This window comes from Micromonospora cremea (assembly GCF_900143515.1).
Taxonomy (GTDB): Bacteria; Actinomycetota; Actinomycetes; order Mycobacteriales; family Micromonosporaceae; genus Micromonospora; species Micromonospora cremea.
On sequence record NZ_FSQT01000002.1, the window covers coordinates 517,939 to 631,886 of the forward strand.

Here is a 113,948-nt window from a genome sequence, read left to right on the forward strand (position 1 = left end):
GGTCAGGCGGCCTCGGCGATGGCCTTGCGCCAGCCCTGCTGGTCGCGGGCCTCACCCGGGCCGTTCACCTCGGCGAAGCGCACCACGCCGGTCTTGTCGATGACGAACGTGCCCCGGTTGGCGAAGCCGGCCACGTCGTTGAAGACCCCGTACGCCTGGGCGACGGCGCCGTGCGGCCAGAAGTCGGCCAGCATGGGGAACTGGTAGCCCTCCCGGTCGGCCCAGACCTTGTGGCTGTAGACCGAGTCGACGCTGACCGTCAGCACCTGGACGTCGTCGTTGGCATACTCGCCGAGGTTGTCCCGCACCTCGGACAGCTCGCCCTGGCAGGTGCCGGTGAAGGCGAGCGGGTAGAACACCAGCAGCACGGTGCGCCGGCCACGGAAGGTCGAGAGCCGGACCTCCTGGTTGTTCTGGTCCTTCAGCACGAAGTCCGGCGCCTCGGCGCCAACCTCGACGGGCATGCGAACTCCTCGGGTCGAGTCAGGGGATGGCACGAGCCTGCCACACCCGGCGGCGCGGACCGCCGGGCGCGCGAGGGGAACGGATCGGGCTACTTCTTGGCCTTGGCCCCTCGGCGCAGCACCAGGCGGGCGCCGCTCCAGTCCCGGCCGGCGTTGACGGTCGAGGTCTGCTGAAGGCCGGCGGTGGGCGCGGACTCCGCGACCTCGCTCGGCTCGACGTGCCCGTCACGCCCCGCCTTCGGCGTGAGCAGCCAGACGACCCCGTTGTCGGCCAGCGGGCCGAGGGCGTCGACGAGAAGCTCGAAGAGGTCACCATCGCCGTCGCGGTACCAGACCAGCACCGCGTCGACCACCTCGTCGGTGTCCTCGTCGACCAGATCTCCACAGCAGTCGGTCAGGGCGTCCCGGAGATCCTGGTCGACGTCGTCGTCGTACCCCATCTCCATGACGACCATCCCCGGTTCGATTCCGAACCGGTCCGCCAGGCTGCGTACCCCGTCGGCGGCCTGACCAGCGGTCGCGCTCACTGTCGCGTGCCTCCTCATCTCGTCCCTGCTCGCGGCGCCGGAACCGACGCCGTCAGGCAAAGTCCACACAGTTGTGCGTCCGCGCGCAAGTGGCGCACCGGGTGGAACGGAATTTACCGTGCCAGCAGCGTACGGGCACCGTCGGTAATGGCTTCCTCGGAGACCAGAACCTGACGTGCTGCTGGACCTAATGGTACAAACGAGTCAACTCCGGCTACTCGTCGCGCTGCACCGACATATCCGGCGTCGACCAGCGCGGCGATCACCCCTTCGCCGACGCCGCCCGAGCGGCGTGTCTCGTCCACGACCAGCACCCGACCGGTCGCCGAGGCCTCCCGGATGATGTCGGCCACCGGCAGCGGGGCCAGCCAGCGCAGGTCCACCACCCGGGTGCCCACCCCCTCCTCGGCGAGGACGGCCGCGGCCCGCAGCGACATCCGCACCCCGTTACCGAAGGTGATGATCGTCAGGTCGTCGGCCGAACCGACTCGGTAGACCCGGGCCCGGCCGATCGGCACGTGCCCGGCCACCCAGGACCCCGGCTCCGGATACCCGGCCAGCCACTCCCCGTCGCCCTCGGCGTACAGGTCACGGGTGTGGTAGAGCGCGATCGGCTCCAGGAACACGCAGACGCTACCGTCGACCGCCGCGCTGGCCAGGCAGGTCCGCAGCATCGGCGCGGCGTCGTCCGGCCGCGCCGGCACCGCGACCACCAGGCCGGGCACGTCCCGGAGTACGGCCACCGAGTTGTCGTTGTGGAAGTGCCCGCCGAACCCCTCCTGGTACGCCAGCCCGGCCACCCGCACCACCAGGGGGTTGCGGAACGCGCCCTGGGAGAAGAACCGCATGGTGGCCGCCTCGCCGCGCAGCTGGTCCTCGGCGTTGTGCAGGTACGCCAGGTACTGGATCTCCGGCACCGGCAGCATCCCGGCCAGCCCGGCGCCCAACCCCAACCCGAGCACCGAGGTCTCGTCGAGCAGGGTGTCGAAGACCCGGGCCGGCCCGAACCGGTCGCGCAGCCCCTTGGTCACCCCGTACACGCCGCCCTTGGCGGCCACGTCCTCGCCGAAGACCGCCATCTGCGGGTGGTCGAGCAGCCCGTCGGCGAGCGCCGCGTTGATGCTCTGGGCGAGGGTCAGCGGGCCGGCCAGCTCCGGCGGCTTGCCCCCGAACGCCTCCACCCGGGCGCCCGCCCCCGGGCCGCTGGCCCGGGCCGCCGCGTCGGCCACCGCGCGCGCCACCCGCACCGGTCGGCGGGGCGCCAGCGCGGACACCACGTCCGCGGCGGAGGCCAGCTTCGGCTCGCCCAGCACCTCCTCGGCGAGCCGGCGTACCTGCCAGCCGGTCTCGTCGTACCGGGCCAGCAGCTCCTCGCGCGTCGCCACGCCGGCGTCGACGAGCAGCCGGGCGGTGGCGGCCACCGGGTCCCGGTCCAGGTCCGCGGCGAGCTCCGCCGGGCTGCGGTACGCCGACTCCGCGTCGGCCCCGGCGTGCCCCATCAGTCGGACGGTGCGCAGGTGCAGCACGGCCGGCCGCCGGTGCCGGCGTACCCAGGCCGCGGCCTCCGCCGCCACCGCGTACGCCTGCACCGGGTCCGTCCCGTCGGCGGCCAGGTAGCGGATGCCCGGCTTGGCCCGCAGCGTCGCCTCCACCCAGCCCTCCGGGGAGCGGACGCTGATGCCCAGCCCGTTGTCCTCGCAGACGAAGAGCACCGGGATGCGCAGGCCGGCGTGGTCGTACCAGCCGGCGGTGTTGAAGGCGGCGGTGGCGCTGGCGTGGTTGACCGAGGCGTCGCCGAACGAGCAGACCACAATGGCGTCCGGTGGCCACGGGGCGTGTTCGGCGCCGGCCCCGCTGCCGACCCGCACTCCGGCGCCGGTGCGCCGTCCGGCGCTGTCCAGCCGGCGCAGCCGCTCCACGGCCAGTCCCATCCCGACCGCCCGCGGCAGGTGCGAGGCGATGGTGGAGGTGGTCGGCACGACGGCCAGGTCGGCCCGGCCGAACACCTTGTGCCGGCCGCCGGCGATCGGCTCCTGGCTGGAGGCGACCATCCCGCGCAGCACGTCCCGGGCCGCGCCCGCGTACGCGGCGAAGCCGCCGACGGGCGGCGCGGAGCCGGCCGGTTCGGGCTCGGCCGGTTCGGGCTCGGGTGGTTCGGCGGGTGGTTCCGCGTCGGCGGCGGGCGTCGGGTCGTTGGTGACCTGGGCGGCTCGCACGCAGTAGAAGGCGCCGGAGCGGTAGTGCAGCAGCGCCGGGTCGGTGGGGCGCAGCGCGGCGGCGACCGCCGCGTTGCCCTCGTGCCCGGCCGAGCCGATGGTGTAGAAGCCCTCCCCGAAGCTGCGCAGCCAGCGGCCGGCCAGGTCGAGCTGCCGGCTGGTCACCTGCGCGTCGAACAGATCCAGCAGTTGCGCGCCGGTCAGTGGGGCGTCGTCGGTGACCGGGTCGGCGGGGTCACGCCGCCGCTCGGCGGCGGGCAGCGCCGCCAACGTCTCCCGGAACCGGTCGTCGAGATCTTGCGGGGTGGTCACGTCCGACAGCATTACCGACGGAAGCGCTGGTCGCCCAGTGGGACACGGCGGGCGCTCCTCGGGTCACTCCGGCCCGCAGGGCTCCGGACAGCCACCGTCGGACACCTTCCACACCAGGTCGCGCAGGGTGTCCAGCTCCCGATCGCTCAGCCCGGCCAGGAGTCGGGAGTCGGACATCACCTCGGTCACCCGGTCCCGTACGCCGCGGCCCTTTCCGGTCACGACCAACGCCTTCTGCCGCCGGTCGACCGGGTCGGTGCGACGCTCGACCAGGCCGGCCTGCTCCAGCTTGTCGGCCAGCGCGGTCACGTTCGACCGGTCGCAACCCAGCCGCTCGGCGAGGTCGCGGGCCGGCAGCGGCCGGTCCGGATCCAGCTCATACAGCGCCCGGGCCGCCGCCGGGGTGAGCCCCAGCTCGGCGAACGCGGCGCCCTGCCGGTGCCGCAGGGCGGCGGTCACGTGCGCCATCCGGCGCACCACGTCGGCGGCCAGGCCGGCACGGTCCACCGGCCCGCCCGTTCCGGGAACGACCTCCTGCGCCACGGCCACATCGTACGCACCGCGCCGGCCGCTCAGCCCACCGATCAGGTTCGGTCACGCCGGCCCGCGGCCCTGCCGGATCGATCGCGGTGATCGTTGTTCGACTGCCGGCGACGAGCCGGGGCACTCGCCGTCACCTGCCGGTCATCGGGGCTCGCGAGGCTCCCGGAGTCACGAGAAATCGGACTCTGGGGAGGATTTGTGTCACTGTCCCGACGTACCATCCTGCTGTCCGGCGCCGCCCTCGGCGCTGCGAGTGCGGTCACCGGGCTGCCGGTGGCCGCCGGCGCGGCGGCGGCCCGCCGGCCGCTGGCCTACCCGTTCACCCTCGGCGTGGCCTCCGGCGACCCGGATCACGACGGGTTCGTGCTGTGGACCCGACTGGCCCCGCATCCGCTGGCCGAGGACGGCCTCGGCGGCATGCCGGAGCGCGACGTCCCGGTGCACTGGGAGTTGGCCGGCGACGAGCGGTTCCGGCACGTGCTGCGGAGCGGCGTCGCGGTCGCCCGCACCCGCTCGGCCCACAGCGTGCACGTGGAGCTGGCCGGCCTGCTGCCCGGCCGGGAGTACTTCTACCGGTTCCGCGCCGAACGGCACGTCTCGCCGGTCGGGCGCACCCGCACCGCCCCGGCGCCGTGGACCATGCCCGCCGCCCTGGCGATGGGCTTCGCCTCCTGCTCCCAGTACGAACACGGCTACTTCACCGCCTACCGACGGCTGGCGGAGACCGAGCCGGAGCTGATCCTGCACTTGGGCGACTACCAGTACGAGTACGCCCCGGACACGTACACCGTCCCGGGTGGCAACCCGCGTGACCACGAGGGGCCGGAGACCCGGACGCTGGCCAACTACCGGCAGCGGCACGCCCAGTACAAGACCGACGCCGACCTGCAGGCGGCGCACGCGGTGGCGCCGTGGGTGGTGGTCTTCGACGACCACGAGGTGGAGAACAACTGGGCCGACGATGCGCCGGAGGCACCGGACCCGGAGTTCCCCGCCCGGCGGGCGGCGGCGTTCCAGGCGTACTACGAGAACATGCCGCTGCGGCGCACCTCGCTCCCGCGCGGCATCGACATGCAGCTCTACCGGCGGGTCCGCTGGGGGCGGCTGGCCACCTTCCACATGCTCGACACCCGCCAGTACCGCGACGACCAGGCCTGCGGCGACGGGTACGACGCCTGCCCGGCGGCCTACGACCCGGCCCGGTCCATCACGGGCGCGGAACAGGAGGCGTGGCTGCTGGACGGCTTCCGCCGCTCGGACGCTCGCTGGGACATCCTGGGCCAGCAGGTGTTCTTCGCCCAGCGGGACAACAACGCCGGCCCGCTCACCGTCACCAGCATGGACGCCTGGGACGGCTACGTCGCCTCCCGGGACCGGATCACCCGGGGCTGGCTGGCCGCCGGGGTGCGCAACCCGGTGGTGCTGACCGGCGACGTGCACGCGCACTGGGCCAGTGACCTGAAGCTGGACTACGCCGACCCGACCTCGCGCACCGTCGGCACCGAGCTGGTCTGCTCCTCGATCACCTCAGGCGGCGACGGCGCGGACTCGGCGTCCGGGTCGCACCCGTGGTTCGGCTTCAACCCGCACCTGCGCTTCCAGAACAACCTGCGGGGGTACGTGCGCACCACGATCACCCCGGGGCAGCTCTCCTCCGACTTCGACGTGCTGCCGTACGCGAGTCAGCCGGGCGCGCCCGCGTACACCCGGGCATCGTTCGTGATCGAGGACCGCCTTCCCGGCCTGCAGCAGACGGCCGACAACCCCGTCCCGTCGACCGCCCGCAGCACGGCCAGCCAGGCCGACCAGGGACAGCAGACCGTCCAACAAGAAACCCTCCGCCCATAACCCACCCCCGCCCCGCCCTCTCCCCGCGCCCGGCGCGCCGCCCGCCGCCCGCCGCGCCCGCGCCCGGCGCGCCGGGCGCGCCGGGCGCCCCGCCCCCGCCCCCGCGCCCGCCCTCCGCCCCCGCGCGCGCCCTCCGCACCCCGCCTTCCGCGTCGATCTAGGGAAGATTGCCGTTGATAGAGATCAACTGACGCCACTTCTCCCTAGATCGGCGGCCCGAGGGGCGGGGGCGGGGCGGGGGGCGGCGGCGGAGCCGGGGGCGGGGCCGAGGGGCGGGGGGTGCTTCAGGCTGGGAGGAACGAGAAGCGGACCTGGCGGGTCGGGTTGTCGCCGTTGGTGTCGACCAGGCAGAGCGACTGCCAGGTGCCCAGCGCGAGCCGGCCGCCGAGCACCGGCAGCGTGGCGTACGGCGGCACGAACGCCGGCAGCACGTGGTCGCGGCCGTGGCCGGGCGAGCCGTGCCGGTGCCGCCAGCGGTCGTCGCTGGGGAGCAGGTCGTCCAGCGCCCGGAGCAGGTCGTCGTCGGAGCCGGAGCCGGTCTCGATGATCGCCAGTCCGGCGGTGGCGTGCGGCACGAAGACGTGCAGCAGGCCGTCGCCCTCGCTGGAGACGAACCCCTGGGCCTCGGCGGTGATGTCCCGGACGGCCGGTCGGGACCCGGTCTGGACGGTGATCACGTCACTGCGCATACGTCGCATTCTGCCCCAGTACCGGGTCAGGAGCCGCCGCCACCGCCACCCCCGCCGGAGTCGCCTCCACCACCACCGGACCAGCCACCGCCGGAGTCGCCGCCGCCGGACCAGCCACCCGGATCTCCACCGGCGCCGTCACGGTGATCACCGCCCGAACCATGGTCGCCGCCGCCGGAACCTCCGTCTCCCGACGGAAGGAGATCGCTGGTCGAGTAGTAGGGCGTCGGCGGGCTGCTGGTGTCGGCGTGCCGGTGGCGCGGCACGGGCACGCGACGCGCCACCCGGCGTGGCGCCGGAGCCGCAGCCCCGCGCGCAGCCGGACGGCTCCGAACGCCACCGCCGCCACGCCGAAGAGCATGATCGGCAGTGCGTCGGGGTCACCCGTCAGCAGCACCCGCGCCGCGGGGACCGCCGCGAGCGCGCCGGCCATCAGGAGCACACCGCCGACCACGATCCGTCGCCCGTTCATGCCCGGCACGGTATTCGGCCCGGACAAGGCGGCTCGGAGGCCTCGTAGCGCTAAGTTACCGGCCAGTACCTGTGTTGCTCATCGCGTCGGGGGGACCTAGACGTGACGACGGGTGCCACCAGGGGGCAGGATGGCGCTAGAGACCTATCCCACACACAACCGAGGGAACGCCTGTGGCTACGGAACGCAAGCGCCCGGTGATCAGCGACGGCCTACCGAGCCAGCTTCCGGACATCGACCCTGAAGAGACCAGCGAATGGGTCGAGTCGCTTGACGGTGTCATCGACGAGCGGGGTGCCAAACGCGCCCGCTACGTCATGCTGCGCCTGCTGGAGCGGGCCCGTGAGCGCCAGGTCGGGGTTCCGCCCCTGACCACCACCGACTACATCAACACGATCACGCCGGAGCGCGAGCCGTGGTTCCCGGGCGACGAGCACGTCGAACGGCGGATCCGGGCCTACGTCCGGTGGAACGCCGCGATGCTGGTGCACCGGGCGCAGCGCCCGGAGATCGGCGTCGGCGGGCACATCTCCACCTTCGCCAGCTCGGCGTCGCTCTACGAGGTGGGCTTCAACCACTTCTTCCGGGGCAAGAACCACCCGGGCGGCGGCGACCACATCTACTACCAGGGTCACGCCTCCCCCGGTATGTACGCGCGGGCGTTCCTGGAGGGGCGGCTCAGCGAGCACCAGCTCGACGGCTTCCGCCAGGAGCTGTCGCACCCCGGCGGCGGGCTGCCGTCGTACCCGCACCCGCGGCTGATGCCGGACTTCTGGGAGTTCCCGACGGTCTCGATGGGCCTCGGCGGGCTGAACGCGATCTACCAGGCCCGGTTCAACCGGTACCTGCAGCACCGCGGCATCAAGGACACCTCGCAGCAGCACGTCTGGGCGTTCCTGGGCGACGGTGAGATGGACGAGCCGGAGACGCTGGGTGCCATCGGCGTGGCCGCCCGCGAGGAGCTGGACAACCTCACCTTCGTGATCAACTGCAACCTCCAGCGGCTGGACGGCCCGGTCCGCGGCAACGGCAAGGTGATGCAGGAGCTGGAGGCGTTCTTCCGGGGCGCCGGCTGGAATGTGATCAAGGTGGTCTGGGGCCGGGAGTGGGACCCGCTGCTCGCCGCGGACACTGACGGCGCGCTGGTCAACCTCATGAACACCACGACCGACGGCGACTACCAGACCTACAAGGCGGAGTCCGGCGCGTACGTGCGGGAGCACTTCTTCGGCCGGGACCCGCGCACCCGCAAGATGGTCGAGCCGCTGAGCGACGACGAGATCTGGAACCTCAAGCGGGGTGGGCACGACTACCGCAAGCTCTACGCGGCCTACAAGGCGGCCACCGAGCACACCGGGCAGCCCACCGTCATCCTGGCGAAGACGATCAAGGGCTGGACGCTCGGCTCGCACTTCGAGGGCCGCAACGCGACCCACCAGATGAAGAAGCTGACGCTGGAGGACCTGAAGACCTTCCGCGACCGCCTCTACCTGGACATTCCGGACTCGGCGCTGGAGGAGAACCCCTACCTGCCGCCGTACTACCACCCGGGCGAGAAGTCCGAGGAGCTGGCGTACCTCAAGGAGCGGCGCGAGCAGCTCGGCGGCTACCTGCCGTCCCGGCGGACCAGCACCAAGCGGCTGACCATCCCCGGTCCGGAGCGGTTCGCCGACGTCAAGCGCGGCTCGGGCAAGCAGAAGGTGGCCACCACCATGGCCTTCGTCCGCCTGCTCAAGGACATCATGAAGGACAAGGAGTTCGGCAAGCGCTGGGTGCCGATCATCCCGGACGAGGCCCGCACCTTCGGCCTCGACTCGATCTTCCCGACTGCGAAGATCTACTCGCCGCACGGCCAGCGCTACACCTCGGTCGACCGGGATCTGTTCCTGTCGTACAAGGAGTCGACCACCGGGCAGATCCTGCACGAGGGGATCAACGAGGCCGGCTCGGTCGCCTCGTTCACCGCGGCGGGCTCCTCGTACGCCACGCACGACGAGCCGATGATCCCGATGTACATCTTCTACTCGATGTTCGGGTTCCAGCGGACCGCCGACGGGCTGTGGGCCGCGGCGGACCAGATGGCGCGGGGCTTCCTGCTCGGCGCGACCGCGGGGCGGACCACGCTCAACGGTGAGGGCCTCCAGCACGAGGACGGCCACTCGCTGCTGATCGCCGCCACCAACCCGGCGGTGGTCGCGTACGACCCGGCGTTCTCCTTCGAGATCGCGCACATCATGGAGAACGGCCTGCACCGGATGTACGGGGACGCGCAGGAGAATGTCCTCTACTACCTGACGGTCTACAACGAGCCGATCCTCCAGCCGGCCGAGCCGGCCGGGGTGGACGTGGAGGGCCTGCTCAAGGGCATCTACCGCTACTCGCCGGCACCGCAGGTCGACGGCCCGAAGGCCAACGTGCTCGCCTCCGGCACCGGCATGCAGTGGGCGCTCAAGGCCCAGCAGCTGCTCGCCCAGGACTGGGGGGTGGCCGCCGACGTCTGGTCGGTGACCTCCTGGACCGAACTGCGCCGCGACGCGGTGGAGTGCGAGGAGTACAACCTGCTCAACCCGGGCGCCGAGGCGAAGGTGCCGTACGTCCAGCACAAGCTGGCCGAGGCGGACGGGCCGAAGGTCGCGGTCAGCGACTGGATGCGCGCGGTGCCGGACCTGATCGCCCGCTGGGTGCCCGGCGACTACACGTCGCTCGGCACCGACGGCTACGGCATGTCGGACACCCGGCACGCGCTGCGTCGGCACTTCCACGTCGACGCCGAGTCGATCGTGGTCGCCACGCTGCGGCAGCTCGCCCGCAGCGGCGCGGTCGCGGCAACCGTTCCGGCCGAGGCCGCCAAGAAGTACGCGATCGACGACGTGAACGCCGCCCCGGTCGGCGAGACCGGCGGCGACAGCTGATCCAGCACCACCCAGGAAGGGCCCGGCGCACGCGCGCCGGGCCCTTTGTGCACCCGCACCCTCGCCCCGCACTCCCGACCGACCGGGCGGACGGCGGGTGAGATGGGGGCGGCGGCGGTCCGGGGTCCCTGGCGGGGACCCGGGGCCACCGCCGGGGCGGGTGACGCCGGGGACTCGGCGGATCAGCCGACGGCGGCCAGGTCGGTCAGCCGGGCCAGCGAGTCCTCCAGGTCCGCGCCGACCCGACGCAGCCCCAGGCGCAGCAGGGCCGCCTTGACCGGGCCTGCCGGCCAGCGGACCACGATGAGCCGCACGATGGTCCCGCCCTCCTCCTCCTCGTCGGGAGTGAGCTGGACGTAGATTTCGGTGCGCGCCTCCGCGCGGGCACCGGCGCCCTTGGCCCGTTCCCGCCAGCCGATCAGAGTCGGCTCCTGGTAGGCGATCACCTCGGCCTCGTGCGCCGAGCCGCGCCCCGCCTGGACCAACTGCCGCCGTCCGAAGCCCTCCCCCGAGAGCACTTCGGCCGCGCGGACCCCCGCCAGCCAGGCCGGCAACTGCTCGGCCCGCTGTACGACGTCCCAGACCACTTCCACCGGCGCCGCCACGTGCGCACTGCGTTCTACGAGGATCATTTCCGTCTTCCTCCAGTGAGGACATCCCACGATATCGGCACTCTATGCGCAAAATCGGACGTACCTGGACGGGTTCGGAAAAAGACACGCCGATCAACCATTGCGCATCGCGCCATCCCGGCCTATGGCGCATTCATCCGGAGCGCCCTAGAGTCCCGAACACGTTTCACGTTGACCGGGAGGGCGCATGTCGACCGCACCGATGCCCGAATTCCCAGCCGGCTTCCGCTGGGGCGTCTCCACCTCGGCCCACCAGATCGAGGGCGCCACCACGGCCGACGGGCGCGGGCCGTCCATCTGGGACACCTTCGCGCACTCCCCCGGTCGGATCAGCGACGGCAGCAACGGCGCGGTGGCCTGCGACCACTACCACCGACACACCGAGGACGTGGCGCTGCTGGCCGGGCTCGGCGTCTCGGCGTACCGGTTCTCCATCGCCTGGCCCCGGGTGCAACCCGCCGGCACCGGCCCGGCCAACCCCGCCGGCCTGGGCTTCTACGACCGGCTGGTGGACGAACTGCTGGCCGCCGGCATCGACCCGGTGGCCACCCTGTACCACTGGGACCTGCCCCAACCACTCGAGGACACCGGCGGCTGGCTGCACCGCGACACCGCCGCCCGGTTCGCCGAGTACGCCGACCTGACCGCCGCCCGGCTCGGTGACCGGGTCCGGCTATGGATCACCCTGAACGAGCCGTTCATCCACATGAGCCTCGGCTACGGCATGGGCGTACACGCCCCCGGCCGGATGCTGCTCTTCGACGCCTTCCTGGTCGCCCACCACCAACTGCTCGGCCACGGGCTCGCGGTCGCCGCGCTGCGGACCCGCACCGCCAGCCCGGTGGCGATCGCCAACAACTACTCCCCCGTGCGGGTGCTCGGCGACGGCGACGCCGACCGGGCCGCCGGGGCCGCGTACGAGGCGCTGCACAACCGTCTTTTCACCGACCCGCTGCTCGGCCGGGGCTACCCGGAGCTGCCCGGCTTCGACGCCGGCGTGGTCCATCCCGGTGACCTGGACACGATCGCCGCGCCGATCGACGTGCTCGGGGTCAACTACTACAACCCGACCGGCGTACGGGCCGCCGAGGAGGGGTCGCCGCTGCCGTTCGACCTGGTCCCGCTCGAGGGCTACCCGCGCACCGCCTTCGACTGGCCGGTGGCCCCCGACGGGCTGCACGACCTGCTCGGCTGGCTGCGTGACACGTACGGCGACGCGCTGCCGCCGATCGAGATCACCGAGAGCGGCTGCGCGTACGACGACGTGCCGGACCCGGACGGGCGGGTACCGGACCCGGACCGGATCGCGTACCTCGACGGGCACCTGCGGGCGGTCCGGTCCGCCATCGACGACGGGGTGGACGTACGCGGGTACTTCGTGTGGTCGCTGCTCGACAACTGGGAGTGGGCCGAGGGGTTCACCAAGCGCTTCGGTCTGGTGCACGTCGATTACGCCAGTCAGACCCGTACACCGAAGTCCTCGTACACCTGGCTGCGGGACGTGATCGCGCCCAGCCGGCCGGGGTCGGCGCGGTGACCACCCTCGACCCGACCCCGGCGTCGCTGCCGGCCGCGCTCGCCGAGCCGACCGTGCCGGTACGGCGCGGCTGGATCGCGTTGATCTTCGCGGCCAACCTCGGGGTCTGGATGGCGTTCTTCACCCCGATCCAGGTCCTGCTGCCGCAGCAGATCGAGCGGATCGCGCCGGGCGACAAGGAGACCATGCTGGCCGTGGTCACCGGCCTGGGCGCGCTGGCCGCGGTGCTGGCCAACCCCCTCGCGGGCGCGCTGTCCGACCGGACCTGCCTGCGGGTGGCCGGCCGGGAGTTCGGCCGCCGGCACGTCTGGACCGCGGGTGGGGCACTGCTCGGCGCGGCGGCCCTGGTGCTGCTGGCCCAGCAGCGGACCATCCTCGGCGTCGCCCTCGGCTGGGTCGCCGCACAGGTGTGCTTCAACGCGATGCTGGCCAGCCTCACCGCGGCCGTCCCGGACCGGGTGCCGGTCGTGCAGCGCGGCGGTGTCTCCGGCTGGGTGGGCATCCCGCAGGCGCTCGGACTGGTGCTCGGCGCGGTGCTGGTCACCGCCCTGGTCACCGGCAACGCCGCCGGCTACCTGGCCATCGCGGTGGCCATCCTGCTGCTGTCACTGCCGTTCGCGCTGTTCACCCCCGACGATCCGCTGCCCCGCGCACACCGGCCGGCGCTGCGGACGCGCGCGCTGCTGGCGTCGATGTGGATCAGCCCGCGCCGGCACCCGGACTTCGCCTGGGCCTGGATCACCCGGTTCCTGGTCCAGCTCGGCAACGCCCTGGGCACCCTCTACCTGCTGTACTTCCTCACCGACGGGGTACGCCACCCCGATCCCGAGGGCGGCCTGCTCGTGCTGATCCTGCTCTACACGCTCGGCATGATGCTGACGGCGGTGGTCGCCGGCCGGCTGTCCGACCGCTCCGGGCGGCGCAAGATCTACGTGATCACCTCGGGGCTGATCATGGCGGTGGCGGCGCTGCTGCTCGCGGTCGCGCCGGTCTGGCCGATGGCGATCGTCGCCGCGCTGCTGCTCGGCGCCGGGTACGGCGTCTACCTCTCGGTGGACGCCGCGCTGATCACCCAGGTGCTGCCCCGGGCCACCGACCGGGCCAAGGACCTCGGCGTGATCAACATCGCCAACTCGGCGCCACAGGTGCTCGGCCCGGCGCTCTCCGCCCCGCTGGTGGTGCATCTGGGCGGCTACCCGACGCTCTACGCGGTCACCGCCGCGGTCACCCTGGTCGGCAGCGCCCTGGTCGTCAAGATCCGCTCAGTGCCCTGACCCGCTGGCCTGGCAGGAAGGGCGGCTTGTACAACACCAGGCGATAAGAAGGGGCCCTTCCTTACCCGGTTGCCGTTCGCCGTAGGCTGGGGGCGTGACGGTACGTGTGCGCTTCGCCCCTTCCCCGACCGGTATGTTCCATGTCGGCGGCGCCCGCTCGGCGCTGCAGAACTGGATCTACGCCAAGCAGCAGGGCGGGGTCTTCGTGCTGCGCATCGAGGACACCGACGCGGCGCGCAACAAGCCCGAGTGGACCGAGGGCATCCTCTCCGCGCTGGACTGGATCGGCATCTCCCGGGGCAGCTACGAGGGACCGTACTTCCAGTCACAGAACGCCGGCGAGCACCGGGCCGCCGCGGCCCGGCTCTACGAGTCGGGCCGCGCGTACTACTGCGACTGCACCCGCGAGGACGTGCAGGCCCGCACCGGCTCGCAGTACCAGGGCTACGACGGCTACCACCGCGACCTCGGCCTCGGCCCCGGTGAGGGTCGGGCGCTGCGCTTCCGTACGCCCGACGAGGGCGCGACCGTGGTGGTCGACCTGATCCGCGGCGAACCCACCTTCGAGAACCGGCTCATCGAGGACTTCGTCATCGCCCGGGGCGACGGCTCGCCGGTCTTCCTGCTGGCCAACGTCGTCGACGACCTGACCATGGGGATCACCCACGTGATCCGCGCCGAGGAGCACCTGCCCAACACCCCCAAGCAGCAGCTGCTCTGGGACGCCCTCGGGGTCAAGCCGCCGATCTGGGCGCACGTGCCGGTGGTGGTCAACGAGAAGCGGCAGAAGCTCTCCAAGCGCCGGGACAAGGTCGCCCTGGAGGCGTACCGCGAGGAGGGCTACCTCGCCGGCGCGATGCGCAACTACCTGATGCTGCTCGGCTGGGCGCCCTCCGGGGACCGGGAGATCGTCCCCTGGTCGGTGATCGAGGACGAGTTCCGGCTGGAGGAGGTCAACCCCTCCCCGGCGTTCTTCGACGAGAAGAAGCTGCGCGCGTTCAACGGCGAGTACATCCGCGCACTGCCGGTGGCCGAGTTCATCGACGCCTGCCAGCCGTGGTTGACCGGCACCGGGACCATCGCGCCGCCACCGTGGCAGCCCGAGGAGTTCGATGCCGACGCGTTCGCCGCCGTGGCGCCGCTGGCTCAGACCCGGATCGCGGTGCTCAGCGAGATCGTGCCGAACGTCGACTTCCTCTTCCTGGCCTCGCCACTGATCGACGAGGCCGCCTGGACCAAGACCATGAAGGACGGCTCGGCCGACCTGTTGGACGCCGCCATCGCCGCGTTCGAGGCGCTGGAGTCCTGGGACGCCGAGTCGCTGAAGTCGACGCTGGAGGCGGTCGGCGCCGAGCGGGGCCTCAAGCTCGGCAAGACGCAGGCGCCGGTCCGGGTCGCCGTCACCGGTCGCACCGTTGGTCTGCCGCTGTTCGAGTCGCTGGAGGTGCTCGGTCGCGAGCGCACCCTGACCCGGATGCGCGCCGCCCGGCTCCGCCTGGTCTGACCGCCTCCGCCGCACACGCCGCCCCGCACGACTGCGGGGCGGCTTGCGTCGGCGTTGCCATCCGCACCGGACTGGCGGCGCCACCTGATGGAGCCGGGCGCACCCTCCTCGCCACCTTTGCTCTGCTTACTCATCCGCAACAGAAACATGCGCTGAGTGTTGCGTACGTGTAAGCAGAGCAAAGGTGACAACCGGGGCTGCCGGGGGGTCGGCCAGGCGTTCGGATCGGGCTCAGCCGCGGTTGGCCCGGCGGCGGAGCAGGAACCCGCTCACCAGGGCGGCGAGCAGCACCAGGGCGCCGAGTGCCCAGAGCCACCGGCGGTGACCGGAGGCGGCACGCTCCTGCGCCAGCGGCACGACCGCCGTCGGGCTGCCGCCCGTCGCGACGGGTGACGCCGAGGCCGGCCCGGCCGACGGCGAGCCGGCCGCAGCACCCGGCGTCGCGGTAGTGCCACCGCTGACCGATGGCAGGGCGGACGGGCTCGCGGACGGGTCGGCGGCCGTGCCGGTGGTGAGAGTGAAGCGCACCTCGCCCTTCACCGGGTGCCCGTCGCCGGAGGCGACCTGGTAACCGACTATGTAGAGCCCTGCGGCACCGGGCTTGAACGGCACCCGCACGCGGCTGCCGGCGAAGGCCGGCAGCCCGCCAGCGACCACATTGTCCGGTCCGATTACTGTGATCTTCGTCGTAGCCGGGTCCGGCTTGGCCAGGAAACGGAGCTCGATCCGGGTGGGCGCGGTGGCCACGCGGGCGCCGTCGCGCGGATCGCTGTCGGTCAGCGAATTGTGCGCCGCGGCCGGCGTCGCCGGGGCCAGCAACGACACACCGCACGCCACGCCGAGCACCACTGGCACGACCCGCGCCATACGTGTAACCCTGCCCCCCATGAACCCCTCCGTAAGGGTACGATCCGCCCGCTGATCAAACGGCTCCTCATTAGTCGAGCAGAGATCGCAGATAGTTCCAATTACTGCTCCACAAGCTGAAAATCATCGACGTTCTGCGACTCTGTGAGAGTGGCCCCGACCGCCCGGTCGGTTCGGCCACCGACCAATCGATCCGGACGTCACGGCGAAGCCATCCATCGAACGGGGCGAGGAGGCGGGATGGTCCGACAGATGAGGCGGTGGGTCGCCGTGCTGGCCGGCACGCTGGCGGCGGCGCTGCTGTCGCTCGGCACCGCCGGCCCGGCCACGGCGGCACCGAAGCCGGCACCCGCCGGGGTGGACATCACCGGCCCGGGGCTGTCCGAGCCGCTGCGGTTGCGCCCGGAAACGCAGCCCGCGCACGTGGTCGCGGTCATCGACCAGGTCAACTTCATCGGCCGGTTCGGCCAGCCCAAGGGGCCGAAGGCGGCCGACCTCGGTCCGAAGTACACGGTCGTGGTGCTCGCCGGTGAGACGCCGAAGCAGTCGTACGACCTCTATCCGAAGGCGATCGGCGGTCCGCGGATCTACCGGCCGGCGAAGCAGCCGGACTCCCGCAAGATCGCCGCCGGTTGGTTCCTCGGCCGGCTCAGCATGTCCGAGACGTTGCGTACCGCAGGGGTGCCGCTGGAGCGGCAGTTCGACACGGTCAGCGGCGGCGTGGGCGGCGGCGAGCGGGTGCTCCCGGAGGACACTCTCGACCCGGCCAAGGACATCGACGAGGCGCTCGGCGAGTTGCAGCGACTGCTGCTGCTCAACGTCGCGGTGATGCTGACCATCACGGTAGGCCTCGCCGGGATCGCGCTGCTGATCCGCCGCCGCACCCGCTGACCCAAGCACGGCCGCACGCTGGCCCACCAGCACGCCCGCACGCTGGCCCGTCAGGCGGGCGGGCGTGGTCGGGTGGTCAGCACCAGCGGCGCGGTGGGCGCTCCCGGCGGGTGGCCCGCTGACGCGGCCGGACCGGGCCGTGCCGGTGAGCGCCGGCCCATCCGGGCATCTCACTGCGGCACCCGGCGGCGGGGTCTGGCTCGGGCTCCCCGGGCAGCGCCGGCTCGGCGGCCCGCTGGCGGGGCACCACAGCGTCGTCGTCGGCCCGTTCCGCGGGCCGGACTGTGGTCGGCTCCGCAGGGTGTGACGGCACGCCGCCGACCGCCCGGCGGTGCTTGGCAGCCGCCTGCGGGTCGTGGTGCCCCGGCCGGCAGGGCTCGCCCTGGGCGCAGCCGTGCTCGGCCTCCCCGTGCGCCATCCCGGTCTCCTCACGCTCGCACTCACCCGCGGGTGCTCCCCCCGACGTGCCCTGCCACCGTACTGGCCGGGACCGACGGGTCGCGCACGGCGTACCCCGGGGTCAGCGCTTCGGGCGGCGAGGGAACACCGTCTCCCAGACCGGGAAGGCGACCAGCCAGATCACGATGGCGACGCTGAGCCTCTGGATCCAGTTGCCCAGTTCACGGGTTCGTCCCGCGTCGTTCACCCAGAGGATCGCGGCGCCGAGCAGACCGCAGGCGATGGCCCAACCGAGCAGTGCCCTGCCCCACTCGCGCCACTCGTGGCGGGTGCGCGCCCAGCCGTAGCGGGGCGGGCGGACCCGCGGCCCGACCGGACTCCGTCAACGCCTGCGGTGGGCCTCCAGATCGGCGCGGGTGAACAGCGCCCGCAGCGCCACGCCGCGCTCCGCCAACAGAGCAGACCCACCCTCTGCGCGGTCGATGACGCAAAGCGCGTGATCCACGCGGGCGCCCAGTTCGCGCAGCTGCCCGGTGGAGATGACCACCTGCCCCCCGGAGGTGACCACGTCCTCGACCACCAGCACCCGCCGCCCGGCGAGCTCCGTCCCCTCGGCCAGCCGGGCGGTGCCGTACGGCTTGGCGGCCTTGCGGACGAAGGCGCAGGGCAGCCCGGTGTGCCGGCCGAGCGCGGTCACCACCGGAATCCCGCCCATCTCCAGCCCGGCCAGCACCTCGGTGCCCGACGGGACCAGGGGCGCCAGGTGGGCGGCCACCCGGTCCAGCAGGCGGGGATCCGCCTCGAACCGGTACTTGTCGAAGTACTCGTCGGCGGTGCGGCCGGAGCGGAGCACGAACTCGCCGGTCAGCCGACAGGTGGTGTCGATCTCCCGGGCCAGCGCGGCCATGGTCTCTGCGTACGTCATGATGATCATTGTTGCCGGGCCGCCGCCCATCCGGCGTACCCCTTTCGACGCATGCCGGGTCCGGCGGGGTCCTCCCCGGGTCGGAGTCCGGGGCTCGACGGCTGTGGTGGGATCGGGACCATGCGACCGCCACCGTGGCTCGGCTCCGGCACGCTCGGCCGGGATCTCACGCTGGCCGGCGCATCGCTGGCCGGTGGCCTGGTGCTTCTCACCCTCGGCTGGCAACCGCAGATCCGTCCACATCCGGACGTGCCGCCCGCGCTGTTCCTGCCGCCGCTGCTGGCCATGTGCGTGGCCGTCGGCCTGTGCCGGGTCGCGCCGCGCTCCAGCCTGGGCGTCGGCACGGGAGCGCTGGTCGTGGACATCGCGCTCGGCGGCTCGCTGGGCACGATCCTGATCTACACCCAGGTGCTCTATGACGCCTGCGTGTACGGCCCGGCGCGGCTGTGGCGGTGGCTGCTGCGGGTGACCGTGGGATTGAGCCTGGCCGGCGCGGTGGTCGGCGTGCTCCTCTCCGACCAGTGGAGCGGTGTCGCCGTCGGGGTGCTGGTGGTGCTCGTCGGCCTGCTGCCGGTGCTGACCGGGATCAGCGTGCGGCAGTACCGCGATCAGGCCGCCGCCGAGCGGGCCCGGGCCGAGCAGACCGCCCGGCTGGTCGAGCTGGACCGCTGGCAGGCGGTCAGAGTGCCGAACGGGCCCGGATGGCCCGGGAACTGCACGATGTGGTCGCCAACCATCTCAGCGCGGTGGCCATCCACGCCACCGCCGTGCTGTCGGTGCCCGGGCTGGACCGCGGTCAGGTCGAGTCGGCGTTGCGGGTGATCCGGGAGAGCAGCGTGCAGGGTCTGGCGGAGATGCGGCAGATGATCGAGCTGCTGCGCGAGCCGGGCGCCGGCGGCGCGCGGGCACCGGCGGGCGACGGCGGCGCGCTGCCGGAGGCGGCCACCGCACGGCTCGCCGAGGCGGACCGGTTGGTCGAGCGGATCCGGGCCGCCGGCCTCGCGGTGCGCGTCCGCACCGACGGCACGCCCGGCCCGCTGCCGGTGGGGGTGGACCTCGCGGCGTACCGGATCGTGCAGGAGTCCCTGACCAACGCGCTCAAGCACGGTGCGGGCGAGGCGGAGCTGACGATCGCGTACCGGCCGACGGAGGTCGTGCTGACGGTGGAGAATCCGGTGCGCCAGGGCGGCGCCGGGCTGACGGGTGCCGGGGCCGGGCTGATCGGAATGCGGGAACGCGCCACGCTGCTGGCGGGCCGGTTCAGTGCCGGGCAGCACGACGGCCGCTGGCAGGTCCGGGCCGCGCTGCCCACTCTGGAGGACGGGTGACCGGCCCGGCCCGGGCGCCGGGCGACGCCGGCGCGGCGGGCGGGTCGACGGGAGCGGCGGTCCGGGTGGTGCTGGCGGACGACCAGCCGGCGGTACGAGCCGGGCTGACGCTGATCCTGGCCGGCGCGCCGGGCGTCGAGGTGGTCGGCGAGGCGGGCGACGGCGACGAGGCGGTACGGCTGTGCCGGGACCTGCGGCCGGACGTCGCGGTGCTCGACATCCGGATGCCGCGCCGGGACGGCATCTCCGCGACCCGGGCGATCGTCGCCGAGGGACTCGCCGACGTGCTGGTGCTCACCACCTTCGACCTCGACGAGTACGTCTTCGGGGCGCTGCGCGCCGGGGCGGCCGGTTTCCTGCTCAAGGACACCGACGCCGCGGGGCTGGTCGCGGCGGTACGGACGGTGGCAGGCGGGGACGGGTTCATCGCCCCCGCGGTGACCCGCCGGTTGATCGCGGCCTTCGCGGCCACCGCGCCGGGTGCGTCCGCGGCCACCCGGGCCGCCCTGGACACGCTCACCCCGCGCGAGCGGGACGTGCTGGCCTGCCTCGGCCTCGGCCTCGGCCTGTCCAATCAGCAGATCGCCGACCGGCTGGCGATGGCGGAGAGCACCACCAAGACGCACGTGAGCCGGATCCTCGCGAAGCTGGACCTGCGCAGCCGGGTGCAGGCCGCGATCCTGGCCCAGGAGCTGGGCCTGCCCGCTCCCGCCCCGGCACCGTGACCGGGGGGCCGGCCGGGCCCGGCATGAAGATCCAGGTCAGCGCGTGTCAGGCTAGGGCGGTGAGTACGCCGGGCGGTGGAGAGCTGACGGCCACGCTGCGTCAGATCGAACGCGCGGCGGGGGCGTTGGCCACCGCCAGCGTGGCCCGGATGGACGAGACGCTGCCCTGGTTCCGCGCTCTGCCGGCCGACCAGCGCTCCTGGGTGATGCTGGTGGCCCAGGCCGGCGCCCGGTCGCTGGTGCAGTGGCTGCGCGACGGCGGCGGCACGGCGGACAGCACCCAGGAGGTCTCCGACGAGGTCTTCGCCGCCGCTCCCGAGGCGCTGGCCCGGTCGATCACCCTCCAGCAGACCGTGGCGCTGATCAAGGTGACCATCGACGTGGTCGAGGAGCAGGTGTCGCACCTGGCCGCCGAGGGCGAGGAGCAGCAGCTGCGCGAGGCGGTGCTGCGCTTCTCCCGCGAGATCGCGTTCGCCGCCGCCCGGGTGTACGCGCGGGCCGCCGAGTCACGCGGCGCGTGGGACGCCCGGTTGCAGGCCCTGCTGGTCGACGCGCTGCTGCGCGGTGACTCGCCGGACGTGCTGGCCAGCCGGGCGGCGGCGCTCGGCTGGACGGAGGCACCGCCGGTCGCGGTGGCGGTCGGCCGCTCGCCCGGCGGGGAGGTCTCCGCGGTGCTGCACGTGGTCTACCGGCAGGCCCGGCGGATCGGTGTGGAGGTCATCGGCGGGGTGCACGGCGACCGGCTGGTGATCGTGCTGGGCGGCGCGGCGGACCCGCTGGGGGCCACCGGCAAGCTGCTGACCGCGTTCGGGGACGGACCGGTGGTGGTGGGTCCGGCCGTACCCAGTCTGGACGAGGCGACGGAGTCGGCGCGGGCCGCGCTGGCCGGCTTCCGGGCGGCGCCGGCCTGGCCGACGGCGCCCCGGCCGGTGCCGGCAGCCGACCTGCTGCCGGAGCGGGCCCTGGCCGGCGACGGGGAGGCCCGCCGCCGGCTGCGGCACGACGTGTACGCGACCCTGGTGCGCGCCGGCGGCGAGCTGCTGGAGACGCTGGACGCGTTCCTGGCCGCCGGCGGCACGCTGGAGAGCGCCGCGCGGGCGCTGTTCGTGCACCCGAACACGGTGCGCTATCGTCTGCGCCGCATCGCCGAGGTGACCGGCTTCTCGCCGCTGTCTCCCCGGGACGCGTTCGCTCTCCAGGTGGCGCTGACCGTCGGCCGGCTGGATCCGGTGACCCCGGTGACCCCTCCCGTCCCGACCCAGACAATGACCCCGGCGGCCCGGAAAGCCCCCCAAACCGGCGACGATCACCGCCGATCTTTGTAGGAACCCTCCAAAGCTTCTAGTGTGGTTTGGTCGAGGCCGGCACAGCGTTACCCACGCGTATCCGGGAGAGTCATAGGCGTGCTCGCCGTACTTAGTCCCGGCCAGGGTTCCCAGAAACCCGGCTTCCTGACCCCCTGGCTCGACCTGACCGGCACCGAGGCGCGACTGCGCTGGTGGTCGGCTCTGGCCGGGGTCGATCTGGTGCGCCTGGGCACCGCCGCCGGCGCCGACGATATCAAGGACACCGCCCGCACCCAGCCGCTGCTGGTCGCCGCGGCGCTGCTCGCCGCCGAGCACCTGCCGATGCACGACGTGGCGCTCACCGCCGGGCACAGCGTCGGCGAGCTCGGTGCCGCGGCGCTGGCCGGGGTACTGCCGGCCGAGGCAGCCATCACCCTCGCCGGCGTACGGGGCCGGGAAATGGCCGCCGCGTGCGCGCTGGAGCCGACCGGGATGGCCGCCGTGCTCGGCGGCGACCCGGACGAGGTGCTCGCCGCGATCGCCGCGCACGGGCTGCACCCGGCCAACCGCAACGGCGCCGGGCAGATCGTCGCCGCCGGCTCGCTGGACGGGCTGGACAAGCTCGCCGCCGAGCCGCCGGCAAAGACCCGGATCATCCGGCTCCAGGTGGCCGGCGCGTTCCACACCCCGTACATGGCGCCGGCCGAGGCCGCGCTGGCCGCGGTGGCCGCCGGGATCACCCCGGCCGACCCGGCCCGGATCCTGCTGTCGAACCTCGACGGCGCCGCGGTCGACCACGGCCGCGACATGGTGCAGCGCCTGGTCCGCCAGGTCACCGCGCCGGTCCGCTGGGACCTGTGCATGCGCACGCTGGCCGACCTCGGTGTGACCGGCGTGATCGAGCTGCCGCCGGCCGGCACACTGGCCGGGCTGGTCAAGCGGGAGCTGAAGGGCGACGGCGCCCCGGAGATCGTCACCCTGAACACCCCGGACGACCTGCCGGCCGCGCGGGACCTGATCGCCCGGCACGGCATGGCGCCCAGCCACCGGCCGACCACGCAGTTCCGCGTGGTGGTGGCACCGGCCGCCGGCGCCTTCGCCCGGTCCGCCGAGCTGACCGAGGGCGAGACGATCCGCGCCGGCCAGGTCGTCGGGCACATCGGCACCCGGCAGGGGCCGGTCGACGTGACCGCGCACCAGAACGGCGTCCTCACCGAATGGCTCGCCCACCACGACGACCCGGTCGCACCGGGCCAACCGCTCGCCCGCATCGGAGGTCGCTCATGACTGGCAGTCGCATCGTGTCGATGGGGCACTACCAGCCCTCCCGGGTGGTGACCAACGACGAGATCGCCCAGCTCGTGGACACCAACGACGAGTGGATCCGGGACCGGGTCGGCATCGTCACCCGGCGGATCGCCGACAGTGAGACGGTGGCCGACATGGCCGCCGCCGCCGCCGGCAAGGCGCTGGCCAACTCCGGCCTGACCGCCGCCGACATCGACCTGGTCGTGGTCGCCACCTGCACCTCGGTCGACCGCAGCCCCAACGTGGCCTGCCGGGTCGCCGCCAAGCTGGGCATCGCCGCGCCGGGCGCGTACGACGTCAACACCGCCTGCTCGGGCTTCGCCTACGCGCTGGGCACCGTCGACCACGCCATCCGGGCCGGGGCGTCGCGCAACGCGATCGTCATCGGCGCGGAGAAGCTCTCCGACTTCACCGACTGGACCGACCGCTCCACCTGCATCATCTTCGGCGACGGCGCCGGTGCCGCGGTGGTCACCGCGACCGCCGACGACGAGCCGGCCGGGATCGGTCCGGTGGTCTGGGGTTCGGCGCCGGAGAAGAGCGACGCGGTCCGCATCGAGGGCTGGCGCCCGTACATCCAGCAGGAGGGGCAGTCGGTCTTCCGCTGGGCTACCACCGCGCTGGCGCCGCTGGCCCTGCAGGCGTGCGAGCGGGCCGGGGTCGACCCGTCGGAGCTGGCCGCGTTCGTGCCGCACCAGGCCAACGCCCGGATCATCGACGGCATCGCCAAGCGGCTCAACATCCCCAACGCGATCATCGCGAAGGACATCGTCGAGTCCGGCAACACCTCCGCGGCGAGCGTGCCGCTGGCCCTGTCCAAGCTGGTCGAGCGGCGGGAGGTGCCCTCGGGCGCCCCGGTGCTGCTGTTCGGCTTCGGCGGTGGCCTGACCTACGCCGGTCAGGTCGTCCGCTGCCCCTGATGACCCCCTCGGGCGCACACGCGTCCAGGAGTGGCGGCTGGCGACGCCGGCCGCCGGAGAACCCCCGATGAAAGGAACCAACCGCAATGACCCGTGACGAGATCACCACCGGCCTCGCCGAGATCCTCGAAGAGGTTGCCGGGGTGAACCCGGACGACGTGGCCGAGGGGAAGTCCTTCACCGACGACCTCGACGTCGACTCGCTTTCCATGGTGGAGGTCGTGGTGGCGGCCGAGGAGAAGTTCGGCGTCAAGATCCCGGACAACGAGGTGCAGAACCTCAAGACCGTCGGGGACGCTGTCACCTACATCGCGGCCCAGTCCTGATCATGAGTCGTCCTGACGTCGTCGTCACCGGGCTCGGCGCGACGACCCCGCTTGGCGGGGACGTCGCGTCGACCTGGGACGCAATGCTCGCCGGCCGCTCCGGGGTGAGTGCCCTCACCCAGGAGTGGGCCGCGCAACTGCCGGTCCGGATCGCCGCCCAGCTGGCCGTGGAACCGTCCGAGGTGCTGGACCGGGTCCGGTTGCGCCGGCTGGACCGCTCCGAGGCGATCGCGATCATCGCGGCGCAGCAGGCCTGGGCGGACGCGGGCCTGGCCGACTCCGGCCTCGACGGTGAACGCCTGGCGGTCAGCGTCGGCTCCGGCATCGGCGGTGCCACCACCCTGCTCGCCCAGGACGACATCCTGGAGGCGTCCGGGCCGCGGCGGGTCTCCCCGCACACCATCCCGATGCTGATGCCGAACGGTCCGGCCGCCTGGGTCGGGCTGGAGCTGGGCGCCAAGGCCGGCGTGCACTCGGTGGCCAGCGCGTGCGCGACCGGCGCGGAGGCGATCGCGCTCGGCCTGGACATCATCCGGGCCGGCCGGGCCGACGTGGTGGTGGCCGGCGGCACCGAGGCGGTCATCCACGCGCTGCCGATCGCCGGGTTCAGCTCGATGCGGGCCATGTCGACCCGCAACGACGACCCGGAGCGGGCCTCCCGCCCGTGGGACCGGGGCCGTGACGGCTTCGTCCTCGGCGAGGGCGCCGGCATCGTGGTGCTGGAGCGGGCCGAGCACGCCGCCGCCCGGGGCGCCCGGGTGTACGCGCGCCTCGCTGGCGCCGGGATCACCTCCGACGCGTACGACATCGTCCAGCCGCACGCCGAGGGCGAGGGCGCGATCCGGGCCATCGCCAAGGCGATCGCGGACGCGGACGTGGCCAAGCGGGACATCGTGCACGTCAACGCGCACGCCACGTCGACCCCGGTCGGCGACATGCTGGAGATCGGCGCGCTGCACAAGGCACTCGGCGACCACCCGGTGCTGGCCGCGACCAAGTCGATGACCGGTCACCTGCTCGGTGCGGCCGGCGCGCTGGAGTCGATCGCCGCCATCCTGGCCATCCGCGACGGTGTCGTTCCTCCGACGATCAACCTCGACGACCCGGACGACGGTCTCACCCTGGAGGTGGCCGCACACAAGGCGCGCCACATGGAGATCCCGGCCGCGCTGAACAACGCGTTCGGCTTCGGCGGCCACAACGTGGCTCTCGTCTTCACCCGGGCCTGAGACCCCAGGTTGGAGGCGCGTGACCACCACCGCGCCATCCCGCTGTAGCGGACGTAAGGAAGGGTCCCTTCTTATCGCGAGGCGAAAAGAAGGGACCCTTCCTTACGTTCAGCCCCGGTTGCGCGGGTGCTGTTTCGCGGTGCGCTCATTGCCCCGGCGGTAGTTGCCGGTCCAGCGGGCCATCACCAGCTGCGGGTCGTCGTCCACCTCGGCGAGGAACTCCGCCGCCCGGCCGCCGCGCAACGTGGTGGCCACCCGCCCGTGATGCGTGATCACCACGGCGCCGTCGGCCCGTTCCACCCAGTCGAAGTCCCGCGCCTGACCCATGGCGACACGGTGCCAGGCCCGGGGCGGCCGACGCGAGCGGTTTCCCGGCGCCTGCCCATCGTCGGCGCCCGGCGTGCGGGTGGTCAGGTGGCGCAGGTGGTGGCTGGCAGACCGGGCACGGTCACCGGGGACCGGCCACCCGGGCGGGCCTTGCCGCCCAGCACCCCGGCCAGCGCGGTCATCGACGCCCGGCTGGAGGAGTACGTGGCCAGCAGCGTCGGCGACGCGGCCTTGGCCAGCACGTACGGGGTGTCCATGGCGACGGTGACCGCCGCGTCGGCGCGCAGGTCGGCGGTGCCGTCGCCGTAGCCGACCAGGTGCACCACCGTGCCACCGCTGGGCACCACCTTGACGCCGGCCGCGGTCAGCGCCTCGGTGAGCAGCGACCGGGTGCCGTCCCGGCCGCCAGAGGAGGTGACGGTGATCGGCCCGCGCACCGCGCCGCCGCAGGCGCCCCGCAGCACGGTGACCGCACCGGCGGCCAGCGCGTCCGCCGCCGCGCGGTGGGCCGGGGCGTTGAGCGTGGACATCTGCGCGGTCGGTAGCGCCGACAGCCGGAACTTCATGGTCAGCACCCGGGTGACCGCCTCGACCAGTCGGGCCCGGGTCAGCGATCCGCCGCGCAGCGCGGCGAGCAGCCCGTCGTACGCCTGGCCGACGTTCGGGGTCATCAGGATCAGGTCGTTGCCGGCGTTCAGCGCCCGGACCGCGGCCTCGCCGGGGGCCCAGCGCTTCGCCGGGGGCATGTTCATGCCGTCGGTGATCACCACGCCGGTGAAGCCGAGTTGGCCGCGCAGCACGTCGGTGAGCAGCTTGTGCGAGAAGGTGGCCGGAGTGCCAGGGTCGATGGCCCGCGCGTCCAGGTGGCCGGACATCACGGCCATCGCGCCGGCGCCGATCCCGGCGGTGAACGGTGGCCAGGCGCCGCTCTTCAACGCCGCCGCGGACTGGGCGAGCACCGGCAGGTCCTGGTGCGAGTCGTCGGCGCTGTGGCCGTGACCCGGAAAGTGCTTCAGGGTGGCGGCGACGCCGACCGCCTGGAGGCCCCGGACCGCGCCGCCGACCTGCGCCGCGGCCCGCTTCGGGTCCGCGCCGTAGGACCGGGAGCCGATCACCGTGCTGCGAGTCGCCAGCACGTCGGCCACCGGCGCGAAGTCGACGTTGATCCCCATCGCGGCCAGCTCGGCGCCGGCGGCCCGCCAGGCGGCCTCGGTCAGCGCCGGGTCGCCGGCCGCACCGGCGGCGAGGGCGCTGGGCAGCACGGTGACACCGTCGGTGATCCGGGTGACCACGCCGTACTCCTGGTCGGTGCCGATCAGGAAGGGCGCCGGGCCGGCGGCGAGCCGACCGGCGGCGGCACGGAGCCCGCCGGTCAGCTCGTGCACCTGCTTCGGGTTGTCGACGTTGGTGGTCTCCTGGTTGCCCTTGGTCGGGTCGTCGGCGCTGAACCCGACCAGGATCAGCCCGCCCAGCCGGTACTTGGCGATCATCTCGGCGGGGGTGTCGACCCCGGCCAGCGCCTGGTTGCCGGCGGCCGAGCCGGGTGAGACCTTCGTGGCCGAGTCGCCGTAGGCGTACGGCATCAGCACCTGGCCGACCAGGTCCTCGTCGGAGAGCCTGGCGACCAGCGCGGCCGCCTGGGCGGCAGGGTCGTTGGTCGGCGTGGTGGCGGGCGTGCTCGGGCCGGCGGACGTGCCCGCCGGCCCGGGCGTCGGCGCCGGACGGTCCCGGGTGCCGGAGCAGCCGGAGACGAGCAGGGCGGTCAGGGCGGCGACGGCGACGCTGGCGCGGCGCGGGCGAATCGGCACGCCGCCCATCCCACCAGTTCACCCTTATCGGGGCAACTTGACCTTACCGGCCAGCCGCCCCTGGCCGCCGCCGCGTGAGCGTGCGGGCAGGTGGCCGGGTCGGGGGCGGCCGGGTCAGCCGACCCGGGTGAGCAAGGTCACCGGCGCGCCGTCGCCGGCGTACCGGTAGGGCTCCAGGTCATCGTCCCACGCGGTGCCGAGCGCCTTGTCGAGCGCGTGCGCCAGCGCCTCCGGGGCCTGGGCGGCGGTCATCAGCGCGCGCAGCCGGTCCTCGCCGAGCTGGATGTCACCGGCCGCGCCGACGGTGGCCCGAAACAGGCCGCGTGCCGGCACGTACATGAAACGCTCGCCGTCGGCGCCGGGACTCGGTTCCTCGGTCACCTCGAAACGGATCATGGGCCACTGCCGGAGGGCAGCAGCCAGCTCGGCGCCCGTCCCCGGACGACCGGTCCACCCGCACTCGGCCCGGCGAGCGCCGGGATCGACGGGCTGAGCCGTCCACTGCAGGTTGACCGGCGCGGCTAGGACGCGCGCGATCGCCCACTCGACGTGCGAGCACACGGCGAGTGGGGTCGAGTGGACGTATACGACGCCACGCGTTGGCACGGTGACCTCCCGGAGAGCGAGGTGCGTCTTCCCCTACGACCTCGTCCACCCGAGTGGCTGATGCAACACATGATTACTCTTGTGACGGATGGTGCGCCAGGGAATCGGAGAAATCGCTGGCCGGAATAGCCGGACGGGTGGTCTCCGTTGCCTCTCAGGACACCGCGACGACCAGCCTGATGTCGTGGTCCTGTACAGTTCCATCGGCGGCTTCTGCCGCGCACAACTTCGCGGGCCGACCTGGTGTCGCCCGCACACAGCCCCCGGACGTCCAGTCCTCCCGTACGTCTTGCAAGGAGTACCTCCGTGGCGAGCAACACCTCTAAGACCGCGCGCGCGTCCGTCCGGGCCGGCCAGGCTGGCCAGGGTGGCGCCCTCAGCGTGCTGGGCGAGTTCAAGTACCTCATCCCGCTCAACGGCGGCAAGCACGCCTACGTGCGCAACCTGACCAACGGCAAGACCGCGCACCTGCGCACCGACTCCGAGGCCTTCGTCGAGGAGATCCGGGTGCTGGCCGCGGCCGGCCACGCCGCCAAGATCCGGGCGGAGATCAACAACCTGAACACGACGCACCCGGGTGACGGCTGGGACGCCACCGAGAAGCGCCTGGTCGAGGCCGGCGTCTTCGAGGGCTGAGCCCTCCCCCACCGCATCATCTGAAAACGCCCGCCGGGAGTTCCCGGCGGGCGTTTTCGCGTCCCTACCCCGCGCCGGAGTGCCCCGCGGGCTCAGGCCGGGTCCAGCAGGGCGACCTCCCCGGTGGCCAGGTCGTAGAGGCCGCCGACCACGGCCACCCGGCCGGCGGCGACCGGCCCGGCCAGCAGGTCGTCGTCCCACAGGGTCTGCACCGTGCGCCGGACGTGCCGGCGGATCGCGAGCGGATGCACCGCCGGGTCGTCTAGCCCCACCTCGGTCACCGCCGGGGCGATCTCGTCCACCAGGTGGGCCAGTGACCCGCCGGGACGCTCCCCGGCGCGCAACGCGTCCACCGCGGCTCCCACCGCGCCGCACCGCTCGTGGCCGAGCACCATCACCAGCGGTACGCCGAGCTGACCGACCACGTACTCGATCGAGCCGCACACCGCGCGGTCGAGCACGTGGCCACCGGTGCGGATCACGCAGATCGCGCCGAAGGTCTGGTCGAAGATCGCCTCCAGCGGCACCCGCGAGTCGATGCAGCCGAGCACCACCGCGTACGGCTGCTGGTCGCCGGAGGCGGCCGCGGCGGCGGCCGTGACGTCGTGCCCGTGCACCGGTTGGCCGCTGACGAAGCGCCGGTTACCGGCGAGCAGCTCGGCCAGCGCGGCGCGAGGCGTGCCACCGGCCAGTCGCCCCGACGCCGAAGGTCCGCCCACCGGCGGTCCGGGCGTTGCCCCCGACGACCCCATGCCGTTCAGCTTGGCCCGCCGTCGGCGGTCACGGGCGGGGTCGGGAATGTTCGCCCCGGCGCGATTGGCGTGGTCTCATGGCGGGTAGCCGGTGTTACCGCCGGGTATCCCGGTGCTGGTGGTGCGGGCGGCCCTGGGAGGTGGCGATGCCGGAGCGGTTCGAGGTCGGTCTGCCCGACGGCGTACGGCTGCACGTCGAGGCGACGGGGCCGGCGGACGCCCAGGTCACCGCCATCCTGCTGCATGGCTGGACGCTGGACGGGCGCAGCTGGCACCGGCAGGTCGAGGCCCTCACCGGTTCGTCCGACGGCGCGGTGCGGGTGGTGACCTACGACGCACGTGGGCACGGCCGGTCCAGTTGCATGCCGCTGCCCACGGCCACCCTGGCCCAGCTCGGCGACGACCTGCTCGCGGTGCTCGACACGGTCGCGCCGACCGGGCGGGTGATCCTGGTCGGGCACTCGATGGGCGGCATGACGATCATGGAGTACGCGCACCGCCACCCGGCGCACTTCGCCGCCCGCACCGCCGGCCTGGTCTTCGTCTCGACCACCGCCGAGGGGCACACGCACACCGTCTACGGGCTCTCACCCCGGATCGCCCGGCTGATCCGGCTGGCCGAGACGACGGGCGCCGGGGTGCTGGCCCGGTGCGGTTCGTGGCGGGCACCCCGGGCGCTGCTGCGCGCGCTGCAACCGAGCATCCGGTGGATGCTCTTCGGCGACCGCTGCGATCCGGCCGACATCCGGCTGGTGACCTCGGCGGTGGCCCGCGCCTCGCTGCGCTCGATCGGCGGGTTCCGCGCCTCGATCGGCGCCCAGCACCGCTTGGACACCCTCGCCGCGTTGGCCCACCTGCCGGCGGCCGCCCTGGTCGGCGACCGGGACCGGCTGACCCCGCCGCCGTGCGCCGAGTCGATCGCCGCGGTCCTGCCGGCCACCGAGCTGACCGTCTGCCCGGGCGCCGGGCACATGCTGATGATGGAACGCCCGGACAAGGTGAACGGCGCGCTGACGGGCGTCCTGAGCCGGGTACTCGCCGAGCCGGCGTCCCACGCGACCCCCGCCGGGACGGGTGTCTGACCACGTTCCCGCACCTCGGGCGCGGGAGGCCGGGCCCGGGGCCGTACCCTTCTGCGGTTGGCCCGCGCGGTTCGTGCCGCTTGCCGGCGACGTCAGAAGGAGCGTGCGTTGACCGACCAGACCGCCCTGGAGCAGGAGATCGCCGTCGAGCAACGGCACCTCGACCGGGTGTACGCCCGACTCGCCGAGCTGCGGCGGTCGGCGGTTCGCGCCGAGCGGGACGGCTACCGGATGGCCCGGGTGGGCACTTTCGGCGCGCTCGTCGAGCGCGACGCGATGGTCTTCCACGCCGCGCAGCGGCGACACACCCTCGACGCGGAGCACGAGGGGCTGGTCTTCGGCCGGCTGGACATGCGGGACCGGCAGGTGCTGCACGTCGGTCGGCTCGGCATCCGCGACGAGGACGCGACCACGCTGGTCGTCGACTGGCGGGCGCCGGCCGCCGCCGCCTTCTACCAGGCGACCCCGGCCCAGCCGCTGGGCGTGGTACGCCGGCGCACCATCCAGTCCCGCAGCGAGCGGGTCACCCGGATCGAGGACGACCTTCTGGACCCGACGGCCGCCCCCGAGGGGATGACGGTGGTCGGCGACGGCGCGCTGCTGGCGACCCTGTCCCGGGCCACCGGCCGGGGCATGCGCGACATCGTGGCGACCATCCAGCGGGAGCAGGACGAGGCGATCCGCTCGCCCGGCTCCGGGGTGACGATCGTCGCCGGCGGCCCGGGCACCGGCAAGACCGCGGTCGCTCTGCACCGGGCCGCCTACCTGCTGTATTCCGACCGCAGCCGGTACGCCGGCGGAGGCATCCTGGTGGTCGGCCCGTCCTCGGTCTTCGTCGAGTACATCGCCTCGGTGCTGCCCTCTCTCGGCGAGGACACCGCGACCCTGCACTCGCTGGGCACCCTCTTCCCCGGGATGACCGCCACCCGCACCGACCCGCCCGAGGTGGCGGCCGTGAAGGGTTCGCTGCGGATGCGCCGGGTGCTGGAGCGGGCGGCCCGGGACGCGGTGCCGGGCGGCCCTGGCGAGCTGCGGCTGCTCTACCGCGGCACGCTGCTGCGGCTGGACCGGGCCGAGCTGGACGGGATCCGGGACCGCGTGCTGCACCGCGGCGCCCGGCGCAACGAGGTCCGCCGGGCCGGCTTCGACGGTGTCTTCGCCGCGCTGTGGGCGCAGGCCCGCCGGTTGGGCATCGGCCGGCTGCCGGAGCAGCGGGCCTTCGAGGACGAGATCGCCGAGCGGCCGGAGTTCCGGGAGTTCCTCAAGGCGTGGTGGCCGCGGCTGCACCCCCGGCACGTGCTCGGCTGGCTGGCCCGGCCGGACCGCCTGCGCCGGTACGCCGGTGGGATCCTCTCCACCGCCGAGATCCGGCTGCTCAGCGCGGCGTACCAGAACCTGGACGCGGCCGGGTTGACCATCGCCGACGTGGCGCTGCTGGACGAGCTGGACGCGCTGCTCGGCAAGCCGCCGCAGCCGGCCCGGGCCCGGCGTGACCCGTTCCAGCTCGCTGGCGGTGTCCGCGAGCTGAGCAGCTTCGGCGACCGGCAGCGGGCCGCGCGGGCGGCGGCCCGGGAGCGGCCGGCGGACTACCGGGAGTACGCGCACGTGGTGGTGGACGAGGCGCAGGACGTCTCGCCGATGCAGTGGCGCATGGTCGGCCGGCGCGGCCGGCTGGCCTCCTGGACGGTGGTGGGCGACCCGGCGCAGACGGCGTGGACCGGCGACCCGGAGGAGCTGGACCGGGCCCGGGACCAGGCGCTGGGCCGGCGCAAGCGGCACGACTTCACGCTGACCACCAACTACCGCAACTCGGCGGAGATCTTCGCGGTGGCGGCGGCGGAGATCCGCCGGCTCTACCCCGACCTGCTGCTGCCGACCGCCGTCCGCTCCACCGGGGTCGATCCGGTCGAGCTGGTGGTGCCCGCCACGGGCCTGGAGACCGCGACCGTGGAGGCGGCCACCGGCCTGCTGGCCGAGGTGGAGGGCACGGTCGGGGTGATCACGCCGGTCCCGCGCCGCGACGAGGTCGCCGGCTGGCTCGGCGCACTCGGTGCGCCGCGACTGCAGGTGGTGACCAGCCTGGAGGCGAAGGGCATGGAGTACGACGGGGTGGTGCTGGTCGCCCCGAGCGAGATCCGGGCGGATCCGGGCGCCGGGGTGCGCACCCTGTATGTCGCGCTGTCCCGGGCCACCCAGCGGCTCACCACCATCGACCCGACCGGCTGACCCGCGACGGCCGGCCCCGTCGGACGGACGACCTGCCGTACACTTGCATACATAGCGATGTGAGCATACATTTGACCGGGTCCCGACGGACGACGGAGGGTGGTCTCGTGGGCGCAGGTCATGACCACCACCACGGGTCGGTCGCCAACGCCGCGCACCAGCACCGGGGGCGGCTCTGGACAGCGTTCGGGCTGCTCGCCACCCTGATGGTGGTCGAGGCGGTGGCCGCGTTCCACACCGGCTCGCTGGCCCTGCTCTCCGACGCCGGGCACATGTTCACCGACGTGCTCGGCATCGGGATGGCGCTCGCCGCGATCACCGCCACCCGGCGGGCCACCGGCGACCCGCAACGCACCTTCGGGCTCTACCGACTCGAGGTGCTCGCCGCCCTGGCCAACGCCGTCCTGCTCTCCGGCGTGGCGGTCTACGTCGTGATCGAGGCGATCGGCCGGTTCGGCGACCCGCACGAGGTGCTGGCCGGTCCGATGCTCGCGGTGGCCGCGCTCGGCCTGCTCGCCAACCTGGCCGCCTTCGCCCTGCTCCGCGCGGGGGCTCGGGAGAGCATCAACCTGCAGGGCGCCTACCTGGAGGTGCTCGGCGACCTGCTCGGCTCGCTCGGCGTGATCGGCGCGGCACTGCTCATCCAGGTCACCGACTGGTGGTGGGCCGACCCGCTCGTCGCGGTCGCCATCGGCGTGTTCATCCTGCCGCGCACCTGGCGGCTGGGACGGGCCGCGGTCCGCATCCTGGTGCAGGCCGCCCCCGAGCACCTCCAGGTGACCGCCGTGCACGACCGACTGGCCGCGGTGCCCGGCGTGGTCGAGGTGCACGACCTGCACGTCTGGACGCTCACCTCGGGCATGGAAGTGGCCTCCGCGCACCTGACCATGGCGCCCGGCGCGGATGTCGGCGTGGTGCTCTCCGCGGCTCGCGCCGCCCTGCACCAGGAGTTCCGGATCGAGCACGCGACGTTGCAGATCGAACCCGGCGCGTCCCCCGGCGCCTGCGGTTCGGTCGAATGGTAGCGGCGTTTCAGGAGCTTTACTCGGATTAGCCGGAATTTACCGTGACGACGGACGCACCGTCCGTCACATCGGCTGCACCGGCCCCAAAAGCCCCGGTAGGCTCGGTCCCGGCCTCCACCCGGCGGCGCCCACCCGGCGCCGGTGGCGGCCGCCGCCTAATCGCCCGAGCGGGCGAACCGGGGAACCACGTTCCTGGGGTGCATCCGCGTCAGCGGTAGGGATCTTCCGTCCCGAACCCGTCAGCTAACCCGGTCGGCGGCTGACGGAAGGACATGCGTAGTGGTACCAGCACGACCACCCGCCGCCCGACTGGCGGCCCTGATCGTCGCGATGTTCGCCCTCGGCGTCGCGATCCCGGCCGGCGCCGCCTCGGCCGCTCCCCCGACCGGCCTGCGGGCCGCCGCGGCACCCGACAGCGACGAAGAGGGCGGCACCCCGGCGCTGCGGGCCCAACTGGAGGCGGCCAGCAAGGGATACCTGGACGCGAAGCGCGCCCTGGACACCTCCGTACAGCGGCAGCAGCAGCTCGCCACCCAACTGAAGACCACCGAGACCGAACTGACGGCGCGCAGCGGCAAGGTCGACGAGATCGCCGGACTGGCCTACCGCACCGGCCGGCTCGGCACGGTGTCGGCGCTGCTCAACAGCGGCACCCCCGAGGGCTTCATGGACCGGGCCGTCACGCTGGACGCGGTCGCCGCCAACGAGGACCGGGCGCTGCGCGACCTCACCGCCACCAGGGACGAGGTCAACCGCACCCGCATCGCCCTGGACGGCGAGATCCGTGAGCAGCGCAAGCAGGTCACCGTCATGGCCAAGCGCAAGGAGCAGGCCGAACGGGCTCTGACCGTGGCCACCACCAAGCCCCGGACGACCGCCGACACCGGCTCCAACCGGGGCACCTCCGCCGCCAACGCAAAGGCCGCGCCGCGCAACTCCGACGGCTCCTGGCCGTCGGAGTCGTGCAGCGTCAACGACCCCACGCCGGCCACCGGCTGCATCACCCCCCGCACGCTGCACGCGCTCAACCAGGCCAAGGCCGCGGGCTTCACCCGGTACGTCTCCTGCCACCGCAACGGCGGCTCCGGTGAACACCCGAAGGGCCGGGCCTGCGACTTCGCCGCCCAGAAGAGCGGCTTCGGCGGCGACGCCACCGGCGGCGACAAGACGTACGGCAACAACCTGGCCGCGTACTTCATCCGCAACGCCGACCGGCTCGCCGTGCTCTACGTGATCTGGTACAGGCAGATCTGGCTGCCCAGCAGCGGGTGGAAGTCGTACAGCGGAGCGGGCGGCGACCCGTCCAGCGACCACACCAACCACGTGCACCTGTCGGTGTACTGACCCCGGGCGGTGCCCCGCCCCGCGGGGCACCGGCCCGCCCGGGTACGTCAGCGGACGTACCCGGGATGTCGCCGGCGGTCGGACGCCCCGGGCCGAGCCCGGCGGGCAGCATCCTGGTATGCGTCGGATCCCACCCACCGCCCGCAAGGCGCTGCTCACCCTGCACCTGGTCACCTCGCTCGGCTGGCTCGGCGCCGACCTGACGCTGCTCACGCTCGGCGTCGCGGCACAGCGCGGCGCCGACCCGGCCGTCGTCTACCCGGTTGCCGCGCTGGTCGGCACCGTGCTGTTCGCACCGTTGAGCGTGCTGGTCTGGCTGGTCGGCGTGGCCAGCGCGCTGCTCACCCCGTGGGGGCTGCTGCGCTACCGCTGGGTGCTGGTCAAACTCGTGATCACCACGGTGATGGTCGGGTTGGTGCTGTTCCTGCTCACCCCGAACCTGCGGCACGCCGGCGCGCTGGGCGCCGCCCTGCCCGCCCGAGACCGCGCCGACCTGGTGATCGCACCGGCCGTGTCGACCAGTCTGATGATCATCGCGACGGTGCTCTCCACGTACAAGCCGTGGGGGCGACGGCCGGCCGCGCGGCCCACCGTCGCGGGCCGGACCGGACGTGATCCCGCGGCAACCAGGATCTAGTGGCCTCTCCACCCGAGCAGGTCACTACATCCAGGATCGAGCGTGATCTTGACGCGACCCGGGCCTGCGCGCGGCCGCAGGCCGGGCGTGGCCTTGGTGCGGCCCGGGCCTGGGCGCGGGCCGCAGGCCGGGCCTGGGTGCGGGCCGCAGGCCGGGCCTGGGTGCGGGCTCAGTTGGCGGGCGGGGGCCGGCCGTGCGGTCCAGGGCCGCGCCCAGTCGGGTGGCCAATGCCAGGTGGGCCGCCCGGGCCTGGCGGAACGCGTACCGGAACAGCGGGGCCGGCGCGGTCAGGGTGATCTCGACGTCGACCCGGACCAGGCCGTCCGGCTCGCCGCGCAGCCGGGTGTGGTTGCGCACCGTGGTGGCCGGCCACTGGCGGGCCACCATGACGATCTCGTCGTCCTCACTGATCAGCACGTCCGCCTGGTACGTGGTCCGGAAGCGCAGCGGGCCGGCCACCAGCCGGTCGCTGATCGCGTAGCTGGCCCGGGCACCGGGTCGGGGCGGCAGCCGGCGAACCTGGACGATCAGCGGGTGCAGCTCGCCCTGCCGGGTCAGGTCGCTCAGCAGCGCCGCGGCCTCGCGGGGAGTGCAGCGGGCCTGGACGGTGTAGCTGAAGGTATCGCTCCTGAGCACACCGTCTCCCGCCGTCGTTGGTCGCACGATCGTCCCGCACCCCGGTCGGGCTGGCAACGCCCGGACGGACACGGACCGTTGCCTCGGCATTCACACCGCGTTCCCACTACGGTCGGCTGATGGGTAACCACCCGCCGTGACGAGCGACGGAGGACGTGAGCATGAACGGGTACGACCGGTGAGCGGGCACGTGATGGTCTTCGCGCCCACGCCGCAGCTGACGGTGACCGTGGACCAGCCGAACGATCAGCCCGAGTTGCACCTGCACCCGGGCGGGCAGGGCGTCTGGCAGGCCCGGATGGTGATGTCGCTCGGGGTCGACGTGGTGCTCTGCACCGCGCTCGGCGGCGAGATCGGCCAGGTGCTGGAGCCGCTGCTCGTCAGCGAGGGAGTGGACCTCAAGGTGGTGGTCCGTGACTCCGGCAGCGGCGGGTACGTGCACGACCGCCGGGACGGGTCCCGGCAGGAGATCGCCGACGTGCCCGGGCAGCCGCTGAGCCGGCACGAGCTCGACGAGTTGTACAACCTGGCCCTCGGCGAGGGGCTGCGAGCGTCGGTGAGCGTGCTCAGTGGACCCAACGAGCCGTGGCTCGTTCCGGCCGACCTGTACCGGCGCTTCGCCGCCGATCTCGGTGCCAACGGCGGCCGGGTGGTGGTCGACCTCTCCGGCGATCACCTCGGGGCGGTGCTGGACAGCGGGGTGTTCTTCCTGAAGGTGAGCCATGAGGAACTGATCCGCGACGGCCGCGCCCGCAACGAGGAGAGCGCGGAGCTGACCCGGGTGATGTACGACCTGCACGCCGCCGGCGCCGAGACGGTGGTGGTGAGCCGGGCCGACGAGCCGGCGCTCGCGCTCGTCGACGGCGAGCTGTTCGAGGTGGAGATGCCCCGGTTGCAGGCGGCCGACCCGCGCGGCGCCGGCGACTCGATGACCGCCGGGGTGGCCGCCGTGGTGGCCGGCGGCGGAGACATCCGGACTGCCATCCGGACCGGTGCCGCGGCCGGCGCGCTGAACGTGACCCGGCACGGGCTGGGCACCGGGCGGTTGGACTCGATCACCGGTCTGGTGGATCGGGTCCGGTTGGTCCCGGCGGACAGCCGACAGCAGGAGCGGACCACCCCCGACGAACTGGCCGACCGGGCGGTCGAGCGATGACGCTGCGCGTGCTGGTCACCAACGACGACGGGATCGCCGCACCGGGCATCCAGGCGCTGGCCTGGGCGGCGGCGCAGCGGGGCCTGGACGTGGTGGTCGCCGCGCCGCTGGAGGAGGCGAGCGGCACCAGCGCGGCCATGAGCGCGATGGAGCAGGACGGGCGGGTGGTGGTGCACGACCACCCGCTGCCGGACCTGGCGGGCGTTCCGGCGTACGGGGTCGGTGGCTCCCCCGGCTTCATCACGCTGATCGCGCTGCACGGCGCGTTCGGCCCGCCGCCGACGGTGGTGCTCTCCGGCATCAACCGGGGTGCCAACGCCGGCCGCGCCGTGCTGCACTCCGGAACGGTCGGCGCCGCGTTCACCGCCGCCACGAACGGCTGCCGGGCGATGGCCGTCTCGCTGGACGTACTCTCCGCGGGCGAGGCGACGGCCGCCAGCGGTGGCGCCGCGGTGGACGCCGCAGCCCGGGTACGCGACGCCGAGCGCAACTGGAGCACCGCCGCGCGGGTCGCCCTGGACCTGCTCCCCCGGCTGACGGCCGCGCCGATCGAGAGCGTGCTCAACGTCAACGCCCCGGACCTGCCGCACGGGCGGCTGCGCGGGGTCCGCCGCGGCACGCTGGCCAGTTTCGGTCAGGTGCAGATGACGGTGGCCGAATCGGGGCACGGCTTCGTGCGTACCTCGCTGGAGGAGCCGGGGCAGGCCGCGCAGCCCGGCACGGACGTGGCGTTGCTCGCCGCGGGGTACGCGTCCGTGACGGCCATCCGGGCGGTCACCGAGATGACCGACGTCGACCTGACCGGCCTGGACGAACAGCCCTGACCGGCGTGGGCCGCGGGCGTTCAGCGGCGTGGGCCGCGGGCGTTCAGCGCTCAGGCGCCGGGAAGCACCTCGGGGGCGGCGGCACCGGCGAAGTACGGCTCGGGGGCGCCGAAGAGGCCGAGCAGGCCGGTCACCCAGAGCTGCCGGTGCACGAACCGGCTCGGCTCGGTGACCACCAGCTTGACGCCGCTGACCTCGGCGGTCTGGAAGCCGGCCACCATCGCGCTGATGCCGACCGAGTCGATGAAGGTGACCAGCCTCATGTTCAGCTCGATGCGCAGGGGGCGGCCCTTGGCCAACACCTCCGCGATCGCCTCGCGTACCTCGTACGCTGTGTCGACGTCGATCTCGCCGCGCGGGGCGATCTCCACGACACCACCGGACAGAACCGACTTCACGATCGACAGGCTCACGCGAGCACCTCCACCCGCCCGTCCCCCGGGCGCCTCATCAGTACGCGGGCCGCGACCGACAGTATTCCTTCGACGGCCTCGGTCGCCACCCCTCGGGATGAGCAATTCGCGGATCCGGGCACACCAAGTCGCCCATATCCGGACTTTTCGTTATCTGATCACTCAGTACTTCTGGTCATCTGATCACTCAACGATCGGTCGGAACCGACGCGTCGCTGGACCAGGGTAGCGGTCCCCGGCCGCCGTGCCCGACAACCGGCCCACCAACCGCGCTCGCCCCGTGTGACACCGGCGTGTCGCACCCTCGTCGATCGACCTCGACCCGGCCGGGTGGTTGCCGACGCCGCCTAGCATCGGCCGGGGAACCCCACCGTTACGGAGAGGACCTTCAATGATCAAGAAACTGGCCGGGCTGGCCGGCGTCGGTGTGCTGCTCGCCCTCGTACTGGCCTGCGGCTTCGGTGGCGGAGGCGATGACGACGATGACGACGACGACGACTTCGCCCGGGGCCTCTCCGTGGTGGTGCTGCGCTGAGTGTCCGGTGAGCCGGGCCGGCCGGGTTTGCGCCTGGCCGGCGCGGGGCACTGCCGGGGTAGGCGAATCGTGACGCGCTGGACAGACGCCGAAGTCCGAAGTGGCCGCCGGCTTCGGCACCCCGAGGAGGTAACCACGATGTTCGGAACCAACCTGCTGGACCGCCGCAGCAAGCCGGAACGGATCGCGGACCAGGCGTGGGAGCACCTGGTCTCCGCCGTCAGTTCCGCGGGAGACAGCGTCCGGGGCACCGCCCGCTCCGCCCGGCGCAGCAGCAGCGACCTCGCCGACGGCGCGGGCGACCTGGTGGGCTCTGCCGCCGACGAGGCGCGGCGCCGAGCCTCGCTGGCCTTCGACGCGCTCGCCGGCCGTCAGCCGGCACTGCCCTGGACGCTGCTGATCGGCGCCGCGCTGGTCGGCGCCGCGGTCGGCTGGGCCGTCGGCTCCGCCGCCCGAGCTGCCGGCAGCCGGGACGACCGCGCGGTGGACGACGTCGAGTTCGTCGACGTCGACCGTCCCAACTCCCCCGTCGGCCTGAACGACTGACCCACCCGCCACCCTCGGGCCCCGCTCGACCCCAGAGGTCGACCGGGGCCCGCCCCTTTCTCCCACCCCTTGCCCCCACCGCCGCCCGCCCCTGCCCCATCCCGCCGGGCCGCCCTGCCCCCGCCTCGCGCCGCCCCCGCCCCCGCGCCCCCGCCCCCGCCCCCGCGCCCCTTCCCCCCGTCGATCTAGGGCATATCGTCGTGGATGGAGATCGACTAGCAGCGATATGACCTAGATCGACGGGGAGATGGGGCGGGGCGCGGGCGGGCGCGGCGCGGCGGACGGGGCAGGGTGGGTGGGGCCGGTCCGCCGGGGTGTTGGACCCCCCTCGGGCAGCCGCGGCGGACCGGTGATGTGGGGTGGTCCGGGCGCCGCCGACTGCGCCCGGACCAGCTGGCCGGATCGGGAGGGACACCCGGGGGACGGGTGTCGCCGGTGGGGACGTCGCGGCCCGGGGGGACGGGCACGGGGTGCGAGGCGAGCCGGAGGTGCCCTGGCTCCAGCCACCCGGCGAACGGCTCCCGCGATCGAGGAACGTGCTTACCCTAGACGAGTAATTCCTAAGTCGGTCCGGGGCTGCGTACGCAGTGAAGGGTGTTGATGATCCGTTTGTGACGACAGACATCAACACCCTTCTCACCGCACTCTACGTGAAGATCGACGACTGGCTGGGGCAGCCCCGCAGGTCCGGTCGGCCACCGAAGCTGTCAGACGCCGAGCTGTTGACACTCGCGGTGGCTCAGGTGCTGCTCGGGATCCGGTCCGAGGCCCCCTGGCTGCGGTTCGTTCCCGCGCATCTGCCCGCAGCGTTTCCCTATCTGCCGGGCCAGTCCGGCTACAACAAGCGCCTACGAGCCGCCTTGCCGCTCCTCAAGCGGGCGATCAGAGCGGTAGCCGCGGACACCGACCTGTGGACCGACTCCGCCTGGGTGCTCGACTCCACCCCGGTCGAGTGCGGCCGGTCCCGGCCCACCGCGCGCCGCTCACGGTTGGCGCGATGGGCCAGCTACGGCTACTGCCCGTCGCACTCGCGCTGGTTCTGGGGCCTGCGGCTACACCTGATCTGCACCCCGGCCGGCCTGCCGGTCACCTGGGCCCTGGCCAGCCCGAAAGTCGACGAACGGCAGGTGCTGACCGCCGTACTCGAACACGACCCGGACCTGGTGGCCCAACGCCCCGGTTTGCTGATCATCGCGGACAAAGGCTACGCGTCCGCCGAGCTGGATCGCTGGCTGGCCGAACGCAGGGTGCGGCTGCTACGACCTTCCTACCGCAACCGCACCCCACGCCCCGACGAGCACCTGCTCAAACCGATCCGGCAACTCATCGAGTCGGTCAACGACACCCTCAAGGGCCAACTCGACCTCGAGCTACACGGCGGCCGCAGCATCGAAGGCGTCGCCGCCCGCGTCGCGCAACGACTCCTCGCGCTGACCGCCGCCATCTGGCACAACCGGGCCACCGGACAACCCCTGACCAGATCCTTGATCGCCTACGACCACTGACCAGGATTAGGACTTACTCGTCTAGCCGATCCACAGGCGTGTTGGAAGCGCTCCCACGATCGATCGTCACGCCCGGAGCGCCGGTTGCCTCGCCGGGACTGGGCGCACGCCGGGCGCCACGCCGGGAACCCGGGGGGCCACGCCAGGAACGCCGGGCGCCACGCCGGGAACCTCCGGCTGCCCGCTGGAAACCGTTGGGTGCGCTCCGGGGCGCGCGGACCGCGACGGGCCGGCCGCGCCGACCAGCGCCGCGGTACCGCGTGCTCACCCGCCTGGGGCGAGGACGACTCACCCCGGCCGACGGCAGGATCGGACTTCGGCGGACTCCGGCCGCGGCCGTCACCCGGTCCGCCGCCCACGCACCGGAGGAGGGACAAATGGCCATCGCGACGATCACCCGTACCGACCAGGACATCCAGTCCGCCGTACTCGACGAGCTGACCTGGGAACCGCGGGTGCAGCCGCACGAGATCGGCGTGACCGTCGCCGAGGGCGTCGTCACGCTGACCGGGCGGGTGGACAGCTACGCGAAGAAATGGGCCGCCGAGCGGGCCGCGCACCGTGTCGCACGGGTCCGGGCACTCGCCAACGACCTGACGGTCCGGCTTGCCGGAGAGGCGGAACGCGCCGACCCTGACCTGGCCGCCGCGGCCGGCCACACGCTGGAGTGGGATGCGTTCGTACCCGTCGAGAAGCTCCAGGTCACGGTCTCGGCCGGCTGGGTGACGTTGCACGGCGAGGTCGAGTGGGAGTACCAGCGACGGGCCGCCGAGCGGGCGGTCAGCAGGCTGACCGGCGTACGCGGGGTGAGCAACGGGATCACCGTCCGGCCGTCCGCCGTGCCGACCGGACGGGATCTGGCCGAGCGGATCGTCGACGCGCTGGCTCGGGCCGGGGCCACCGAGGCCGAGCGGATCAGCGTCCGGGTACACGGCGACACCGCGGTGCTCGCGGGGCTGGTGCACTCGATGCCCGAGCGGGCCGAGGTGGAGGAGGTGGCCTGGTCCGCGCCCGGGATCCGAGAGGTGCAGAACCACATCGCGGTCGCCCCGGTGCTGCGCTGACTGAGCGCGGAACCACCCGGGGCGGGTGAGCCGTGCTCACCCGCCCCGGCAGCAGGCTGGGGACATGAGTGATCCGAACGGGCTGATCCAACCGGGGCGACCCGCGCCCGGCTTCACCCTGACGAGCACCCCGGACGGGCGGCAGACCGGGCCGGAGCAGTTCCGCGGCCGGCCGGTCGTGCTCGCCTTCTACCCCGCCGACTGGAGCCCGGTCTGCGGCGACCAGATGTCGCTCTACCAGGCGGGGGCGCCGGTGTTCGAGCAGTACGACGCGGTGCTGCTCGGCATCTCGGTGGACAGCATCTGGTCGCACCGGGCGTACGCGCGGAGCCAGGGCATCGAGTTCCCGCTGCTGGCCGATTTCGAGCCCAAGGGCGAGGTGGCCCGCCGGTACGGCGCGTACACCCCGCAGGGCGAGGCGGCCCGGGCGCTGGTGGTGCTCGACCAGGCCGGGACGGTGGCCTGGAGCTACGTCTCGCCACCGGACGTCAACCCGGGCGCGGACGGTATCTTCGACGCGCTGGACCGGCTCGCCGCCGACCGGGGGGTGATGGCCCGATGAGCACCCCGCTCCAGGTCACCGCCCGCCTCCGGGACCCGGTGACCACCGACGACCATGTCCGGGGGCCGGCCGACGCGCCGGTCACGATCGTCGAGTACGCCGACTTCCAGTGCCAGTTCTGCGGCGCCGCGTACCCCAACCTGCACGAGCTGCTACGGCAGCGGGCCGACACGGTACGGATGGTCTACCGCTACTTCCCGATCGCCAACGTCCACCCGTACGCCGAACGAGCCGCCGAGACGGCCGAGGCCGCCGGGGTCCGCGGTCGGTTCTGGGAGATGCACGACTGGCTCTACGAGCACCAGGACCAGCTGGACCCGGTGCATCTCTCGCTCGGCGTCGAGCAGCTCGGGCTGCCGCCGGACGAGTTGAACGCGGAGGTCGAGGGCCGGGTGTACGCCGACCGGGTGCGCCGGGACTTCGTCGGCGGGATCCGCAGCGGGGTGAACGGCACCCCGACCCTTTTCGTCAACGAGGTCCGGCACGATGGCGGGTACGACCTGCCGGACCTGCTGACCGCCGTGGACGCCGCGGCAAACGCCTGACTCTCATGGCAGTGAACGATTGACCGCTCAGATCAGCCGCAGCTCGCGCGCCCGCCGGACCGCCTCACGCCGGCGGGTCGCGTCGAGCTTGCGGTAGATGTTGCGGACGTGCGTCTTCACCGTGTTGACCGAGAGCGACAACTCGCTGGCGATCTCCACGTTGGACAGGATGCTCTGCAGGTACCGCAGGATGGTCAGCTCCCGCTCGGTGAGTGGCTCGTCGAGGGTGCCCCCCGGCTCGGCCGGTGGCCGGATGGTGGTCTGCTCGGCCCCCCGGACCAGGTCACTGACCAGCTCGAAGTGTGCCGTACCCGCGTCCAGGTGCGCCGCCAGCAGGTCCCGCACCGGCGGTTCGGCGCGAGTGAAGACCCGGCGGCAGCCCTGCGGGCCCGCGAGGTCGAGGACCTGCTCCAGAATCCGGCCGGCCCGGCGCACGTCCCCGCCCCGCTCGGCCAGCATTGCGTCCAACAGGCCGGCGTCGAGGCGTACCGGCAAAGGCCAGGTCGCGGCCGGCGGCGCCTGCCAGTCCGGCAGCGCGCGCCCGGCCGCGCCGATGTCGCCGGACCGCAGCTCCACCCGGGCCAGCGTCACCGCGAGCGCGGCGTCGGCCCGGTCGTCGGTGACACCGGCGAGCAGCTCGCGGGCGGTTTCCAGGTCGCCCCGCTCGGCCCGCAGCTCGGCCTCGGCGGCCCGCAGCAGGTTCGCCAGCTCGGCGGCGGCCGACCGGCCGGCCGGCGACTCGCGGGCCCGCACGAGCAGCCGCTGGCCGGCGGCCGGGTCACCGGCATCGCGGTGCAGGTGCGCCCGGCAGAGGGCGGCCACCGCCGCCGCCACCGGCTCGGCGGGCGGCTCTGTCGGCCAGCCGTTCCCGGACTCCGCCCCGGAGGAGCCGACCGCGCCGGTCGCCGGGGCGGCGAGGGCGAGGTTGGCCGCGGCCTCCTCGGGCTGGTCGCGGTGCAACGCCACCACCGCCAACGCGAGGTGGGCGTAGCCGCGGTCGAGCCGGCAGGACCAGCCCCGGGACGGCGCCGTGCCCAGCGCGTCCCGGGCCGCCTGCTCGGCCGCGCTCAGGTCGCCACGCACCGCGAGTAGCAGCGCGGAGCGGCTGGCGCCGACCAACTCGGTACGCGGCCGGCCGGCCTCGCGGGCCGCAGCCCGCGCCCGGACGAACCGGGCGTCGGGCAGCGCGCCGGCGGCCAGCTCGACGAGGCCCAGGGCGGTGCCGGTGAACGCCCGCACGTCCGCATCCTCGGCGGCGCTGCCCGTACCCGCGGCCAGCGCATGGTTCGGCGCCCCGGTCGCCGCCGGGCTCGGCGCGGCACCCGGCACCCCCCTCGGCGCGGCACCCGGCACTCCGGTCGGGCCGGCGCCGGCCGGACGGGTCCGCAGCAGCCGGGCGGCGGCGGCCCGGACCTCGGCCGGGTCGCCCGCGAGCCGCGCCAGGGTCAGCTCCAGCGCGGTGGCCAGCCGCAGGAACCGGTCCCGGCGGGGCACCGGCAGGCCGTCGGCGTACCCGGCGGCGGCGCGCAGGTGGCCGGTGGCGGCCGGCAGGTCGCCGGCGTACGCCCGCTCGGCGGCGCAGGCCAGCGCCACCTCCGGGTCGGCGCGGACCACCTCCGGCGGCGGGGACGCGGGGGCCGGGCCGGGCACCGGGTCGGAGTCGTACCGGGTCAGCTCCGGCCAGTGCGCGACGAACAGGTCGCCGGCCCGGTCCCACCGGCCGGCGGCCAACGCGTGCCGCAACCCGTCAACCGGCCGCCCGTCACCGGCGTACCAGTCGGCCGCCCGCGCGTGCAGCTCACGCAGCTCGTCGGCGGGCAGCCGGGCCAGCTCGGCCCGGAGCAGGTCGGCCAGCAGGGGGTCGCAGCGGTACCACGGCGGACGGCCCTCCTCCCGGTGCAGCAGACCGCCGGCCCCGGCCAGGTCGGCCAGGGCCCGCCCGGCATCGGCGCGGCCGGTCAGCGCCTCGGCCAGGTCCGCGCAGACGGTCTCGGCGAGAGCGGTGCGGCGCAGCAGGTCCCGGTCGGCGGGGTCGATCGCGGCGAGCACCTCCTCCTGCAGGTAGCCGGCGATCTCCGGTTGGTCGCCGCCGAACTGTGCCACCCAGCGTTCCGGATCGGGTTGCCCGCGCAACGCCAGCGCGGCGATCCGCAGCGCGGCCGGCCAGCCCCCGGTGCGCTCGCGAAGCCGGTGCAGGGCGGCGGCCGGCAGCGGCGCCCCGTGCGCGGTGAGCAGGTCGGCGACTTCGTCGTCGGTGAAGGCCAGCTCGTCCGTGCCGATCTCGGTCAGCTCGCCGGCGAGACGGAGCCGGTGCAGGGCCAGCGGCAGCCCGGCCCGGGCCCCGACCACCAGATGCAGCCGCTGCTCGGCGTGCCGGAGCAGGAACTCCAGCCCGGTGAGCGCCGCCGGGTCGGCGACCCGGTGCAGGTCGTCCAGGACCAGCAGCACCGGTCGGTCCAGGGCGGCGAGGGCCGCGGCCAGCAACTCCAGCTGGTCGGGGCGCGGCGGCCGGTCGGGCACCGGGGCCGCCGGGCCACCGTCCGTCGGCCCGGTCGCCGCACGCAGCGCCGCCGCCAGGTACGCCCAGAGCCGGTCGCCGTCGTCGCCGGCCTCCACCGACACCCACGCCGGCCCCGCGCCGGCCTCGGTGCCGCCGGCCAGCCGCACCCAGGAGGCGAGCAGGGTGGTCTTGCCCCAGCCGGCGGGGGCGGCGACCAGGGTCACCGGTCCCGCGCTGCCCTCGTCGAGCCGGCGCAGAAGGCGGGGCCGGACCACCACCGGTTCGGGCGGCACCGCCGGGGTCAGCCGGGACGCCAGCAACGGCGGGTCTCCCCGATGCCCCGGCGCCGTGCTGACCAGCGCGCGATCCTGCTCTTCCGGCACCCGGCTCCACCCCCACCAGCGCGTTCCACCCCCCGGTCGGCGAGCGGTTACCCGGCGCGGACGCGTTCACCCCTTCGGGGCGAGCCCGCTTCACCCGCTCCCGACCGAGGCTTGGGGGACGTGGACCGGGAGGACGGGTGGGACCGATGCGACGGCTGGCGCGGGTGGGATCCACCCTCGGCGGCACGGCGCTGACCGGGGTGGGGCGGCTGCTCCGCGTACTCCGGCGCCGCGGCCGGTCCGGCGCGGACGGCGACCCCGCCGCGCCGGCCCGGTGGGAGGTGGTGACGGTGGGCCGGCCGCCCGAGCGGGTGCTACCCGGCGGCCGGTGGCCCGAGCCGTTGCGCCGCCTGGACGGCGCGGTCGAGGTGCGGGTCCGGCCGGCCCCGGGCGGCCGGGGCACCGAGTTGGCCGCCCGCCCGCTGGCCGGTGCCACCCCGAGGGTCGGGCTGGCCGCGCACCTGGTCGGCGACGATCCGGGTCTGCAGGTCCGCCGGGCGCTGCGTCAGGCCAAGCAGCACATCGAGGCCGGCGAGGTGCTGCGCGCGGACCGGTCCGCGCTGGACCGCCCCGTTCATGGTGGGTGAGGCCCTGCAGATCCACCTCACTCACGATCTGCCGTAGAGGGCGGTGGATGGCAGACTCTGGGAATGGCGCAGGAGCGGACGTACGACGTGGTGCTGTTCGGAGCCACCGGGTTCACCGGGGGGCTGACCGCCGAATACCTGGCCCGGCACGCGCCGTCCGAGCTGCGCTGGGCGCTGGCCGGCCGTAACCCGGGCCGCCTCGCCGCCGTACGGGACCGGCTCGCCGCCATCGACCCGACGCTGGCCGGGCTGCCGCTGCTCATCGCCGATGTGACCGACGCCGACTCCCTGCGCGCGGTGGCGGAGAGCGCCCGGGTGGTGGCCAGCACGGTCGGCCCGTACATCCACCATGGGGAACCGCTGGTCGCGGCCTGCGCCCGGGCCGGCACCGACTACCTGGACATCTCCGGCGAGCCGGAGTTCGTCGATCTGATGTACGTCCGTCACCACGCCGAGGCGATCGGCACCGGCGCGCGGCTGGTGCACGCCTGCGGGTTCGACTCCGTCCCGCACGACCTGGGCGTCTGGTTCACCATCAAGCAGCTGCCCGCCGACGTGCCGATCACCGTGGACGGGTACGTCCGTGCCGGCGGCAAGTTCTCCGCCGGCACATACCACTCCGCGCTCACCGCGTTCTCCCGCACCGGGCAGGCCAGCCGGGCCGCCCGGGACCGCCGGGCGGTCGAGCCGCGCCCCACCGACCGCCGGGTCCGGGCGGTGCGGGGCCGGCTGACCCGCTCGGCGGAGCTGGGCATCTGGACCGTGCCGCTGCCCACCATCGATCCGCAGGTGGTACGCCGGTCGGCGGCGGCCCGGCCGGAGTACGGCCCGGACTTCCGCTACCGGCACTTCGCCGCGGTGAAGCGGCTGCCGACCGTACTGGCCGGGGCTGCCGGGCTCGGCGCGCTGGTCGGGCTGGTGAAGCTGCCGCCCACCCGGCGCTGGCTGCTCGGCCGGCTCGCGTCCGGGCACGGGCCCACCCCGCAGCAACGGGCGGCGTCCTGGTTCCGGGTCCGGTTCGTCGGCGCCGGCGGCGGGCACCGGGTGGTCACCGAGGTGGCCGGCGGCGACCCGGGCTACGACGAGACGGCGAAGATGCTCGCCGAGTCGGCGCTCTGCCTGGCGCTCGACGATCTGCCGTCGACCAGCGGGCAGCTCACCCCCGTCGCCGCGATGGGCGACGCGCTGCTCGACCGGCTCATCCGGGCCGGGCTCACCTTCCGGGTCCTGAAGCAGGAGGCCTCGGCCCGGGCGCCCGAGGCCGCCGACCGGACGGCCGCCACGCCGGACGCGGGGTCGGCGGCTTGACCCTCGACCGGGTCGAGGGGGCAGGATGCCCGTCGTGGAGAGCGACCTGCACAGCATCGGTGAGCTGGCCCGGGCCAGCGGCCTGACCGTCAGCGCGCTGCGCTTCTACGACTCGGCGGGCGTGCTCGAACCGGCCCTGGTCGACCCGGTGACCGGTTACCGCTGGTACACGGACGCGCAGATCGCCCCGGCCCGGCTGGTGGCCGGGCTGCGCCGGGTCGGCATGCCCGTGCCGGAGATCGCCGCGGCGGTGCGTGCCGAGCCGGCCGCGGTGCACCGGCTGCTCGACACGCACCTGCGCCGGCTGGCGGACGGGCTCGCCGACGCCCGCCGGGAGGTCGCCCGCCTCCGGGCCCTGGTCGACCCGGCGCCGACGGCGACCACCACGCTGCTGCTCTCCCCCGCCGACCTGGCCGCCGCCGTCGACGCGGTGCGCTTCGCCGTCGGCGCCGACCCGGCGCTGCCGGTGCTCTCCGGCGTGCTGATCGACGTGGAAGCGGACGGCGTCCGGCTCGTCGCCAGCGACCGGCACCGGCTCGCGCTGGCCCGGGCCGGCGCGACCGTCGACGGACCGTCGGTGCGGGTGCTCGTCCCGGTGGACCTCATCGACCGGTTCCGGGCGCTGCTCGATGCCGCCGACACCCGGCCGGTGCGGCTGACCGTGGCCGGTGCCGACCTGCGGGTCGCGGTGGCCGGCCGCACGCTGACCGGCGCCGCGCTGCCCTACGACTTCCCGGACTACCGGCGGCTGCTGCGGGAGGCCGTCGGTGAGCGACCGGCCGCGTACCGGATCCCGGTGGATGTGCCGGCGCTGCGGGCCGCGCTGACCGACCCGGCGGCCCCGACCGTGGACCGCGAACACGGCGGAACCCAGCTGGCGGTCACCGTGCTCGGCCTCGACGACCGGGGCGGCCTGCGCCTGCTGCCGGCCGCCGACATCCCCACCGCCGACCTGCCCCCGGACCCACTGGCCGGGTCCGATGCGATCGGCACGCTGCGGATCGGGGTGAACGGCGCGTACCTGCTGGACGCGCTGGACGCGGCCGGCGGGTCGCAGCTGGTCCTGGAGCTGGACGGGCCGATCGCCCCGCTGGCCGTACGCCGCCCGGACGACGCGGACACGTTCTCCGTGCTGATGCCGATCCGGCTCTGAACCCGCCGTCCGCCCCTGCGGGGTGGGCTCGCGCTCCCCGTCCCGAAGCGGGCGGGGCGCGACGGTAGCATCTGTTGGTCCACCTGACCCCGGACGGAGGCGTACGGAGCAGCATGCTCGACATGGAGTTGATCCGGAAGGATCGCGAGGCGGTGGCGACCGCGCTGGCGAAGCGACTGGATCCCGCCGAGGTCAACCGGGCCCTGGACGAGATCCAGCGGCTCGACCAGGAACGGCGCGCCCTCATCACGGAGATCGACGCCGAGCGGCAGCGCCGCAAGGCGGAGGCCCGGGCGTACGCGCAGGCGAAGCGCGCCGGCACCGAGCCGCAGGTCACCGCGCCGGAGGCGGAGCGCAAGCAGCTCGCCGAGCTGGAGTCCCAGTTGGACGAGGTGCAGGCCCGGCTGCGCGACGCGATGAGCGAGCTGCCGAACCTGCCCAGCGACGACGTCCTCCCCGGCGGCAAGGAGGCGAACCGGGTCGTCAAGACCTTCGGCGAGCCGCCGGCCATCGAGAAGGTCCGTGACCACGTGGAGCTGTCCCGGGCGCTGGGCCTGGTCGACTACGACCGCGGCGTCAAGCTCGGCGGCTCCGGCTTCTGGATGTACACGGGGGTCGGCGCCCGGCTGGAGTGGGCGCTGCTGAACTACTTCATCGACCAGCACATCAGGGCCGGGTACGAGTTCCTGCTCCCGCCGCACCTGCTGCTCGACTCGGCCGGCTTCGCCGCCGGGCAGTTCCCGAAGTTCTACGACGACGTCTACCACCTGGACCGGGACAGCGCCCCGCGCGGGCAGTTCCTGCTGCCCACCTCGGAGACGGCGATCCTCGGCGCGTACCAGGACGAGATCCTGGACACCACGACGCTGCCGCTGAAGGCGTTCGCGTACACCCCGTGCTACCGGCGCGAGTCGGCCGGCTCGCACTCGGACGAGCGCGGCACGGTGCGCGGCCACCAGTTCAACAAGGTGGAGATCTTCCAGTTCACCCTGCCCGAGCAGGCCGACGCGGCGCTGGAGGAGATGCTCGCCCACGCGGAGAGCCTGGTGGAGGGGCTGGGCCTGCACTACCAGCGCACCCTGCTCTCCGCCGGTGACGCCAGCGCCTCGATGCGGAAGACCCTCGACATCGAGGTGTGGATGCCGAGCACCGGCAAGTACAAGGAGGTGTCGTCGGTCTCCTGGGCCGGCGACTACCAGGCCCGCCGGGCGGCCATCCGCTATCGCGAGCCGGGCGGCAAGCAGACCCGCTTCGTGCACACCCTCAACGGCTCGGCGCTGGCCACCAGCCGGCTCTTCCCGGCCATCCTGGAGCAGTACCAGCAGGCCGACGGCTCGGTGCTGATCCCCGAGGTCCTCCGCGACCGCCTGGGCACCGACCGCCTGACCCCTCTGCGCTAGCCGATCCGTTCGACGGGGGCCGGATCCACTCCGGCCCCCGTCGACGTATCCGACGGCGCCGTGGTGCGCTCGGACCCGGCGGTAGGAAGGGACCCTTCCTCTACCGCAGGCGTCAGGAAGGTGCCCTTCCTGACGCTCAAGCCGGCGCCCAGCGCGGTGAGCAGGACGAGGGCGGCGAGCAGCGCCGTCGGGCCGAGCGTGTCGAGGGTGTCGGCGAGGGCGTGCTGCACCCGGGACGCCACCCGGATCACCGGGTCGTGCAGAGCGTCGCGGCGCCCGGCGGCCAGCCGCAGCTCGTACCAGCCGTACCAGGCGACGTAGCCCCCGGCGAGCAGCAGCATCAGGCCGCTGAGCCGGGGCACCAACGCGCCGGCGCCGCGCAGCCGGGCCACCAGCCCGTCGCGCAGCAGTGCCACACCGAGGGCGGCGACCGCGACCACCAGCCCCATCCCGAGGGCGTACGCGCCGAACAGCGCCAGGCCGCGGCCCATCGAGCCGGCCTGGAGGCTGGTCACCACGATGGCCAGGAACGGTGCGATCGCGCATCCGAGCGAGGCCAACGCGTACGCCGCGCCGAACAGCGCCATCGACGGCCAGGAACGGGTCAGCCGGGGCGCCCGGGCGGACCAGCCGGGGGCGGGCAGCCGCCGGCCGGCGAGCAGCCAGCACCCGGCCGCCACCAGCAGCAGCCCGAGCGCCACGGTCAGCCACGGCAACCGGGGCTGCAGCCAGCCGGCCAACGGCGCGAGCGCCAGGCCGAAGGCGCCGAAGACCAGCACGTACCCCAGGGTGAGCCCGGCCGCCGCGGTGAGCGCGCGGCCGACCGCGCCGCGGGCGTCCGGCGCCCCGGCGACCAGCAGCGAGAGGTACGCGGGCAGCAACGCGAAGCCGCACGGGTTGACCGCGCCGAGCATGCCGGCGGTCAGCGCGAGCAGCAGCGGGGCGGTCACGCCCCGGCCAGCGCGGTGACCCGGGCGGTGAGCGCCTCGCCGTCCAGGAAGCCCTGGTGGACGACCTTGCCGTCCCGATCGATGATCAGGAAGGTGCTCTGCTCGGTCACCTTGAACCGGCGCCAGAGCGCGCCGGCGCGGTCGTCGATCTGCGGCGTCCCGGCCAGGTCGAACTCGGTGACGAAGTCCTTCATCGCCCGCTGTTCGCCGAGGCCGGCGACACCGATGATCGGCACGGTGTCCCGGTACTGGGGCGCGATCTCGGCCACCGTCCAGGCCTGGCTGGCGCAGGTGGCGCACCACGGCGCCCAGAACCAGAGCACCACCGGTCGGCCGGCGAGCTGCGCCGCGTCGAACGCGGTGCCGGTGAGGGTGGTCCCGGTGAAGCGCAGGGTGTCCGGCACGGCGGCCGGCGGTCGGGTCGAGGCGGCGGTCGGCGAGCCGGTCGGGGCGGCGGTGGTGGTCGGCGCGGTGCCGACGGCCGCCGGTGGCGGGGTGGCCGTACCGGTGCAGGAGACCGCGCCGAGCAGCGCCCCCACCAACGCGGTGGCGATGCCGGCCCGGCGTGGCCACCTCCGTGCGTGCGAGCTGCGCATCCGCGTCTCCCTCCACAGTCGTTAGGAAGGGCCCCTTCCTATGCACCAGCCGTTGAGAAGGTGCCCTTTCTCACTCGGCCTTCGCGAGTCGGAGGGCGAGCTCCGGGCAGACCTTGACCGCCTTCAGCGCGCCCTCCCGCAGCCAGGTCGGCACCGGAGTGGGCGGGAAGGCGGGGTAACCGTTGCCGTCGAGCCGGATGAAGTCGGGCACCACGTGCGCGCACAGCCCGTGCCCGTCGCAGCGCGACCAGTCCAGGGTGAGCTTCTGCGGGTTCCCGTCGGGCGCGCCCGGCAGCCCCATCACGCCCTTAACCCGCCGGCCGCAGCCGTCGCCGGTGCTGTGCAGCCGCAGGTCGTCGGCGAAGACCTCGATCGCGGATAGGGCGAACCGGGCGGTGCCGTCCGGGTGGCTGCACGCGCCGCGCCCCTTCACCTCGCCGGCTGCGGCCCGCACCACGTCCGCCGGTTGGCTGCCGGCGACCGCCAGGTCCACCGCGCGGGCCAGGTCGGGCAGGCCCATCTTGCACGGTCCGCACTGGCCGGCGGACTCGCCGGCCAGGTAGCGCACCACCTGGGCGGCCTCACCGAGCGGGCAGGTGTCGACGCCGAGCGGGACGATGATGCCCGCGCCGAGGGTGCCGCCGACCGCGGCGAGGCCCTTGCGGGAGACCTCCGCCCGGTCCGCCGCCTCCGGAGTGATCCACTTGCCGTGGTAGCCGCCCATCAGGATGCCCGGCCCGTCCGGGACCTCGCACAGGTCGAGGATCTCGCGCAGCGGGGTGCCGGCGGCACACTCCACCACCGCGGGCCGGGCCGCCGCGCCGGTCACGGTGAGCAGCACGGTGCCCGGCTCGTCGTCGGTGCCGAGCGCCGCGTACTCGTACGGGCCGAGCCGGGCGGCGACGGCGAGCTGGGCGTACGTCTCGGCGTTGGACAGCAGGGTGGGCAGGCCGCCGACGCCCGAGTCGCTGGAGCGCTTCTTGGTGCCGGGCGGGATGTGCGGCAACCCGTTGATGCCGTTGACCAGCGCGCCGCCCTCACCGGAGATGAAGCGGTGCGGCACGGTGACGATGGTGGTGGGCACCGGCATCCGGCGTTCCGCCAGCGCGTCCATGAGCGAGTCCTGGCCCACCCCGTCGTCGGCCACGCCGATCACGATCTCCTCGGCGTCCAGCGCGTACGCGGCCAGCGCCGCGCCGTCGAGGATCAGGTGCGGGGCGCGGGTCAGCAGCACCTTGTCCTTCCAACTCGCGGGTTCCCCCTCGGTGGCGTTGACCACCACCACCGCGGCGAGGTCCTGCCGCTCGCAGGACTCCAGCACCGCGCGCAGCTTGCGGGCGAACGGAAATCCCGCCCCGCCCTTGCCCTTGAGCTGCATGCCCTCAGCGAGCCGGAGCAGTTGCGCGGGCTCCATCGGGCCGATCGGGCCGTGCACCTCGTCGTGCGCGGCCAGGTCCAGCCGGCCGAACTCGGCGAACCCGGCGGTGAGCCGGGGCTCGCCGACGCAGGCCACCGGAGGCACGGTCGTACGCATCACTTCGCCTCACCCCGCAGCCCGGCCCAGTACGCCCCGTCCACGGCGTCGGCGCTGGCCCGGCGACGCTTGGCGGACCGGCTCTCGCCGGCGGCCCGCCGGGCCCGGCGAGACGCGAGGTCGACCAGGGTGGGTGTGTCGTCGACGGGCGGCGCGACCTCCTCCGGCAGGTACCGGGCCGGCGGGCGCCAGTAGTCCGGCTCCTCCGGCAGGTCGTCGTCGGCGCTGTGCCGGCCGCTGCCGCTGCGCGGCGCCGCGGAGATCGGCCCAGCGGAGATCGGCCCAGCGGAGACCGGGCCGGCCGAGATCGGGCCCGCAGAGATCGGCTCGGCGGAGACCGGGCCGGCCGAGATCGGCTCCGCGGCCTGCCACCGGCGTGGGCTGTCCCACGGCTCCTCGGGCTCCGCGACCGTCCGCCGGGGCGGGGCCGAGTACCGGCTGCCGTCGTCCTTCGAGCGGGACCGGCGGGTGGACAGCTCGGCGACCGGCTCCTCGACCGCCGCGCCGCCCCGTCGCCGCCCGGTCGGGGCCGCCTCGTCCCGGTCGCGGGTGCGCTCGCCGCGGCGCCGGGCCACCGGCTCCAGCTCCTCCTCGTCGCGCCAGCGGGGCTCGTCCACGTCCCGCCGGGTCGACCGGCGGGCCGCCGGCTCCAGCTCGTCGCGCCGGCCGCGCGCCGTCCTATCGGTGCCCCGGCGGGCCGCCGGCTCCTCGTCCCGCCGACTCCGGGTGGGCCGGACGGGCTCGGTGAGCGAGCCCGGCTCGGGCACCACCGGCACGGTGAACCGGTCGGGGTCGCGGGGCCGGGCGGGGGCCGGGGCAGCCCACGTGGCGGTGGTGGTCTCCGCCCAGGCGGGACGCTTCTCCGTGCCGGTGTCGCGGCGTCGGCTCAGCCCGGCGAGCAGCGTTCGACCGCGGCCCTCCTCGCCGGCCCGGACGGCCATCGCCGCGTTGCGCACCGCGGCCTGGTGCTGCTCGCGGCTGCGCCGGCCGATGGTGACCGAGAGCCGGACCAGCAGCGCCAGCACGACCAGCAGGATGCAGCCGAGATAGCTGAACACCACCCAGGACTTCGCGACCCGGCCGGCGTTGAGACCGTGGAACAGGGCGAACGGCCAGGCGACGTACGTCATGGAGTGCAGCGCGCGCCACAGCCACTTCGGACCGACGCCGGCGAAGCGGGCGCGGATGATGCCGGTCCAGATCACGCTCACCATCAGCAGGGCGGCGACCGTGCCGAGGCCGACGTAGAGCCCTCTGCCGCCGACGAACGGCACCAGCGCGTCGGTCGCCGCCGCCCGACCAGTCGCGATCTTGGTGAGCACGTGGAAGAGCAGCCCGGCGACGCCGAGTACGCCGGTGGCCCGGTGCGCCGACTGCAACAGCACCCGGTGCGAGATGCGCAGAACGAGGCGGTCGGTGGCGAGCAGGCCGAGCATCACGGTGAGGCTCAGCGTCACCAGGGCGATCACGCCGGCGAAGAACTCGGTGAAGAAGAAGCCGTACGCGTACGCCTTCTGACCCGCGCCGGTCAGCATGGTCGCCGCCCAGAGTGCGGCGAGCACCGACGCGATCAGCAGGGTGGTCGCCGACCGAGACCGGGTTCGCACCCCCCGACTGCTGGCGCTGGTCCGGACTTTGGGCGCCTTCTGGTTCTGCTTTGCCCGGGCCATCTGCTCCTCGATCGTCTCGCGGCGGCGTACCACCGGCCGACCCCTGCTCCCCCATCCAGTACGGACCGAAGGGGCGCTCGGATCACCCCGGGATGGAAATTTCTGAGCCGGATCGAACCAACCGCCGTCAGGACGCGTGTAGCGGCGCCCGCCGGAGGGTGGCTTCGCCGCGCCCACCGGGGCCGCGAGGACAGTGATGAATGTCCATGCATTGACAGTCGCTGCAACACGCTTGTAACCTTTCGGAAAATTTCAGCCCTGGTTGCAAGATTCCGGCAACCGGCCTGTCCCCCGCCGCACCACCACCCCCACCCCCGCTCCCCCGTCAGGAGTCCCGATGCACCGACGTCGACGCGGCTCGGCGATCCTCGCCCTCGGCCTGGTTGCCAGCCTGCTCGTCCCCACCACCGTGACGGCTCCCCCGGCCGTCGCCGCCCCGTCCGGCGGCAAGAAGGTCATCGTCCAGCTCTTCGAGTGGAACTGGCCGTCGGTGGCCAGCGAGTGCCAGAGCACGCTCGGGCCGAAGGGCTACGGTTACGTCCAGGTCTCGCCCCCGCAGGAACACGTGCGAGGCAACCAGTGGTGGCTGGCGTACCAGCCGGTCAGCTACCGGATCGAGTCCCGCAAGGGCACCCGGGCCCAGTTCCAGTCGATGGTGAACACCTGCCACGCGGCCGGGGTCAAGGTGGTCGTCGACGCGGTCATCAACCACATGTCCGGGCAGGACGCCGGCGGCACCGGCTGGGCCGGGTCGTCGTACTCGCACTACGACTACCCGGGCATCTACCAGACCCAGGACTTCCACCACTGCGGCCGCAACGGGGGCGACGACATCGCCAACTACAAGGACCGGTACGAGGTGCAGAACTGCGAGCTGGTCAACCTGTCGGACCTGAAGACCGAGTCGGACTACGTCCGTACGAAGATCGCCGCGTACCTCAACGACCTGCTCTCCCTCGGCGTGGACGGGTTCCGCCTCGACGCCAGCAAACACATGCCGGCAGCCGACATCGCCGCCATCAAGGGCAAGCTCTCCCGCTCCGCGTACATCGTGCAGGAGGTCATCCACGGCGCCGGTGAGCCGATCCAGCCGACCGAGTACACCGGCAACGGTGACGTGCACGAGTTCCGCTACGGCAAGGACCTGGCCCGGGTGTTCCGCTCGGAGCGGTTGGCGTACCTGCGCAACTTCGGCGAGGGCTGGGGGCACCTGCCCACCGGGCCCTCCTCGGTGTTCGTAGACAACCACGACACCCAGCGCGACGCCGGCGGGGTCCTCACCTACCGGGACCGCGGGATCTACGCCCTCGCGAACGCCTTCATGCTGGCCTGGCCGTACGGCTCGCCGACCGTCATGTCCAGCTACACCTTCAGCAACCGGGACGCCGGCCCGCCCTCGGACGGCGCCAACAAGACGTTGAACACCACCTGCTACTCGGGTTGGGAGTGCGAGCACCGCTGGCCGGTGATCGCCAACATGGTCGGCTTCCGCAACGCCACCGAGGGCGCCGGCGTGGCGAACTGGTACGACAACGGCAACAACCACATCGCGTTCAGCCGCAGCGGCAAGGGTTTCCTCACGGTCAACGACGAGGACTCCGCGGTGAACGGGCGCTCGTACTACACCGGGCTGCCCGCTGGTCGGTACTGCGACGTCGTCCACGGCACGTACGCGGGCGGCACGTGCAGCGGCCCGGTGATCACGGTGGACGGTAGCGGCTGGTTCGCCGCCAACGTGCCTGCGCACGACGCCGTGGCCATCCACGTTGGTGCGCGCGTCTGACCATCGTCAGGAAGGGGCCCTTGTTATTGCTTCTTGGATAGGAAGGGCACCCTCCTAACAGGTCGGATACAGTGGTTTCGTGCCGTTTGACCGAATGACCCCGTCCCGCCGTCGGGGCGCCTGGGTGGCCGCCGCCGTCGCCGTGGCCGCGCTGTTGACCGCCGCGCTGCTGGTCGGCCAGGCCCTCACCCCGCACTCGGCGACCACCGACCGCTCTCCGGTGGCGGCGTCCGACCCGACGCCGAGCAGCGTCGAGCAGACCCCCGAGGAATCGGCGCCACCGGCCGCGCCCGCCCCGGACGGGCTGCCGGTGGTCGACTACGACCCCGCCCCCAAGGGGTTCCCCGCCGATCCGGCCACCATGGACACCACGCCGCTGACCGAGGGTGTGCACCCGACCCGGCGGATCGCCGCGTACGACGCGCCCGGCGGACGTCCGCTGGCCTTCCTCGAACCGACGCTCGCCGGTGTCGAGTTGACCGTGCCGATCGCCGAACGACGGGTCGGCTGGACGGCCGTCCTGCTCCCGTCGGCCAACCGGCGGCTCGCCTGGCTGCCGTCCGGCGGGTTCGACACCGTGGCCCTGCGCGACCAGATCGTGGTGGAGCGCAAGGTGCACCGGCTCACCTGGTACCGGGCCGGCAAGGCGGTGCGCTCCTGGCAGACCAGCCTCGGCCAGGCGGGGCAGGAGACCCCGCTCGGGCGGACCTTCATCCTGGGCCGCACCCCGCCACCACAGGACGTCTACGGCGGGGTGGACATCTACGCCCTCGGCTCGGTGCCCGACGACCCGGAGTCGGTGCCGACCGGGCTGCGCGGGGCGCACATCGGGCTGCACAGCTGGTACCACGACGGCGAGCTGGGCAAGAACACCACCAACGGCTGCATCCGGGTGACCCGCAGCGGCCAGCGCGAACTGCTCGCCGAGGTCCGCCCCGGCAGCAGCCTGGTGGTCGTCGACCAGCTCCCCACCCCGCCGCCGACGGCCTGAGCGACGCCGCTCACTCGCCGAGCAGCCAGCCGTTCTGCTCGGCGATGCTTACCGCCTCGGCCCGGTTGCGGGCGCCGGTCTTGCCGATCGCCGCCGAGAAGTGGTTGCGTACCGTCCCCTCGGACAGGTGCAACTCCCTCGCCACGTCGGCGACCGTGCCACCGCCCCGGGCCGCCCGGAGCACCCCGGTCTCCCGCTCGGTCAGCGGGCTGGCCCCGGTGGCCAGGGTCTCCGCAGCCAACGTCGGGTCGACCACCCGCAGGCCGGCGTGCACCCGGCGGACCGCCTCGGCGAGCTGCCGGGCCGGCGTGTCCTTGACCACGAAGCCGTTCGCACCGGCCTCCATCGCCCGGCGCAGGTAGCCGGGCCGACCGAAGGTGGTCACCACCAGCACCCGGCAGGCCGGTAGCGCGGCCCGCAGCGCGGCAGCGGCGGCGATCCCGTCCAGACCGGGCATCTCCACGTCCAACAGGGCCACGTCGGGGGCGGTGCGGCGGGCCTCCGGCACCACCTCGTCGCCCCGGCCGACCTCGGCCACCACAGTCAGATCCGGCTCCAGCGAGAGCAGCGCGGCCAGCGCGCCCCGTACCAACGCCTGATCGTCGGCGAGCAGCAGCCGGATCGGCGCACCCGGCCCGGGCGCGCCACCGGTGGGGCCGCTCACCGGGCCTCCGCCGGCGCGTGCACCCGCAGCATAAAGCCGGTTCCGTCCGAACGGCGACCCACGGACACCACAGCGTCCAGCCCTCGCGCCCGCTCCCGCAGGCCGACCAGGCCGTGCCCGCTGACGTCGGCAGTGGACAGACCCCGGCCGTCGTCGCTCACCTCGACACGATCCGGGTGCACCCGGATCGTGCAGCACCGCGCCCCGCTGTGCCGGACCACGTTGGTCACCCCTTCCCGAACCGCCCAACCGAACAACCGGTCCCACTCGTTCGGCAGCGCCGGCACCTCGCCCGGCAGCTCCGCCGCGATGCCCGCCGCGGCCAGCGCGGTACGGGCGCCGGCCAGCTCCCCGGCGAGGGTCACCTCGCGGTACGCCCCGACCGTCTGCCGCACATCCGCCAGCGCCGCCCGGGCCAGCCCCTCCACCTCGGCGATCTCGGCGGCGGCCCGGTCCCGGTCCACCTCGAGCAGCCGGCCGGCCAACTCCGCTTTGATCGCCACCACCGTCAGCGAGTGCCCGAGGATGTCGTGCAGGTCGCGGGCGGTGCGGACCCGCTCCTCGGCGACCGCGAGCCGGCGGATCTCCTGCTGGGCAGCCTGGAGCTCACTGTTGCGCTGGGCCAGCCGGGACACCCCGAACATGGCGAACGAGGCGAGCAGCACCGCGAAGACGATGGTGTTCTCCGCCTCCCACCCCGGCACCAGCCTGGACGCCAGCACCGGGGCCAGCGCGCAGAGCACCACGGCCAGCAACGCCTCCCGGGACGGCAGCAGGAACACCGCCGCGGCGGCCACGTAGACCAGGGTGGCCAGCCAGTCGCCGCCGGTGCCCGGGATGCTGGCCAGGCCCACCGCGAGCAGCAGCAGCAGCCCCACCCGCGCCCGACGCGCCGGGATCGGCAGGAGCGACTGGCGCAGCTGGCGGGCCCACTGGAACAGCAGCACGTAGCCGACGCCGAAGACGAGCAGCGCGGCCACGCCGAGGACCTGCCGCCAGGGCTGGGGCTGGTGCAGCGCGGTGGAGAGCGGCACGTTGAGGAAGAACAGCCACACTGCGGCGAGCAGCCAGCCGGTGAACCGCCAGTGGCGGCTCGCCGGCCGGGGCTGCCCCGTCGAGAGATCCATTGGGTCCACGCTAGCGGTCGGAGCGATCAGACCCGAGCGGTGTCCCGGCGGAACAGCCGGGCCGCGCCGACACCGAAGACCAGGGCCCAGCAGGCGATGTTGGCCACCGCGGCCATGCTCACCCCTTCGCCGGTCAGCGGGGCGCGGGACAGCTCGCCCACGCCGTACACCGGGGTGAACCGGGCGACCTGCTGGAGCACGTCCGGCAGCACCTCGAGCGGGACGAAGAGCCCGCCGAACATGGCCAGCACGGCCAGGATCGGGCCGATGAACTGCATGACGTTCTCGGCCGGCACCAGATAGCCCATGAAGAGGCCGAACGCGGCGAAGACCAGCGAGCCGAGCCAGGCGGCGAGCCCGGCCAGCAGCCAGACGTACACCGGGATGCGGACGCCGGCGGCCGCGCCCACCAGGAACTCGACGACGACCGCGAGCAGGCCGAGGCTCATCGCGGTGGTCAGCTTAGTGGCCACGTACGCGGTCGGGCGCAGCGGAGTGAGCCGCAGCTGCCGGCTCCAGCCCAGCGCCCGCTCGGTGGCCACCGCGCCGCCGGCGCTGGTGGTCGCCACCATGGCCGCGTAGACGGCCAAGCTGATCATGACGTACGCCGTCACCGGGCGGCCGTTGTCCAGCGTCTGCCCGCCCTGCGGCAGGCCGAAGATGAGGAAGAAGACGCCCGGCATGATCAGCGTGAACGCGAGCGTCCGGCGGTTGCGCAGCACCCTGCGCAGCTCGATGCGCAGGACGGCCGGGGCGAAACCGCCCAGGGCGGGCAGCCGGCGGTCCGGTTCGTCGGTCCGGTCGGTACGGGTGGCGGCGGGGGTGGCCGGCAGGGTGGTCATCTCAGGCTCCGGTGTGCTCGGTGGTCAGGGCGAGGAAGGCGTCCTCGAGGTTGCGGGAGGTGATCTCCACGTCCCGGGCCGCGGTCCGGGTGAGCAGGTGTCGGGCGATCGCGTCCGAGTCGCCGGTGCGCACCAGCACGCTGTCGCCGCGTACCTCGACGGCGTCCACGCCGGGCAGCGCGGCGAGGGCGGCCTGGTCGGCGCACGGCAGGGTGGCGCGGACGGTACGGCCGGCGGCCAGGTTCTTGATCTCCGCGGTGGTGCCGTCGGCGACGACGCGCCCCTGCCGGACCAGCACGATCCGGTCGGCGTACGCGTCCGCCTCATCCAGGTAGTGGGTGGCGAAGATGACCGTCCGCCCGGCGCGCGCGTCCCGGCGCAGGGCCTGCCAGAAGTCCCGCCGACCCTCGACGTCCATGCCGGTGGTCGGCTCATCGAGCACCATCAGATCCGGGTCGGGCAGCAGTGCGAGCGCGAAGCGCAGCCGCTGCTGCTGGCCGCCGGAGCAGCGCCCGACCACCCGGTCGGCGATGTCGGCGATGCCGGCCCGCTCCAGCACCTCGGCCGCCGGTCGGGTGTGCCGGTAGAAGTGCGCGCTCATCTGGACGGTCTCGCCGACGGTGAGGTCCTTGAGCAGCCCGCCGGTCTGGAGCACGGCGGCGACCCGGCCCCGGGCCACCGCGTCGTCCGGGGTGCTGCCGAGGATCCGGACCGTGCCCGCGTCCGGCCGGGCCAGCCCGAGCAGCATGTCGATGGTGGTGGTCTTGCCCGCGCCGTTGGGGCCGAGGAACGCCACCACCTCGCCAGGCTGCACCCGCAGGCTCAGCCCGTCGACCGCGGTGACGGCGCCGAAGGTCTTGGTGAGGCCGTTGAGTTCGACGGCCGGGTGCGTACTGGTCATGTCAGTCATGCTCCGGCGACGCGGGGGCCGGTACCCGGAGCGGCCGTCACGTTCCGCCCGTGACATTTGTCAGGGGCCGCCCCGGCGCGGGTGAGCAGCCCGGGCCTGACAGCGGAGGAATTCCGCGCACGGCAGCGGGTAACCGCCGGGCCGGACGCCGCGACAAGGGGGAACGCGATGGGTGCCACGCCGCAGGGTCAGGTCGACACGGTCGTGCTGGTCCACGGGCTCTGGATGACATCGCGCAGCTGGGAGGGGTGGGCGCAGCGGTTCGCCGCCCGGGGTCTGCGGGTGCTCACGCCCTCCTGGCCCGGGATGGACCGGGACGTCGAGCGTCTGCGCGACGACCCCGCCCCGATCGCCGAGCAGAGCATCGCCGGGATCGTCAAGCACTACGACGGACTCATCCGGACCCTACCCAGTCCGCCGATCATCATGGGGCACTCGTTCGGTGGGCTGATCACCCAGCTCCTGGTCGACCGGGGCCTCGGGGCGGCGGCGGTGGGAGTGCACCCCGCGCCGGTGAAGGGGGTGCTCAAGCTGCCGCTGAGCACGTTGCGCTCCGCCTTCTCGATCCTGCGCAGCCCCGCCAACCGGCACCGGGCTGTCCCGTTCACCCCCGAGGACTTCCACTACGCCTTCGGCAACACGATGAGCCGGGAAGACTCCGACCGGGCCTGGCAGCGGTACGCCGTTCCGGGCGCCGGGCGGGTGCTCTTCGAGGGCTCGTTCGCCAACCTGGACCCGCGCTCACCCGCCCGCGTCGACACCGGACGTGACAATCGGGCGCCGCTGCTGCTGATAGCTGGCGAGGTCGACCACGTGGTGCCACCGACGGTTGTCAAATCGAACGCCGCGCTCTACCAGAAGTCCCGGGCGCTCACCGCGTACCAGGAGTTCCCCGGCCGGTCGCACTTCACCGTCGGGCAGGACGGCTGGGAGGAGATCGCCGACTACGCGCTGGACTGGGCGCTGCGCGCGGCGGCACTGCCCCGGGAGGCGACCATCGCCAGCGAGAGTCCGCGCCGCTGAGCTTGCGCCGTGCCGGCGCGCTGTCGGGCGCATGGGCGGGCCGAGCGCGGGTAACGGGCAGGGATGAGGGCGAGCTTCCGGCTTGGCCGGATCGCGGGTGTACCGGTCGGCGTCAACTGGAGTGTTCTGGTCATCTTCGCGCTGATCGCCTGGGGGCTGGCGGCCAACCAGTTCCCCCGGTCCTACCCCGACCGCGCCCCGCTGGCGTACACCCTGGCCGGGCTGGCCGCGGCGGTGGTCTTCTTCGTCGGCCTGCTCGCCCACGAGGTGTCCCACGCGATCGTCGCCAAACGCAACGGGCTGGAGGTCGGGGGCATCACCCTCTGGCTGTTCGGCGGGGTGGCCGAGCTGAGGGGCGAGCCCCGCGACCCGGGCGCGGAGCTGCGGATCTCCGGGATCGGCCCGCTGGTCAGCCTGCTGCTCGGGGCCTTCTTCGGCGTCATCGCCGCGCTGCTCGCGCTGGCCGGGCAGGGTGGCCTGCTGCTCGGGGTGATGGCCTGGCTGGCCGGCATCAACGTGCTGCTGGCCATCTTCAACGTCCTGCCGGCCGCGCCGCTGGACGGCGGGCGGCTGCTGCGCGCGGCCGTGTGGAAGGCGACCGGCGACCGCGCCCGGGCGTCGGTGGTCGCCGCCCGGGCCGGCTGGGTGCTCGGCGCGCTGCTGATCGGTCTCGGGCTGTGGCAGTTCCTGTCCGGGGTGGGATTCGGCGGGCTCTGGCTGGCGCTGATCGGCTGGTTCCTGATCGGGGCCGCCGGAATGGAGGAGCGGCAGGCCCGCACCGGCAGCGCGTTGCGCGGGATCCGGGTCGGCGAGGTGATGACCCCGCAGCCGCAGACCGCCTCGGCGGAGATGACCGTCGCCGACTTCGTCGACCACTACCTGTTCGCGTACCGGCATTCGGCGCTGCCACTCACCGAGGACGGCCGGCCGACCGGCCTGGTCACCCTGGACCGGGTACGGGGCGTACCGGCCGACCGGCGGCCGTCGACCACGCTGGCCGAGGTGGCCTGCCGGGCCGACGAACTGGTCCTCGCCCAACCCGGCGAGGAACTCAACGACCTGCTCCCCCGGCTCAGTGAGTGCGCCGACGGCCGGGCCCTGGTGGTGACCGACGGCCGGCTGGTCGGCATCGTCTCACCCAGCGACATCAGCCGCGCCGTCCAACGGGGCACCCTCCGCACCGCCCCACCCACCCAACCCACCCAACCCACCCCCGCCCCACCCCGGTGATCAACCCCGCGTCGTACTGCGGTGATCATGAAGTTAGCGGCGCGACACGCCGACAGCAGTGCCGCTAACTTCATGATCGACCCTGCAAGGGGCGTGGGTGGGTCAGGAGTGGGGGCAGGTGTCGCCGTATTCCTGGATGGTGGTGGAGGGTCGCGGGGCGGGGCAGAGGAACTGTTCGTAGCGGGTGTCGTCGTCCACGAAGCGCTTAAGCCGGGAGATGCTGTACTTCGCCACCGTCACGTTCGGCGAGGTGGGTGCGGAGTGGCTGGCGGCGTTGAGTTCGAGGTACGCCTTGTCCAGCGTGGCCGGCAGGCTCGTGTAGAACGGCTCCGAGTGCGACGAGACGGGCGCCACCGAGTCGTTCTCCGCGCCGACCACCAGCGTCGGCACCCGTACGCCCGGCCAGTTCTTGACGGTGTGCCAGCCGGTCAGCGGGATCGCGGCCTGCAGCTGCGGCCGGGTGTTCGCCGCCGAGAGGCTGCCGCCGCCACCCATCGAATGGCCCATCACCGCGAGCCGGTTACGGTCGACGCGGGTACGCACGCTGCTGGTGTTGGTCAGGTGGTCCAGGGCGGCGAGCAGCTGGGTGCCCCGGCTGGCCGGCTGGTCGTAGCGGGACAGCGTGTCGATCGTGATCACCACGAAGCCCTGCGAGGCCAGTCGTGGCCCCAGCCAGGCCACACTGGACTAGGTCGCGGTGTAGCCGGGCGAGATCGCCACCGCGCCGAAGGTGCCCTCGGCGGTGCTGGTCGGGTAGTAGATCGTGCCGCCCCGGAATCCGCTGACACTGGAGGCGGCGACGGTGCTCTGGGCGATGGCGAAGCGCCCACGGGTGGCCTCGATGCTGGCCACGGTGGGGTCGGGGCCCCGCTCGTACGGGCTGGCGGCGGCGTGCGCGGGCGGGGCGGCGCCCAGAGCGGCGCCGAGCACGGCCAGGGCGACAGCCAACCGGGCGGCACGTCGGGGGCGGCAGCCCGGCGGTACGGGGGTGATGGCGGGTAGGGGCTGCATGTCTCGCTCCGAGGGGAAGGAGCCGACGGTCCCGGGACGGGGACCGGCCGAGGGGATCCATCGACATCAGTCATCGTCCGCCCGCGCGCCCGAACACCACCAATCCCACCCACCCCCTGCCACCGCGCTATGAACCCCCACCCGGACGCCGGCGTTGATCATGAAGTTAGCGGCACGACACGCCGACACAAGCGCCGCTAACTTCATGATCAACGCCGGAAAGGGCCCCGGGGAGGGCGCCCCGGGGAGGGGTGGTCAGCGGGGGAAGTGGGTGTTCAGCTCGTCGGTGCGGAACTTGCCGGTTGGGTCGAGGCGGCCCAACAGCGCGATGAAGTCCGCGTAGCGGGGATAGCTGGCGGCGAGCGCGGCCGGATCGGTGGTGAAGACCTTGCCCCAGTGCGAACGCGGCGCGAACGGCGTCAGCCGTTCCTCCACTACCGCCAGCACGGGGGCCACCGCCACCGGGTCGCCGATCCAGGTGAAGTGCACGGCGAGGCTGTCCCGGTGATGGTTCGGGCTGAGCCACAGCTCGTCGGCCGCCACCGTACGCAGCTCGCACACCTGGAGCACGGGGGCGATCAGGTGCGCCACGTCGTCCAGGGCGGCGAGGGCCTCGGCCGCCGCCGCGCGTGGCAGGTGGTACTCGGACTGGAGCTCGTCGCCGCTGCTCGGGGTGAAGCCGAGCTTGAAGTGCGGCAGCCGCTCGTGCCACGGGCCCGGCACACCGAGCTGCTCGGTGCAGTTCTCCGCCGGCATCCCGAGCACCGGGTGGCGCGGCTCGTCGGCGGCGGTGGTGCCGAGCCAGTCCGCCGGGGGTGGCGGCTGGTCCGCCCGCTGCTTGCGCCACACCTCACGCAGTCGCGGCGCGCGCCAGTCGGTGAACACGCTCACGCTGTACGCCGAGCCGAGCGCCGCGTCGAGCGCCTCCCGGGGCAGGTCGAGCCGAACGTACTGGCGCAGCTCGAACGTCGGCACCACGTCCAAAGTGACCCGCGTGACCAGGCCGAGCGCGCCGAGCCCCACCACCATGCCCGCGAACGTGTCCCCGTCGGTGTCGCGGTCGACGTGCAGCAGGTCCCCGTCCGCGGTGACCAGCTCCAGGGCGGCGACGGAGGTGGCCAGGTTGCCGTGGGTCTGACCGGAGCCGTGGGAGGCGGTCGCCACCGCCCCGGCCACCGAGATGTGTGGCAGCGAGGCGAGGTTGGCCAGCGCATACCCCTGGGCGTGCAGTTGCCGGGCGACGTCGCCGTAGCGCAGCGCGCCGGTGACGGTGACCCGCGCGCGCTCGGCGTCCACGTCGATCGCCGGAGGCAGCCCGGCCAGGGTGACCAGGTCGCCGGCCGTGTCGCCGAACCGGTTGAAGGAGTGCCCGGTGCCCACCGCCCGGATCCGGGAGCTGCCGGCGACCAGCCGGCGCAGCTCGTCGGTGGTGGTGGGCCGGTGGAACGCCCGCGCGGCGTAGCGGACGTTGCCGGCCCAGTTGCGGCGCGGTACGTCGGCCGTGGCGGTCGACGGGCCGCCGTGTTCCGGTGCGATCACGGTGCGGTCTCCCGATCGGTGGATGAGTGGTCGGCCAACGCGACGACGAGGGCGTCCAGCACCGTGTCGGCCTGGAGCCGGCTGTAACCGCGCTGGGCGATCGGCAGGCCGACCGCGCGGGCTCGTTCGATCTCCGCCCGGGCCGCCCGCCGGGTCTGCGCGTCCTCGGACAGCAGGGCGTCCTGGCCGCGCCGGATCAACTGGTCGACCTGGTCCATCCGGTAGCCCCGCAGGCTGGCGGGGAGGTCCGGCTCGGTGAAGGTGGCGCGGCGCAGCGCGGGCAGGTCCACGAACCGGTCGCCGGCGTAGCGGGTGAGCGCGGCGGACACCTGCTCGGGCTGCTCCCGGACCTGGTCGAGGACGAGCAGTTCGATGGCGGGCCGGCCGTCGACGGGATGGCGGGCGGTCACCCGTGGCCCGAGCGGCACACCCGGCACGGGCACCAGCAGTAGCCGTGGCGGCACCGGACGGCCGTCCCGCCGGGGTGGCTCGTCGAGGACCAGCGTGTCGACCTCGGCCCACCGGATAGACCGGCGCAGGCCCGGTCGCCGAATGGTCAGCCCGTCCGCGCCGATCCCGAACCGGAAGGGCCGCAACGCGCTGACCAGCGCCACGACACCGAGCGCGACGGCTCCCACCGCGATGATCGTCCGTAGCAGGGCGTCGTCGCGGGGCAGGGCCAGCAACACCACCCCACCGAGTACGCAGACCAGGGCGAGCACCAGGGCCCCCCGACTCCGGCGCAGTTCCACGCTCGGACCCCCGTTCATGACCGTGGCGTCGGTCCCAGCATCGTCCGACACACCGGGAGCCACGGACACCGGACGATCGGGCACGGTTGTTCTCGCCATCGTCGGGGAACCCTACGCGCATGAGCAGCTACCGTGATCCGGCCCCACGGGGCGACGTGTTCCCCTCCGAGGAGGAGCTGGACCCGACCGGCAGTGGGGTCGAGCCGGCCAGCGCCCCGCCGGGCGCCCGGTTGTCGAGCCATCCGCCGCCCACGCCCGGGCCCCGCCCGACACCCGCGCCCGCGCCGGCACCGACGCCGGTGCCGGCGCCCGGGCCGCCGCCGCGCGCTCCCGGTGCCGAGCCGCACTCGATCGTGACCCGGCACCTGGACGGTTCGGTGGAGGTGGCCACCGATCTCGACGGCGACGGCGTCGCCGACATCGTCCAGGTCGATCTCGACGGCGACGGGGTGGCGGACGTCACCTATGTGGACAGCGATCGGGACGGCCGGCTGGACACCGTGCTGCGCGATCCGGGCATGGTCGGAACGGGCGGCGGGGCTCACCGGGGCGCGTGACCGCCGGTGGGCTCAGAGCTTCGCCATCACCTCGCTGGCGACCAGCTCGAGGTGCTCCAGGTCGCTGAGGTCCAGCACCTGGAGGTAGATCCGCTGACTGCCGGCCTCCGCGTACCGGCCGATGGTGTCGAGGACCTCGGCGGGCGTGCCGGCCACGCCGTTGGCCCGCAGCTCGTCCGGGTCGCGGCCGATGGCGGCGGCCCGGCGGGCCACCTCGGCGTCGTCTCGGCCGCAGCAGAGCACGAGGGCGTTGGACCAGGTCAGCTCGGCCGGATCCCGACCGATCTCGGTGCAGGCGGCGCGGACCCGGTCGAACTGCGCCGCCGTGTCGGCCGTCGAGGCGAACGGCAGGTTGAACTCGTCGGCGTAGCGGGCGGCCAGCCGGGGGGTGCGCTTCGGACCCATCCCGCCGAGCAGGATCGGCGGGCGGGGCTGCTGCACGGGCTTGGGCATGGCGGGCGAGTCACTGATCGGGTAGTACCGGCCGGCGTGATCGAACCGCTCCCCGGGCGGCGTGGCCCAGAGGCCGGTGATGACCTCGAGCTGCTCCTCCAGCCGGTCGAACCGCTCGCCCAGGGCTGGGAACGGGATGCCGTACGCGGTGTGCTCGTCGGCGTACCAGCCGGTGCCGATGCCCAGTTCCACCCGGCCGCCGCTCATCTGGTCGACCTGCGCCACGGTGATCGCCAGCGGGCCGGGCAGCCGGAAGGTGGCAGCCGTCATCAGGGTGCCGAGCCGGATCCGGCTGGTGTCCCGGGCCAGCCCGGCAAGGGTGGTCCACGCGTCGGTGGGGCCGGGCTCACCGGTCACCGCGCCCATCATGAGGTAGTGGTCGGACCGGAAGAACGCACCGTAGCCGGCGTCCTCGGCGCAGCGCGCCACGGCGAGCAACTGGTCGTAGCTGGCGCCCTGCTGGGGTTCGGTGAAGATCCGCAATTCCATGCTCCGAGCATAGGAAGCCGGCCCCGGCGCCGCTCCGGTACGGCGCCTCTCCTCATATGCCTTGACAGTCATATGACTCATGGGGCATCTTGAAGTGGTGTCCGCCGACGCCTTCACCGTCCTCGCCGAGCCCACCCGGCGCCGGATCCTCGACCAGCTCCGCGACACGGAGCGCAGCGTCAGCGAGTTGGTGGACAGCCTCGGGGTCAGCCAGCCGGCCGTCTCGAAGCACCTGCGGGTCCTCCGCGAGGCCGGCTTCGTCTCCTGCCGCATCGCCGCCCGGCAACGGATCTACCGCCTCGACCCGGGCCCCCTGCGGGCGGTCGACGGCTGGCTGGACCCGTACCGCCGGCTGTGGAACCGGCACCTGGACGCCCTGGAACGACACCTCGACAGTCAGGAGCAGTGAATGGACCGCGACGCCTTTCGCCCGAGCCCACCCGCCGAGGTGCGCGCCGACGGCGCCGCCACGCTGGTCTTCGTCCGCGACCTGCGGCACCCACTGGCCACCGTCTGGGCGGCGCTGACCGACCCGGCACGGCTCGCCGAGTGGGCGCCCTTCCTCGCCGACCGGGACCTCGGCTCCCCCGGTGCCGCCGTGCTCACCATGGTCGACGGCGAGACCACCATCCCGACCGCGGCGACGATCCATCGGGCCGAGCCGCCGCATCTGCTCGAGTACACCTGGGGCGACGACCTGCTGCGCTGGGAGCTGAGCCCGCTGGGCGCCGGCACCCGACTCACCCTCCGGCACACCGTCGCCGACCCGGGCATGCTGCCGATGGTCACCGCCGGCTGGCACCTCTGCCTCGACGTGGCCGACCGGCTGCTCGACGGCGACCCGGTCGGCCCGATCCGGGGCGCCGAGGCGCTCAACTTCGGCTGGTCCGAGCTGCGCGACACGTACGCCGACCGGCTCGGCCAGGGCTGACCCGCGGCGGCGGTGCAGCCCGCGACCGAGCCGGCACCGATCTCCGGCCCGGTCAGACGTACGGCCGGGTGGCGTACGCGGCCCGGAGCGCGGCCAACCCGGCCGCCTTCGGCGACAGGGGTGCCCCACCCGGAGTTGAAGTAGTTGGTCCGGACGATCCGTGGCCCGCGCTCGGCGTTGAGCTTGGCCACGGCCGCCGGGACGGTGGCGATCCAGGCCGCCTGGTTCGGGATCTGGCCGACCGCACCCCCCACTCCGCGATGATCACGGGCCGGGACAGCGCCACCGGGCCGAGGTCCGCCACCGCCCAGTCCTTCGTGCGGCGGAACCGGGACAGCGCGGTGTCGTTGGCGTTCGTGGCGTAGGCGTTCCACTGGAGGAAGTCCAGGCGGGACATCAGCGCCTCCGGGTGGGTGCGCTGGAAGCAGGCGCGGTCGAAGCCACCGAGCCCGATCGAGAAGGTGGTGCCGGCGGGCAGCGTCCGCGCCTTGAACCAGGTGAGGATGTAGTTCATCGCCTGCACCGCCAGCGCGTCCGACTCGGCCCAGGTGTACGCCCTGCTGCCCTCGGTCGTACCGAACTCGTGGTCCGTGTCCAACTCCGAGGCGAGCTGGATGTTCACCCCGAAACCGAGGGTGCGGTACTGCGCCAGAGCGCGGTGGAACAACCCGTCGCACTGGCCGTTGAGCACCTCGCCGTACCCGTACGCTTTCGGCCACGTGGTGCCGGGGCGCTGCTGGATGGTCATCGACGGCCCCGGCACGGTGTAGCTGGTGCCGTCCACGGTGAAGCTCTGCGGCCCGGAATTCGGGGCGCCATAGTGCTTCAGCTCCAGGACCATGTTCATCTGCACCCCGGCGCCCTGCGCTGTCGCCCACTCGCGCGCTCGACCCCACTGACGTTCGCGACCGGCGGTCACGTTACGTCGCTGCTACCGATGCCGACTGCGGGCGAGCCAACTAGCGTTCCAGCCGTGCGCAAGACCTTCGGAAAAGAGCATCTGACGTGCGAAAACTGACGTACTACATCGCCACCAGCCTGGACGGGTTCATCGCCGGGCCGGCCGGCGAGTCCGACTTCTTCGCGTTCGAGGGGGATCTGGCCGCGGCCATCCTGGCCGATTACCCCGAGACCCTGCCAACCCACGCGCGGGAGCCGCTCGGGATCACCTTGGCGGCGAACACCACGTTCGACACCGTGCTCATGGGCCGCGCGACCTACGAACCGGCCCTGGCCATCGGCGTCACGAGCCCGTACGCCCACCTGCGGCAGTACGTGTTCTCCCGGACGCTGGACCAGCGCGACCCGTCGGTGGAGATCGTTGCCGACGAGCCGGCGGAGTTCGTCCGCGCGCTCAAGCGCCAGGACGGGATGGGCATCTGGCTCTGCGGCGGGGCGATGCTCGCCGGCCAGCTCGTGGACGAGATCGACGAACTGGTCGTCAAGCGGTACCCCGTCGTCCTCGGCTCCGGCATTCCCCTGTTCCGGACGCCCTTCGCCGTGTCGGGCTTCACGCTGCACGACACCCGGGTGTTCAACACCGGCGCGACCATCTCCACCTATGTCAAGCACTGAAAGAGGACCAATGCTGTTTCGCGCCACCACCGCGGCCGACCTCGACCGCGTCACCGGCTTCCCCGTCGATGACCCGGTCAGCAAGATCGACGCCGACCGCTACCTCGACGAGCTGGGTCAGGGCATGTACCGGCCGGAGTGGACCTGGATCGCCGAGAACGAGCAGCGGGTGGTCGGCCGCGCGCTGTGGTGGGGGCAGGCGTCCAGCACCCACCCGGTCGCCCTGGACTGCCTGCACGTCGAGGCGTCGGTCGCCGACCGCGCGGAAGTCGCGGCAGGCCTGCTCACCGCGGGCCTGCGAGCGTTCGCGCGGGACGGCGCGCCGAAGCCGCCGCTGTACAACCTGACCCTGCCCAACGGCTGGCGCGACGACGAGTCCGTCGCGGCGGCGGTGGCCTGGCGGCGGGACGCCTCGCTCGCGGTCGGGCTGACCGACGAGGTGGAGCGGCTGCGGCTGGAGTGGACGCCCGAGGTTGGGGTGCCCGCCTCCAGCGGCAGGCTGATCTTCTCGGTGGGCTCCGACGAAGAGTTCCTCGACGTGTTCCGCCGGATCGCGGTGGGCAGCCTGGACAGGGAGACCCGCCGGAACCTGGCGATCAAGAGCCCGGAGGTCACCGCCCGGGAGGAGATGGACTTCTACCTGGACTGCCCGGGCGAGCGGGCGTGGTGGCGGCTGGCCCGCACGCCCGATGGGACGCTCGTCGGGCTAGCCATCCCGTCCGCGACGCCGTACAACCGCAACGTCGGCTACCTGGGCGTCGTGCCCGAGCAGCGCGGGCGTCGCTACGTCGACGACGTGCTCGCCGAGATCACCCGGTTCCACGCCGAGCAGGGGGCCGAGCTGATCACGGCCACCACCGACACGACGAACGTGCCGATGGCCGCGGCGTTCGCGCGCGCCGGTTACCGGACCGCGCAGATCCGGCTGCTCTACTCCGCGCCGGGGTCATGACGAGAGCACCGAGGCGAGGTCGGTGCGGGAGGTGACACCGAGCTTGGGGAACGCCCGGTAGAGGTGATGCCCCACGGTGCGAGGGCTCAGGAACAGTTGCGTGGCGATCTCCCGGTTGGTCGCGCCCGCCGCGGCCAACCGGACGACCTCGCGTTCCTGGGGGCTCAGCCGGCTGAGCGGTCCGCCCAGCGACGGCTCCGCCACCTCGCCGCTGGCCCGCAGCTCCGCACCGGCCCGCCGGGCCCACGGCTCGGCGCCGAGCGCCGCGAAGGTGTCGAGAGCGTCCCGCAGGTGGCTGCGCGCTTCGAGTTTCCGGCGTGCGCGGCGCAGCCACTCTCCGTGGAGCAGCCCGGTGCGGGCCCGGTCGATGGCGCTGCCGTCGCGGTGCAGCCGGACGGCCGCGGCGAAGTGCTGCTCCGCCTCGGCGTCCGGCCTGGTCAGGGCGCGACAGCGGTGGGCCAGCGCGGCGAGCGCCGGGCGGCCGGTCGCCTCCGCCCAGTCGCCGAGCAGACGCGCCGGTTCGACGGCCCGCTCGGGTCGACCGGCACGTACGGCCGCTTCGACGAGATCGGGCAGCAGGAACACGCCGAACAACCGATGACCCGACGCCGCCCGCGCCGCCTCGAACCGTTGCAGCGCCACGTCCGCGCGGCCGAGGCCGAGGTCGAGCAGGCCCAATGCCCACAGTGCGTCCGCCGTTGCCCGGCCGACGCCGCGCGGCTGCGCGTACGCCATCGCGTCCCGCGCCAGCCGCCCGGTCTGCTCCTCCTCGCCCCGCACGGCTGCCAGGATCGCCAGGACGGCGCGCAGGTGGGCGGCCCGGTGGCTCAGGTCGTACCCCTCTGCCAGCCGGAGCCCCTCCGCGGCGTGCCCGGACGCGGCGTCGAGCCGCCCGAGGGTCAGCTCCACCCGGGCGAGCAGGTGCAGTGCGGTGGGCAGCCACCCACCCATGCCGTTGTCCCGGCAGTGCTCGACCGCCTCGGCCGCGATCTCGTACGCGGCCTCGTCATCGGCGCTCAGGTGGCAGTAGATCCCGGTCATCAGCCGGCCCATGAACCCGGTGTCGGTACGACCGCGCGCCGTCACGAGCGGTCGGAGCGCGCGCAGGGCACCGGGCACGTCACCGGTGAGCAGGCGGGCCGGCACGGCCAGCACCGGCTCGGTCGGGGCCCGGTCCGCGACCGCCTCGATCAGCTCCGCGTTGCCGGAGGAGAAGGCGGCGTGCAGGGCGTCCACCAGCAGCGCGGGAAGTTTGTCCGGCCGCCGGGCAGCGATCTGGTCGGCGCAGTCGAGCAGCATCCGTCCGGCGACGTCGGGGCTGCCGTACCCCAGCTCCACCACCGCCCGGACCCGCGCGAGGTCCGCTGCCAGGCCCGCGTCCTGCGGTGCCACCTCCACCATCGCCGCGAGCCGGCCGCCCCGCTCGTCCTGGCCCGCGTCGGCGGCGGCCTGCGCGGCGGCGATGAAACGGCGGGCCCGGCCTTCCGGCTCGGCCGTGAGCTGGGCCGCCCGCTCGTACGCCGCGGATGCCGACGCGAGCGCCTGCCGGCCGCCGGCCCAGATCGCGACCCGCTCCAACTCGTCGGCGACCCGCTCGTCCGGCCCGGTCGCCGCGGCGGCCAGCTGCCAGGCGCGCCGATGCGCGTGCTCGGGTGCGACGAGGACCGCCGCCAGCGCCCGGTGGGCGGCGATCCGATCGGCGAACGGACTGCCCTGGTACGCCGCGTACCGGATCAGCGGATGCCGGAAGCGCAGCGCGTCGCCGGTCAGCACGATGAGTCCGGCGCGCTCGGCCGGCGCCAGGTCACCGACCGTCGCCTCCGCGGCCCGCAGGATCACGTCGAGTGTTCCGGTGTCGTCCGCGGCGGCCGTCAGCAACAGCGTCCGGGTGGCCTCGGGGAGCCGGCGGATCTGATCCAGGAAGGCGTCCTGCACCCGGTTCGACGGCGCGGACAGGGTCAACGGGCTGAGCTGGCCGGCGCGCTGCGTCGCGGTCAGCGCGGCGGAGAGTTCGCGCAGCGCGAGCGGGTTGCCCTGGGCCTCATCCATGATCCGCTGGCGCACGTACGGCGACAGGTCCGCGACCAGCGCCGCGGCCGCCTCCGGGTCGAGTCCCGCCAGGCGCAGCGCGGGAAGCCCGCCGAGCCCGGCCACGCCCGCGGCGTCCCGGGCGGCGAAGATCAGCACGACACCCTCGACCTGCAACCGGCGGGCGGCGAACGCCAACGCGTCCACCGATGCGCGGTCGAGCCACTGCACGTCGTCCACCAGGCAGAGCAGCGTTCCCTCGCCGGCGGCCTCCGACAGCATGCTGAGCACCGCCAGGCCGATGACGAACCGGTCGCGTACCGTGTCGTCGGTGAGCCCGAAGACCGCACGCAGGGCCCGGGCCTGCGGGCCGGGCAGCTGGTCGACGAGGTCCATGGAGGGCAGGAACAACTGGTGCAGGCCGGCGAAGGCCAGCTCGGTCTCCGACTCCAGCCCGTCGATCCGCAGCACCCGCGTGCCGGACGCGCGAGCGGCGGCGTAGTCCAGCAGAGCCGTCTTGCCGATGCCGGCGTCACCGTGGATCAGCAGAACGCTGCTCGCGCCGTCGCGGGCATCAGCCAGCATCCGGTCGATCCGGTCGCGCTCCGCCGCCCGGCCCTGCACCACGTACCCCCGTCGTCACCGATCCCGCCGGCCGCCGTCCAACCGCCGGGAAGCGATGAAGCCACAGGTCAGCCGCCTCGAAGAGGCACCTGAATCTAGCTCAGCAGCGGGTCCGGTGGAGAACGGACCCCGGCAGAGGCCGTCACTCCGGCGCGGTGCCCGGAACGGCCCACGCCCCTGATCAGCCAGCCCCGGGGCTCAGTCGAGATGGTCGCCGGGCACGGTCTGGAGCAGCCAGGCCAGCGGCATCCGCGCCCGTTCCTCGTAGGTGCCGTCCGCCCCCAGCCGGTGCAGGGTGACCGTCTGCGCGCCGTCCCGGTCCACCACCCAGTACTGCGGGATTCCGGCCGAAGCGTACTCGCGGACCTTGGTGACCGAATCCATCGCCTCCGAGCCCGGTGACACGATCTCCACCACGAGCACGACGTCGGCCACGGCGGCCCAGACGCTGCGGGCGGGCGGCTTCCTCCACACGGTGAGATCAGGGATCCGGCCGCCGTCACCGTCCGGTCCGGAGATCCGTACACCGGCCGCCTGGAGCACCTGGTCGGCAGGCCAACCCGCCATGATGAGCCATGCGAAGAGCCGACTGGCGATCATGGCGTGTTCCGAGTCGGGCGGCGGCATGACCGACAGGACCCCCTCGGGGCTGGTCTCGTAACGGTGGCCGTTCGGATCGGCGGCGTTCATCGCCGCCACGTCGTCGAGCGTCACGACGGCGGGCATGTGCATGCCGACGGCCTCAGCGCTCATGAGCCTCATCCTAAGCGACCAGGGGCGTCGACCTCGGTGGTGCGACGCGCACCGGCGAGACATCGACCATGAGGACACGCGAGTGCGACATCGCGCCACCGTGCCGAACCCGACCGTACGCATGCCGGGCGTCGACCTACTCCCCCTCGCGGATCTTGGCTAGTGCCGCGGCAAACTCGGCGTCGGTGAGCGCGCCCCGCTGGTGTTGCCGGGTCAGCGCGTGGATGTCGCGCCGCTTGTCGACGGTTGGCCCGTCCGGGGAGGTATGTGTCCGGCGAACTCCGGCGGATGTGGTCGCCGGCCGCGCACCGGCGGCGGAGGAGGGCTGCGCTGGTCGACCGGTGGCGGGCGCCTGCCCCCGGCGCTGCGCCTCGCGAAGGTGTGCCCGCAGTGTCGCCAGGATCTCGTCATAGTGTTCCGGCCAGGTGGCCAGCCGGCCCAGTTCGGGCCGGAACGTGAACGGCCGGAAGAGGTCGCCGCGCTGCAGCGGTGTCTGCACCGAGACCCCGTCGGTTCGTTCGATGACGATCGCAGCGCGGCCCATGTCCAGGCCCGCGATGGTGGCCGCGCCGCTGCGGATGTCCGCTACCGATGCCCAGTGCACGGTGGTCGTACGCAGCAGGGATCGGGACCGGACGCCGCGATCGCTGACGTAGACCCCGAGCATGGCCTGCCGCGCCGCGACGGCGGCGACAACGGCCAGCCACATCCCGAAGAGGATCGCCAATAGCATCGGCATCTGCTCGTGCAGAGGCGTGATCACGAAGAACGTGGCGAAGCCAACCACCCCGACCAGCCCCAGCACCGCGAAGCCGGTCGCCGCGTCCAGTGCGTACGGCCGTTGCCATCTGCGCATGCCGCCATCGTGACCGGCGGCGTCCACCACGACGCCAGGAAAGATCGACGAGGGGGGCGCGGGTGCCACCACGCGAACCACCGCAGCCGCGCGGGGGCCACGGGCCGGATCGCCCGTGACCCCGCGCGGGGGAACCACCTAGAGACGCGCGGCGCCAGCCGCGGCGGCCTCCTGCGTGGCGGAGGTACGGCGGGCCTGCGCCCGCTGCTCTCCGGCGTCCTCCCGGTCCGCGACGGCCGCGGACCGGGCCGACCGGGCGGTGGTGGTGGCACTCGCCTGGTCACCGGTCACGCCACCGCGGATCCGGTTGTTGGCGGCCACCTGGGCGGCCGGGTTGTTGGACGTCACGGTCAACCGGCCGTCGATGATGTTGTCGTCGACGGTGACACCACCGGTGGTGTTCGTGATGCTGACGTCCCGGCCCCAGTAGCCCCCGGAGGCGCAACTGTCGAGGGTGCCGTTCGGGCCGAGCTGCACGGCGCCCAGGTTTCCGGCGAAGGTGGCCAGGCCGCGGACCGCGCTGCCGCACACGACGCTGCCGGTGGCGCTGTTGAGCACCGAGAGCGCGCCGTCGACGAACGAGTCGTGCACGTCGGTGTAGTACGTGCCGGTGGTGCTGAGGTTGCGCTCCACCTGGGTGCCGCTGTCGAGCCGGACCTCACCGGCGCCGGCGTTGACGGTCCCGACGATCGTGGACTGCTCTACGAACAGGAAGCTGTCGATGGTCGCGGCACCCTTCGGCCGCACCGTCACGTTGCCGGTGCGGGCGTCCCTCAGGAAGGCGCCGTAACCGCCGGCGGCCAGCACCACCTGACCGGCGATGGTCGTGTCGGTGGCGTCCAGGTAGCCGTCCGCGGCGACGCGTACCTCGCCGCTGACGTTGCCACCGGTGACCACCAGGTTGCCGCCGGCGGCGACGGTGACGTTTCCGGTGATCGTGGTGCCGGTGAGCGCGCAGGACTCACCGGCCGGCACGTACAGGTCGTTGGGCACCGTCACCGCACCACCGGTGCCGATGCAGTGGGTGACCAGGTCGGCGTGCGCGCTGGGCGCGACCGCCAGCACCGAGGCGGTGATGACGGCGCTCACGGTGGCCAGCTTGGCGACGGTACGTCTGGGCATCGCTGTACTCCCTGTCGATGAGGTTCGGTGACTCATGCGCCGACGTCCGATCGGGCTGCGGCCCGGACGATGGCGCCCTGCTGCCGCAGGGTGAGGGTGCCGCCGGTCACCAAAGTCGCGGTGACCGATTCGACGTGCCGGACGAAGACGGCGTGCCCGTCGTAGGCGGCGCCTTCGTCGATCAGGTCGTTGATGGTGCAGCCGTCGCCGGTGTCGACGTTGGCGACGCCGGTGTCGACGCCGTCGATGATCACTCTGGCCCGGGTGTCCGACTCGGGGCAGGCGTCGGTGCCGTCCGCCACCACCGTGAAGGTCGCCGACTGCTCCGCGGAGGTGTTCCCGGCGGCGTCCGTCGCCCGGTAGCGCAGGGTGTGCGCCCCGGTTGCGCGGACGGAGACGGGGGCGGCGTACGCGGTCCAGGCGCCGGTGTCGAGCGCGTACTCGATAGACGCGACACCCGAGCCGTCGTCGGTGGCCGTGACGGTCACGGTCGCACCGCCGACGTACGCGCCGTCGTCGTTCTGGTCGCCGGCGACCGTGGCGGACACCGTGGGCGGGGTGGTGTCCTCGGGCGTCGGCGCGACGACGGTGAAGTGGGACATCTGCTCGGCCGACGTGTTCCCGGCGACGTCGGTCGCCCGGTAGTGCAGCATGTGCATGCCGACGCCGTCGACCACGATCGGTTGGGAGTACGCGGTGAAGGCGGCCCCGTCCAACGAGTACTCGATCGTGGCGACACCGGATCCCGCATCGGTGGCGGCCAGCGTGGCGGTGGCCGTACCGATGTAGTTGCCGTCGCCGTCCCGATCGCCGGCCAGGTCGGCCGTCACCACCGGTGGGATGGTGTCCTCCTCGCTCGGCTCGACGATCCGGAACGACACCGAGCCGACCTCGCTCGTGTTGCCGGCCTGGTCGGTGGCACGGAACTGCACCGAGTGGTCGCCGATCGCGGTGACCGGCACGGGCTGCGTGTACGGCAGGAAGCTGGTGTCGTCGACCTGGTACTCGACGGTCTCCACACCGGAGCCGGCGTCGGTGGCCGTGACGGTCACCGTGGCCGTACCGATGTAGTTGCCGTCCTGGTCGCGGTCGCCGCCCACCGTGGCGGAGACTGCCGGCGGCGTGGTGTCGCCGCCTCCGCCGCCGCCGGTGACCACCAGTTCACCGACCATCTGGCTGTGGCCGGGGATGGAGCAGAAGTAGCGGTACCTGCCCGGCGTCAGGGTCACCGTCGTCTGGTGCCGTCCGTTGTTCACGTCGAACGGGTTGGCCAGGATGTTCAGCGTGACGTCGTGGTTGTAGCCGTCGGTGGTGGTGTCGAAGGTCAGCGTGTGCGGCATCCCGGTGGTGTTGCCGGTGGCCGCGCTGTTCTCCCAGATGATCGTGGTCTCTCCGGCCACCGCCTGGGCGGGCGCGGACTTGTAGCGGGTGATGTCGTCGTCGGCGGTCCAGGTCAGCACCTGTTCCGCGACGCGCGGGGCAGCGGAGGCGGGCGCGCCGGCCAACGGGATCACCGTGAGCAGGAGCGCCGCCAGCGCGGCCGTCAGTCGTCGGGTCATGGTTTCTCCTAGAGCTCGCGCACTCGGATGTTGCGGAACTCGATCAGATCGTTGTCGCCGTGGTTCTGGAGCCCGATGAAGCCGCTGAGGAACTGCCGCAGATCGGTCGGCGGGTCACCGGCGCGTGAGGACTGCTTGCCCGGCGTGTTGTCGAACTCGTTGATCACCACACCGTTGCGGATCATCGTGTAGTGCTGCCCGACCACGCGGATCTCGTAGTCGTTCCACTGGTCCTTCGGGGTGACGCCGGCCTGGGCGAGCGGCACCGGATCGAAGTTGTAGACCGAGCCGGTCTTCTGTGGCTCGCCGGTCTCACCGTCGTAGATCTGGATCTCGTGGCCGCAGTAGATCGCCACCCACGCGGGCGAGGTCCGGGCGGACCCGACCGTGCCGCAGCTACCCGGTGGGCGCTGCTCCAGCGGGATCCGCGGGTCCGGGAACCGGGTGAAGACGCCGCTGTTGGCCCGGCCGGTGCCCGGCGCGATGTCGCGGAACTGCACCTTCAGCGAGAAGTCGGCGAGCTCCTTGGTGTGCCAGAGCATGCCCAGGCCACCACTGGACCGCAGCGAGCCGTCCGGCTGGATGCCGAACGATCCGGACGGCGCCTGCTGCCAACCGAGCAGCGACTCGGCGGTGCCGTCGAAGAGCGGCTCGTACCCGGTGTGTCCGTCCCGGCCGATCTCGGAGGCGGCAGCCAGGCGGGTGAGCGTGCCCGCTTCGCGGGCGTTGAGCAGGCCGTCGTCCTGGAGCGTGCGGGTCACCGCGGTCACGTGCCGGACGAAGCTGTTGTGATCGGCCCAGGTGCTCTCGTCGTCGATCAGGTCGTTGATGGTGCAGCCCTGTCCGACCGTACGGCTGGGCACCTTGGTGTCCGTGTCGCCGAGCCACACGGTGGCCCGGCCGTCGGGCACCGCGCAGCCCACCGTGACCGTGGTCTGCACCGTCGCCGTCTCTCCGTCGGCGTACGTGACGGTCAGCTTCGCGGTGTAGGTGCCGACCCGGGCGTACGTGTGCCGAGGGTTCGCCTCGGTCGACGTGGCGCCGTCGCCGAACTCCCACCGGTAGCTGACGCCACCGGAACGAGACCCGTTGAAGGCCATGGTCAGCGGCTTGTTCTGAACGGCGACCGAAGTCGCGGCCGGCGCCGGGGTCGGCGCGCCACCGGTGTAGGTGATCCGGATCAGCTTCTGGTTGGGGTGCAGGCTGAAGAACCCGCCTCCGTAGTCCAGCAGGTAGAGCGCGCCGTCCGGGCCGAACTTGGCGTCCATCCAGCTCTGCAGCCGGGCGTCGCCGTTGCCGCCGGGGATGATGGCCCGCAGCGACTCGGCGAACACCGGCGGTGCCGCACGCGGTACGCCTGCCGGGTCGACGGTGACCGCGATCCGGTTGTTCGCGTTCGACTGGTCACCGATGAGCCACTTGCCGTCCCAGTGCGCCGGCCACGCCACGCCGCTGTTCGTGTCGACCAGATCGCGGTGGTAGGTCGGCCCGGACATGATGGCCTGGCCGCCGCCGCGCAGGTACGGCTGCGTGTAGGTGGCGTCGGCGGCAACGTAGGTCGGGAGGCCGCTGCCGTCCGCCCGCTCCGGGAACACCGGGCCGCCGCCGTCCGGGGAGTACCAGATCATGTTGTCCCGGGCCGGCGGGATGTCCACCAGACCGGTGTTGCGCGGCGACTCGTTCTTCAGGTTGTCGCAGTCGTACCAGCCGGTCAGCACGGTCGCGTCGGTGCTGCTGCGGTCCCGGTACGGCTGCCGGTTGCCCATGCAGTACGGCCAGCCATGGTTGCCGGCCGAGGTGATGATGGTGGCGGTCTCGTACTTGGCCGGGCCGAGCGTGGGGCTGGGCGATGCGGCGTCCGGGCCCACCCAGCCGGCGGTCAGCCACTGGTGCTTCGGGTCGACCTGCAGGCGCGCGATGTTCCGCACGCCCATCACGTAGATCTCCGGTCGGGTCTTCTCAGTGCCCGGTGGGAACAGGTTGCCCTCCGGGATGGTGTACGTGCCGTCGGCCTCCGGGTGAATTCGGATGATCTTGCCGGCGAGGTCGTTGGTGTTGCCCGACGTGCGGCGGGCGTCCTGGAACGAGATCCCCTGGTACTCCTGGGTCCAGTTGTTGCCGGAGTAGCCCTGCGATCCCTCGGAGGAGTTGTTGTCACCGGACCCCACGTACAGGTTGCCCTTGGCGTCGAACGCCATGCCGCCGCCGGCGTGGCAGCAGCTGTGGATCTGCACCGGGAACTGCAGCAGGTCCTTGCGGGTGGCCTGGTCGATGGTCTGGGTTTCGCGGTCGTAGGTGAACCGGGAAATGGTCCGCTGCCCGACCCGCTGCACCCGGTCGACCGACTCGTGCGGCATCCAGTAGACGTAGAGCCAGCCGTTCTCGGCGAACTTCGGGTCCGGCACGATGCCGAGCAGACCCTCCTCGTTCTTCACCAGCTCGGAGCCGCTGCCCCGGTTGCCCATCACCTCCAGGGTGGTGAGCAGCTTGGCCTGCTTGGTGCGCGGGTCCCACGAGTGGATGGTGCCGCAGCCCAGGCCGACGTTCGGGTTGTTCCAGTCCGCGACCGGGCCGCTCGGGCAGGCCGCCTTGCCGACGTAGAACACCGTGTTGTCCGGGGCGATGGTGAGCCCGTGCGGCTCGCCGATCTGGTCCAGCTGCCCGGTCTGGTTGGCCGCGGTGAGCCGCTCCACCTTGTAGTTCGCGGCGATCGTCGCCTGACAGTCGCCGCGCTCCAGGCCGGTGGTCCACTTGAGCGCGCCGGTCAGGTGCGTGCGGAACGCCGCCTCGCCGTAGCTGCCCTCGGTGTGGCCCATGCCGGTGTAGAACGACCGGCCGCCGTCGTAGTCCCGGCACCAGGACACCGGGTGGAACGGCCCGTTGGCGCCCGGTCCCGGGTTGTAGTGCCGTTCCTCGACCTGGGCGACGGTGTGCACGGTGCCGATCGGGTTCGGGTCCCAGTTGTCCCAGCGGTCCGACCGGGTCAGCGTCATCGGCAGCGACGCCGTGGCCGGGTGGTTCCGGTCCACGATGTTGACGACCGCCCGGTTCACCGCCGGCGGCTCCGGGGTGGTGGTGCTGCCGGTGAACAGGCGCAGGTCGGCGAGCTGGGTCAGCGGTTCACCGCTGTTCGCGGTGATGTTCAGCCGGAAATGCTTGAACTCCTGCGGGGTGGCGATGTCGAACCGGCGCGTCTGGAACCGCTCCGGGAAGGTCTGGCCGGTGCGCTTGTCCAGATCGGACCAGCTCTGGCCGTCCGTGGAGCCCTGCAGGGTCCAGTCCTTCGGGTCCCGCCCGGAGGAGTCGTTGGCGGACGTCAACGCGTACCCGGTGATCCGCTTGGCCGCGCTCAGCTCGTACGCCACCCAGGCCGTCGGGGTGCGGACGAGCCACTTGGTGCCGGAGTCACCGTCGGTCAGCTTCTCCTTGGTCTCGTTCGGCGCGTTCTCGCCGCTGGCGGTCACCCGGGCCACCGGCTCGGCCACCGGGATGGCGCCCGCCGGACGGGTGCCGATCAGGCCGGTGAACCAGGTGGAGTCGACCTGCGCGCGAGCGGCGTCGGCGATGCCGACGAAACCGCCGCCGGTCTTCATGTAGCTCTGCAGCGCCGCTTCCTGGTCACGGTTGAGCGCGGCGCCGGTCGCGGAGAGGAAGACCACGCTGCGGTACGCCGACAGCCCGGCCGTGGTGAACACCGCCGGGTTCGTGGTGGCCGTGACCTCGATGTCGTGGTCCGCGCCGAGTTCCTTGATCGCCTGCGCGGCGCGGGCAACCGGGTCCTGCTGCTCCGCCACCGGTCCGTGGAAGACGAGGACCGCCGTCTTGTTCTCCTGCGCCGCCTGTGGTGCGGGTGCCGCCTGCGGTGCGGCTGCTGCCGCGGTGCCCTGCATCAACGTCGCGATGACCGCTCCCGCGGCGAGGGCTCGTCGTAATTGTCTTGTCATCCCCGTCCCCACTTTCGATTCACTCAGCTGCCGTGCGTGTGGGTGTGGCCCTGGAACCTGTGGATGGCCTCTTCCGCGCCCGGCGGCATGCTGCCGTCGGCGTTGCGCACCAGGAAGATCCCGGCCATGCCGCCATCGGAGTGGGACTGCACGTGGCAGTGGTACATCCACGCGCCGGGCCCGACGCCCTCCCCAGCCAGCACCTGGAAGCCGAAGGAGCTGCCCGGGTTCAGGTCCTTGTTGTCGATCACGAGGCTCGGGTCGGCCGGGCCCTCGAGCATGCCGGTGCGGTTGTCCGCCCAGCGGTGCGCGTGCAGGTGGAAGGTGTGGAAGGTGCCGCCGTGCCCGATGGCGAGCCACTCCACCCGCTGGCCCAGGTTCGCCTCGAACATCGGCGTGTCCGGTGCCATCCGGTTGTTGATCATCATGTCGTTGAACACGACCGTGAACTGCTTCTCCGGCAGGATGTCGCCGCGGCGCCGCACTATCAGCGCGCCGTACAGACCCTTGGCGACGCCGGCGGTGCCGTGGTCGGTGCCCATCGCGTGGTCGTGGTAGTGCCAGTAGCCGGCACTGCCCGGCATGAACCGCCGCCCGGACGCGAGGAACATCTCCCGCGAGCGCCACACGTACGTCCGGGTCTCGCCCGGATTGTTGAACGAGGCGTTGAGCGGGCTGCCATCCGAGTCGGTGCTGTAGTCCACTCCGTGCGGATGGATGGACAGCCGCTGGGTGGTGGTGTTGACCAGGGTGATCTCCAGGGTGTCGCCCTCGTAGATCTCCAGCACCGGCCCCGGCACGGTGGCCTGACCGGGCGCCAGGCCGTACCCGAACAGACCTCCGGGCATCTGCTCGGCGTAGATGGTGACCTTCTTGGTGATGCCGGCCACGGCCTGGGCCGGACTGCCGTTGAAGGGGACGCCGACCGTGGACGCGGTGACGCCGACGGCGCCGGCGGCCAGCACTCCGGTTGTCATCAGGGATCTGCGGGACAGGTGACGGGAGGTGCCGACGGGATGGTCGTCCATGGGACTCCGTTCTCGACCGGGCACAGCCGCGACAGGGCAGGGCGCGGCGACCGTCGAGACAGGAGGGACGGCCCCGCAGTTCAAGAGCCCCGTCGCGGACTTTGCTCGGAAGACTCAGAACTTTCGACTGATGACATCAATCTATGTAGCGGTTCGACGAAAGTAAAGATCCTTCGATGGAAAGGTCGCGGCCGGCAACCGTTTCCGCCCGCTGACCAGCACTTTTGGCGGCGCCCTTCTGGGGACGGGAGACGACGATGCCCCCGTCCGGACGGACGGGGGCAGGTCAGGACACGCGCCGTGGGTCGGCCGGTGGGGTGGTTCGAGGATGAGCTGGTCAGGCCGCGGAACGTCCCGACCGCGCCTCGTGCTCGACGGTCGCCGGCCGCTGCTCAACCGCCGGTCCGGCCACCACCGACGACCGGCGCCGTCGGCGCTGCCGCGCCTCACCCAGAAGGCCGCCCAGGACGACCACCGCCCCGACGAGGAGGATCAGCCAGAACCACCGGGAGGAGTCCCACCGCGTCGACTCCGGGCCGGCGAACGGCTGCACGTCGTCCGGCAGGAGTGTCACGGCCGTCGTCCGAGCAGCAGGCCGGGCATGGCCGCCAGCCCGCCATGGGTGGGGGCGGAGACCCGGACCGCGACCGCTGCGAAGGCCAAGGCCGTCGCCAGAAGGGCCGCCGCCTCCAGGGCGAGACCGCCGACCGGCAGATGGGAACGGGCCTCCGCCGGCACCGCCGCCCGGCAGAGCAGAAGCGCCGCGAACCACACCACCACCAGGGGACGGGCGGACAGGGCGATCCGCGTCAGGCGGACCAGCAGGCGGGACGTGGGGGTCACCTGCGTCATCGGGCTGGCCGCGTCGTCCAGCGCGAAGGCCACGCCGAGCGCCACGGTCACCGACACCACCCTGACCAGGGTGACCGCGTACGGGATCCGGTAGGAGACCGCCAGCGGCAGCGCGGCGAGCCCGAGGGCCAGCACGCCGCAGAGCACCGGCGGGGCCTTCCGGGTCGACCGGACCACGTGGGGCAGCAACGCCCGGAGCGTCGTCAGCATCGGGCTCCCTCGGCCGCCAGGCCCTGCACCCGCGTGCCCAGCAGGCTCGCCGCCCGCTCGGTGCCGGTCTCCGGCCGGGTCAGTTCGGCCCAGTTGGCGATCACCTGCTGGCCCACCTGGTCTGCCGGCCGGTCCAGCAACGACCTGACCACCGAGACCTCCTGCCGGCCGATCGACAGCGCCAGCGACGAGTCCAGCAGCGGAAGGACCACGCTGCCGCCGGTCCGCGGCAGCAGGCTGCGTAGCGCGGCGGTCGTCTCCTCGGTCGCTGTGGCGGCGAGCCACAGCACCAGCACCGCGCGGGACCGGCACACGGAGAGGGCCGAGGCCTCGGTCGGCGGCTCGCCGGTGACCACCCGCGCGGCGAAGTGCCCGGCGAAGCTGAGCATCGCGTCCCCGCCGATCTGGTCCGTGCCCCACTTCGTGCCCACGGGCACCGCACCCGGCGTACCGGCCCGCGCGTCGTCCGCCGTCCACGCACCGAGCGGCGGCGAGATGCTGACCGAATCGGTGGTGGTGCCGAACAGGAGACGCTGCCGGACCGCGTACCGGTCGCCAGCCACGTCGGACGGGGTGTGCCGGAGCACCCCGCCGACCAGCGTCGACCACTGGTCGATACGACCCTCGAAGTCGCGGAAGGCGCAGTAGATGACGGCGTCCACCGTCCGACACGTCTGCTGTGCGGAGGGTTCCCGCTCGGCGACCAGACGGCGGGCGGCGACGTCCCCGGGTACCGTGACCGACTGCCCGGCCCCGGCGACCACGGCCAGCACCGTGGTGACGCCCACCGCCGTCACCCCGATCCGCCGGTCGATCCGGCTGCGCGAGAGCCACCGCGCAGCAGAGCACGGCGCAGGCGGCGAGGTAGACCAGGTGGGGCGCCACGGGCCGGTACATGAGATCCGCCGGCAGCGGCGGTTCGAACTCGTCCTCGATCGCGACGAGACCCCACCACTCGAGCATCGGCCGGCTCAGCGTGACCGCGCCCACCAGCGTGAAGATCGCCATGCCGAGGATCACCAGCGGGCCGACGGCGACCATCGAGGTCATCCGTCCCACGGCGACGCCGGCGACCCCGGCGAGCAGGACGACCAGCGGCCCGGTGGCCAACTCCAGTGGGGACGGTTGCCCGACCGCCCCGGGTGCGACGGCGAGGTGGGCGATGGGCGCGCCGACGACGAGCCCGCTGAGCAGCGCCAACGGCAACGGCGCGAGAAGCTGGGCGAGGGTGCGCCGCCAGGGCGCCAGCGCGAGCAGGTCGGTGACCGCGGCGACGCCGGACCGCTGCGCCCGGGTGAGGGCGAGGTTGCTGCCGATGAACGCCCCGGCGGCGATCAGCAGCAGCGGCACCTGGGAGTACCGGTCCTCGTCCTGCAGGACGGGGTAGCGGTGCTCAAGCGCCCCGGTGCCCCACTCGTAGGCCCACAGGGCGAGGTAGAGGAGTAGGCCGGTCAGCACCGCCGGATGACGTAGCAGCCGGACGGCTTCGATCCGGAAGAGGGCGCCGACCGCGCCACGGGGGCGTGGCGACACCGGCAGCGGCGAGGTCGGTGCCGGCGCCAGGCTGGTCCCGGTCACGCCGCGACCTCCGTGGCGGCGGACGGGTCGAGCAGCATCAGGTAACCGTCCTCGAGGGTGGCGGGGAGGAGGTCCGCAGCCGCCGGAGGGACGCCGATGTTGCGGACGGTGCCCACCCCGGTGCGCCAGGCCGCCACCGCCTGCGGACTGCGTTCGGCGCTGTGCCAGACCCGGTTTTCGGCCAGCGCCGTCAACCTCGCGGGCGGGCCGTCGAAGCGGACGAGCCCCGGTCCAGCACAATCACTCGGTGGCACAGGGCCGAGACGTCCTCGGTCTGGTGGGTGGAGAGCAGGACGACCCGCCCCTCGCCGAGATCCGCGATCAGCTCGCGGAACCGGAGGCGCTGTTCCGGGTCGAGCCCGACGGTCGGCTCGTCGGATCGCCCACGATGGCGGCGGCGAGGGCTACCCGCTGCCGCATCCCGCCGGACCGCGCCTTGATCCGCTTGCCCCGGTCGTCGCTGAGGCCGACCGCCGCCAGCACCCGGAGGGTCTCGTCCCGGCGTTGCCGGCGATCGGTGATCTCCTTGAGGATCGGGACGTAGTCGATGAACTCGTACGCGGTGAAGTTCGGGAAGAAGCCCGGCTGCTGCGGCAGGTAACCCATCCGCCTGCGGGTCGCCAGCCGGCCGTCGGCCGTGAGCGGGTCGACGTCGAGGATCCGCACGGTGCCCGAGTCCGGAGGCATCGCGGTGGCGAGAATCCGCAGCAGTGACGTCTTGCCCGCGCCGTTCGGCCCGAGCAGCCCGGTCACTCCCTCACCGGCGGTGAACGACACCCCGGCGAGGGCGGTGTGCCGTCGGTACCGCAGGGTCAGCCCGTCGACGGCGACGAGCTGTCCCGGCGTGGCGTCCGCGGGATGCGACATTCGGGTCCTCCGAGCTGGTCAGGGGGTCAGGCCGACGGTGGGCTGTTGGTCGAATCGGCGGCGGGCCAGCGCCAGACCGACGGCCGCGGCCACGGCCACCACGCTCACCGCGGCCTCACCGGCGGCGGTGAGCAGGAGCGACCGGCCGTCGGCGAAGTGGGTCGTGGCGACGAGCAGGGCCAGCCAGCCGGCACCGGTCACCGCCGCGGCCACGATCGGGTCGACCCGCGCGGTCAGCGCCAGGGTGACCAGCGTCAGAGCGAGCATCGGAAGCAGCCAGGCGAGGGTGGCGGCACCGCCTCGGCGCAGCGCCAGGCTGGCAGCCGCGGTCAGGCCGACCGCCACCCCCAGGACCGCGGCGGTACGCAGCAGCGCGAGCCGGAGCCCGTGCACGAGCGCGACCAGGGTGATCTCGTACGTCGGGTCGAACCGGCGTCCGAAGGAGACGGCGACGCCGAGCACCGGGAGCATGGGCGAGATCGCAAGCAGGAGCAGCGACGGCGAATCCAGTGGCGACAGCCGGGCCACGAGAGCGGCGGTGAAGAGCACGAGCCCCGCCGCGATGGTCCAGGAGCGGCGCAGCATCAAGATCTCCTGGAACTTCGGGGCCGACGGAGCCTGCTGGACCGTCGAACCGGGCTACCAGACCTCGTCGGAGGTGGCCCGGGTCCCCCGGGTCTTCAACGGCGCGGACGACTGCTGATCCGGCACTTCCCGGGAGCCTTCGGTGGGTGGCTCGACCGCCCGCCGGAGGCTCCACCCGTTGTGTCCCCATCGGGCCGCAGCCCCGCTCGCGCACGTTGATTCCCGGTAACGCCATCCAGTCGAGAAACGCCGATGGTCGGCCCTAATTCTCCACCGGCATGTCGTGAAACCACCGCCCGACGTGGGCACCAGCAAAGCAGCCCTGGTCCATGAACTCTGACGATTGTGACGACACCATAAACGACGCTGGCGGCCGAGAGGGCTCATGCCGCTTCACACGGCTTGGCCCGTAGACCATGCCCAGGCCGCGATGCCGACCCGGTTGCGCGCGCCGAGCTTGGCCTGGATGTTGGCGATGTGTGTCTTCACCGTGCCGGCGGAGATCGCCAGCTCCGCCGCGATCTCGGCGTTGGTGCTGCCGCGAGCCACCGAGCGGGCGACCTCACGTTCCCGAACGGTCAGCGCATCGGCATCGGCCGGGGCGGGCGGTGCGGTGGAGAGTCGGCGAAGCAGCCGTACGGTCAGCTGGGGACTGATGAGAGTGTCGCCGGCAATTGCGGACCGGACGGCCTCGATCAGCAGCGCCGGTCCGGACCGTTTGAGAAGGAACCCGCTGGCGCCGTCGCGCAGCGCGGTGGTCACGTAGTCGTCCAGGTCGAAGGTGGTCACGACGATCACGCGCGGACCGGTGCCGACCAGCCGCCGGGTCAGTTCCAGGCCGTCGATCCCGGGCATCCGGATGTCCGCGAGGACCACGTCGGGCCGTAGGTGCCGGGCCAGTTCCAGCCCTGCGGTACCGCTGGCGGCTTCCCCCACCACGGTCATGTCGGGTTGGCTGTCGAGGACCAGCCGGAAGCCGATGCGCACGTTCTCCTGGTCGTCGACGACGAGGATGCGGATGGTCATGCCGACTCCAATGGCAGGAGGGCGGCGACCCGCCAGCCGTCGCCGTGCGCGCCCGCGCTCAGGGAGCCGCCGAGCACGTGTATCCGGTCCCGGAGGTCTGCCAGGCCGGACCTGCCACCCGGAATCGGTCGCGGTGGCCGACGGCCTGCGGGGCCATCGTTGGTGATGGTCACGGCAAGCGCCGGCCCAGGTGCCCGGCGCAGCGATGCCCGCACGGCGGTGGCGGTGGGCGCGTGCCGGCGTACGTTGGTCAGTGCCTCGGTGACCAGCCGATACGCGGTCGCGCCCACCTCGGGCGGCACGACGGCCACGAGGTCCGGATCGAGGTCGGCCTCGACCCGTACCGTGTCGTCGAAGCGCGCGAGCAGCGCGGGCAGGTCCGCCAGGCCAGTAAGCGCGGTGGTCGTCGCGCCCGGCTCACCGGTCAGGTGGCGCAGCATGTGCACGGTGCGGTCCATCGTGTTGAGAGCCTGCAAGCCGGCGGCCTCGATGCGGGCGAGCGCCTCCAGTGCCCGGCCCGGGTCCGAGTCGGCGACGAACCGGGCAGCCTGCGCCAGAGCGACGATGCCGCTGACATCGTGAGCGACGAAGTCGTGCAGCTCACGGGAGAGGGTGACGCGCTGTGCGTGCTGCGCGGCCGCGACCGATCGGATCCGCCGCAGCTCCGCCAGACGCGGGTATCCGCCGATCACGACGGCGGCAAGCGGCCCGGCCGACCACAGCGCGCAGGCGCCGACTGCGTCGAGGAGCGAGTCGGATGGCAGGAACCGCAGCACGCAGACAGCTACCGCGAGCGCCGCGACGCTGACGGCTGCGATGGCCTGCCGCGGGGACGCCCACCGGGTCGCCGCGACGACCAACAGAAGGAGCGCCGCGCATTCGGCAAGCCCGACCACGCCCGCGACCTCACCGTAGGCCGGCGGGGAAGCGATCGTGGCGACGGTGGCCGCCAGCGACACCGCGCCGGCAGTGATCCCAGACCAACCGCACCAGACGCGCCGGCGCCGCCAGCCGACCACCACGCCCAGAACGGCGCAGCCCGCGGTCACCGCGGGCAGGATCGCCAGCACTCCGATCGCGTTGTCCGGCGGGGATTCCACCCGGTAAGCGTAGGCACACGGTCGGTGGCGGCGCAGTCGGCCGATCGGCAGATCGGGCGCCGGCCGCGGGCCGGACAACCTGTCGATCGGGAGATGGTGCCGACTCGCCAGGCGGGCGACGGTTTTCGCATGACTTCACGAATGACGACCTGGCCGGCGGCAGCGGCGCTATGGGCGCTGGCGTACGGGCTACTCGCGCTGTACTGGTCCGCCGGTGGCGCCGGCTTTCCGTTCGGCGCCGCCGACCCGGACCCCGGTATCGACAAGGGCATGTCGATCCTTGGTGGTGCACACCAGGCGAGCGCCGCACCGGTGATAGCGGTCTGCGCAATGGCCGCCACGGTCCTGGCTGGGCTTCTCGCGGTGCGGACCTGGCCCGGACGGGCCGGTGCCGCCCTCGAGGCGATCGCCTGGGCGGTCGCGCTCGTGCTCGGCATCGTCCTGCCCGACTACCGGCCGTTGGTGGCCGTCGGTCATCTCCCGGTTCTGCTGGCAGGCAAGCCGTTCGGCTGGCCGGAGGACGTGACCATCGCGTCACAGGTGCCCTGGCCGGTCGTCAACCAATTCATCTGCATCCTCGGCGGAATACTGTTCGCCGTTGCCGCGCTCGCGCACCGGCGGACCCGGACCGGTGCCTGTGCCGCGTGCGGGCACAGTGGCCGCGACCATGACCCGGCCCGGTGGGGCGCGGTGGCGGTGTGGATCGCGGCCGGCGTACCTGTGCTGTACGCGACCACCCGGTGGGCCTGGGCTCTCGGCGTCCCGTTCGGCTTCAGTGCCGCCGAGCTTCGCCAGATGGACCAGGAACTGCCGGGCATCTGGTGGGTCGGTGCGGCCATGGGAAGCATGGGCCTGATCGGTTCGGTACTGACGGTCGGACTGATCCGTCCGTGGGGTGAGGCATTCCCGCGCTGGATACCGGTGCTACGTGGACGCCGGGTGCCGGTCGCGCTGGCGGTCGTGCCCGCGATGGCCGTCGCGATGCTGGTCACCTCGGCCGGTTTGATGTTCGCGCGGGCCCTGTACGTCAACCCGAGCATGGGCAACTGGGCCGCGATGGGGCCGAGCCTGCTGTGGCCGGTCTGGGGTGCGGCGCTGGCCGTGGCGGCGGTCGCCTACCGACTACGCCGCCAGACCCCGTGCGCACGATGCGGCGACTCGCAGTCCGGCCGAGGTACTGCGCCTCACCTACCGCTCTCGTCGGGCGCCCGCGCGGCGTCCCACAATCCGGCATCGGCCCACCCGGGCCATGCTCGCCATCGCCCGTGACCAAGCCTCCCTGCTGGTGGTCGACCCCGAAGCCATCACCCATACTCGGGCACCTACCGTCGTCCGCTCCTTGCCCGGGCGCTCACCGCGCCCGGGCAAGGAAGCGAGGAGACAACGATCATGGGGCAGTACGTTGGCCGACATCCTGGGCGCGGCAGCACACGGGCACTTCCCCCCACCGGACGGCGGGACCACGGTGGTGCCGCAGCCGAGCCACCGCGACGCCGGAGTGATCCCACCGCCCCCGCCTGGCCGGCGGAAACCCCTCTCGGCACCGCTCAGCGTCAGCGGCCGGCTTGGCCTACCGGGGTGAGGACCGAGGCGGGCCACGCTTGCGGCCATATGATCCGTGAGGTGGAGCCAGATCTTCAGGACGAACAGCGACCTTCGCCTCGCACCAAAGGCGTTCATCGTCGATGTCCGGAATGTCGAGGTGTTGCGCGGCTTCCAGGCATGGTGAAAACCACGGGCATGGGTAAGGGAATGGGAAGCGTTTTCGGGCCCTGCCCCACCTGCGACGGTGTCGGCTACCTCGCTGAGGACGACGTAGCGGATTGAGCACGTGCAGAAGGAGCCTCGTCACCGCCGTCGCCACAGAGGTTGAAACGGCGGGACCTCTCGTACGTGCACCGTTAATGACTTTTGCCGTGCCGGGGCAGTGTCTACTGTCTGGTGAATGCGTTCGCGATTGCTGGCAGTGACCTTCGAGGCGCAGGATCCGGCTCGTGCGGCGCAGTTCTGGGCCGCTCTGCTCGGCCGGGAGGTCATCGAGGATGCCGCCGGTGCGCTTCTGCCGGGCGATGACGCCCAGCTCGGTCTTCGGTTCGTTCCGGGCCGCGCGGGCCAACTCGGAGCGAACCGCATGCACCTGCACCTGACCAGCGCCGATCTCGACGAGCAGCAGCACACGGTGGCGATGACGCTGAAGCTTGGTGGCCGCCACCTCGATGTTGGGCAGCGACCAGAGGACGAGCACGTCGTTCTGGCCGACCCTGCGGGCTACGAGTTCTGCGTGATCGAGCCCGGCAACGCCTACCTCGCCGGGTGCGGCTTCCTCGGTGAGCTCACCTGTGACGGCACCCGGGAAGTCGGCCTGTTCTGGAGCAAGGTGCTGGGCTGGCCGCTGGTGTGGGACCAGGACGAGGAGACGGCGATCCAGTCACCGCGCGGCGGCACGAAGGTCGCATGGGCGGGCCCACCCGTGGCCCTGAAGAGGGAGCCGAACCGGCAACGCTTCGAGCTCATCCCGGCCGCTGGCGACCAGCAAGCACCGCTCGACGAGCTGATCTCCCTCGGGGCCACTCGGGTCGAGATCGGTGAGGACGGCACAGTCGTGCTGGCAGATCCCGACGGCAACGAGTTCTGCCTCAGGGGGACTGACCACAGCCCTGCCGGATCGCCCATCCCGCCAGGGTGACCTGCTGCCGGCACGTTTCCTTGCGTCGAGCTGCTCGGCCGCCCTCGGCCCGATGATAGGCCCCGGTCACGCCGCCTCAGGTGTCAGCCATCGCTGCCAGGGCGAACAAGGGTGGCACCGGATCGGCCGCCCGGATCGCGGCAACGACCTGTGCCAGTTGCTGGTAGTCCCCGCCGGCCGCCCCGATGAGGGTGTCCGCATCGGCGTGGTTGCCGAGGTGACACTCGGCGGCGGCCCGCAGGAGAAACGCGACGCTGCACAGATCCGGCGGGTCAATGCCCGGCCGAATCTCGAGAAGCAGCGACCGCGCATGCTCCGGCCGCTGGTTGAGCAGGTGAGCCAGGCTCATGGCGACACGAGCCGACAACATGTGTGGCTGCACGTGAAAGGGCGAGCTGGGCCAGTTCCGAAATCTCCAACACCTCTTTGTGTTCGACCGGCGATCGGTTCACCACTGCGGCGTACAGGTACAACAACCCGAACTGGACGGTAAGCGCCTCGCCGATTGCGGCGGCGGCCACGGGATCGGTGCTGTCGGCGCGAGCCAGCGGTGCGAGCCGCTCCGCGTCGGCAATGAGGTCCGCCGCCGACTGCGCGTGTCCCGTACTCCAGCGCCGTTGGAAGGCAGCGAGCGCGAGTCGTGGGTCGTTGCCGTCGCGAACCGGATCTCCGAGACGGTCGTCGTCAACCTCCCCTCGGGCGATCGTCCGCAACGTCCTGCTCGCCTCCTCCTGGTAGTAGGCCGCGCGTAGCGCGGCGCGGGTGGCTGTGGGCGCCAAGAGCCAGCGAAGCAGGTTGCGGCCGTCACTGCGGGGCGATATCCCGGGAAGGAGATTGACCACCCCGAGCAGCGCCGCAAGGAGCGCTGCGCCGAGCAGTGCGACGCGTGTCCACGCCGTGCTCGTCAACGCGGTTGCGGTAGCGAGCACCGTGGCAGTGCAGAGGTTCGCCATCGGGCCACCGAGGTAGAACAGCACCATCCGTAGCGGCAACGCGGTCGCCGACGGCGCCGGCCGGACCGACACCTCGCTCTGCCACCCGGTAAAGGGTGCGATGCGGACCGCGATGACCGGCAGACGCAGCAGCTTCGCCACGACGAGGGGCCCGCATTCGTGCAGGACGACGTGCACCCACAACGACACGCAGGTGAAGGCGATGGCGGCGATCGCACCCGTCACCGACTCGGTGACGAACAGCGCGAACGCCACCGCCTCCAACACCAGAAGGATGGACGCGGCGACCAGCCGCCGACGGGGGGCGATCACCGGGAGATGGTACGGCCGGACAGGTAGAGCCGGGGTACGGTCCGCACGTCGCACACTGCGACGCCGATCCATCGATCGCGATGCCCAAGACGCTGGACGTGTCGTCCGCGGCCCGGAGCGTCAGTTTGGAAGAACTTGCTCAGCCGACCGTGATGCCTGAAACGCCTGCAGCTGATGGCCACTCCGGTTACGCCTCGTGCCCGCTCGTGCCCGCTGTGCGCCCCGGCTACTGGTCCACGGATCGCCCGCGCCGCGCCTTCGTGGTAAAGAAGACGATGGGGATACGTCTCGGTAGTGTCGTGATCAATTGCGCCGATCTTGAGACCATGACGAAGTTCTGGGCCGCTGCGCTGGATCTCACTCCCGGTCCCGGCAGCGACGATGGCCGCTTTCGGGTATTGCGTGGGCCTCGGGTTAACGTCTCGCTACAGGTCGCGGCCAGTTCGGTCAGCGCCCGCGATCAAATGCACGTCGATCTCTACAGCGACGACCAAGAGGGTGAGGTGCAACGCCTCGTCGGACTCGGTGCCAGTTACGTACGGCACAACGACGATCCGAGGGACGACTACACCGTGCTTGCCGACCCCGAAGGCAACGAATTCTGCGTGTGCACCAGAACAACGCTCGATTGAGGTGGGTAGGCCCTAGGTGGGCAGTGCCTGATCCGATGAGCGGATCTCCTCGTCGGGCAGTCGCCAGACCATCCAGCCTCCCCGGACGGGGACAAGGTGGAGCCCCCTACCGGACGAACGACCTTGGCCCCGTCCGGGGAGGCTGGTAGCCCTCGTGGCGCCCGGCGAGGTGAGCTGCGGGCGGCATCTCTGAGGAGGGCCGGGGTTCGGGGCAGAGCCCCGAGGTCTTCTGGTCCTAGTCGTCCCTCAGCGTGGCCAGCAGGCCCGGCAGATGCCGGCCGGAGGTCGCCAGCAGGCCGGGGCCGGGCCGGCACGGCCCGCTTGCGGGCCGCCTTGACCGGGCGGCGGGTCGTGCGGCTGCGGACTGAGAGCGTTGGTCCGGACCTCGACGCGATTCGTCCGGGTCCCCGACAGCATGGGTGACCAGAGCTTTTGCTTGGTGGGGCGGGCGGGACTCGAACCCGCGACCGAGGGATTACGAGATCAAAATGCCCGACCCGCCGACCTGGGCACATGGGGGTCTACCAGCGGAAATGATCCTCGGCATCTCACGCTGCTCCCCCGCTATCCGTCGACCTCTTGCGGACTAGGTGCGGACCGCTCCGGGTTCGGCCGTCCGGCATCTGCCGGCGCACAGCCGCCACGTGACAGCTCGCGTTCCCGCACTGGCGGCTGCTCATGCCTTACCGGCGTTCAGGCCACGCGCTGTCCCAGCTTGCCCAGATGGCAACCTCGTCAGCCGACTCCAGACCCGTTGCCAACAGCAGCGAGATGACAGCGACCAGGCGGGTGAACACCACAATCGAGGAGCCATGCAGGCCCTCGCCGATGGCCGTGATAACCAGACCCCTAGCAAGGTCGCGGCCTGCGGCATGGAGGGCCTCGGCGTACTCCGGCTCGGTTAGCCCAAGCGTGACTTCATCACACGGAACGAGGAGCGTCACGGGCATTGGATTGAGGTCGAGCTGGACTCCCGGAGAGTCGGTCGCACGCGCCATGAGCAAGCCGTACGAGGACGGGTGCCCCAGGCGGCCCCGGTACTCAACGCCGACGACGCCAGCCTCGGCCGGCATCGGACCGTCGCAGCCAGTCCACCCGGTCAGGCAGGAAAACTCCCGCCGCCGAAACTCCCTGAGCATGGGCCGCACCGTAGCGGACCGCCGTAAGCCTGGCGGCCTTGGGATTAGAAGAAGATCGCGGGCGACTGGTCAGCTTGCACGGACCCTGCTCAGGCCGTCCGCCGTTGTCGGAATGTGTCCGCCGTGGCTGGCAGGCTTGGCTGTACGAATGGCTGTACGGCCAACACAGCGACATCGATGAGGAGCGCCGGTGATCCCTGAGGAAGCGTTGCTCCGTCCGTCTCGGCTCTATCGGGTTGAGGAGATTCGTGGGCGGGACTGCCCGATACCTGCGGCTCCGGGTGTCTACGCCTGGTACTTCACGTCTCCGCCATCGCTGGTACCTGTGGCCGGATGCCACACGCAGGACGGGGCGGTGCTGCTTTACGTGGGCATCTCACCGAAGGCACCCCCGGGCAACGGGCGCCCTCCGAGCCGGCAGACCATCCGTAGCCGGATCCGCTATCACTACCGAGGCAACGCGGCCGGGTCGACGCTACGCCTGACGCTTGGGACGCTCCTTGCCGACGAGCTCGGAATCGGCTTGAGGCGGGTCGGTAGCGGCATGCGGCTGACGTTCGGCCGAGAGGGTGAGAAGCGGCTCACCGCATGGATGGCAGAGAACGCCCAGGTCGTGTGGGTTGCGACCGATCAGCCGTGGAAGCTTGAGGAGGAGCTGATCCGATCCTGCGTGCTCCCGCTCAACCTCGATCAGAACCGGCATGGCTCATTCCACGGCCAGCTCTCCGCGCTCCGTGCCGGACAACGGGCGCAGGCTCGGTTGCTTCCGGTGGAGCGATGACCGGTGCCTCGGCTGAGCCAGGGGCAGCTCGGGAGCCTCAGATTGGAAGAGCGTGCTCAAGTGGTCGTGATGCCCGAAACGCCTGCGGGCGGGGGCAGAGTCCGGTACCGCTCGTGCCCCCTCATGACCGCTGGGCACCACGGTTACTGGCCCGTGGCTGGCCCGTCACGGACACCGGCTTGCTCAGAGGGCGACTGTCAGCGACCTGTGCCAAAATCGGCCGATGCACAAGATCCCAGGGTATGAAAACGACCCCTTGGTCGATGGGGCGTATCTGGTAGACGAGCCACTTTTCTGGGCGACCCACTTGTTGCAATACACCAACGGCGTCGAAGAGCCGCTGTGCGCGGGATTCGGCGTCAGCGAGGCCGACCTGTGGCAGTTCTACAAACGGGTCAGCGATGAGCATCAGTGGCTAGTGCTGTCAGTCCCGCTCTCTGCGGGGCACCTGCTCCATGTCGTCTACCGCAACTTTCCCGAGGACAACGGGTACGACTACCTGCTGCACCATCCCGAGTGGGATTCGACAGTTCCCTTGGCAACTGTCGAAGGTTGCTTCAGGGGACCTGGGCTGTGCTGGCCGGAGTTGCTCGCCGTTGCGCATAAGGCGGCCGAAGCCGGATCAGCCCCGCGCCTTGACCCCCACGCCTTCCTTTTGTTGTTGCCGATCATGAGCGACGCGGAACTCCCCTTGGACGCGGACGATGTCCTCGCTGCGATGTTGACCGCCTGCGGCGCAGCTGGAGATACCAGGGCGCTGGCCCGCACCCTCCTTGAGGAGCAGGGCTGCTGGGGTCCGCAAAACTGGACTTTGACCCCGGGCGGGCGGATCAGCGAGTTTAGGCACGCGTTCCGCCGCCCAGGGGCTATGTCGCCAGACGCGTTAGCTCAGATCAGCTCACTACTCAGGTCCGATGGTGACGCTTGACAACCGCGCTGCTGCGGCGGATCTCCTCGTCGGGCAGTCGTAGACCGTCCAGCCTCCCCGGACGGGGACAAGGTGGAGCGCCTCACCAGCCGAACGACCTTGGCCCCGTCCGGGGAGGCTGGTAGCCCTGGTGGTGCCCGGCGAGGTGATCCGCTCCTGGCTGATCTCTGAGGAGGGCCGGGGTTCGGGGCGGAGCCCCGAGGTCTTCAGGGGCTTGTCGTCCCAAGCGTGGCCGGCCGGCGCGGCCCGCTTTGCCGGCCGCCTTGATCTGATAGAGCGCAATTCGGCAGTGCGCGCCGTGCCAGCGGTGTCCCGCCACGGGAGATGCTTGACGCTCGTGTCCCACCTGATGCCCGACATGATCCTCAAGGCGCTCGCGGAGGCCTTCACCGTGGGCGACGGTAGGGGCCGCGCGGTAAGGGACAATGCGCCGATGGACGACTACCGACGCTGCCGTCTCTCCGTCAGCGACGACGAGCTGGAGCTTGCCGGCTCGCCGGCTGCGCTCCGCGCCCTCAGCCGGCTGCTACGCCATCATGCTGAGCCCTTTGAGGTGGCGGTCACCGACGGGGCCGTCAGTCAAGAGGCGACCGCAGGCCCGCTGCTTGTCAGTCTGCAACGCGGGACCAAGCTGCATTTCTCCGGCGGGCGTGAGTATCTCGACATCATCTGGGACGCGCTCGATGGTGTGGCTGAGCAAGCCGAGACCGCCGATGACCGGACAGTCCACCGGCATCAGCACATCGAGTACTTTCCTGGCGACGACTACCGGTCGCCGGACTCAGTCCCATTGGTCATCGTGTCCGACTGGCCAGAAGCGTAGGTGCACGACTGTCCCGCGGTGGCACCGACTGCAACCAGGGCAAATGAGCAACCAAGGCCGACTTTCGCGCATGTGCTGGGACTGATCTGTCAAGCATCATCAAATGGGACTAGGCAGCGCCGTGCCAGCGGGTCGTGCAGAGCTTGGGTACGACCGGTGAGGGCAGCATGTCGGCCTACTTGCGATCGCGCTGCGCAGTGGATCGGCCTCGCCGGCCTGACACCGCACGAGCTGCGGCACACGGCGGCCAGTCTGGCGGTGGCCGAGGGCGCCAACGTGAAGGCGGTGCAGAGGATGCTCGGGCACGCCTCGGCGGCGATGACGCTGGACGTGTACGCGGACCTGTTCGAGGACGACCTGGATCAGGTGGCGGGCCGCCTTGACCGGGCGGCGGGTCGTGCGGCTGCGGACTGAGAGCGTTGGTCCGGACCTCGACGCGATTCGTCCGGGTCCCCGACAGCATGGGTGACCAGGGATTTTGTGTGGTGGGGCGGGCGGGACTCGAACCCGCGACCGAGGGATTATGAGTCCCCTGCTCTAACCGGCTGAGCTACCGCCCCGACACCGCGCCGGATCTTATCCCGCCCGGCCGTCGGCGGCCAGCACCGAGCCGGCCGGCGCCCACGCCAGCAGCAGCACGATGGGCAACAGGAATATAACAGCGCGCTGCCGCCCGCCCGGGGACGCCGGGCAGCGGCCCGTCACCCGGCACGCAGCTCCGCCAGCACCGCCCCGGCGGCACGCCAGCCGCTGGTCAGCGCGCCCTGGATCGATGGGCTGTCGCGGTGGTCACCGGCCACGAACAGCCCCTCCCCCAGCGCGACCGGCTTGCGCAGCCGCCCCTGCGGGGGCGGCGCGGCGGGTAGCGCGTCCGGGACGGCCACGGTGGTGAGGTGGGTCCAGTCGGCGGTGGACCGGCCGTACAGCCGGGTCAACTCGGCCCGTACAGCCGGCTCGGGTGGGGCCATCGGGCCGACCACCGAGGTGGCCACCAGGTGCCGTCCGGCCGGCGCGTACGTCGGGGCGGCGTTGCTAAGCACCACGGTGTTGGCGACGGTTTCGCGCCGGTCCCCGTCGACGAGCAGGATCGGCTCGGTCAGCGGCGGCTCGGGCGCGCTGTGGTAGTAGGTGGTGTAGCTGTGCATCCGTACCGTCGCCAGGGCCGGCAGCAGCGCGGCCGCGGCGGGCGGGTCGACGGCGACCACGACGGCCCGGCAGCGGATGTCGCCGGCCTGGGTGCGAACCCGGCGGGGGCCGACCTCGGCGACCGGGGTGTCCAGCGCGATCAGGTCGGCCGGCAGCGGGTCGGCGACCGCCCGGGGCAGCGCGGCCATCCCCTCGGCGGGCAGCCCGATCCGGCCACGGGCGAAGGAACGCAGCACCATCGCCAGCACGTGGCTGGAGGTCGCCAGCTCCCGGTCGATGAGCACACCGGACAGGAACGGCCGCAGCAGCTCCTCGATGAACGCGTCGGAGAGGCCGGCCCGGCGCAGCGCCATCTCGGCGCTGGTTTCCGGCGCGCTGAGCAGCCGGGACGCGGGCAGCGTGGCGCAGCCGGTGGCGAGCGCGGCGAAGCGCAGCCGGTCCAGCAGGGAGCCGACTCCGGCCAGCGCGGTGCGCGGCCCGCCGGTCGGCTCGCGCAGTGGGTTGACCAGCCGCAGTAGCTCGTCGCCCTTGCGCACCAGCACTCCGGAGGTGAAGTACCCGAGGTCGAGCCGGTCGGTGTCCAGCAGCGTGCCGAGCCGGGGGTAGGCGGTGTTGAGCACCTGGAAGCCGCGGTCGATCAGGTAGCCGTCGACGGCGTCGGTGGCGATCCGGCCGCCGAGCCGGCTGCCTGCCTCCAGCAGCCGCCAGGGCACGCCGGCGCGGTGCAGCCGGCGGGCGGCGGCGAGGCCGGCCAGGCCACCGCCGACGATGACGACGTCGGTCTCAGCGAGCATGGCGGGCCTCCCGCTCACCGTTGGCCCGGGACAACCGGCCCGGCCACCAGACCTTCGGCCCGATGTCGTACGCGAGCGCGGGCACCAGCAGCGACCGGACGATGATGGTGTCGATGAGCACCCCGACCGCGACCGCGGTGCCCAGCTCGACCAGCACCACCAGCGGCAGGACGGCCAGCGCGGAGAAGGTCGCCGCGAGCACGATGCCGGCGGAGGTGATCACCCCGCCGGTGACGGCGAGGCCGGCCAGCACCCCGGCCCGGGTGCCACGCTTGACGGACTCCTCCCGGACCCGGCTCATCAGGAAGATGTTGTAGTCGATGCCGAGTGCGACCAGGAAGACGAACGCGAACAGCGGGAACGACGCGTCCACCCCGGGGAAGTCGAAGGCGTGGCGGAACAGCAGCGCGCAGAGGCCGAGGGTGGCCGCGAAGCTGAGCAGCACGGTGGCGATCAGCAGCACCGGTGCCAGGAGTGCGCGCAGCAGCAGGGCCAGGATGACCGCGATGACCACGAGCACCACCGGAATGATGACGTTCTGGTCGCGCCGGGCGGCGTCGGAGGTGTCCACGTTGATCGCGGTGAAGCCGCCGACCACCGCGTCCGCGCCGGGCACCTGGTGTACGGCCACCCGCAGCTCCCGGATGGTCCGCTCGGCGCCGTCGCTGTCCGGTGGGTCGGCGAGGGTCGCCTCCAGTTGGATCCGCCCGTCGACGACCTTCGGCGCGGCGTTCTCCTCGGGTGGGCCGGCCTGCCGGCCGGCGCTGACCGGGCGGACCGCGGCGACGCCGGGCACGCCCTGCGCCACCTGGGCCACCTGCCGGCCGGTCTGCTCGGTGGCGAAGATGGTGGCCGGGCTGCCGGTGCCGCCCGGGTAGTGCCGGGCGATGACCTCCTGGCCGTCGACCGAGTCGGTGCGCTGGGTGAACAGGTCGGACTGGCCGAGGGTGGTGACGCCGAGCTGGGTGAGGCCGAGCGTGAGGATGGCCAGCACGACCGCCGTGCTGAGCCAGACCGGTCGGGCGTGCCGGGCCACGAAGCCGGCGATCCGGCTCCAGATGCCGTGCTCGGCCTGCGGGTCGGCCTGGTCGACCCGGGGCCGCCGCGGCCAGAACGCCCACCGACCGCCGAGCAGCAGCAGCGCGGGCAGGAAGGTGAGCATCACCAGCAGGGTGGCGGCGATGCCGATGGCGGCGACCGGGCCGAGCGCCCGGTTGGAGTTGAGGCTCGACAGCAGCAGGCAGAGCAGGCTGACGATGACCGTGCCACCGGAGGCGATGATGGCCGGGGCGGCGCCCTTCCACGCCGTACGCATGGCGTCCCAGGCGCGGTCGTGCCGGTGCAGCTCCTCCCGGTAGCGGGCGATGAGCAGCAGCGCGTAGTCGGTGCCGGCGCCGAAGACCAGCACGGTGAGGATGCCCTGGGCCTGCCCGTTGAGTTTGAGCACGTCGGCGTCGGCGAGCAGGTAGACGAAGACCGAGGCCAGCGCGTACGACATCCCGGCGGCCAGCAGCGGGAAGACCCAGAGCACCGGGCTGCGGTAGACGATCAGCAGGATCACCAGGACCACGACCAGGGTGACCAGCAGCAGTGGCCCGTCGATGGCGGAGAAGACCTCGATCAGGTCGGCGAGCAGACCGGCCGGTCCGGCGACGTCGACGGTGAGCCCGTCCCGGTTCCCGCCGGCGATGTCGCGCAGGTGCTCGACGACCGAGCCGATCTCCTCCCCCTCGGCGTCGTCCACCGGCACGACGACCTGGAGTGCCTGGCCGTCGTCGCTGGGGATCGGCGGGGGGAGCGGGTTGACCACGCCGGGCACCTGGCCGAAACGGGCGGCGTCGGCGCTCACGCGCTGCCGGTCCGCGTCCGTGATGCCCGAGGTCCGTTCGTAGACGACCAGCGCCGGAATGGTCTGCCGGTCGACGAACTCGGCGGCGAGGTCCTGCGCGCGGGTCGCCTCGGCGTCGGTGGGCAGGAAGGCGGCGTTGTCGTTGGTGGCGACCTCGCCGAGGCGCCCGGAGTACGGCCCGGTCACGCCCCCGATCACCAGCCAGGCCAGCACGACCGCCACCGCGATCAGGGTGGCCCGGCCGTGGCCCCCTCGTCCGGACATCCGCATTCACCCCAAGGATCGACGCACCAATCGACGCAGCGGGAGTCTAAGTCGACAGCGACCATCCTGCCGGGCGAGCGGGCCGCGGAAGCCCCAAACCGGTCAGTCCGGATGAATCATGGAGTTATGGTGCCGGGACAAAGGGCACGAATATGGTTTATGCGGGCACCACGACTCCACGATCCTGGGTTGGCCACCAACACGAAGACGCCCGTCGGCGTGTTGCCGACGGGCGCTGGGCGGAGAAGCTCCCCCGATTGGACTCGAACCAATAACCTGCCGGTTAACAGCCGGCTGCTCTGCCAATTGAGCTACAGGGGACCGTGCATCGCCCGACCCGGGATCTCCCCGACGCCGTGCGACGGGACAAGAGTACAGGACATCCCGGGGTGGTGGTCCAGTGGGTTGGGCCTCCCGCCTTCCATGATCCAGATGCCCAGGTCAGCAGCGCGGCCCATCGATAATCGGGGCAAATCGTCATCCGGGCACAAGCAGGTATGAGCGGAGAGCAGGATGGGTAGTTAGCTGCGGACAGAGGACGCAGGCGCGAATTGGTCGCTCCCGACGGGGCAGCCCGCCGGGGCGACGGCGCGTCAGGTACGGAAGGAGCCGCCATGCGCGGAAAGATCATGTTTCTTGGCGGGCTGGCTGCGGGCTTCGTCCTGGGCGCCCGTGCCGGCCGGGAGAAGTACGAAGAGCTGGTCGTCCGAGGCCGCAAGGTGCTCGACCACCCGACCGTCCAGGAGGCGGCCGGGGTCGCGCAGGCCCAGGCCAACCGGCTCTACAGCGAGGGAAAGGACAAGCTCGGCCAGACCAAGCTGGGCGAAAAGCTGGGCACGGGCAACGGCAGCACCGGCAAGCAGGAGCTGACCGCCGCCGACGACGCGTTCGCCGGCACGCCCGCCACGGTCGGCGCCAAGTCGGGCTCCGGCACGATCTCCGGGTCGCCGTCGGCCACCCCCCGCCCCAAGCCGTCCGGCTCGGGCACCAACGCCAGCACCCTGTAGACGCACACCCGAAGGGCCCGGCCGCCACTGTGGCGGCCGGGCCCGTTCGCGTCTGCGCATGTCAGGGCGGCACACGGCCCCCACTGGGGGACTTTCTCCGATATGGAGCAAAAGTTCGACCAGTTCATCGAAAACTTCTGCTTCCAACCTCTTCTCTTTAGTGCCGGCCGCAAATATCGTCCTGCCTAGAACCTGGCCAGGCTCTTGGTACTTCCCGCGACCTCCTCAGCGACGTACCGACGCTGAGGCGGACCCGCCCGACCAGAGCGAGGTTCGATGCGTAGACCAATCGGCCGAAGAGTCGCCACCTATCTCAGCCTTCTCACCCTCGTCGGCGCGACGCTCGTCGCGACCGAACCACAACGGGCCACACCGGCGCAGGCCGCGCCTGCGGCCGAGAGCAACGGCATCCAGTACAAGGTTCTCGTCTTCACCCGGTCGGCCGCCAACAACCACGCGACCACCGACGCCGGAGTCGAGGCGATCCGCCGACTCGCCAACGACCGGCGCTTCACGGTCGAGGTGACCGACGACGCCCGGAAGTTCGACGAGCCGCACCTGAAGCAGTTCCGTGCGGTGGTCTTCCTGAACACCTCCGGCGACGTGCTGACCGACCGCCAGCAGGCCGCGTTCGAGCAGTACTACCGCGACGGCGGCGGCTTCGTCGGTGTGCACTCCGCGATCGAGGCCGAGCCAGGCTGGGCCTTCCTCGACAACGTGCTCGGCACCCGGGCCGTCGGCGCCCCCGCGCCGGCCAGCCCCGCCACAGTGACCGTCGCCGACCGGGTGCACCCGGCGTCCGCACCGCTGCCGGAGCGGTGGACCACGACCGACCGGTGGTACAACTTCGCGGCCAACGTCCGGGGCGTCTCACACGTCCTGGCCACGGTGGACGAGAAGACGTACTCCGGCGGCACCATGGGCATCGACCACCCGGTCACCTGGTGCAAGGACTACCAGGGCGGCCGGTCCTTCTACACCGGACTCGGCGCCACCCCGGAGAGCTTCTCCGGCGCCGACCTACGCGCCCACCTCGCCGGGGCGATCCAGTGGGCGTCCGGCGCCACCGACGGCGACTGCGGCGCGACCGTGCTGGCCAACTACCAGATGGAGGTCATCGGCGCGCAGCCCAACGTCAACGAGCCGATCGGCTTCGACGTGCTGCCCGACGGCCGGGTAATCCAGACCGACCGCCGCGGTGGCGTACGGCTGCACGACCCGGAGACCAACACGACCATTGTGCTCGCCCAGATCCCGGTCTACACGCACAGCGAGGACGGGATGTACGGGCCGGCGGTCGACCGGGATTTCGCCACCAACCGGTGGGTCTACCTCTACTACGCCCCGCCGTTAGGCACTCCGGCCGGCGGCGCGCCCACCACCAGCACCGACCCGGCAGCCTGGGACCAGTGGAAGGGCTACTTCCAGCTCTCCCGCTTCAAGTTCGTCGACGGCGAAACCCCATCGCTGGACGTCGCCTCGGAGCAGAAGATTCTCCAGGTGCCGGTGGACCGGGGCGCCTGCTGCCACGTGGCCGGTGACATCGCGTTCGACTCGAAGAACAACCTCTGGCTGGTCACCGGGGACGACACCCCGGCCGGCGGCGGCGGGTCAGGCGGCTTCTCCCCGCACAACGACTCGGTCAGCGCCACCGGCGTCTACCAGGCGCCGTTCGTGGACGCCCGGCGCAGCGCCGCCAACACCAACGACCTGCGCGGCAAGATCCTGCGCATCGCGGTGGGAGCCGACGGCAGCTACACCGCTCCCGAGGGGAACATGTTCCCCGAGGCGCAGGACCCGGGCGACAAGACCCGCCCGGAGATCTACGCGATGGGCTTCCGGAACCCGTTCCGGATCACCCTTGACAAGAACGACGTCGCCTACATCACCGACTACTCCCCCGACTCGTCGACGGCGGCGGTGGGACGGGGTCCGGCGGGGACCGGCCGGATGATGGTGGTGGACAAGCCGGCGAACTACGGCTGGCCGATGTGCGTGCAGCCAAACCTGCCGTACATCGAGATGAACTGGACCACCAACCCGATCTCTCCGGTTGCGCCCTTCGACTGCGCGGCGCCGCGCAACACCTCCCGGCACAACACCGGCCTGACCGACCTGCCAACGGTGCAGAAGTCGGAGCTCTGGTACTCGTTCCAGGCACCGACCCCGTGCCCGGAGTCCTACCTGTCCACCCCGACGCAGACCTGCCCGGTGCTCTTCCCCGAGCTGGGCACCGGCGGCGTCGGACCGCACGGCGCGGCGCGCTACGACTACGACTCGGAGCTGAGGTCGGAGACGAAGTTTCCCGCGTACTTCGATGGCGCGATCTTCTTCGGCGAGTTCACCCGGGACACGCTCAAGGAGATCCGGCTGGACGGCCAGGGCGACATCCTGAAAATCAACAACGTGTTGAACTGCGGTCAGGCGCCCACCACCCCGGCCAAGCCGTTCCTCTGCGACAACCCGATGGACATGAAGTGGGGTCCCGACGGCAGCTTCTACCTGCTGACGTACGGCGACGGGTTCTTCAACGTCAACCCCGACGCGGCCATGCTGAAGTTCAGCTACGTCAAGGGCCTGCGGGCGCCGAACGCCGTGCTCACGGCCGACCGGACCAACGGCACCGCGCCGCTGACCGTCGCGTTCAGCAGCGAGGGGTCAAAGGACCCGGATCCGGCGGACTCCATCTCGTTCGCCTGGGACTTCGACGGCAACGGCACGACCGACTCCGTCGACCCGAACCCGACGCACACCTACACCGCCAACGGCGTCTACACCGCGCGGTTGACGGTGACCGACTCCAGCGGCAAGACCGCGTCGGCCAACACCACCATCACGGTCGGCAACACCGCCCCGACGGTGACCGTCACCACCCCGGTGGAAGGCGGCTTCTTCAGCTGGGGTGACGACATCCCGTGGTTGGTGACGGTCACCGACCCCGAGGACGGGCCGGTCGACTGCGCCAAGGTCGAGGTGACCTTCGTCCTCGGCCACGACAGCCACGGCCACGGTGAGGCCAACCAGTTCGGCTGCTCGGGCGTCCTGCCCACGGACCCTGACGACGCGTCGCACGGGGGCTACATCTACGGCGTGGTCAGCGCCTCCTACACCGACAAGGGGGCGAACGGGCAGCCGGCACTGACCACGGTGGACCAGCAGATCGTCCAGGCCAAGCGGCAGGAGGTCGAGTTCGCCACGAACGAGTCCGGCACCACCCTCGGCGCGAGTTCCGACACGGGTGGCGGGCAGCAGCGCGGCAGCCTCGACCCGGGCGACTGGATCGCGGTGAACAACGGCGTGAACCTGCGGAACATGCAGTCGGTCACGCTGCGCACCTCCGGCGGCAGCGCGGGCACCGCCGGGCAGCCCCGGTTCGGCGTCCAGCTGCGGCTCGACTCGCCCACCGGCCCGGTGCTGACCACCGCCGTGGTCAACGCGACCGGCGGCAACAACGCCTTCACCAGCACCACCGTGCCGGTCACCGACCCGGGCGGCACGCACCGGCTCTACCTCGTGTTCACCACCGTCCCGGGCGGTCCGACCAGCGGTCTCGGCAACCTGAACTGGGTCGAGTTCACCGGTCAGGGCATCGGCGTCGCGCCGTAGCGACCGCCACGGCCGGGGTCGCCGCCAGCGGCCCCGGCCCACCGCTCCACCCGTCACCCACACCGAGAACACGTACCAAGGAAGGCAGCAGCAGATGAACGACAGTCAGCACGGAATGAGCCGTCGCCGGATGCTCGGCGCCCTGGCCGGCGTCGCCGGCGCGGCAGCGGTCGGAGCCACCGGCCTGGCCTCCCCGGCCCTCGCCGGCAACGGCCTGCTGGTCCCAACCGGCAAGCGCGGCATCATCCTCTACAGCGTCCGGGACCGGATCAGCGCCGTCCCGGACGCCACCGAGGTGCCCTACGGCTTCGAGCGGGTGCTCGGTCGGCTCGCCGAGATCGGCTACAAGGAGGTGGAGTTCGCCGGCTACACGCAGCACAGCTCCATCCTGGGCCGGCAGATCACCCCCGAGGAGATCCGCAAGATCCTTGACGACAACGGGCTGCGCGCCAACGGCTCGCACGCCTCGGTGCCAGGCACCGTCAACCCGACCACCATCGCGCAGTTCGAGCAGCAGCTGGACATCGCTGAGACGCTGGGCATGACCCACATCGGCACCGGCAACGACCCGACCGGCAGCAACTACAAGGCCGACTGGGACGCCGCCGTCGACCGGTGGAACACCTTCGGCGAGATGGCCGCCGCTCGGGGGCTGAAGCTCTACACGCACAACCACGACGCGGCGTACAACTTCCTGCTCGACAGCGGGCCGCTGGACGCCCAGGGCCGGCCGACCCGGTCGTCGGGGGTGCGGAAGCTGGAGTACTTCATCGGGCTGACCAACCCGGAGTGGGTCTGGTTCGAGATGGACATCTACTGGGCGCACGTGGCCCAGCACCGGTTCCGCAGCTACACCGACCCGGACGGGGTGACCCAGACCAGGATCTTCGACCCGCTGGCCGTGGTCGCGGCCCAGCCGATCCGGTTCCCGCTGTTCCACGCGAAGGACGGCACGTACAACCCGGCCAGCGCGGCCGGGTACGAGATGGTGCCGCTCGGCGAGGGTGACATCGACTACGGGAACTTCTTCGCCAACATGGGCGCGAAGGGTTATCACAACCCGATGTGGGAGCAGGACAACGCACCGGGCGGCGCCGCCGACCCGGGCCGCTCGCTGCGGTTCGCGGAGATCAGCTACCAGCACATGTCGGGTCTGCGGGGCTGACCGACCCGACACGCACGCCCGGGGCCGCATCCGTCATCGGATGCGGCCCCTCGCGCCACGCGGCCGAAACACCGCCGTGCGAGACTCCGGCCGGAGGTGGTGGCGATGGTGCTCGTCAGGCCGGAGAACACGCACCAGTCCCGGCTGGTCCGGCTGCTGCGCGACGACGGTCCCCGGTCCCGGGTGGAGCTGGGCGACGTGCTGGGCCTGTCCCGGACGACGCTGAGCGCGGAGCTCGACCGGCTCGTCGAGCGGGGCCTGGTGGAGACCGCGGGGCCGGCCGCGTCGCGTGGCGGACGCCGCTCCGCGCTCCTGCGCCTCTCCGGCGGGGTGCGCTTCGCCGGCGTGGTCGTCGCCCCCGACCGGATCACCGTGGCGGTGACCGACGGCGAGCTGAACGTACTCGCCGAGGTCGACGAGCCGGCGGATGTCCGCACCGGGCCGGAACCGGTGGTCGGACGGGCCGTCGAACTGGTCGGGAAGCTCCGCGCCGAGCTGGGCATCTCCCAGCTCACCGGGGTCGGTGTCGGCCTGCCCGGGCCGGTCGGCGTCGACGCCGGGACGGCCGTCTCGCCGCCGGTCCTGCCGGGCTGGCAGCGCTTCGGCGTACGGGACGCGTTCGCCGCCGAGCTGGGCTGCCCCACGCTGGTCGACAACGACGCGAACGTGATGGCCCTCGGTGAGCAGCACGCGGGGGTCGGTCGGACCTTCGACGACGTCCTCTACCTGAAGCTGGGCACCGCGATCGGCTGCGGCCTGATCCTCGGCGGGAGCCTCTACCGGGGGTCGACCAGCAGCGCGGGCGACATCGGGCACCTGCCGCTCAGCGAGGACGGGCCCGCCTGCGTCTGTGGCGAGAGCGGGTGCCTGGAGGCGTACTGCGGCGACCCCGGGCTGGTCCGGGCGGCGCTCACCGCCGCCCGGACGGGCCGGTCCCCCGCGCTGACCGCCCGGCTCGCCGAGGCGGGCACCCTCACCGTGCGCGACGTCGCCGGAGCGGCGACCGCCGGGGACCCGGCCGCGCAGACGGTGGTACGCGACGCCGCCCGCCGCCTCGGTCGGGTGCTGGTCGGCCTGGTCAGCTTCTTCAACCCCGGCATCGTCGTCATCGGGGGCACGGCGGACGGCCTCGGGCACATCCTGCTCGCCGAGATCCGCGCCGTGGTCTACCGCCGATCGGCGCCGCTCACCACCGGCACCATGCCGATCGTCCTGTCCGACCTGGCTGGCCGGCCCGGGGTGGTGGGTGCGGCGCGGCTGGCCAGCGAGTGCGTCTTCGCCGTCGACTGACCGGGGGCCGACCAACGGTCGACCCCCGGCAGCTTCGGTTCAGTCCTTGCTGCTGAAGGCCGCGTCGAAGGCGGCGGACGGGGCGTCGAAGGCGAGCCGGCGGACGAACTGCAACGCCTCGGGTGCGCCAACCAGCCGGTCCATCCCGGCGTCTTCCCACTCGATCGAGATCGGGCCGGTGTAGCCGATCGCGTTCAACGCCCGGAAGCAGTCCTCCCAGGGCACGTCCCCGTGCCCGGTGGAGACGAAGTCCCAGCCGCGGCGCAGGTCCGCCCAGGGCAGGTGGGAGGCGAGCCGGCCACGCCGGCCGTCCCCGGTACGCACCTTGGCGTCCTTGCAGTCCACGTGGTAGATCCGGTCGGCGAAGTCGAAGATGAAGTTCACCGGGTCCAGCTCCTGCCAGACAAAGTGCGACGGGTCCCAGTTCAACCCGAACGCGGGTCGGTTGCCGATCGCCTCCAGCGTCCGCTTCGTCGTCCAGTAGTCGTACGCGATCTCGCTGGGGTGCACCTCGTGTGCGAACCGCACCCCCACCTCGTCGAACACGTCGAGGATCGGGTTCCACCGGTCGGCGAAGTCCTGGTAGCCGCGCTCGATCATCGCCGGCGGCACCGGTGGGAACATCGCCAGGGTGTGCCAGATCGACGAGCCGGTGAAGCCCACGACCGTCTTCACCCCGAGCTTCGCCGCCGCCCGCGCCGTGTCCTTGATCTCCTCGGCGGCCCGCTGGCGGACGCCCTCGGGCTCCCCGTCGCCCCAGATCCGGCCCGGCAGGATGTCCTGGTGCCGCTCGTCGATCGGGTGGTCGCAGACCGCCTGACCGACGAGGTGGTTGGAGATCGTGAAGACCTCGAGGTTGTGCTTCGCGAGCGTCTCCCGCTTGCGATCGACGTACGAGTCGTCGGCGAGCGCCTTGTCGACCTCGAAGTGGTCGCCCCAGCAGGCGATCTCCAGACCGTCGTAGCCCCACTCGGAGGCGAGCCGGCAGACCTCCTCGAACGGCAGGTCGGCCCACTGGCCGGTGAAGAGCGTGATGGGTCGCGCCATTGTCCTTCTCCCCTGTTGTGATGGGGATTCCTTGTGCGGACCGGGGCGAGGGTGACCGGTCAGAGCGGTACGCGGCACCGGGACGGGACACCGGTGGGTGCGGAACGCACCTGGGCCCGGCGGGTTGCGCCTCCCACCGGGTCACCGGCCACCGTCACGGTCGCCGGTCCCACCCTATTTCCGCCGGACCCCATCGCGAAAGCCCCGCCGCCGGATCGTCATTCGGCCATCTCCTCCGGCGCGGGCAGAACAGCCCGGACGAGGAAGCCACCATCGGGGCGCGGGCCGGCGGAGAAGGTGCCGCCGATCCGCTCGGCGCGCCTGCGCACTGCGATCAGACCCCGCCCGGCGTTCCCGGCCGTCGGCGCGGCGCCGGCGCCGTCGTCGCGTACCTCGATGGTGATGCCCGTGGCGTCGTAGCGCAGCCGGACCGCGACCGGCGCGCCCTGGGCGTGCCGGTGCGCGTTGGTCAGCGACTCCTCGATGATCCGGTACGCCGCCGCGTCGACCGCGCCGGGCAACGGCCGGGGCTGCCCGGCCAGCGTCCAGTGCACCGGCTGACCGGCGGCGAATCCCTCCACCAGCGCGTCGAGGCGGTTCAGGCTGGGTGCCGGCCCGGTCGACGTGTCCGGTTCCTCGGCTCCGCGCAGCGCCCAGCGCAGCCGGTGCCCCTGCGCCCGCACCATCCGGCGCCACCGCGCGAAACGCCCCATGCCGGTCAAGGTACGGCAGCCGGCTGTGGCCCGCGCCTGCGGCGTCCCGACCGTCCGTGGGCACACGGGTGCCAAGCAGACCGGCGACCCGGGTTGTCGGCGCGTCGGCGTCCGTCGACGGAAGTGCCGTAAGCGCTATACCTCTGCGTCATAGTTATGACTCAGAGGTATAGCGCTTACGGGGACGACGGCATCCCGCCGGCCGGGGCACACCCGGCGAAGCGCCGAGGTCGAGTGGCCTGGAGGGGCGGTCCGCCGTGACGGGCAGCCCCTCCAGACTCAGCCGGTCAGGGCAGCGTCCACTTCTGGTTGGCCGCGCCGTTGCAGGTCCAGAGGTGCACGATCGTGCTGTCCGCGGAGTTGTTGCCGGAGACGTCGAGGCACTTGCTCGACGACGCGTTGCGCAGGCTGCCGTCGGCCTGGGCCGCCCAGTTCTGCGCGCCGGTGCCGTTGCAGGTCCAGAGCTGGATCTTGGTGCCGTCGGCGGTGCCGCTGCCGGACACGTCCAGGCACTTGCCAAGCGCCTTGATCGTCGAGTTCGGCGTCACAGTCCAGGTCTGCGCCGCGCTGCCGTTGCAGGTGTAGATCTGAATCTGGGTGCCGTCGGCGGTGCCGCTGGAGCGCACGTCCAGGCACTTGCTGCCCAGACCCTTGATCGCGCCGACCCCCGGGGTGCCGCCACCGCCGCCCCTGACCAGGGTGAAGTCGTCCACGTCGAAGAGCCCGGTGCCGCTACCGGTGAACGTGAGGTAGAGGTTCTGGGTGCCGGACGGGACGTTCGACAGGACGGTGGTGACGTTGGCGAACGTGGTCCAGCTGCCGGTGTTCGGCACCGCGACCGAGCCGAGCACCGGGCCGGTGGCCGAACCGGTACGCACCTGGATGGTGCCGCCGGCGCCGCCGGAGACGACCCGGGACGTGAACGAGGTGACCCCGGTCAGGTTCACACCGTTGTACGCGGCCCAGTCACCCGGGTCGATGTAGCCGATGGTCTGGCCGCCGTTGGCGCCCGCCTTGGTGAACGGGGTGACGCCGTTGGCCGAGCTGAACGCCTCGGCCTGGACGGTGGTGTTCCCGGTCGGCGGCGGCGTGGTGCCCAGCTCCTTGATCCGGATGTTGCGGAACGAGGCGTCGTCGCCGGTGCCGTGGTTCTGGATGCCGATGTGGCCGGCCAGCGAACGGACCGGGTTCGTGTTGGTGAAGTCGTTGATCTTCACTCCGTTGAGGAAGATCTGGAGCCGCTCACCCTCGACCAGCAGCTCGTAGGTGTTCCACTCCCCCGCCGCGTTGAGCGCCGCGTCCCGGGCCGCGATGTCGGCGGACTTGAACGTGTAGACCGCCCCGGTGGTGCGGTCGGCCGCGTCGGTGGCGTCGATCTGGATCTCGTAGCCGTTGTCCACCGCCGACCACGGGTCACTGGACGGTGGGAAACCGATGAAGATGCCGGAGTTGTCGTCGCCGGCCAGCTTCCAGTCCAGCTTCAGCGAGTAGTTGGTGAACTGCTTCGCGTTGTACCAGAACAGCCCCATGCCGCCCACCGAGGTGAGGGTGGCGTCGGAGTTGGTGAAGTTGCCCGGGCCGGCCTGCGACCAGCCGCTGGTCGAGCCGTTGTAGATCGGGGTGTAGCCGGTCTCGGGCCGGCAGTCGGCCTTGCTGCGGCCGGCCGCGTACCGGATACCGCCGAGCAGGTGCGCCCGGAAGGCCGGCTCGGCGTACGACGCCTGGGTGTGCCCGCCGCCGGTGTAGAACGACCGGCCGCCGCTGTAGCTCTTGCACCACGAGTGCGGGTGGTCGGCGCCCATCCCGCCACCGGAGTACGACGACTCGTCCAGAGTGGCCAGCACGTGCGCGGTGGATCGGGCGTTGGTCCGGTAGTTGTACCACTCGTCGGTGCGGGTCCAGGTCTGCGGCAGGTGCGCGGTCGCCGCGTGCCCCCGGTCCTCCACCTTGACGTTGGCCTGCTGGATGGCCGGGTGCGAGGCGAACCACGCGCCGACCAGGTTGCCGTAGAACGGCCAGTCGTACTCGGTGTCGGCGGCGGCGTGCACGCCCACGTACCCACGGCCGGAGCCGATGTACGACTCGAAGGCCGTCTGCTGGCTGGCGTTGAGCACGTCGCCCGTGGTGTTCAGGAAGACCACCGCCTCGTACTGGTTGAGGTTGCCGGTGGTGAAGGCGGCGGCGTCCTCGGTGGCGGTGACGGTGAAGTTGTTTCCGGCGCCCAGGTCGCGGATGGTCTGGATGCCGACCGGGATCGCGTCGTGCCGGAAGCCGGCCGTCTTGGAGAAGACCAGCACGTCGTAGGGGGCGTCGGCGGCGCTGGCCGGGGTGGCCGGGGTCGTACAGGCCAGGACGGCGAGGACGGCGGTGGCCGCGCCGAGGACGGGTCGCAGGAGTCTGCGCATATC

At 72.6% G+C, this 113,948-nt stretch carries 103 protein-coding genes, 2 tRNA genes, 5 pseudogenes and 1 riboswitch; of the genes and pseudogenes, 54 read left to right on the forward strand and 56 right to left on the reverse strand.

The genetic code is table 11. The annotated features are described in order from the left end of the window. Positions 1-2 precede the first annotated feature (2 nt). The 5 genes and pseudogenes from BUS84_RS15685 to BUS84_RS15700 form a co-directional block, all read right to left on the reverse strand. A complete protein-coding gene (locus BUS84_RS15685; protein WP_074313348.1) occupies positions 3-464 on the reverse strand; it encodes a peroxiredoxin in 462 nt (153 codons plus the stop codon). Positions 465-553: 89 nt separating this feature from the next. Continuing rightward, the gene (locus BUS84_RS15690) at positions 554-991 is read right to left on the reverse strand and encodes a DUF3052 domain-containing protein (RefSeq protein WP_074313349.1); all 438 of its coding nucleotides are present in this window, start codon (positions 989-991) and stop codon (positions 554-556) included. A 113-nt stretch (positions 992-1,104) separates the two neighbouring features. Then, positions 1,105-3,075: pseudogene (locus BUS84_RS15695) on the reverse strand (thiamine pyrophosphate-dependent enzyme); the annotation flags it as partial. Between the two features lie 107 nt (positions 3,076-3,182). Next, positions 3,183-3,531, reverse strand: a pseudogene (locus BUS84_RS41260) (transketolase); the annotation flags it as partial. 51 nt (positions 3,532-3,582) lie between these two features. Next, positions 3,583-4,062: a MarR family winged helix-turn-helix transcriptional regulator gene (locus BUS84_RS15700; RefSeq protein ID WP_074318827.1), complete on the reverse strand. Its 480-nt coding sequence runs from the start codon at positions 4,060-4,062 to the stop codon at positions 3,583-3,585. Positions 4,063-4,260: 198 nt separating this feature from the next. Here BUS84_RS15700 and BUS84_RS15705 point away from each other — a divergent pair, with 198 nt between their 5' ends. Further along, complete coding sequence (locus BUS84_RS15705; RefSeq protein WP_074313352.1) at positions 4,261-5,910, forward strand: alkaline phosphatase D family protein; 1,650 nt, start codon at positions 4,261-4,263, stop codon at positions 5,908-5,910. A gap of 284 nt (positions 5,911-6,194) precedes the next feature. On the opposite strand, the gene BUS84_RS15710 is transcribed toward BUS84_RS15705, so the two are convergent. Further along, positions 6,195-6,599 carry a YjbQ family protein gene (locus BUS84_RS15710; protein ID WP_074313354.1) on the reverse strand — a complete coding sequence of 135 codons (405 nt, stop codon included), beginning with the start codon at positions 6,597-6,599 and terminating at the stop codon, positions 6,195-6,197. After that, entirely contained in the window at positions 6,589-7,071 is a 483-nt protein-coding gene (locus tag BUS84_RS38260; protein ID WP_074313356.1) for a hypothetical protein, read from the reverse strand. The genes BUS84_RS15710 and BUS84_RS38260 overlap by 11 nt, the downstream gene beginning before the upstream one ends. Positions 7,072-7,244: 173 nt before the next feature. Between BUS84_RS38260 and aceE the strand changes: the two genes are divergently transcribed. Then, on the forward strand, positions 7,245-9,983 hold the full coding sequence (gene aceE, locus BUS84_RS15720; RefSeq protein WP_074313358.1) for a pyruvate dehydrogenase (acetyl-transferring), homodimeric type: 2,739 nt from the start codon (positions 7,245-7,247) through the stop codon (positions 9,981-9,983). A 182-nt stretch (positions 9,984-10,165) separates the two neighbouring features. Here the strand turns inward: aceE and BUS84_RS15725 are convergent, their stop codons facing one another. Continuing rightward, positions 10,166-10,615, reverse strand: a complete 450-nt coding sequence (locus BUS84_RS15725; protein ID WP_074313361.1) for an SRPBCC family protein — start codon at positions 10,613-10,615, stop codon at positions 10,166-10,168. 187 nt (positions 10,616-10,802) lie between these two features. Here BUS84_RS15725 and BUS84_RS15730 point away from each other — a divergent pair, with 187 nt between their 5' ends. The 3 genes from BUS84_RS15730 to gltX all read left to right on the forward strand — a co-directional run bounded on the left by BUS84_RS15730 (position 10,803) and on the right by gltX (position 14,930). Next, positions 10,803-12,152, forward strand: coding sequence for a GH1 family beta-glucosidase (locus BUS84_RS15730; RefSeq protein ID WP_074313363.1), 1,350 nt, complete (start codon positions 10,803-10,805; stop codon positions 12,150-12,152). Continuing rightward, on the forward strand, positions 12,149-13,426 hold the full coding sequence (locus BUS84_RS15735) for an MFS transporter (RefSeq protein ID WP_074313365.1): 1,278 nt from the start codon (positions 12,149-12,151) through the stop codon (positions 13,424-13,426). Before BUS84_RS15730 ends, BUS84_RS15735 begins: the two co-directional genes overlap by 4 nt. A 94-nt stretch (positions 13,427-13,520) precedes the next feature. Beyond that, positions 13,521-14,930 (forward strand): glutamate--tRNA ligase, encoded by a 1,410-nt coding sequence (gene gltX / locus BUS84_RS15740; RefSeq protein WP_074313368.1) that lies wholly within the window; start codon positions 13,521-13,523, stop codon positions 14,928-14,930. 231 nt (positions 14,931-15,161) lie between these two features. Here the strand turns inward: gltX and BUS84_RS15745 are convergent, their stop codons facing one another. Next, on the reverse strand, positions 15,162-15,797 hold the full coding sequence (locus BUS84_RS15745; protein ID WP_244298589.1) for a copper resistance CopC family protein: 636 nt from the start codon (positions 15,795-15,797) through the stop codon (positions 15,162-15,164). 240 nt (positions 15,798-16,037) lie between these two features. Here BUS84_RS15745 and BUS84_RS15750 point away from each other — a divergent pair, with 240 nt between their 5' ends. Continuing rightward, entirely contained in the window at positions 16,038-16,688 is a 651-nt protein-coding gene (locus BUS84_RS15750) for a hypothetical protein (RefSeq protein WP_074313372.1), read from the forward strand. A 76-nt stretch (positions 16,689-16,764) separates the two neighbouring features. Here BUS84_RS15750 and BUS84_RS15755 read toward each other — a convergent pair whose 3' ends face one another. The 3 genes and pseudogenes from BUS84_RS15755 to pyrE form a co-directional block, all read right to left on the reverse strand. Further along, positions 16,765-17,106, reverse strand: a complete 342-nt coding sequence (locus tag BUS84_RS15755) for a hypothetical protein (protein ID WP_074313374.1) — start codon at positions 17,104-17,106, stop codon at positions 16,765-16,767. 102 nt (positions 17,107-17,208) lie between these two features. Further along, positions 17,209-17,454 (reverse strand): annotated as a pseudogene (locus BUS84_RS39945) (hypothetical protein); the annotation flags it as partial. A 15-nt stretch (positions 17,455-17,469) separates the two neighbouring features. Further along, on the reverse strand, positions 17,470-18,012 hold the full coding sequence (gene pyrE, locus BUS84_RS15765) for an orotate phosphoribosyltransferase (protein ID WP_074318828.1): 543 nt from the start codon (positions 18,010-18,012) through the stop codon (positions 17,470-17,472). Between the two features lie 120 nt (positions 18,013-18,132). Here pyrE and BUS84_RS39950 point away from each other — a divergent pair, with 120 nt between their 5' ends. The 8 genes from BUS84_RS39950 (at position 18,133) to fabF (ending at position 25,134) form a co-directional block, all read left to right on the forward strand. Continuing rightward, positions 18,133-18,834 (forward strand): hypothetical protein, encoded by a 702-nt coding sequence (locus BUS84_RS39950; protein ID WP_244298590.1) that lies wholly within the window; start codon positions 18,133-18,135, stop codon positions 18,832-18,834. After that, positions 18,759-19,340 carry a sensor histidine kinase gene (locus BUS84_RS39045; protein WP_244298591.1) on the forward strand — a complete coding sequence of 194 codons (582 nt, stop codon included), beginning with the start codon at positions 18,759-18,761 and terminating at the stop codon, positions 19,338-19,340. The genes BUS84_RS39950 and BUS84_RS39045 overlap by 76 nt, the downstream gene beginning before the upstream one ends. Further along, positions 19,337-20,065 carry a response regulator gene (locus tag BUS84_RS15775; RefSeq protein ID WP_084757490.1) on the forward strand — a complete coding sequence of 243 codons (729 nt, stop codon included), beginning with the start codon at positions 19,337-19,339 and terminating at the stop codon, positions 20,063-20,065. The genes BUS84_RS39045 and BUS84_RS15775 overlap by 4 nt, the downstream gene beginning before the upstream one ends. A gap of 59 nt (positions 20,066-20,124) precedes the next feature. Continuing rightward, a complete protein-coding gene (locus BUS84_RS15780) occupies positions 20,125-21,390 on the forward strand; it encodes a PucR family transcriptional regulator (RefSeq protein WP_074313375.1) in 1,266 nt (421 codons plus the stop codon). A gap of 78 nt (positions 21,391-21,468) precedes the next feature. Next, entirely contained in the window at positions 21,469-22,638 is a 1,170-nt protein-coding gene (locus BUS84_RS15785) for an acyltransferase domain-containing protein (RefSeq protein WP_074313376.1), read from the forward strand. Next, positions 22,635-23,579, forward strand: coding sequence for a beta-ketoacyl-ACP synthase III (locus BUS84_RS15790; protein WP_074313377.1), 945 nt, complete (start codon positions 22,635-22,637; stop codon positions 23,577-23,579). The genes BUS84_RS15785 and BUS84_RS15790 overlap by 4 nt, the downstream gene beginning before the upstream one ends. An 86-nt stretch (positions 23,580-23,665) precedes the next feature. Then, positions 23,666-23,905, forward strand: a complete 240-nt coding sequence (locus tag BUS84_RS15795) for an acyl carrier protein (protein WP_074313380.1) — start codon at positions 23,666-23,668, stop codon at positions 23,903-23,905. A gap of 2 nt (positions 23,906-23,907) precedes the next feature. Continuing rightward, complete coding sequence (gene fabF, locus BUS84_RS15800; protein ID WP_074313386.1) at positions 23,908-25,134, forward strand: beta-ketoacyl-ACP synthase II; 1,227 nt, start codon at positions 23,908-23,910, stop codon at positions 25,132-25,134. Between the two features lie 108 nt (positions 25,135-25,242). On the opposite strand, the gene BUS84_RS15805 is transcribed toward fabF, so the two are convergent. The 3 genes from BUS84_RS15805 to BUS84_RS15815 form a co-directional block, all read right to left on the reverse strand. Beyond that, entirely contained in the window at positions 25,243-25,461 is a 219-nt protein-coding gene (locus tag BUS84_RS15805) for a hypothetical protein (RefSeq protein WP_074313389.1), read from the reverse strand. An 83-nt stretch (positions 25,462-25,544) separates the two neighbouring features. Continuing rightward, complete coding sequence (locus BUS84_RS15810) at positions 25,545-27,278, reverse strand: glycoside hydrolase family 3 protein (protein WP_074313391.1); 1,734 nt, start codon at positions 27,276-27,278, stop codon at positions 25,545-25,547. Between the two features lie 105 nt (positions 27,279-27,383). Further along, complete coding sequence (locus tag BUS84_RS15815; protein ID WP_074313393.1) at positions 27,384-27,875, reverse strand: DUF3145 domain-containing protein; 492 nt, start codon at positions 27,873-27,875, stop codon at positions 27,384-27,386. Positions 27,876-28,181: 306 nt separating this feature from the next. On the opposite strand from BUS84_RS15815, the gene BUS84_RS15820 reads away from it, so the two are divergent. After that, the gene (locus tag BUS84_RS15820) at positions 28,182-28,511 is read left to right on the forward strand and encodes a hypothetical protein (RefSeq protein ID WP_074313395.1); all 330 of its coding nucleotides are present in this window, start codon (positions 28,182-28,184) and stop codon (positions 28,509-28,511) included. A 92-nt stretch (positions 28,512-28,603) separates the two neighbouring features. Here BUS84_RS15820 and BUS84_RS15825 read toward each other — a convergent pair whose 3' ends face one another. Further along, positions 28,604-29,230 carry a carbonic anhydrase gene (locus tag BUS84_RS15825; RefSeq protein ID WP_425293455.1) on the reverse strand — a complete coding sequence of 209 codons (627 nt, stop codon included), beginning with the start codon at positions 29,228-29,230 and terminating at the stop codon, positions 28,604-28,606. 179 nt (positions 29,231-29,409) lie between these two features. On the opposite strand from BUS84_RS15825, the gene BUS84_RS15830 reads away from it, so the two are divergent. The 5 genes from BUS84_RS15830 to BUS84_RS15850 all read left to right on the forward strand — a co-directional run bounded on the left by BUS84_RS15830 (position 29,410) and on the right by BUS84_RS15850 (position 35,577). Further along, positions 29,410-30,345 (forward strand): alpha/beta fold hydrolase, encoded by a 936-nt coding sequence (locus BUS84_RS15830; RefSeq protein ID WP_074318831.1) that lies wholly within the window; start codon positions 29,410-29,412, stop codon positions 30,343-30,345. A 108-nt stretch (positions 30,346-30,453) separates the two neighbouring features. Further along, positions 30,454-32,571, forward strand: coding sequence for a HelD family protein (locus BUS84_RS15835; protein ID WP_074313397.1), 2,118 nt, complete (start codon positions 30,454-30,456; stop codon positions 32,569-32,571). 107 nt (positions 32,572-32,678) lie between these two features. Then, positions 32,679-33,596 (forward strand): cation diffusion facilitator family transporter, encoded by a 918-nt coding sequence (locus BUS84_RS15840; protein ID WP_074313399.1) that lies wholly within the window; start codon positions 32,679-32,681, stop codon positions 33,594-33,596. A gap of 142 nt (positions 33,597-33,738) precedes the next feature. Beyond that, a riboswitch (cyclic di-AMP (ydaO/yuaA leader) is annotated at positions 33,739-33,870 on the forward strand. Positions 33,871-33,926: 56 nt separating this feature from the next. Next, a complete protein-coding gene (locus tag BUS84_RS15845) occupies positions 33,927-34,940 on the forward strand; it encodes a coiled-coil domain-containing protein (protein ID WP_074318832.1) in 1,014 nt (337 codons plus the stop codon). 118 nt (positions 34,941-35,058) lie between these two features. Then, entirely contained in the window at positions 35,059-35,577 is a 519-nt protein-coding gene (locus tag BUS84_RS15850) for a hypothetical protein (protein WP_074313401.1), read from the forward strand. Positions 35,578-35,601: 24 nt separating this feature from the next. Here the strand turns inward: BUS84_RS15850 and BUS84_RS15855 are convergent, their stop codons facing one another. Further along, positions 35,602-36,213 carry an SRPBCC family protein gene (locus BUS84_RS15855; protein ID WP_244298592.1) on the reverse strand — a complete coding sequence of 204 codons (612 nt, stop codon included), beginning with the start codon at positions 36,211-36,213 and terminating at the stop codon, positions 35,602-35,604. A 193-nt stretch (positions 36,214-36,406) separates the two neighbouring features. Between BUS84_RS15855 and BUS84_RS15860 the strand changes: the two genes are divergently transcribed. Then, positions 36,407-37,369 (forward strand): PfkB family carbohydrate kinase, encoded by a 963-nt coding sequence (locus tag BUS84_RS15860; protein WP_074313402.1) that lies wholly within the window; start codon positions 36,407-36,409, stop codon positions 37,367-37,369. Further along, positions 37,366-38,193 carry a 5'/3'-nucleotidase SurE gene (gene surE / locus BUS84_RS15865; RefSeq protein WP_074313403.1) on the forward strand — a complete coding sequence of 276 codons (828 nt, stop codon included), beginning with the start codon at positions 37,366-37,368 and terminating at the stop codon, positions 38,191-38,193. Before BUS84_RS15860 ends, surE begins: the two co-directional genes overlap by 4 nt. A gap of 50 nt (positions 38,194-38,243) precedes the next feature. Here surE and BUS84_RS15870 read toward each other — a convergent pair whose 3' ends face one another. Beyond that, entirely contained in the window at positions 38,244-38,606 is a 363-nt protein-coding gene (locus tag BUS84_RS15870; RefSeq protein ID WP_074313404.1) for an STAS domain-containing protein, read from the reverse strand. A gap of 391 nt (positions 38,607-38,997) precedes the next feature. Between BUS84_RS15870 and BUS84_RS38265 the strand changes: the two genes are divergently transcribed. From BUS84_RS38265 to BUS84_RS15895, 6 genes are all read left to right on the forward strand, one after another. Next, positions 38,998-39,141, forward strand: a complete 144-nt coding sequence (locus tag BUS84_RS38265) for a hypothetical protein (protein WP_159451035.1) — start codon at positions 38,998-39,000, stop codon at positions 39,139-39,141. Between the two features lie 138 nt (positions 39,142-39,279). Further along, the gene (locus tag BUS84_RS15875; protein ID WP_074313405.1) at positions 39,280-39,687 is read left to right on the forward strand and encodes a hypothetical protein; all 408 of its coding nucleotides are present in this window, start codon (positions 39,280-39,282) and stop codon (positions 39,685-39,687) included. Between the two features lie 611 nt (positions 39,688-40,298). After that, positions 40,299-41,192, forward strand: a complete 894-nt coding sequence (locus BUS84_RS15880; protein WP_074313406.1) for an IS982 family transposase — start codon at positions 40,299-40,301, stop codon at positions 41,190-41,192. A gap of 377 nt (positions 41,193-41,569) precedes the next feature. After that, the gene (locus BUS84_RS15885; RefSeq protein ID WP_074318833.1) at positions 41,570-42,256 is read left to right on the forward strand and encodes a BON domain-containing protein; all 687 of its coding nucleotides are present in this window, start codon (positions 41,570-41,572) and stop codon (positions 42,254-42,256) included. 64 nt (positions 42,257-42,320) lie between these two features. Next, entirely contained in the window at positions 42,321-42,818 is a 498-nt protein-coding gene (locus tag BUS84_RS15890; RefSeq protein ID WP_074313416.1) for a redoxin domain-containing protein, read from the forward strand. Continuing rightward, positions 42,815-43,363 carry a DsbA family protein gene (locus BUS84_RS15895; protein ID WP_074313418.1) on the forward strand — a complete coding sequence of 183 codons (549 nt, stop codon included), beginning with the start codon at positions 42,815-42,817 and terminating at the stop codon, positions 43,361-43,363. The genes BUS84_RS15890 and BUS84_RS15895 overlap by 4 nt, the downstream gene beginning before the upstream one ends. Positions 43,364-43,390: 27 nt before the next feature. Here the strand turns inward: BUS84_RS15895 and BUS84_RS15900 are convergent, their stop codons facing one another. After that, positions 43,391-46,246, reverse strand: coding sequence for a winged helix-turn-helix domain-containing protein (locus tag BUS84_RS15900; protein ID WP_074313420.1), 2,856 nt, complete (start codon positions 46,244-46,246; stop codon positions 43,391-43,393). 146 nt (positions 46,247-46,392) lie between these two features. Between BUS84_RS15900 and BUS84_RS15905 the strand changes: the two genes are divergently transcribed. The 4 genes from BUS84_RS15905 (at position 46,393) to serS (ending at position 50,694) form a co-directional block, all read left to right on the forward strand. Then, entirely contained in the window at positions 46,393-46,833 is a 441-nt protein-coding gene (locus tag BUS84_RS15905; RefSeq protein WP_074318834.1) for a hypothetical protein, read from the forward strand. A 63-nt stretch (positions 46,834-46,896) separates the two neighbouring features. Continuing rightward, a complete protein-coding gene (locus tag BUS84_RS15910) occupies positions 46,897-48,141 on the forward strand; it encodes a saccharopine dehydrogenase family protein (RefSeq protein WP_074313424.1) in 1,245 nt (414 codons plus the stop codon). Between the two features lie 25 nt (positions 48,142-48,166). Then, the gene (locus tag BUS84_RS15915) at positions 48,167-49,294 is read left to right on the forward strand and encodes a DNA polymerase III subunit beta family protein (RefSeq protein WP_084757492.1); all 1,128 of its coding nucleotides are present in this window, start codon (positions 48,167-48,169) and stop codon (positions 49,292-49,294) included. Positions 49,295-49,407: 113 nt separating this feature from the next. Continuing rightward, entirely contained in the window at positions 49,408-50,694 is a 1,287-nt protein-coding gene (gene serS, locus BUS84_RS15920; RefSeq protein WP_074313426.1) for a serine--tRNA ligase, read from the forward strand. Here serS and BUS84_RS15925 read toward each other — a convergent pair. The 4 genes from BUS84_RS15925 to BUS84_RS15940 form a co-directional block, all read right to left on the reverse strand. After that, entirely contained in the window at positions 50,691-51,644 is a 954-nt protein-coding gene (locus BUS84_RS15925; RefSeq protein ID WP_244298593.1) for a cytochrome c biogenesis CcdA family protein, read from the reverse strand. The two genes, serS and BUS84_RS15925, sit on opposite strands and share 4 nt — an antisense overlap. After that, on the reverse strand, positions 51,641-52,240 hold the full coding sequence (locus BUS84_RS15930) for a TlpA family protein disulfide reductase (protein WP_084757493.1): 600 nt from the start codon (positions 52,238-52,240) through the stop codon (positions 51,641-51,643). Before BUS84_RS15930 ends, BUS84_RS15925 begins: the two co-directional genes overlap by 4 nt. Before the next feature lie 70 nt (positions 52,241-52,310). Next, the gene (locus tag BUS84_RS15935) at positions 52,311-53,777 is read right to left on the reverse strand and encodes an NADH-ubiquinone oxidoreductase-F iron-sulfur binding region domain-containing protein (protein WP_074313428.1); all 1,467 of its coding nucleotides are present in this window, start codon (positions 53,775-53,777) and stop codon (positions 52,311-52,313) included. Beyond that, positions 53,774-55,381, reverse strand: coding sequence for a ferric reductase-like transmembrane domain-containing protein (locus BUS84_RS15940; protein WP_244298595.1), 1,608 nt, complete (start codon positions 55,379-55,381; stop codon positions 53,774-53,776). The genes BUS84_RS15935 and BUS84_RS15940 overlap by 4 nt, the downstream gene beginning before the upstream one ends. Before the next feature lie 400 nt (positions 55,382-55,781). On the opposite strand from BUS84_RS15940, the gene BUS84_RS15945 reads away from it, so the two are divergent. Both BUS84_RS15945 and BUS84_RS15950 read left to right on the forward strand, forming a co-directional pair. Next, positions 55,782-57,227 carry an alpha-amylase gene (locus BUS84_RS15945; RefSeq protein ID WP_074313439.1) on the forward strand — a complete coding sequence of 482 codons (1,446 nt, stop codon included), beginning with the start codon at positions 55,782-55,784 and terminating at the stop codon, positions 57,225-57,227. A gap of 79 nt (positions 57,228-57,306) precedes the next feature. Continuing rightward, positions 57,307-58,218: a L,D-transpeptidase gene (locus BUS84_RS15950; protein WP_074313441.1), complete on the forward strand. Its 912-nt coding sequence runs from the start codon at positions 57,307-57,309 to the stop codon at positions 58,216-58,218. 10 nt (positions 58,219-58,228) lie between these two features. Here BUS84_RS15950 and BUS84_RS15955 read toward each other — a convergent pair whose 3' ends face one another. The 4 genes from BUS84_RS15955 to BUS84_RS15970 are packed head-to-tail and all read right to left on the reverse strand — an operon-like array spanning position 58,229 to position 61,752. Further along, complete coding sequence (locus tag BUS84_RS15955; protein WP_167627069.1) at positions 58,229-58,882, reverse strand: response regulator transcription factor; 654 nt, start codon at positions 58,880-58,882, stop codon at positions 58,229-58,231. After that, the gene (locus tag BUS84_RS15960) at positions 58,879-60,009 is read right to left on the reverse strand and encodes a sensor histidine kinase (protein WP_074313443.1); all 1,131 of its coding nucleotides are present in this window, start codon (positions 60,007-60,009) and stop codon (positions 58,879-58,881) included. Before BUS84_RS15960 ends, BUS84_RS15955 begins: the two co-directional genes overlap by 4 nt. Before the next feature lie 26 nt (positions 60,010-60,035). Further along, positions 60,036-60,851, reverse strand: coding sequence for an ABC transporter permease (locus BUS84_RS15965; RefSeq protein WP_084757494.1), 816 nt, complete (start codon positions 60,849-60,851; stop codon positions 60,036-60,038). 1 nt (position 60,852) lies between these two features. Then, the gene (locus tag BUS84_RS15970) at positions 60,853-61,752 is read right to left on the reverse strand and encodes an ABC transporter ATP-binding protein (protein ID WP_074313445.1); all 900 of its coding nucleotides are present in this window, start codon (positions 61,750-61,752) and stop codon (positions 60,853-60,855) included. Between the two features lie 177 nt (positions 61,753-61,929). On the opposite strand from BUS84_RS15970, the gene BUS84_RS15975 reads away from it, so the two are divergent. Together BUS84_RS15975 and BUS84_RS40690 are read left to right on the forward strand one after the other, a co-directional pair. Beyond that, complete coding sequence (locus BUS84_RS15975) at positions 61,930-62,784, forward strand: alpha/beta hydrolase (RefSeq protein WP_074313447.1); 855 nt, start codon at positions 61,930-61,932, stop codon at positions 62,782-62,784. 63 nt (positions 62,785-62,847) lie between these two features. Further along, positions 62,848-64,014 (forward strand): site-2 protease family protein, encoded by a 1,167-nt coding sequence (locus tag BUS84_RS40690; RefSeq protein WP_074313449.1) that lies wholly within the window; start codon positions 62,848-62,850, stop codon positions 64,012-64,014. Positions 64,015-64,116: 102 nt separating this feature from the next. Here BUS84_RS40690 and bdeA read toward each other — a convergent pair. From bdeA to BUS84_RS15995, 3 genes and pseudogenes are all read right to left on the reverse strand, one after another. Beyond that, positions 64,117-65,025 (reverse strand): annotated as a pseudogene (bdeA, locus tag BUS84_RS15985) (bis(hydroxyethyl) terephthalate hydrolase). 255 nt (positions 65,026-65,280) lie between these two features. Further along, a complete protein-coding gene (locus BUS84_RS15990) occupies positions 65,281-66,564 on the reverse strand; it encodes an FAD-binding protein (RefSeq protein WP_280175134.1) in 1,284 nt (427 codons plus the stop codon). Then, on the reverse strand, positions 66,561-67,334 hold the full coding sequence (locus tag BUS84_RS15995) for a hypothetical protein (protein WP_143728433.1): 774 nt from the start codon (positions 67,332-67,334) through the stop codon (positions 66,561-66,563). Before BUS84_RS15995 ends, BUS84_RS15990 begins: the two co-directional genes overlap by 4 nt. A 101-nt stretch (positions 67,335-67,435) precedes the next feature. Between BUS84_RS15995 and BUS84_RS16000 the strand changes: the two genes are divergently transcribed. Beyond that, entirely contained in the window at positions 67,436-67,873 is a 438-nt protein-coding gene (locus tag BUS84_RS16000) for a hypothetical protein (protein ID WP_074313451.1), read from the forward strand. Positions 67,874-67,885: 12 nt separating this feature from the next. On the opposite strand, the gene BUS84_RS16005 is transcribed toward BUS84_RS16000, so the two are convergent. Further along, positions 67,886-68,815, reverse strand: coding sequence for an LLM class F420-dependent oxidoreductase (locus tag BUS84_RS16005; RefSeq protein WP_074313453.1), 930 nt, complete (start codon positions 68,813-68,815; stop codon positions 67,886-67,888). Between the two features lie 79 nt (positions 68,816-68,894). Between BUS84_RS16005 and BUS84_RS16010 the strand changes: the two genes are divergently transcribed. Continuing rightward, positions 68,895-69,224, forward strand: a complete 330-nt coding sequence (locus BUS84_RS16010) for an ArsR/SmtB family transcription factor (protein ID WP_074313455.1) — start codon at positions 68,895-68,897, stop codon at positions 69,222-69,224. Then, positions 69,225-69,746: an SRPBCC family protein gene (locus BUS84_RS16015; protein ID WP_074313457.1), complete on the forward strand. Its 522-nt coding sequence runs from the start codon at positions 69,225-69,227 to the stop codon at positions 69,744-69,746. 52 nt (positions 69,747-69,798) lie between these two features. Here the strand turns inward: BUS84_RS16015 and BUS84_RS16020 are convergent. Then, positions 69,799-70,605, reverse strand: a pseudogene (locus tag BUS84_RS16020) (hypothetical protein); the annotation flags it as partial. Between the two features lie 146 nt (positions 70,606-70,751). Here BUS84_RS16020 and BUS84_RS16025 point away from each other — a divergent pair. Then, positions 70,752-71,321: a dihydrofolate reductase family protein gene (locus BUS84_RS16025; RefSeq protein ID WP_074313459.1), complete on the forward strand. Its 570-nt coding sequence runs from the start codon at positions 70,752-70,754 to the stop codon at positions 71,319-71,321. 10 nt (positions 71,322-71,331) lie between these two features. Beyond that, positions 71,332-72,273 (forward strand): GNAT family N-acetyltransferase, encoded by a 942-nt coding sequence (locus BUS84_RS16030; RefSeq protein ID WP_074313461.1) that lies wholly within the window; start codon positions 71,332-71,334, stop codon positions 72,271-72,273. On the opposite strand, the gene BUS84_RS16035 is transcribed toward BUS84_RS16030, so the two are convergent. From BUS84_RS16035 to BUS84_RS39970, 10 genes are all read right to left on the reverse strand, one after another. Further along, positions 72,268-74,928 (reverse strand): helix-turn-helix transcriptional regulator, encoded by a 2,661-nt coding sequence (locus tag BUS84_RS16035; protein WP_074313463.1) that lies wholly within the window; start codon positions 74,926-74,928, stop codon positions 72,268-72,270. The genes BUS84_RS16030 and BUS84_RS16035 overlap by 6 nt on opposite strands. 195 nt (positions 74,929-75,123) lie before the next feature. After that, complete coding sequence (locus BUS84_RS16040) at positions 75,124-75,678, reverse strand: Uma2 family endonuclease (protein ID WP_074313464.1); 555 nt, start codon at positions 75,676-75,678, stop codon at positions 75,124-75,126. A gap of 136 nt (positions 75,679-75,814) precedes the next feature. After that, on the reverse strand, positions 75,815-76,534 hold the full coding sequence (locus BUS84_RS16045) for a PH domain-containing protein (protein WP_074318842.1): 720 nt from the start codon (positions 76,532-76,534) through the stop codon (positions 75,815-75,817). Positions 76,535-76,672: 138 nt separating this feature from the next. Beyond that, entirely contained in the window at positions 76,673-77,656 is a 984-nt protein-coding gene (locus BUS84_RS16050) for a hypothetical protein (protein WP_074313465.1), read from the reverse strand. A gap of 32 nt (positions 77,657-77,688) precedes the next feature. Continuing rightward, positions 77,689-79,215 carry an OmpL47-type beta-barrel domain-containing protein gene (locus BUS84_RS16055; RefSeq protein WP_074313467.1) on the reverse strand — a complete coding sequence of 509 codons (1,527 nt, stop codon included), beginning with the start codon at positions 79,213-79,215 and terminating at the stop codon, positions 77,689-77,691. A gap of 8 nt (positions 79,216-79,223) precedes the next feature. After that, entirely contained in the window at positions 79,224-83,159 is a 3,936-nt protein-coding gene (locus BUS84_RS16060) for a ThuA domain-containing protein (RefSeq protein WP_074313469.1), read from the reverse strand. 23 nt (positions 83,160-83,182) lie between these two features. Further along, a complete protein-coding gene (locus BUS84_RS16065; RefSeq protein ID WP_074313471.1) occupies positions 83,183-84,187 on the reverse strand; it encodes a multicopper oxidase domain-containing protein in 1,005 nt (334 codons plus the stop codon). Between the two features lie 337 nt (positions 84,188-84,524). Further along, positions 84,525-84,761, reverse strand: a complete 237-nt coding sequence (locus tag BUS84_RS39965) for a hypothetical protein (RefSeq protein ID WP_244298596.1) — start codon at positions 84,759-84,761, stop codon at positions 84,525-84,527. Then, positions 84,758-85,249: a hypothetical protein gene (locus BUS84_RS16070; protein WP_244298597.1), complete on the reverse strand. Its 492-nt coding sequence runs from the start codon at positions 85,247-85,249 to the stop codon at positions 84,758-84,760. Before BUS84_RS16070 ends, BUS84_RS39965 begins: the two co-directional genes overlap by 4 nt. Next, on the reverse strand, positions 85,243-86,037 hold the full coding sequence (locus BUS84_RS39970) for a hypothetical protein (protein ID WP_244298598.1): 795 nt from the start codon (positions 86,035-86,037) through the stop codon (positions 85,243-85,245). The genes BUS84_RS16070 and BUS84_RS39970 overlap by 7 nt, the downstream gene beginning before the upstream one ends. Between BUS84_RS39970 and BUS84_RS39975 the strand changes: the two genes are divergently transcribed. Then, entirely contained in the window at positions 86,024-86,695 is a 672-nt protein-coding gene (locus BUS84_RS39975) for a hypothetical protein (RefSeq protein ID WP_244298599.1), read from the forward strand. The genes BUS84_RS39970 and BUS84_RS39975 overlap by 14 nt on opposite strands. 128 nt (positions 86,696-86,823) lie before the next feature. Here BUS84_RS39975 and BUS84_RS39980 read toward each other — a convergent pair whose 3' ends face one another. From BUS84_RS39980 to BUS84_RS16085, 3 genes are all read right to left on the reverse strand, one after another. After that, positions 86,824-87,021, reverse strand: a complete 198-nt coding sequence (locus tag BUS84_RS39980) for an alpha-crystallin domain-containing protein (protein ID WP_244298600.1) — start codon at positions 87,019-87,021, stop codon at positions 86,824-86,826. A 127-nt stretch (positions 87,022-87,148) separates the two neighbouring features. Continuing rightward, a complete protein-coding gene (locus BUS84_RS39985) occupies positions 87,149-87,694 on the reverse strand; it encodes an ATP-binding cassette domain-containing protein (protein WP_244298601.1) in 546 nt (181 codons plus the stop codon). An 18-nt stretch (positions 87,695-87,712) separates the two neighbouring features. Further along, positions 87,713-88,279 carry a hypothetical protein gene (locus BUS84_RS16085; protein WP_244298602.1) on the reverse strand — a complete coding sequence of 189 codons (567 nt, stop codon included), beginning with the start codon at positions 88,277-88,279 and terminating at the stop codon, positions 87,713-87,715. On the opposite strand from BUS84_RS16085, the gene BUS84_RS38270 reads away from it, so the two are divergent. Further along, positions 88,257-88,397, forward strand: coding sequence for a hypothetical protein (locus BUS84_RS38270; protein ID WP_159451036.1), 141 nt, complete (start codon positions 88,257-88,259; stop codon positions 88,395-88,397). The two genes, BUS84_RS16085 and BUS84_RS38270, sit on opposite strands and share 23 nt — an antisense overlap. 275 nt (positions 88,398-88,672) lie before the next feature. Here the strand turns inward: BUS84_RS38270 and BUS84_RS16090 are convergent, their stop codons facing one another. Together BUS84_RS16090 and BUS84_RS16095 are read right to left on the reverse strand one after the other, a co-directional pair. Beyond that, positions 88,673-89,305: a response regulator gene (locus BUS84_RS16090; RefSeq protein ID WP_074313473.1), complete on the reverse strand. Its 633-nt coding sequence runs from the start codon at positions 89,303-89,305 to the stop codon at positions 88,673-88,675. Beyond that, positions 89,302-90,405 (reverse strand): sensor histidine kinase, encoded by a 1,104-nt coding sequence (locus BUS84_RS16095; protein WP_159451037.1) that lies wholly within the window; start codon positions 90,403-90,405, stop codon positions 89,302-89,304. The genes BUS84_RS16090 and BUS84_RS16095 overlap by 4 nt, the downstream gene beginning before the upstream one ends. A 129-nt stretch (positions 90,406-90,534) precedes the next feature. Between BUS84_RS16095 and BUS84_RS16100 the strand changes: the two genes are divergently transcribed. Continuing rightward, the gene (locus tag BUS84_RS16100) at positions 90,535-91,674 is read left to right on the forward strand and encodes a hypothetical protein (RefSeq protein WP_143728434.1); all 1,140 of its coding nucleotides are present in this window, start codon (positions 90,535-90,537) and stop codon (positions 91,672-91,674) included. Positions 91,675-92,350: 676 nt separating this feature from the next. Beyond that, positions 92,351-93,091 carry a VOC family protein gene (locus BUS84_RS16110; protein ID WP_074313479.1) on the forward strand — a complete coding sequence of 247 codons (741 nt, stop codon included), beginning with the start codon at positions 92,351-92,353 and terminating at the stop codon, positions 93,089-93,091. Between the two features lie 272 nt (positions 93,092-93,363). Here BUS84_RS16110 and BUS84_RS16115 read toward each other — a convergent pair whose 3' ends face one another. Further along, a complete protein-coding gene (locus BUS84_RS16115) occupies positions 93,364-94,356 on the reverse strand; it encodes a hypothetical protein (RefSeq protein ID WP_244298603.1) in 993 nt (330 codons plus the stop codon). A gap of 80 nt (positions 94,357-94,436) precedes the next feature. Between BUS84_RS16115 and BUS84_RS39990 the strand changes: the two genes are divergently transcribed. Continuing rightward, positions 94,437-94,988 carry a VOC family protein gene (locus tag BUS84_RS39990; RefSeq protein ID WP_244298604.1) on the forward strand — a complete coding sequence of 184 codons (552 nt, stop codon included), beginning with the start codon at positions 94,437-94,439 and terminating at the stop codon, positions 94,986-94,988. Positions 94,989-95,671: 683 nt separating this feature from the next. Here the strand turns inward: BUS84_RS39990 and BUS84_RS16125 are convergent. Further along, positions 95,672-96,127, reverse strand: coding sequence for a hypothetical protein (locus tag BUS84_RS16125; RefSeq protein WP_074313481.1), 456 nt, complete (start codon positions 96,125-96,127; stop codon positions 95,672-95,674). Between the two features lie 190 nt (positions 96,128-96,317). Here BUS84_RS16125 and BUS84_RS16130 point away from each other — a divergent pair, with 190 nt between their 5' ends. From BUS84_RS16130 to BUS84_RS39995, 4 genes are all read left to right on the forward strand, one after another. Next, positions 96,318-96,908: a GIY-YIG nuclease family protein gene (locus BUS84_RS16130; protein WP_208869681.1), complete on the forward strand. Its 591-nt coding sequence runs from the start codon at positions 96,318-96,320 to the stop codon at positions 96,906-96,908. A gap of 223 nt (positions 96,909-97,131) precedes the next feature. Beyond that, positions 97,132-97,836: a BTB/POZ domain-containing protein gene (locus BUS84_RS16135; protein WP_074313483.1), complete on the forward strand. Its 705-nt coding sequence runs from the start codon at positions 97,132-97,134 to the stop codon at positions 97,834-97,836. A gap of 337 nt (positions 97,837-98,173) precedes the next feature. Further along, positions 98,174-98,659, forward strand: a complete 486-nt coding sequence (locus tag BUS84_RS16140) for an Imm32 family immunity protein (protein WP_425293486.1) — start codon at positions 98,174-98,176, stop codon at positions 98,657-98,659. A gap of 156 nt (positions 98,660-98,815) precedes the next feature. Continuing rightward, on the forward strand, positions 98,816-99,073 hold the full coding sequence (locus BUS84_RS39995) for a tyrosine-type recombinase/integrase (protein ID WP_244298605.1): 258 nt from the start codon (positions 98,816-98,818) through the stop codon (positions 99,071-99,073). A gap of 69 nt (positions 99,074-99,142) precedes the next feature. Here BUS84_RS39995 and BUS84_RS16150 read toward each other — a convergent pair. The 4 genes from BUS84_RS16150 to BUS84_RS16165 all read right to left on the reverse strand — a co-directional run bounded on the left by BUS84_RS16150 (position 99,143) and on the right by BUS84_RS16165 (position 103,033). Then, positions 99,143-99,219, reverse strand: a tRNA-Ile gene (locus BUS84_RS16150). Between the two features lie 141 nt (positions 99,220-99,360). Beyond that, positions 99,361-100,599, reverse strand: coding sequence for an FAD-dependent oxidoreductase (locus tag BUS84_RS16155; RefSeq protein ID WP_074313487.1), 1,239 nt, complete (start codon positions 100,597-100,599; stop codon positions 99,361-99,363). Next, on the reverse strand, positions 100,589-102,712 hold the full coding sequence (locus tag BUS84_RS16160) for an MMPL family transporter (RefSeq protein ID WP_074318846.1): 2,124 nt from the start codon (positions 102,710-102,712) through the stop codon (positions 100,589-100,591). Before BUS84_RS16160 ends, BUS84_RS16155 begins: the two co-directional genes overlap by 11 nt. A gap of 248 nt (positions 102,713-102,960) precedes the next feature. After that, positions 102,961-103,033, reverse strand: a tRNA-Asn gene (locus BUS84_RS16165). Positions 103,034-103,326: 293 nt separating this feature from the next. Here BUS84_RS16165 and BUS84_RS16170 point away from each other — a divergent pair. The 4 genes from BUS84_RS16170 to BUS84_RS16185 all read left to right on the forward strand — a co-directional run bounded on the left by BUS84_RS16170 (position 103,327) and on the right by BUS84_RS16185 (position 109,780). After that, on the forward strand, positions 103,327-103,719 hold the full coding sequence (locus BUS84_RS16170) for a hypothetical protein (protein WP_074313488.1): 393 nt from the start codon (positions 103,327-103,329) through the stop codon (positions 103,717-103,719). 276 nt (positions 103,720-103,995) lie between these two features. Then, complete coding sequence (locus BUS84_RS16175) at positions 103,996-107,325, forward strand: ThuA domain-containing protein (RefSeq protein ID WP_074313491.1); 3,330 nt, start codon at positions 103,996-103,998, stop codon at positions 107,323-107,325. 94 nt (positions 107,326-107,419) lie between these two features. Beyond that, positions 107,420-108,490, forward strand: coding sequence for a sugar phosphate isomerase/epimerase family protein (locus BUS84_RS16180; RefSeq protein ID WP_074313493.1), 1,071 nt, complete (start codon positions 107,420-107,422; stop codon positions 108,488-108,490). A gap of 105 nt (positions 108,491-108,595) precedes the next feature. Continuing rightward, positions 108,596-109,780, forward strand: coding sequence for an ROK family transcriptional regulator (locus BUS84_RS16185; protein WP_074318847.1), 1,185 nt, complete (start codon positions 108,596-108,598; stop codon positions 109,778-109,780). A 39-nt stretch (positions 109,781-109,819) separates the two neighbouring features. On the opposite strand, the gene BUS84_RS16190 is transcribed toward BUS84_RS16185, so the two are convergent. The 3 genes from BUS84_RS16190 to BUS84_RS16200 form a co-directional block, all read right to left on the reverse strand. After that, on the reverse strand, positions 109,820-110,827 hold the full coding sequence (locus tag BUS84_RS16190; protein ID WP_074313495.1) for a sugar phosphate isomerase/epimerase family protein: 1,008 nt from the start codon (positions 110,825-110,827) through the stop codon (positions 109,820-109,822). 218 nt (positions 110,828-111,045) lie between these two features. Continuing rightward, positions 111,046-111,540 carry a sensor histidine kinase gene (locus BUS84_RS16195; RefSeq protein ID WP_143728437.1) on the reverse strand — a complete coding sequence of 165 codons (495 nt, stop codon included), beginning with the start codon at positions 111,538-111,540 and terminating at the stop codon, positions 111,046-111,048. Between the two features lie 287 nt (positions 111,541-111,827). Further along, the gene (locus tag BUS84_RS16200) at positions 111,828-113,945 is read right to left on the reverse strand and encodes a ThuA domain-containing protein (RefSeq protein WP_074313499.1); all 2,118 of its coding nucleotides are present in this window, start codon (positions 113,943-113,945) and stop codon (positions 111,828-111,830) included. Positions 113,946-113,948: the final 3 nt, after the last annotated feature.

Coding starts and splice junctions, on each gene's coding strand:
- BUS84_RS15685 (WP_074313348.1), bottom strand. CDS start 464: ATGCCCGTCGAGGTTGGCGCCGAGGCGCCGGACTTCGTGCTGAAGGAC.
- BUS84_RS15710 (WP_074313354.1), bottom strand. CDS start 6,599: ATGCGCAGTGACGTGATCACCGTCCAGACCGGGTCCCGACCGGCCGTC.
- BUS84_RS38260 (WP_074313356.1), bottom strand. CDS start 7,071: ATGAACGGGCGACGGATCGTGGTCGGCGGTGTGCTCCTGATGGCCGGC.
- BUS84_RS15725 (WP_074313361.1), bottom strand. CDS start 10,615: ATGATCCTCGTAGAACGCAGTGCGCACGTGGCGGCGCCGGTGGAAGTG.
- BUS84_RS15730 (WP_074313363.1), top strand. CDS start 10,803: ATGTCGACCGCACCGATGCCCGAATTCCCAGCCGGCTTCCGCTGGGGC.
- BUS84_RS15745 (WP_244298589.1), bottom strand. CDS start 15,797: ATGGCGCGGGTCGTGCCAGTGGTGCTCGGCGTGGCGTGCGGTGTGTCG.
- BUS84_RS15750 (WP_074313372.1), top strand. CDS start 16,038: ATGGTCCGACAGATGAGGCGGTGGGTCGCCGTGCTGGCCGGCACGCTG.
- BUS84_RS15755 (WP_074313374.1), bottom strand. CDS start 17,106: ATGGCGCACGGGGAGGCCGAGCACGGCTGCGCCCAGGGCGAGCCCTGC.
- pyrE (WP_074318828.1), bottom strand. CDS start 18,012: ATGACGTACGCAGAGACCATGGCCGCGCTGGCCCGGGAGATCGACACC.
- BUS84_RS39950 (WP_244298590.1), top strand. CDS start 18,133: ATGCGACCGCCACCGTGGCTCGGCTCCGGCACGCTCGGCCGGGATCTC.
- BUS84_RS15790 (WP_074313377.1), top strand. CDS start 22,635: ATGACTGGCAGTCGCATCGTGTCGATGGGGCACTACCAGCCCTCCCGG.
- BUS84_RS15795 (WP_074313380.1), top strand. CDS start 23,666: ATGACCCGTGACGAGATCACCACCGGCCTCGCCGAGATCCTCGAAGAG.
- fabF (WP_074313386.1), top strand. CDS start 23,908: ATGAGTCGTCCTGACGTCGTCGTCACCGGGCTCGGCGCGACGACCCCG.
- BUS84_RS15805 (WP_074313389.1), bottom strand. CDS start 25,461: ATGGGTCAGGCGCGGGACTTCGACTGGGTGGAACGGGCCGACGGCGCC.
- BUS84_RS15810 (WP_074313391.1), bottom strand. CDS start 27,278: ATGGGCGGCGTGCCGATTCGCCCGCGCCGCGCCAGCGTCGCCGTCGCC.
- BUS84_RS15830 (WP_074318831.1), top strand. CDS start 29,410: ATGCCGGAGCGGTTCGAGGTCGGTCTGCCCGACGGCGTACGGCTGCAC.
- BUS84_RS15845 (WP_074318832.1), top strand. CDS start 33,927: ATGTTCGCCCTCGGCGTCGCGATCCCGGCCGGCGCCGCCTCGGCCGCT.
- BUS84_RS15850 (WP_074313401.1), top strand. CDS start 35,059: ATGCGTCGGATCCCACCCACCGCCCGCAAGGCGCTGCTCACCCTGCAC.
- BUS84_RS15860 (WP_074313402.1), top strand. CDS start 36,407: ATGGTCTTCGCGCCCACGCCGCAGCTGACGGTGACCGTGGACCAGCCG.
- surE (WP_074313403.1), top strand. CDS start 37,366: ATGACGCTGCGCGTGCTGGTCACCAACGACGACGGGATCGCCGCACCG.
- BUS84_RS38265 (WP_159451035.1), top strand. CDS start 38,998: ATGATCAAGAAACTGGCCGGGCTGGCCGGCGTCGGTGTGCTGCTCGCC.
- BUS84_RS15875 (WP_074313405.1), top strand. CDS start 39,280: ATGTTCGGAACCAACCTGCTGGACCGCCGCAGCAAGCCGGAACGGATC.
- BUS84_RS15885 (WP_074318833.1), top strand. CDS start 41,570: ATGGCCATCGCGACGATCACCCGTACCGACCAGGACATCCAGTCCGCC.
- BUS84_RS15890 (WP_074313416.1), top strand. CDS start 42,321: ATGAGTGATCCGAACGGGCTGATCCAACCGGGGCGACCCGCGCCCGGC.
- BUS84_RS15895 (WP_074313418.1), top strand. CDS start 42,815: ATGAGCACCCCGCTCCAGGTCACCGCCCGCCTCCGGGACCCGGTGACC.
- BUS84_RS15905 (WP_074318834.1), top strand. CDS start 46,393: ATGCGACGGCTGGCGCGGGTGGGATCCACCCTCGGCGGCACGGCGCTG.
- BUS84_RS15910 (WP_074313424.1), top strand. CDS start 46,897: ATGGCGCAGGAGCGGACGTACGACGTGGTGCTGTTCGGAGCCACCGGG.
- BUS84_RS15915 (WP_084757492.1), top strand. CDS start 48,167: ATGCCCGTCGTGGAGAGCGACCTGCACAGCATCGGTGAGCTGGCCCGG.
- serS (WP_074313426.1), top strand. CDS start 49,408: ATGCTCGACATGGAGTTGATCCGGAAGGATCGCGAGGCGGTGGCGACC.
- BUS84_RS15930 (WP_084757493.1), bottom strand. CDS start 52,240: ATGCGCAGCTCGCACGCACGGAGGTGGCCACGCCGGGCCGGCATCGCC.
- BUS84_RS15945 (WP_074313439.1), top strand. CDS start 55,782: ATGCACCGACGTCGACGCGGCTCGGCGATCCTCGCCCTCGGCCTGGTT.
- BUS84_RS15960 (WP_074313443.1), bottom strand. CDS start 60,009: ATGGATCTCTCGACGGGGCAGCCCCGGCCGGCGAGCCGCCACTGGCGG.
- BUS84_RS15965 (WP_084757494.1), bottom strand. CDS start 60,851: ATGACCACCCTGCCGGCCACCCCCGCCGCCACCCGTACCGACCGGACC.
- BUS84_RS15970 (WP_074313445.1), bottom strand. CDS start 61,752: ATGACCAGTACGCACCCGGCCGTCGAACTCAACGGCCTCACCAAGACC.
- BUS84_RS15975 (WP_074313447.1), top strand. CDS start 61,930: ATGGGTGCCACGCCGCAGGGTCAGGTCGACACGGTCGTGCTGGTCCAC.
- BUS84_RS40690 (WP_074313449.1), top strand. CDS start 62,848: ATGAGGGCGAGCTTCCGGCTTGGCCGGATCGCGGGTGTACCGGTCGGC.
- BUS84_RS15995 (WP_143728433.1), bottom strand. CDS start 67,334: ATGAACGGGGGTCCGAGCGTGGAACTGCGCCGGAGTCGGGGGGCCCTG.
- BUS84_RS16000 (WP_074313451.1), top strand. CDS start 67,436: ATGAGCAGCTACCGTGATCCGGCCCCACGGGGCGACGTGTTCCCCTCC.
- BUS84_RS16005 (WP_074313453.1), bottom strand. CDS start 68,815: ATGGAATTGCGGATCTTCACCGAACCCCAGCAGGGCGCCAGCTACGAC.
- BUS84_RS16010 (WP_074313455.1), top strand. CDS start 68,895: ATGGGGCATCTTGAAGTGGTGTCCGCCGACGCCTTCACCGTCCTCGCC.
- BUS84_RS16015 (WP_074313457.1), top strand. CDS start 69,225: ATGGACCGCGACGCCTTTCGCCCGAGCCCACCCGCCGAGGTGCGCGCC.
- BUS84_RS16030 (WP_074313461.1), top strand. CDS start 71,332: ATGCTGTTTCGCGCCACCACCGCGGCCGACCTCGACCGCGTCACCGGC.
- BUS84_RS16040 (WP_074313464.1), bottom strand. CDS start 75,678: ATGAGCGCTGAGGCCGTCGGCATGCACATGCCCGCCGTCGTGACGCTC.
- BUS84_RS16045 (WP_074318842.1), bottom strand. CDS start 76,534: ATGCGCAGATGGCAACGGCCGTACGCACTGGACGCGGCGACCGGCTTC.
- BUS84_RS16050 (WP_074313465.1), bottom strand. CDS start 77,656: ATGCCCAGACGTACCGTCGCCAAGCTGGCCACCGTGAGCGCCGTCATC.
- BUS84_RS16055 (WP_074313467.1), bottom strand. CDS start 79,215: ATGACCCGACGACTGACGGCCGCGCTGGCGGCGCTCCTGCTCACGGTG.
- BUS84_RS16060 (WP_074313469.1), bottom strand. CDS start 83,159: ATGACAAGACAATTACGACGAGCCCTCGCCGCGGGAGCGGTCATCGCG.
- BUS84_RS16065 (WP_074313471.1), bottom strand. CDS start 84,187: ATGGACGACCATCCCGTCGGCACCTCCCGTCACCTGTCCCGCAGATCC.
- BUS84_RS16070 (WP_244298597.1), bottom strand. CDS start 85,249: ATGCTGACGACGCTCCGGGCGTTGCTGCCCCACGTGGTCCGGTCGACC.
- BUS84_RS39985 (WP_244298601.1), bottom strand. CDS start 87,694: ATGTCGCATCCCGCGGACGCCACGCCGGGACAGCTCGTCGCCGTCGAC.
- BUS84_RS38270 (WP_159451036.1), top strand. CDS start 88,257: ATGGTCCAGGAGCGGCGCAGCATCAAGATCTCCTGGAACTTCGGGGCC.
- BUS84_RS16085 (WP_244298602.1), bottom strand. CDS start 88,279: ATGCTGCGCCGCTCCTGGACCATCGCGGCGGGGCTCGTGCTCTTCACC.
- BUS84_RS16090 (WP_074313473.1), bottom strand. CDS start 89,305: ATGACCATCCGCATCCTCGTCGTCGACGACCAGGAGAACGTGCGCATC.
- BUS84_RS16100 (WP_143728434.1), top strand. CDS start 90,535: ATGACTTCACGAATGACGACCTGGCCGGCGGCAGCGGCGCTATGGGCG.
- BUS84_RS16110 (WP_074313479.1), top strand. CDS start 92,351: ATGCGTTCGCGATTGCTGGCAGTGACCTTCGAGGCGCAGGATCCGGCT.
- BUS84_RS39990 (WP_244298604.1), top strand. CDS start 94,437: ATGCCCAAGACGCTGGACGTGTCGTCCGCGGCCCGGAGCGTCAGTTTG.
- BUS84_RS16125 (WP_074313481.1), bottom strand. CDS start 96,127: ATGCTCAGGGAGTTTCGGCGGCGGGAGTTTTCCTGCCTGACCGGGTGG.
- BUS84_RS16135 (WP_074313483.1), top strand. CDS start 97,132: ATGCACAAGATCCCAGGGTATGAAAACGACCCCTTGGTCGATGGGGCG.
- BUS84_RS16155 (WP_074313487.1), bottom strand. CDS start 100,599: ATGCTCGCTGAGACCGACGTCGTCATCGTCGGCGGTGGCCTGGCCGGC.
- BUS84_RS16160 (WP_074318846.1), bottom strand. CDS start 102,712: ATGTCCGGACGAGGGGGCCACGGCCGGGCCACCCTGATCGCGGTGGCG.
- BUS84_RS16170 (WP_074313488.1), top strand. CDS start 103,327: ATGCGCGGAAAGATCATGTTTCTTGGCGGGCTGGCTGCGGGCTTCGTC.
- BUS84_RS16175 (WP_074313491.1), top strand. CDS start 103,996: ATGCGTAGACCAATCGGCCGAAGAGTCGCCACCTATCTCAGCCTTCTC.
- BUS84_RS16180 (WP_074313493.1), top strand. CDS start 107,420: ATGAACGACAGTCAGCACGGAATGAGCCGTCGCCGGATGCTCGGCGCC.
- BUS84_RS16185 (WP_074318847.1), top strand. CDS start 108,596: ATGGTGCTCGTCAGGCCGGAGAACACGCACCAGTCCCGGCTGGTCCGG.
- BUS84_RS16190 (WP_074313495.1), bottom strand. CDS start 110,827: ATGGCGCGACCCATCACGCTCTTCACCGGCCAGTGGGCCGACCTGCCG.
- BUS84_RS16195 (WP_143728437.1), bottom strand. CDS start 111,540: ATGGGGCGTTTCGCGCGGTGGCGCCGGATGGTGCGGGCGCAGGGGCAC.
- BUS84_RS16200 (WP_074313499.1), bottom strand. CDS start 113,945: ATGCGCAGACTCCTGCGACCCGTCCTCGGCGCGGCCACCGCCGTCCTC.